Origin of the sequence: Methylobacterium sp. C25, assembly GCF_021352225.1 — a bacterium.
Lineage (GTDB): Bacteria > Pseudomonadota > Alphaproteobacteria > Rhizobiales > Beijerinckiaceae > Methylobacterium.
Window position 1 is genome coordinate 1,179,311 of record NZ_JAAUVI010000001.1, and the last position, 90,245, is coordinate 1,269,555.

77 protein-coding genes and 1 tRNA gene (1 of these 78 cut by a window edge) are annotated in these 90,245 nt (G+C 67.0%); 42 read left to right on the forward strand and 36 right to left on the reverse strand.

All coding sequences use genetic code 11. From position 1 onward, the window contains the following. Positions 1 to 54, reverse strand: the start of a protein-coding gene (locus HCU64_RS05720) for a YggS family pyridoxal phosphate-dependent enzyme (protein WP_233382771.1). Its footprint begins 672 nt before the window's first position; only the first 54 of its 726 coding nucleotides appear in the window; the start codon lies at positions 52 to 54; its stop codon lies off the left edge, out of view. Positions 55 to 77: 23 nt separating this feature from the next. Next, the gene (locus HCU64_RS05725) at positions 78 to 890 is read right to left on the reverse strand and encodes an SDR family NAD(P)-dependent oxidoreductase (protein ID WP_233382772.1); all 813 of its coding nucleotides are present in this window, start codon (positions 888 to 890) and stop codon (positions 78 to 80) included. Positions 891 to 1,018: 128 nt separating this feature from the next. Here HCU64_RS05725 and HCU64_RS05730 point away from each other — a divergent pair, with 128 nt between their 5' ends. The 5 genes from HCU64_RS05730 (at position 1,019) to HCU64_RS05750 (ending at position 6,236) form a co-directional block, all read left to right on the forward strand. Further along, complete coding sequence (locus HCU64_RS05730) at positions 1,019 to 2,074, forward strand: DUF1963 domain-containing protein (RefSeq protein ID WP_233382773.1); 1,056 nt, start codon at positions 1,019 to 1,021, stop codon at positions 2,072 to 2,074. A gap of 98 nt (positions 2,075 to 2,172) precedes the next feature. Beyond that, positions 2,173 to 4,764, forward strand: coding sequence for a leucine--tRNA ligase (leuS, locus tag HCU64_RS05735; RefSeq protein ID WP_233382774.1), 2,592 nt, complete (start codon positions 2,173 to 2,175; stop codon positions 4,762 to 4,764). 121 nt (positions 4,765 to 4,885) lie between these two features. After that, positions 4,886 to 5,449, forward strand: a complete 564-nt coding sequence (gene lptE / locus HCU64_RS05740; protein WP_233382775.1) for an LPS assembly lipoprotein LptE — start codon at positions 4,886 to 4,888, stop codon at positions 5,447 to 5,449. Between the two features lie 9 nt (positions 5,450 to 5,458). Next, positions 5,459 to 5,929: a YaiI/YqxD family protein gene (locus tag HCU64_RS05745; RefSeq protein WP_233382776.1), complete on the forward strand. Its 471-nt coding sequence runs from the start codon at positions 5,459 to 5,461 to the stop codon at positions 5,927 to 5,929. Between the two features lie 67 nt (positions 5,930 to 5,996). Beyond that, the gene (locus HCU64_RS05750) at positions 5,997 to 6,236 is read left to right on the forward strand and encodes a hypothetical protein (RefSeq protein ID WP_233382777.1); all 240 of its coding nucleotides are present in this window, start codon (positions 5,997 to 5,999) and stop codon (positions 6,234 to 6,236) included. Positions 6,237 to 6,320: 84 nt separating this feature from the next. Here the strand turns inward: HCU64_RS05750 and HCU64_RS05755 are convergent, their stop codons facing one another. The 4 genes from HCU64_RS05755 to HCU64_RS05770 all read right to left on the reverse strand — a co-directional run bounded on the left by HCU64_RS05755 (position 6,321) and on the right by HCU64_RS05770 (position 10,522). Continuing rightward, positions 6,321 to 8,462 (reverse strand): sodium-translocating pyrophosphatase, encoded by a 2,142-nt coding sequence (locus HCU64_RS05755; protein ID WP_233382778.1) that lies wholly within the window; start codon positions 8,460 to 8,462, stop codon positions 6,321 to 6,323. A gap of 584 nt (positions 8,463 to 9,046) precedes the next feature. Beyond that, a complete protein-coding gene (locus HCU64_RS05760) occupies positions 9,047 to 9,403 on the reverse strand; it encodes a hypothetical protein (RefSeq protein WP_233382779.1) in 357 nt (118 codons plus the stop codon). Positions 9,404 to 9,488: 85 nt separating this feature from the next. Next, positions 9,489 to 9,704, reverse strand: a complete 216-nt coding sequence (locus HCU64_RS05765; RefSeq protein ID WP_233382780.1) for a hypothetical protein — start codon at positions 9,702 to 9,704, stop codon at positions 9,489 to 9,491. Positions 9,705 to 9,865: 161 nt separating this feature from the next. Further along, a complete protein-coding gene (locus HCU64_RS05770) occupies positions 9,866 to 10,522 on the reverse strand; it encodes a TetR/AcrR family transcriptional regulator (RefSeq protein ID WP_233382781.1) in 657 nt (218 codons plus the stop codon). Between the two features lie 125 nt (positions 10,523 to 10,647). On the opposite strand from HCU64_RS05770, the gene HCU64_RS05775 reads away from it, so the two are divergent. Both HCU64_RS05775 and HCU64_RS05780 read left to right on the forward strand, forming a co-directional pair. After that, entirely contained in the window at positions 10,648 to 11,883 is a 1,236-nt protein-coding gene (locus HCU64_RS05775; RefSeq protein WP_233382782.1) for an HlyD family secretion protein, read from the forward strand. Between the two features lie 5 nt (positions 11,884 to 11,888). After that, positions 11,889 to 13,490 (forward strand): DHA2 family efflux MFS transporter permease subunit, encoded by a 1,602-nt coding sequence (locus HCU64_RS05780; protein ID WP_233382783.1) that lies wholly within the window; start codon positions 11,889 to 11,891, stop codon positions 13,488 to 13,490. Positions 13,491 to 13,503: 13 nt separating this feature from the next. Here HCU64_RS05780 and HCU64_RS05785 read toward each other — a convergent pair whose 3' ends face one another. Then, a complete protein-coding gene (locus tag HCU64_RS05785; RefSeq protein ID WP_233382784.1) occupies positions 13,504 to 13,983 on the reverse strand; it encodes a hypothetical protein in 480 nt (159 codons plus the stop codon). Between the two features lie 147 nt (positions 13,984 to 14,130). On the opposite strand from HCU64_RS05785, the gene HCU64_RS05790 reads away from it, so the two are divergent. Continuing rightward, positions 14,131 to 14,898 carry an alpha/beta fold hydrolase gene (locus tag HCU64_RS05790; protein ID WP_233382785.1) on the forward strand — a complete coding sequence of 256 codons (768 nt, stop codon included), beginning with the start codon at positions 14,131 to 14,133 and terminating at the stop codon, positions 14,896 to 14,898. 181 nt (positions 14,899 to 15,079) lie between these two features. After that, the gene (locus HCU64_RS05795; RefSeq protein WP_233382786.1) at positions 15,080 to 15,349 is read left to right on the forward strand and encodes a DoxX family protein; all 270 of its coding nucleotides are present in this window, start codon (positions 15,080 to 15,082) and stop codon (positions 15,347 to 15,349) included. A 37-nt stretch (positions 15,350 to 15,386) separates the two neighbouring features. Here HCU64_RS05795 and gor read toward each other — a convergent pair whose 3' ends face one another. The 4 genes from gor to HCU64_RS05815 form a co-directional block, all read right to left on the reverse strand. Continuing rightward, positions 15,387 to 16,772, reverse strand: a complete 1,386-nt coding sequence (gene gor, locus HCU64_RS05800) for a glutathione-disulfide reductase (RefSeq protein ID WP_233382787.1) — start codon at positions 16,770 to 16,772, stop codon at positions 15,387 to 15,389. A gap of 31 nt (positions 16,773 to 16,803) precedes the next feature. After that, positions 16,804 to 17,379, reverse strand: a complete 576-nt coding sequence (locus HCU64_RS05805) for a DUF2059 domain-containing protein (RefSeq protein ID WP_233382788.1) — start codon at positions 17,377 to 17,379, stop codon at positions 16,804 to 16,806. Positions 17,380 to 17,426: 47 nt separating this feature from the next. Continuing rightward, a complete protein-coding gene (gene rpiA / locus HCU64_RS05810; RefSeq protein ID WP_233382789.1) occupies positions 17,427 to 18,137 on the reverse strand; it encodes a ribose-5-phosphate isomerase RpiA in 711 nt (236 codons plus the stop codon). Between the two features lie 157 nt (positions 18,138 to 18,294). After that, entirely contained in the window at positions 18,295 to 18,765 is a 471-nt protein-coding gene (locus HCU64_RS05815) for a hypothetical protein (protein WP_233382949.1), read from the reverse strand. Between the two features lie 308 nt (positions 18,766 to 19,073). On the opposite strand from HCU64_RS05815, the gene HCU64_RS05820 reads away from it, so the two are divergent. The 5 genes from HCU64_RS05820 (at position 19,074) to gph (ending at position 27,034) form a co-directional block, all read left to right on the forward strand. Continuing rightward, positions 19,074 to 22,325: a PAS domain S-box protein gene (locus tag HCU64_RS05820; protein ID WP_233382790.1), complete on the forward strand. Its 3,252-nt coding sequence runs from the start codon at positions 19,074 to 19,076 to the stop codon at positions 22,323 to 22,325. A gap of 96 nt (positions 22,326 to 22,421) precedes the next feature. Then, positions 22,422 to 24,425: a putative bifunctional diguanylate cyclase/phosphodiesterase gene (locus HCU64_RS05825; RefSeq protein WP_233382791.1), complete on the forward strand. Its 2,004-nt coding sequence runs from the start codon at positions 22,422 to 22,424 to the stop codon at positions 24,423 to 24,425. A gap of 330 nt (positions 24,426 to 24,755) precedes the next feature. Further along, on the forward strand, positions 24,756 to 25,658 hold the full coding sequence (locus HCU64_RS05830; RefSeq protein WP_233382792.1) for a class I SAM-dependent methyltransferase: 903 nt from the start codon (positions 24,756 to 24,758) through the stop codon (positions 25,656 to 25,658). A 129-nt stretch (positions 25,659 to 25,787) separates the two neighbouring features. Beyond that, entirely contained in the window at positions 25,788 to 26,261 is a 474-nt protein-coding gene (locus tag HCU64_RS05835; RefSeq protein WP_233382793.1) for an SRPBCC family protein, read from the forward strand. A 95-nt stretch (positions 26,262 to 26,356) separates the two neighbouring features. Further along, positions 26,357 to 27,034 (forward strand): phosphoglycolate phosphatase, encoded by a 678-nt coding sequence (gene gph / locus HCU64_RS05840; protein ID WP_233382794.1) that lies wholly within the window; start codon positions 26,357 to 26,359, stop codon positions 27,032 to 27,034. A 258-nt stretch (positions 27,035 to 27,292) separates the two neighbouring features. On the opposite strand, the gene HCU64_RS05845 is transcribed toward gph, so the two are convergent. Beyond that, positions 27,293 to 27,367, reverse strand: a tRNA-Val gene (locus tag HCU64_RS05845). Positions 27,368 to 27,487: 120 nt separating this feature from the next. Between HCU64_RS05845 and gltX the strand changes: the two genes are divergently transcribed. After that, a complete protein-coding gene (gltX, locus tag HCU64_RS05850; RefSeq protein ID WP_233382795.1) occupies positions 27,488 to 28,834 on the forward strand; it encodes a glutamate--tRNA ligase in 1,347 nt (448 codons plus the stop codon). Positions 28,835 to 29,088: 254 nt separating this feature from the next. Continuing rightward, complete coding sequence (locus HCU64_RS05855; RefSeq protein WP_233382796.1) at positions 29,089 to 30,471, forward strand: FAD/NAD(P)-binding protein; 1,383 nt, start codon at positions 29,089 to 29,091, stop codon at positions 30,469 to 30,471. Here HCU64_RS05855 and HCU64_RS05860 read toward each other — a convergent pair. From HCU64_RS05860 to metX, 3 genes are read right to left on the reverse strand one after another with little or no spacing between them, the layout of a single operon-like run. Further along, positions 30,468 to 31,007 (reverse strand): hypothetical protein, encoded by a 540-nt coding sequence (locus tag HCU64_RS05860; RefSeq protein WP_233382797.1) that lies wholly within the window; start codon positions 31,005 to 31,007, stop codon positions 30,468 to 30,470. The two genes, HCU64_RS05855 and HCU64_RS05860, sit on opposite strands and share 4 nt — an antisense overlap. A 7-nt stretch (positions 31,008 to 31,014) precedes the next feature. Further along, positions 31,015 to 31,692 (reverse strand): methionine biosynthesis protein MetW, encoded by a 678-nt coding sequence (gene metW, locus HCU64_RS05865; protein WP_233382798.1) that lies wholly within the window; start codon positions 31,690 to 31,692, stop codon positions 31,015 to 31,017. 22 nt (positions 31,693 to 31,714) lie between these two features. Next, positions 31,715 to 32,926, reverse strand: a complete 1,212-nt coding sequence (gene metX / locus HCU64_RS05870) for a homoserine O-acetyltransferase MetX (protein ID WP_233382799.1) — start codon at positions 32,924 to 32,926, stop codon at positions 31,715 to 31,717. Between the two features lie 243 nt (positions 32,927 to 33,169). Between metX and HCU64_RS05875 the strand changes: the two genes are divergently transcribed. The 3 genes from HCU64_RS05875 (at position 33,170) to HCU64_RS05885 (ending at position 36,599) form a co-directional block, all read left to right on the forward strand. Continuing rightward, positions 33,170 to 34,480 (forward strand): MFS transporter, encoded by a 1,311-nt coding sequence (locus tag HCU64_RS05875; protein ID WP_233382800.1) that lies wholly within the window; start codon positions 33,170 to 33,172, stop codon positions 34,478 to 34,480. A 75-nt stretch (positions 34,481 to 34,555) separates the two neighbouring features. Further along, complete coding sequence (locus HCU64_RS05880; RefSeq protein WP_233382801.1) at positions 34,556 to 35,668, forward strand: pyridoxal phosphate-dependent aminotransferase; 1,113 nt, start codon at positions 34,556 to 34,558, stop codon at positions 35,666 to 35,668. A 1-nt stretch (position 35,669) separates the two neighbouring features. Then, positions 35,670 to 36,599: a prephenate/arogenate dehydrogenase family protein gene (locus HCU64_RS05885; protein WP_233382802.1), complete on the forward strand. Its 930-nt coding sequence runs from the start codon at positions 35,670 to 35,672 to the stop codon at positions 36,597 to 36,599. Here HCU64_RS05885 and HCU64_RS05890 read toward each other — a convergent pair. From HCU64_RS05890 to dctA, 3 genes are all read right to left on the reverse strand, one after another. Continuing rightward, positions 36,596 to 36,979 carry a VOC family protein gene (locus HCU64_RS05890; protein WP_233382803.1) on the reverse strand — a complete coding sequence of 128 codons (384 nt, stop codon included), beginning with the start codon at positions 36,977 to 36,979 and terminating at the stop codon, positions 36,596 to 36,598. The two genes, HCU64_RS05885 and HCU64_RS05890, sit on opposite strands and share 4 nt — an antisense overlap. A gap of 290 nt (positions 36,980 to 37,269) precedes the next feature. Beyond that, positions 37,270 to 38,433: a mandelate racemase/muconate lactonizing enzyme family protein gene (locus HCU64_RS05895; RefSeq protein WP_233382804.1), complete on the reverse strand. Its 1,164-nt coding sequence runs from the start codon at positions 38,431 to 38,433 to the stop codon at positions 37,270 to 37,272. A gap of 44 nt (positions 38,434 to 38,477) precedes the next feature. After that, positions 38,478 to 39,788: a C4-dicarboxylate transporter DctA gene (gene dctA, locus HCU64_RS05900; protein ID WP_233382805.1), complete on the reverse strand. Its 1,311-nt coding sequence runs from the start codon at positions 39,786 to 39,788 to the stop codon at positions 38,478 to 38,480. 122 nt (positions 39,789 to 39,910) lie between these two features. Here dctA and HCU64_RS05905 point away from each other — a divergent pair, with 122 nt between their 5' ends. Continuing rightward, positions 39,911 to 40,807: a LysR family transcriptional regulator gene (locus HCU64_RS05905; RefSeq protein ID WP_233382806.1), complete on the forward strand. Its 897-nt coding sequence runs from the start codon at positions 39,911 to 39,913 to the stop codon at positions 40,805 to 40,807. Positions 40,808 to 40,813: 6 nt separating this feature from the next. Here the strand turns inward: HCU64_RS05905 and bioD are convergent, their stop codons facing one another. The 5 genes from bioD to HCU64_RS05930 form a co-directional block, all read right to left on the reverse strand. Then, positions 40,814 to 41,512, reverse strand: a complete 699-nt coding sequence (gene bioD / locus HCU64_RS05910; protein ID WP_233382807.1) for a dethiobiotin synthase — start codon at positions 41,510 to 41,512, stop codon at positions 40,814 to 40,816. Further along, positions 41,509 to 42,282: a ferredoxin--NADP reductase gene (locus HCU64_RS05915; RefSeq protein ID WP_233382808.1), complete on the reverse strand. Its 774-nt coding sequence runs from the start codon at positions 42,280 to 42,282 to the stop codon at positions 41,509 to 41,511. The genes bioD and HCU64_RS05915 overlap by 4 nt, the downstream gene beginning before the upstream one ends. A 211-nt stretch (positions 42,283 to 42,493) precedes the next feature. Continuing rightward, entirely contained in the window at positions 42,494 to 45,346 is a 2,853-nt protein-coding gene (locus HCU64_RS05920; RefSeq protein ID WP_233382809.1) for an ATP-binding protein, read from the reverse strand. 131 nt (positions 45,347 to 45,477) lie between these two features. Next, positions 45,478 to 46,467 (reverse strand): ATP phosphoribosyltransferase, encoded by a 990-nt coding sequence (gene hisG / locus HCU64_RS05925; protein WP_233382810.1) that lies wholly within the window; start codon positions 46,465 to 46,467, stop codon positions 45,478 to 45,480. Between the two features lies 1 nt (position 46,468). Continuing rightward, positions 46,469 to 47,605: an ATP phosphoribosyltransferase regulatory subunit gene (locus tag HCU64_RS05930; protein WP_233382811.1), complete on the reverse strand. Its 1,137-nt coding sequence runs from the start codon at positions 47,603 to 47,605 to the stop codon at positions 46,469 to 46,471. A gap of 433 nt (positions 47,606 to 48,038) precedes the next feature. Between HCU64_RS05930 and HCU64_RS25215 the strand changes: the two genes are divergently transcribed. Next, positions 48,039 to 48,167 carry a hypothetical protein gene (locus HCU64_RS25215; protein ID WP_267922128.1) on the forward strand — a complete coding sequence of 43 codons (129 nt, stop codon included), beginning with the start codon at positions 48,039 to 48,041 and terminating at the stop codon, positions 48,165 to 48,167. An 8-nt stretch (positions 48,168 to 48,175) separates the two neighbouring features. On the opposite strand, the gene HCU64_RS05935 is transcribed toward HCU64_RS25215, so the two are convergent. After that, the gene (locus HCU64_RS05935) at positions 48,176 to 49,441 is read right to left on the reverse strand and encodes an FAD-dependent monooxygenase (RefSeq protein WP_233382812.1); all 1,266 of its coding nucleotides are present in this window, start codon (positions 49,439 to 49,441) and stop codon (positions 48,176 to 48,178) included. Between the two features lie 137 nt (positions 49,442 to 49,578). Here HCU64_RS05935 and tesB point away from each other — a divergent pair, with 137 nt between their 5' ends. From tesB to HCU64_RS05960, 5 genes are all read left to right on the forward strand, one after another. Beyond that, positions 49,579 to 50,451: an acyl-CoA thioesterase II gene (gene tesB / locus HCU64_RS05940; protein WP_233382813.1), complete on the forward strand. Its 873-nt coding sequence runs from the start codon at positions 49,579 to 49,581 to the stop codon at positions 50,449 to 50,451. 322 nt (positions 50,452 to 50,773) lie between these two features. After that, positions 50,774 to 51,112 (forward strand): P-II family nitrogen regulator, encoded by a 339-nt coding sequence (locus HCU64_RS05945; RefSeq protein WP_147818381.1) that lies wholly within the window; start codon positions 50,774 to 50,776, stop codon positions 51,110 to 51,112. A gap of 82 nt (positions 51,113 to 51,194) precedes the next feature. Then, positions 51,195 to 52,709: an ammonium transporter gene (locus tag HCU64_RS05950; protein WP_233382814.1), complete on the forward strand. Its 1,515-nt coding sequence runs from the start codon at positions 51,195 to 51,197 to the stop codon at positions 52,707 to 52,709. Positions 52,710 to 53,085: 376 nt separating this feature from the next. After that, positions 53,086 to 54,369: an outer membrane beta-barrel protein gene (locus HCU64_RS05955; protein ID WP_233382815.1), complete on the forward strand. Its 1,284-nt coding sequence runs from the start codon at positions 53,086 to 53,088 to the stop codon at positions 54,367 to 54,369. Between the two features lie 134 nt (positions 54,370 to 54,503). Continuing rightward, entirely contained in the window at positions 54,504 to 54,803 is a 300-nt protein-coding gene (locus tag HCU64_RS05960) for a hypothetical protein (RefSeq protein ID WP_233382816.1), read from the forward strand. Positions 54,804 to 54,914: 111 nt separating this feature from the next. On the opposite strand, the gene HCU64_RS05965 is transcribed toward HCU64_RS05960, so the two are convergent. Continuing rightward, positions 54,915 to 55,388, reverse strand: a complete 474-nt coding sequence (locus tag HCU64_RS05965) for an Hsp20 family protein (RefSeq protein WP_233382817.1) — start codon at positions 55,386 to 55,388, stop codon at positions 54,915 to 54,917. Between the two features lie 155 nt (positions 55,389 to 55,543). On the opposite strand from HCU64_RS05965, the gene HCU64_RS05970 reads away from it, so the two are divergent. From HCU64_RS05970 to HCU64_RS05985, 4 genes are all read left to right on the forward strand, one after another. Further along, positions 55,544 to 56,539, forward strand: coding sequence for an alpha/beta fold hydrolase (locus HCU64_RS05970; protein ID WP_233382818.1), 996 nt, complete (start codon positions 55,544 to 55,546; stop codon positions 56,537 to 56,539). Between the two features lie 20 nt (positions 56,540 to 56,559). Further along, positions 56,560 to 57,333, forward strand: a complete 774-nt coding sequence (locus HCU64_RS05975; RefSeq protein WP_233382819.1) for a DJ-1/PfpI family protein — start codon at positions 56,560 to 56,562, stop codon at positions 57,331 to 57,333. Positions 57,334 to 57,453: 120 nt separating this feature from the next. After that, entirely contained in the window at positions 57,454 to 58,944 is a 1,491-nt protein-coding gene (locus HCU64_RS05980) for an amino acid permease (RefSeq protein ID WP_233382820.1), read from the forward strand. Positions 58,945 to 59,532: 588 nt separating this feature from the next. Then, a complete protein-coding gene (locus HCU64_RS05985) occupies positions 59,533 to 61,095 on the forward strand; it encodes an amidase (protein WP_233382821.1) in 1,563 nt (520 codons plus the stop codon). Positions 61,096 to 61,232: 137 nt separating this feature from the next. Here HCU64_RS05985 and HCU64_RS05990 read toward each other — a convergent pair whose 3' ends face one another. The 3 genes from HCU64_RS05990 to HCU64_RS06000 all read right to left on the reverse strand — a co-directional run bounded on the left by HCU64_RS05990 (position 61,233) and on the right by HCU64_RS06000 (position 64,658). Continuing rightward, the gene (locus HCU64_RS05990) at positions 61,233 to 63,251 is read right to left on the reverse strand and encodes an AI-2E family transporter (RefSeq protein WP_233382822.1); all 2,019 of its coding nucleotides are present in this window, start codon (positions 63,249 to 63,251) and stop codon (positions 61,233 to 61,235) included. A gap of 194 nt (positions 63,252 to 63,445) precedes the next feature. Then, positions 63,446 to 64,225 (reverse strand): LamB/YcsF family protein, encoded by a 780-nt coding sequence (locus HCU64_RS05995; RefSeq protein WP_233382823.1) that lies wholly within the window; start codon positions 64,223 to 64,225, stop codon positions 63,446 to 63,448. Between the two features lie 25 nt (positions 64,226 to 64,250). After that, complete coding sequence (locus HCU64_RS06000) at positions 64,251 to 64,658, reverse strand: GFA family protein (protein ID WP_233382824.1); 408 nt, start codon at positions 64,656 to 64,658, stop codon at positions 64,251 to 64,253. Between the two features lie 170 nt (positions 64,659 to 64,828). Here HCU64_RS06000 and HCU64_RS06005 point away from each other — a divergent pair, with 170 nt between their 5' ends. From HCU64_RS06005 to HCU64_RS06015, 3 genes are all read left to right on the forward strand, one after another. Continuing rightward, on the forward strand, positions 64,829 to 66,097 hold the full coding sequence (locus HCU64_RS06005; protein WP_233382825.1) for a metallophosphoesterase family protein: 1,269 nt from the start codon (positions 64,829 to 64,831) through the stop codon (positions 66,095 to 66,097). Beyond that, positions 66,098 to 69,571, forward strand: a complete 3,474-nt coding sequence (locus HCU64_RS06010) for an ATP-binding protein (RefSeq protein WP_233382826.1) — start codon at positions 66,098 to 66,100, stop codon at positions 69,569 to 69,571. It begins immediately after the preceding gene. Between the two features lie 134 nt (positions 69,572 to 69,705). Next, positions 69,706 to 70,716, forward strand: a complete 1,011-nt coding sequence (locus HCU64_RS06015) for an alpha/beta fold hydrolase (protein WP_233382827.1) — start codon at positions 69,706 to 69,708, stop codon at positions 70,714 to 70,716. A gap of 245 nt (positions 70,717 to 70,961) precedes the next feature. Here the strand turns inward: HCU64_RS06015 and HCU64_RS06020 are convergent, their stop codons facing one another. Then, the gene (locus HCU64_RS06020) at positions 70,962 to 73,283 is read right to left on the reverse strand and encodes a Tex family protein (protein WP_233382828.1); all 2,322 of its coding nucleotides are present in this window, start codon (positions 73,281 to 73,283) and stop codon (positions 70,962 to 70,964) included. Positions 73,284 to 73,491: 208 nt separating this feature from the next. On the opposite strand from HCU64_RS06020, the gene HCU64_RS06025 reads away from it, so the two are divergent. Together HCU64_RS06025 and HCU64_RS06030 are read left to right on the forward strand one after the other, a co-directional pair. Then, positions 73,492 to 73,761, forward strand: a complete 270-nt coding sequence (locus HCU64_RS06025; protein ID WP_233382829.1) for a hypothetical protein — start codon at positions 73,492 to 73,494, stop codon at positions 73,759 to 73,761. Positions 73,762 to 73,979: 218 nt separating this feature from the next. Then, positions 73,980 to 75,863: a potassium transporter Kup gene (locus HCU64_RS06030; RefSeq protein WP_233382950.1), complete on the forward strand. Its 1,884-nt coding sequence runs from the start codon at positions 73,980 to 73,982 to the stop codon at positions 75,861 to 75,863. Positions 75,864 to 75,867: 4 nt separating this feature from the next. Here HCU64_RS06030 and HCU64_RS06035 read toward each other — a convergent pair whose 3' ends face one another. From HCU64_RS06035 to oxlT, 5 genes are all read right to left on the reverse strand, one after another. After that, the gene (locus HCU64_RS06035) at positions 75,868 to 76,176 is read right to left on the reverse strand and encodes a hypothetical protein (protein WP_233382830.1); all 309 of its coding nucleotides are present in this window, start codon (positions 76,174 to 76,176) and stop codon (positions 75,868 to 75,870) included. Positions 76,177 to 76,375: 199 nt separating this feature from the next. Further along, complete coding sequence (locus HCU64_RS06040) at positions 76,376 to 77,917, reverse strand: acyl--CoA ligase (protein WP_233382831.1); 1,542 nt, start codon at positions 77,915 to 77,917, stop codon at positions 76,376 to 76,378. A 34-nt stretch (positions 77,918 to 77,951) separates the two neighbouring features. After that, a complete protein-coding gene (locus HCU64_RS06045; protein ID WP_233382832.1) occupies positions 77,952 to 78,959 on the reverse strand; it encodes a ketopantoate reductase family protein in 1,008 nt (335 codons plus the stop codon). A 148-nt stretch (positions 78,960 to 79,107) separates the two neighbouring features. Continuing rightward, the gene (locus HCU64_RS06050; protein WP_233382833.1) at positions 79,108 to 79,872 is read right to left on the reverse strand and encodes a fumarylacetoacetate hydrolase family protein; all 765 of its coding nucleotides are present in this window, start codon (positions 79,870 to 79,872) and stop codon (positions 79,108 to 79,110) included. Continuing rightward, entirely contained in the window at positions 79,869 to 81,179 is a 1,311-nt protein-coding gene (oxlT, locus tag HCU64_RS06055) for an oxalate/formate MFS antiporter (protein WP_233382834.1), read from the reverse strand. Before oxlT ends, HCU64_RS06050 begins: the two co-directional genes overlap by 4 nt. Positions 81,180 to 81,276: 97 nt before the next feature. On the opposite strand from oxlT, the gene HCU64_RS06060 reads away from it, so the two are divergent. The 5 genes from HCU64_RS06060 to HCU64_RS06080 all read left to right on the forward strand — a co-directional run bounded on the left by HCU64_RS06060 (position 81,277) and on the right by HCU64_RS06080 (position 86,682). Then, positions 81,277 to 81,438, forward strand: a complete 162-nt coding sequence (locus HCU64_RS06060) for a hypothetical protein (RefSeq protein ID WP_233382835.1) — start codon at positions 81,277 to 81,279, stop codon at positions 81,436 to 81,438. Positions 81,439 to 81,531: 93 nt separating this feature from the next. After that, positions 81,532 to 82,080 carry an invasion associated locus B family protein gene (locus HCU64_RS06065; RefSeq protein ID WP_442785909.1) on the forward strand — a complete coding sequence of 183 codons (549 nt, stop codon included), beginning with the start codon at positions 81,532 to 81,534 and terminating at the stop codon, positions 82,078 to 82,080. Positions 82,081 to 82,138: 58 nt separating this feature from the next. Then, entirely contained in the window at positions 82,139 to 82,816 is a 678-nt protein-coding gene (locus HCU64_RS06070; protein ID WP_233382836.1) for a hypothetical protein, read from the forward strand. Positions 82,817 to 82,859: 43 nt separating this feature from the next. After that, entirely contained in the window at positions 82,860 to 84,986 is a 2,127-nt protein-coding gene (locus HCU64_RS06075; RefSeq protein WP_233382837.1) for a glycosyltransferase family 2 protein, read from the forward strand. A 55-nt stretch (positions 84,987 to 85,041) separates the two neighbouring features. Further along, the gene (locus tag HCU64_RS06080; RefSeq protein WP_233382838.1) at positions 85,042 to 86,682 is read left to right on the forward strand and encodes a glycosyltransferase family 2 protein; all 1,641 of its coding nucleotides are present in this window, start codon (positions 85,042 to 85,044) and stop codon (positions 86,680 to 86,682) included. 3 nt (positions 86,683 to 86,685) lie between these two features. Here HCU64_RS06080 and purC read toward each other — a convergent pair whose 3' ends face one another. Beyond that, on the reverse strand, positions 86,686 to 87,480 hold the full coding sequence (gene purC, locus HCU64_RS06085; protein ID WP_233382839.1) for a phosphoribosylaminoimidazolesuccinocarboxamide synthase: 795 nt from the start codon (positions 87,478 to 87,480) through the stop codon (positions 86,686 to 86,688). Between the two features lie 375 nt (positions 87,481 to 87,855). Here purC and HCU64_RS06090 point away from each other — a divergent pair, with 375 nt between their 5' ends. Continuing rightward, positions 87,856 to 88,374, forward strand: a complete 519-nt coding sequence (locus HCU64_RS06090) for a cupin domain-containing protein (protein WP_233382840.1) — start codon at positions 87,856 to 87,858, stop codon at positions 88,372 to 88,374. A gap of 12 nt (positions 88,375 to 88,386) precedes the next feature. On the opposite strand, the gene nth is transcribed toward HCU64_RS06090, so the two are convergent. Further along, complete coding sequence (nth, locus tag HCU64_RS06095) at positions 88,387 to 89,154, reverse strand: endonuclease III (RefSeq protein ID WP_233382841.1); 768 nt, start codon at positions 89,152 to 89,154, stop codon at positions 88,387 to 88,389. Positions 89,155 to 89,174: 20 nt separating this feature from the next. Between nth and HCU64_RS06100 the strand changes: the two genes are divergently transcribed. Beyond that, entirely contained in the window at positions 89,175 to 89,696 is a 522-nt protein-coding gene (locus tag HCU64_RS06100; protein WP_233382842.1) for a DUF2244 domain-containing protein, read from the forward strand. The last annotated feature ends 549 nt before the right edge of the window (positions 89,697 to 90,245 follow it).

Consider the following 90,245-nt stretch of genomic DNA (forward strand, 5'->3'; position numbering starts at 1 on the left):
TTCGCCGATGGGTGGCGTTTCGTCGTGTGTGCCAGTGGCGGGCGTTTCGGTCATCGATGCTCTCACGCTACGAACGGCTATCCGGGCTTCAGCGAAAAGGTCCGGTAGCGCTCGGCGGGCTCTCCCTGCCTGAATGTCTGCGCCATGGCGAGACGGGCCTCGCTGAAGCTCTCCCAGAGCCCAACGTCGAGGAGGGAGGGGATCGTCACGGCCTCGCGCTGGTCGAAGCCGACAAGCGCCGCATCGACCAGGTCGCCGACTTCCATCACCGAGCCGTCGGGCTGTGAGTCGACGGATTGTCCGGAGCGTTGCCAGATCTCGGTGCGCGTCGCGGCGGGAAGCACGGCCTGCACGTAGAGCCCGCGGGCACCGAACTCGGCCTGCAGTGATTGCGAGAGGGCCAGGATGAAGGCCTTCGTCGCTGGGTAGATGCCCGGCCGCCGCTCGGGCGCAAGGGCCAGCACCGAGGCGACGTTGACGATGGCGCCCTCGCCACGCGCCAGGAAGCGATCGATGCTCGCCCCGGCGAGCCGCATCAACGCCGTGACGTTGAGCTGGACCAAGCGCTCCTGAGCATCGAGATCCGGATGTTCAAAACCTCCGCGAATGCTCGCGCCGGCGTTGTTGACGAGGATGCCGATGGTCTCGTCGTCCCGTAGCCGCGTCTCGACCGCGCGCAACTGGGCGCCATCGGTGAGATCGGCCGGCAAAATGTCGATGGCCACGCCCGTTTCGGCGCGCAGGCGCGCGGCAAGCTCGTCGAGACGACTGCCGTCACGGGCCACCAGCACGAGATCGTGTCCGCGCTGGGCCAGCCGGTGGGCATAGGTCGCGCCGATCCCCGAAGAGGCGCCCGTGATCAGGGCTGCGTCGATTCCATCGCTCGCCATCGAACCCGTTCCGCTCGCTCCCGCACGGCCGCACGGCCTCCGGGTGGTCAGGGACGGATATGGCTTTCACGCTTGCCTTTCCCATCCCGGCGGGTTTGCAGGGGGCGGCTCACGACGGAAGGACGCGCATGTTCGACTCGCCCGAGGACGCCTACCGACAACTCGCCAACGCCTTCAGCCGCCCGCAGGCGGAGATCATCGTGAAGGCACTCGTGCCGACACTGGTCTTCCAGCCGAGGGCAGACGGCGCGCTCGTCCTCGGCGGCACCCGGATCGGCGGAACGCCCGATCTGCCGCCCGGCCTCACATGGCCGCGTCGGGCGCTTCCCGCGGATGTCGAAGCCATCGCCCGCCGCGCCAACAACGAGGCGGCCAAGGAAATCCGCGAGCATTTCCAGCAGCGGCTGCCCTATGCGTTCTTCGCGCAGATCGACCTCGCGGAGGCCCGGAGCCAGGGCCAGCCGTCGGGAGATCTTCCCGAGACCGGACGGCTGCTGTTCTTCTATGATCTCGCCGCCGGCCCCTGGGATACTGGAACCGAGGCCGCCCGAGTCATCTGGGATCAGAGTCCGCGAGAGAGCCTTCAGGCGCAGGCCATGCCGGCGGATCTCGCCGAGGTCGTGAAGGCACAGCGGGCCGAGAGCGCGGCGATCAACGCGAAGTATGACCTTCCCAAGCCAAGGCCTGATGCGGGAACGAGCTACAACGGTCCGTCCCGTCCGATGATGCTGCGTGCGACCCTGCGCCCGCCGGCCGGCTACAGCGTCGAGATGGAGACGAGCCCGGCGCTGAAAGCCGCCTACGATCGCGATCCGATGGGCCGGAACTCGTTTCGCCAAGCCTATGATGACCGGCTCTCGCGGGCCTTCGACAAGTTCTACGGGGAGGCCAATCCAGGCCGGCGCAATCAGCTCCTCGGCTCGCCGCTACCCGAGCAGGACGATCCCCGATACGCCGCCGAGGTCGTGACACGCTTCGGCGTGCAGCATCTCGACGAGGCGCAGCGCAAGGCACATGGAGACGAGGTCGTGGCCGCCGAGAAGAATTGGCGCCTGCTGCTGCAGATCGACGTCGGCGACTTCATGCGGGAGGACGGGCAGGGGACCGTCTACTTCCTGATCCGTGCCACGGATCTCGCCGAGCGCCGCTTCGACCGGGTGGTCGCGGTCTACCAGCAGACCTGAAGGCCAGGGCCACAATTGCGCGATCCGTTGACCCAGTGCGCTGCGGATATGCTAGTGCCGCCGCTTGCTTCCCTGAAGATTTCGCGGCCCTCCAGCCCATGACCAGCACTTCCGCTCCCGATCGTCACATCGAGCGCTACAACGCCAAGGATTCCGAGCCGCGCTGGCAGCAGGCCTGGAACGAGGCGCATCTCTTCGAGACGAAGAACGAGGACGGCCGGCCAAAATACTACGTGCTCGAGATGTTCCCCTACCCGTCGGGGCGCATCCATGTCGGCCACGTGCGCAATTACGCGATGGGCGACGTGGTGGCGCGCTACAAGCGGGCGCGCGGCTTCAACGTGCTGCACCCGATGGGCTGGGACGCCTTCGGCCTGCCGGCCGAGAACGCCGCCATGGAGCGCAAGGTCAACCCGCGCGAGTGGACCTACGCCAACATCGCCTCGATGCGCACGCAGCTGCAGTCCATGGGCCTGTCGCTCGACTGGAGCCGCGAGATCGCGACCTGCGATCCGGACTACTACAAGCACCAGCAGCGGCTCTTCCTGGAATTCCTGGACAAGGGCCTCGTCTCGCGCCGCACCGCGAAGGTGAACTGGGACCCGGTCGACCACACCGTGCTCGCCAACGAGCAGGTCATCGACGGGCGCGGCTGGCGTTCGGGCGCGCTGGTCGAGCAGCGCGAGCTGACGCAGTGGTTCTTCCGCATTTCCGACTTCGCCGACGAGCTCTTGAGCGGCCTCGACGGACTGGAGCGTTGGCCGGACAAGGTCCGGCTGATGCAGCGCAACTGGATCGGCCGCTCCGAGGGCCTGGAGCTGCGCTTCGCGCTGGCCAAGCCGCCGGCGGGTGCCGAGGACGGCGTCACCGTGTTCACGACGCGGCCCGACACGCTGTTCGGCGCCCGCTTCCTCGCCATCGCCGCAGACCATCCGCTGGCCGCGACGGTCGCCGCCACGAATCCGAGCCTGCAGACCTTCATCGAGGAATGCCGGCGCATGGGCACGGCTCAGGCCGCGATCGATACGGCCGAGAAGCTCGGTTTCGATACTGGCCTGAAGGTCCGCCACCCCCTCGATCCGTCCTGGGAGCTGCCGGTCTACGTCGCAAACTTCGTGCTGATGGAGTACGGCACGGGTGCCGTGTTCGGCTGCCCGGCGCACGACCAGCGCGACCTCGACTTCTCGAACAAGTACGAGCTCGGCAACACGCCCGTGGTCTGCCCCGAGGGCCAGGATCCCGCGACCTTCACAATCACCGATACCGCCTATGACGGCGATGGCCGGATGATCAACTCGCGCTTCCTCGACGGGATGACGACGACGGAGGCCTTCAAGGCCACGGCCGATCGCCTCGAAGGCGAGGGCGTCGCGAAGCGCAAGATTCAGTTCCGGCTGCGCGACTGGGGCGTCTCGCGCCAGCGCTATTGGGGCTGCCCGATCCCGATCATCCATTGCGATGCCTGTGGGCCGGTGCCGGTGCCCGTCGCCGACCTGCCGGTCAAGCTGCCGCACGAGGTCTCCTTCGACGTGCCCGGCAACCCGCTGGAGCGCGACGCCGCCTGGCGCAACGTGCCGTGTCCCAAATGCGGGGCGGCGGCGCGGCGCGAGAGCGACACCATGGATACCTTCGTGGATTCGTCCTGGTACTACGCCCGCTTCACCGCGCCCTGGCTGCAGGACGCGCCGACCGATCGCGGTGCCGTCGACCATTGGCTCGCCGTCGACCAGTATATCGGCGGCATCGAGCACGCGATCCTGCACCTGCTCTATTCGCGCTTCTTCATGCGGGCGATGCGCGAGACCGGCTGGGCCGGCGTCTCCGAGCCCTTCGCCGGCCTATTCACCCAGGGCATGGTCGTCCACGAGACCTACAAGGATGCAGCCGGCGCCTGGGTGCTGCCGGCCGACGTGCGACTCGAGAACGAGGGTGGCAACCGCCGGGCCTTCCACATCGGAACGGGCGCCGAGATCACCATCGGCTCCATCGAGAAGATGTCGAAGTCGAAGAAGAACGTGGTCGACCCCGACGACATCATCGCGAGCTACGGCGCCGACACCGCCCGCTGGTTCGTGCTCTCCGACTCGCCGCCCGAGCGCGACGTGATCTGGACGGAGGAGGGCGTGCAGGGCGCGCACCGCTTCGTGCAGCGTGTCTGGCGCCTCGTGAACCTCGCTGCTGCCTCCGACGGCCAGACGCAATCGGCCGACGCGGCCCTGCGCAAGGCGGCCCACAAGGCGCTGGCCTCGGTGGAGGAGGATGTCGAGCGGCTGCGCTTCAATCGCTGCGTCGCGCATATCTACACGCTGGCCAACGCCCTCGACGAAGCGCTACGCGCTGGTACGACCCGAGGCGCAGCGGATGAGGCCGCCGGCATCCTGGTGCAGCTCATCGCGCCGATGATGCCGCATCTCGCTGAGGAGTGTTGGCAGGCGCTGGGCCGCGCAGGGCTGGTGGCCGAGGCGTCGTGGCCGGAGGTCGAGCGGGCGCTGCTCGTCGAAGACGAGATCACGCTGCCGGTTCAGATCAACGGCAAGAAGCGCGCGGACGTCACCGTGCCGGCGAAAGCCGACAAGGCCGCCGTCGAAGCAGCGACCTTGGCCGACGAGGCCGTTCAGAAGGCGCTCGAAGGCCGTGCGCCGAAGAAGGTGATCGTCGTGCCGGGGCGGATCATCAACCTCGTGGTGTGAGGCCTTCGCTTCACCCCACTCTCGCCGCAGACGAAGCGTAAACCATGCTCTGTCAGGCTGATGACCGGGTACGGCCAATGCCGTACAAGCTTAGGCGTAAGAGTCGGGGCAACCACTGGCGATGATGCGGTTCGGGACACGAGAGGCGGCCTCCCGTCTTGTGCGGCTCTCCCTGGTGGCTGGCCTCGCGCTGAGCGTCTCCGCTTGCTTCCGTCCTCTCTACGGGCCGACGGCCTCCGGCGAATCGATGCAAGTGGCGTTGGCTGCCGTGCAGGTCGACGACGTCGTGATGGCGCAGGACCAGGAACGGCTTGGCCACTACCTGCGCAGCGAACTGATCTTCGCCCTCGACGGATCGGGGCAGAACGCGACTCCGAAGCGCTACAAACTCAAGCTTCAGGGCAGCGAGACGGTGACGACGCCGATCGTCTCCTCGACCACGGCCCGCGCCGAGGCCGGCACCCTGATCGGAACGATCAACTTCTCGCTGGAGAGCCTCGACGGCCGCAAGGTCATCACCGACGGTGTCGCCACCTCGACCGCGACCTACGATCGCTCGACGCAGCGCTTTGCCTCGCTGCGCGCTGCGCGCGACGCCGAGATCCGGCTCGCCAAGGTGCTCTCCGACCAGATCAAGACGCGCATCGCCTCGGTGCTCGCGGTGATCAAGCCCTCGGGCTCCTGACGCTTCCTCATGACCCTCGCGCCGATCGCGATCTACGTCGACGCGGATGCCTGCCCGGTCAAGGACGAGACCTTTCGCGTGGCCGCGCGCTATGGGCTGCACGTCTACGTCGTCTCGAACAGCTTCATGAACCTGCCGCGCGAGCCCTGGATCGAGCGCGTCGTGGTGAGCGACGGCTTCGATGCGGCCGACGACTGGATCGCCGAACGGGTCGGTCCTGGCGCGATCGTGATCACCGCGGACGTGCCGTTGGCGAGCCGCTGCGTGAAGGCTGGCGCATCGGTGCTGGCACCGACCGGAAAGCCCTTCACGGATTCCTCGGTCGGCATGGCGCTCGCGACTCGTAACCTCATGCAAGATTTGCGAGAATCTGGCCTGATCACCGGAGGCCCGAAGCCGTTCTCGCGGCAGGACCGCTCGGCCTTCCTCGGAGCGCTCGACCGCGCCGTGGTCAGGCTGCGCCGCGAGCGGGGCCTCTGAAAAAGCCCGGAACGCTTCCGCTCGCTGTGCCGTTGCTTGCGCGACCTAGCCTTCCCTGGAGGAAAGAATGCGCAACCATCTGATCATCGCCGCGTCCGCCCTGACGCTGTTCAGCGCGGCGGCCGTACAGGCGGAGACCACCGTGATCCATCGCGATGCGCCCGACACCGTCGTGGTCGACCGCCCCTCGACCGAGTCGAAGTCCGTCACGGTCAAGGATCATGGTGATGGCTGTGTTTCGAAGACTGTGCGCAAGGAGAACGACGAGGGCGACTCGAAGACCGTCCATAAGGAAAAGTGCGACTGATCTGTCGCGAATCTGCGCCCAAATGAAAAACCCGCCCCGGTGCTGCCGGGGCGGGTTTTTTTTGTCCGAAGCTTCGTCGTGCGATCAGTGATGCGCCAGGATCGCCAGCAGCAGCAGGGCGATGATGTTGGTGATCTTGATCGCCGGGTTCACGGCGGGGCCAGCCGTATCCTTGTAGGGGTCGCCGACGGTGTCGCCGGTGACCGAGGCCTTGTGCGCCTCGGAACCCTTCTGGTGGGTGACGCCCTTGTCGTCGGTGAAGCCATCCTCGAAGGACTTCTTGGCGTTGTCCCAGGCACCGCCGCCCGAGGTCATCGAGATCGCGACGTAGAGTCCGGTGATGATCACGCCGAGCAGCATCGCGCCGACGGTCGCGAAGGCCTGGCTCTTTCCGGCGATCGGCTGGATCAGGAAGAACAGCACGATCGGCGAGAGCACCGGCAGCAGGGACGGGATTACCATCTCCTTGATCGCGGCGCGGGTGAGCATGTCGACCGCGCGGCCGTAATCGGGCCGGTCGCGGCCCTCCATGATACCGGGCTTCTCCTTGAACTGGCGGCGCACTTCCACGACCACCGAGCCGGCGGCGCGGCCGACCGCGGTCATGGCCATGCCGCCGAACAGGAAGGGGATCAGGCCGCCGAGAAGAAGGCCGACGACGACGTAGGGGTTGGAGAGCGAGAAATCGACGCTGACGCCCTTGAAGAAGGTGTACTTGTCGGAATTCGCGATGAAGTAGTTCAGGTCCGAGGTGTAGGCGGCGAACAGCACCAGGGCGCCGAGGCCGGCGGAGCCGATCGCGTAGCCCTTGGTGACGGCCTTGGTGGTGTTGCCGACGGCGTCGAGAGCATCGGTGGCCTTGCGCACCTCGGAGGGCAGACCTGCCATCTCGGCGATGCCACCGGCATTGTCGGTGACCGGGCCAAAGGCGTCGAGCGCCACGATGAATCCGGCGAGCGCCAGCATCGCGGTGACGGCGATGGCGATGCCGAACAGGCCGCCGAGCGCGTAGGTCGAGATGATGCCCGCCACGATGACGATCGCCGGCAGCGCCGTCGATTCCAGCGAGACGGCCAGGCCCTGGATCACGTTGGTACCGTGGCCGGTAACCGAAGCATTCGCGATCGACTTCACCGGCCGGAAGTTGGTGCCGGTGTAGTACTCGGTGATCACCACGATCAGAGCCGTGATGGCGAGCCCGATCACCGCGCAGCCGAACAGGCCGCCGGAGGTCAGTGTCTGGCCCGTGCCGGTGGTGACCGCCGTGCCGAAGCCGCCGAACATGGCGAAGTTCACGATGGCGATGGCGACGACCGAAAGCAGGCCAGAGGCGATCAGGCCCTTGTAGAGAGCGCCCATGATCGACTGGTTGGCGCCGAGCTTCACCGCGTAGGTACCGGCGATCGAGGTGATGATGCAGGCCGCACCGATGGCGAGGGGGTAGAGCATCATGGTTTCGAGCACCGGCTGGCCGGCGAAGAAGATCGCGGCGAGCACCATGGTGGCGACCACGGTGACGGCGTAGGTCTCGAACAGGTCGGCTGCCATGCCGGCGCAGTCACCGACGTTGTCGCCTACGTTGTCGGCGATGGTGGCGGGGTTGCGCGGATCATCCTCCGGGATGCCGGCCTCGACCTTGCCGACGAGATCGCCGCCGACGTCGGCACCCTTGGTGAAGATACCGCCGCCGAGGCGGGCGAAGATCGAGATCAGCGAGGCGCCGAAGCCAAGCGCCACGAGGGCGTCGATGACCTCACGGCTGGCGGGCTCCAGGCCGGCACCGCGGGTGAGATAGGTGTAGTAGATCGCGACGCCGAGGAGCGCGAGGCCAGCCACCAGCATGCCGGTGACGGCGCCCGACTTGAAGGCCACGTCGAGGCCGCCGCCGAGCGAAGTCGTCGCGGCCTGGGCGGTGCGGACGTTGGCACGGACCGAGACGTTCATGCCGATGAAGCCGGCCGCTCCCGAGAGCACCGCGCCGATCAGGAAGCCGACGGCGACCTTGATGCCGAGGAAGTAAGCGAGACCTGCGAAGAGAACGATGCCGACGATGCCGATCGTGGCGTATTGGCGCTTGAGGTAGGCCTGGGCGCCTTCGGCGATGGCGCCTGCAATTTCCTGCATGCGAGCGGTGCCGGCGTCGCGTTTCATCACGTCTTGGATCGTGACGATGCCATAGGCGACGGCGCAAAGCCCGCCTAGGATGATCAGCAGCAATGCGGTCATTCTGTCGTCCTTGAGCTTTTCGTTCGTAGTTTCCGAGCCTGGCCAGAACGGCCAAGGGACGTTGCTCGGTGCAGGACGCTCCTCCCCGGAAGAGCAGGAATTGATTGCCAAACTTCAGCGTGAAGCGCAAACGCTCAGAGCCCATTCGCAGCACTTATTTTTGCGCTGCGCAAATCGTCAGCAACGTTGCCGCAGAATGAATTCAATTGTGCGACGCATCATTGATGTTCGCGATTGCAAAAACTGGAAACGATCTTGTTATCGTTCAAGGATTTCTGGATTTATAGCCAAGCTACATCGACCCGTTTCCGTGTTGATCGATTGAGCCTTTTCGTCGGCAATCAGACGTGCCTCACCTGCTTCGGCGGCTTGGCTGGTCACGCCAATGAACGATATTTCCGCGGTGATGGCTTCTTCCAACGTTCAAGGCGAAGGAGTGGCAGGTTCGACCTGCGAGGCAGCCCAGCTTAAGGGAGAAAGGGTCGCGATCTGCCAGGGAGACGGTCGCACGTCTCCTAGGCCGGCCCCACCGTCATGGCAGAGCCGCCGGCTCAGGGCGGCGGCTAAGACGGGGTATCGAGAATTCAGTGCAGCGGCGCGCGAAGGGCCGGTGCGAGGATCTGCTCGTTGACGTGGCGGCGCCGACCGAGGCCACCCTCGGACGCTGAGTCGTTGTAGTAATCGACGCCCGTGAGGCCGAAGCCGCCGCCATTCATCACGTGCGGCACGGGCACGGCGTTGACGATCCGCTCGCCTGGACCCGGCACCACCGCCCCAAGGGGGCGGCCGACGAACTGGGCGCGGCCTGGGTCGACCTCCAGCACTACCGGGCCGGCCGCGGCGGCGCGGTTCGCCCGATCGACTAAGGTCTCGGCCCGGACCGGGCTGGCAAGCGACAGGCCGATCAGGGCAGCGGCGGCGAAGAGGCTGGAATGCGACACGGGCTCGAGTCTCCGTCAGGCTGCATGCGAGTGAGAAGCGGAAACGCTCACCGCGGGTAAACGCTGCGAGCTCCGCTTCACCTTGTCAGCCCCGCGAATGCAGGACCACCGGCGCGTCGCGGTAGCGGGGCGCACAGTTCGACATGGCGGCATTGAGCGGCAGCCGTGTCGTCCCGCAATCGTAAGCCTCGGCGGGGGAGGGCGGCGGCACCGGATCGCGAGCGACGATTGGATGCGGCGCACAGGCCGTGACGGCGGCGCCCGCGAGGACGAGAGCGGCGGCCTGCATCAGACGACGCATGGTGACCTCGAATACCGGAATCGAGACCGACGGCATGCGCCGACGGCCGGAGATGGAGTGTAACCCTGCGAGCCATGGCTTCTGCTGACAAGCTTCGGCGTCGTCATAGCTACGCTTTAGGGGACCATGTCGCCCCTCGGCCACATGGTCGGCCGGATGCGTCAGGACGAGTACGCCGACAGAAAGACGCGCACAGCTTCTGCGATCTGATGCTTCATCTGGTCCTCCGTCGGCGGGTCGCCGGCGGCGAAAAGCAGCCGTGTGAGGAGGCCCGCCTGACACAGATGTAGGAAATGCTTCGCGGCGAGTTCGGTGTCGGCCGCCCGCAACCGGCCGGCTGCGACCTGCGCGTCGAGATAGGCGGTGAGCCGGTCGATCCCGCAAGCCGGACCGGCCTCGTAGAACGACCGGCCGAGATGCGGAAACTTCTCGGTGGCGCCGATCACCATCCGGATGGCCGAGACGTGGTTCGGTTTCGACATCTCGGTCAGATAGGTCAGGCCGAGTTGCGTCAGCACGCCGCCGACATCCGAGGTCTCGGAGTCGAGCTTGAACAAGGCCTCGGCGAGCCAGCGCTTCTCCTGGGTCGTGAGCGCTTCGAACAACGCGTCCTTGCTGTCGAAATAGACGTAGAGCGTCCCCTTGGAGACGCCGGCCGCCTTCGCGATCTCGCCCATGCTCGCGCCGTCGAAGCCCGAGGCGAGGAAGACGTCGCGCGCGCCATCGAGGATCTGGCGTCGCTTGTCCGTATCGGCCGGCGACGAAGCCGGGCCCGGCTGCGTCTTCGGATTCGCGAGACTGGTCGCCGAGGCGGTCATGTCACCCAACTCAATGCCATTGACCGAACGGTTCGGTCATCGTATTTATGGAGCCGGAGCGGTCGGGCGTCAACCTGTTCCGCGCGTTGACCGAACGGTTCGGTCAGTACAAGTCGGAGCCCGCGATGTCCCTTCGCGAAGACACCAACCGCCGGGATGACACCCGGGCCGACCCGGCGGACGAACTCGCATCGCCGATCGCGGCTGACGCTCAGCAACCGCCTGCTGTTTCGGCTTCGACCCTGCCGGCGACCTCGCCTGCCGCTGCACAGGCTCCCGTGACGCCACGCAAATCCCGCAAGAAGCTCGTGCTGCTGGCCATTCTCGCCGCAGCACTCGGCGGAGGCGGTTACGAAGGCTGGCAATGGTGGACCCTGGGACGGTTCTTCGTCTCGACGGACGATGCCTATGTCCAGGCCGATATCTCGGTGCTCGCTGCCAAGGTCTCCGGCTATCTCGATGCCGCGCCGATCGTGAACGGCCAGTCGGTGAAGAAGGGCGACGTGATCGCCCGCCTCGACGACGGTGACTACCGGCTCGCCCTCCAGGCGGCCAAGGACAAGCTCGCCACGCAAGAGAGCACCATCGCCCGCATTGGCCGTCAGGCCGAAGCCGCCCAGGCGCAGGTCGCGCAGAGCGTGGCTCAGGTCGAGGCCTCCAAGGCCGATGCGGTGCGCGCGGCGGCCGATTACCTCCGCTCGACCCAGATGCAGGCCGACTACGTCGCCAAGTCCAAGCTCGACCAGACCAAAGCCGACCGGGATCGCACGGAGGCCGCCGTGAAGGGCGCGCAGGCGGCCGTGATCGCGGCCAAGGCCAATGTCGACGTGCTGACCGCCCAGAAGCGCGAGGCCGAAAGCCTTGCCGGCGAGCTGCGCACGGCCGTCGACCGCGCTCAGCGCGACCTCGACTTCACTGTGATCCGCGCGCCCTTCGATGGCGTCGTCGGCAACAAGGCCGTGGAGGCTGGCGCCTATGTGCAGCCGGGCTCGCGTGTCGCCGCCCTGGTGCCGCTGCAGAGCGTGCGCGTCGATGCGAACTTCAAGGAGACGCAACTCGCCCATATGAAGCCGGGCCAGCCCGTCACGATCAGCGTCGATGCCTTCCCCGATCGCAAGATCACCGGCGAGGTCGAGTCCTTCTCGCCGGCCTCCGGCACGCTGTTCAGCCTGCTGCCCACCGACAACGCCACCGGCAACTTCACCAAGATCGTGCAGCGCCTGCCCGTCCGCATCCGCGTGCCGGCCGACGTGGCGCGCGAGGGGCTGCTGCGGCCGGGCCTGTCGGTGGTGGTGAAGGTCGATACCCGAGGACCGGACCAGACCCAGCCCGTCCGCACCGCCGAAGCCAAGCCCGAGTAAGCGCCATGGCCGCTACGGCCGCGATCTCTCCCTCGGCTCCGGGCCGGCCTGCTGCGCCGGCTCGCCCTGCCGACCCGCCCATCGACAAGCGCCGCATGGTGGCGTTCCTGTGCATGGTGTTCGGGATGTTCATGGCGATCCTGGACATCCAGATCGTCTCGGCCTCGCTCAACGAGATCCAGGCCGGCCTCGCCGCTTCCGGCGACGAGATCCCCTGGGTCCAGACCAGCTACCTCATCGCCGAGGTCATCTCGATCCCGCTCTCGGGCACGCTGTCGCGCGTGCTCTCGACGCGCTGGATGTTCGTGATCTCGGCCGCTGGCTTCACGCTGATGAGCCTGATGTGCTCCACCGCGACCTCGATCAACGAGATGATCGTCTGGCGCGCGCTGCAGGGCTTCATCGGCGGCGGCATGATTCCCACCGTCTTCGCCTCGGCCTTCACGATCTTCCCGCCCTCCAAGCGCGGCATTGTCTCGCCGATGATCGGCCTCGTCGCGACCTTGGCGCCGACCATCGGCCCGACGGTCGGCGGCTATCTCACCGACCTGTTCTCCTGGCACTGGCTGTTCCTGATCAACATCGTGCCGGGCATCTTCGTCACGGTGACGACTTGGCTGCTCGTCGATTTCGACGAGCCGAATCTGGGTCTGCTCGACAATTTCGACTGGTCCGGCCTCGCCTTCATGGCGGGATTCCTCGGCTGCCTCGAATACGTGCTCGAGGAAGGCCCCAACCACGATTGGCTTCAGGACGAGGCAGTCTTCATCTGCGCCGTGGTCTGCGGCGTCTCGGCCCTGCTGTTCTTCGCCCGCGTCTTCACCGCGCGCCAGCCGATCGTCGACCTGCGCGCATTCTCGGACCGCAACTTCGCTACTGGCTGCGTGGCGAGTTTCGTGCTCGGCATTGGCCTCTACGGGCTCACCTACCTCTATCCGGTGTTTCTGGCGCGGGTGCGCGGCTACTCGGCCTTGCAGATCGGCGAGACGATGTTCGTCTCGGGGCTGTGCATGTTCGCCACCGCGCCGATCGCCGGCCGCCTGATGGGTAAGCTCGATCCGCGGGTGATGATGGCGCTCGGCTTCTCGGGCTTCGCCCTCGGCACCTGGATCGTCACCGGGATGACCAAGGACTGGGATTTCTGGGAGTTGCTCTGGCCACAGGTTCTGCGCGGCTGCTCCCTCATGCTGTGCATGATCCCGATCAACAACGTGGCCCTGGGCACGCTGCCGCCTGACCGCATGAAGAACGCCTCGGGCCTGTTCAACCTGACGCGCAACCTCGGGGGCGCCGTCGGCCTCGCGCTGATCAATACGGTGCTCAACGATCGTTGGGACCTGCACCTCGCCCGGCTGCACGAGCGCGTGACCTGGGCCAACGCCGCCGCGGTCGAGCGGATGGCCTCGCTCCGGCAGAGCTTTTCCAGCTTCGGCAGCGCGGCGGACTCGATGGCGATCTCGTCGATGAACGCGCAAGTGCGCATCCAGGGCATCGTCATGGCGTTCGAGGACGTGTTCCTCGTGCTCACGGTCCTTTTCTTGGCGATGGCCTGCGCCACCTTCCTGATCCGCAAGCCGCGGGCCGGGGCAGGCGCCGGCGGTCACTGAGGGAAACGGGATCTCAGGCGGGTCGCCGGCTGAGCCGCGGCCGCCAGATCCCGAGCACGACGTTGACCGTCGCGATGGCGAGCAGCACCCAGAGGGTGTTGCGCTCCGGGCCGAGGGTTTGGGCGAGCATCGCTGGATCGACCTTGCCCACGAGCGCTCCAGCGCTGAGGTCCGCCTCCTGCTGCATCGGCCCGAGCACGCCGACGAAGCCGCTTTCGAAGACCAGGATGCCGGTGGCGGCCTTCAGCCAGGCCCAGCCGGCATTGTGAAAGCCGCGATTCAGCGCAATCGCGAGGAGGCCCGCGATCAGCGTCAGTCCGAGCGAGGGGAAGAAGATCCAGGTGGCAATGGCGCCCATGGCACCACGCATCGCGGCATAGGCGGTGAGATCGCTCACCGGCGGCATGGCGTTCAGCATGACGAGCAGGGACGCCATCGCCCCCATCAGCCCGATCGCCCCCATCGTGTGGAGGAATTTCAGTGAGCGCCGCACTGCGCCTCGCCAACCGGCCCGGAACGGGCGGGTCGTAGCTTAGCGCATCGCTCGCGACCGAGGTAGCCGACGGCCGCGCGTAACCATTTCGCAGGTGCAGCGTAAACCATGCTGCCGACGCGAATGCCGGCGCATTGGAGATGTGTGATGGATCGCCGGGACTTCCTTGGATTGCTGGCCGCAGCTGGTGCTGCCGGCTCATTCGGTATCGAGCCCGCATGGGCAGCCTCGCCTCCGACCGCACGCAATGTCGTGCTGGTTCACGGGCTTTTCGCGGATGGTTCTTGCTGGACCGACGTCATCGCCCGGCTCCAGGGCAATGGACTCAACGTCACCGCGGTTCAGAACCCGCTGACGACGCTCGAGGAATCGGTGGCTGCAGTGCAGCGCGTTCTGGCGCAGCAGGACGGTCCGACGGTGCTGGTCGGTCATTCCTTCGCTGGCATGATCGTCTCGGAAGCCGGTGTCGATCCGAAGGTCTCGGCCGTGGTCTACGTCGCAGCCCGTGCGCCGGATGCCGGTGAGGACTACCCGGCGCTCGCCAAAACGTATCCGACCCCGCCGGCTTCAGCAGGCATCGTTTTCGACGGGGAGTATGGCCGCCTGACCCAAGAGGCCTTCCTGCGCGACTTCGCAGGCGATGTGCCCGAAGCGCGGGCGAGAGTGCTCTATGCGGTGCAGGAACCGTTCCGGAAGAGCCTGATCGCAGGCAAGACGACCCAGGCGGCCTGGCGCTCCAAGCCGAGCTACTACGCCGTTTCGACCGAAGACCGGACCATCAATCCCGATCTGCAGCGCTTCATGGCCAAGCGCATGAACGCCACGACCATCGAAGTGAAGGCGAGCCACGTCTCGCTGATCTCGCAGCCCGATACGATCGCGGCGCTCATCCTGAAAGCGACGGGTCGGGGATGACGGCATGACGAGCCTGCTCGCGATCCGCTCCATCTTGATGCGCTGGGCACCCGTGCCGGTACGGCTGATCGTCGGATACGGCTTCCTGGCGCATGGCGTTGCCAAGGCGGCTCGCGGCTAAGATGCCTTTCCGGCTCTCGTCGGTGCGATGGGATTGCCGTTCCCGCACGTGCTCGGCTGGATGACCATCCTCGTCGAAATCGTCGGCGGCTTGGCGATCCTGGCCAGTGCGTTGGTGCCGCTGGCCAGCTTACCGATGGCTGTCGCGCTCGCGGTGGCCATCGTTACCGTGCACCTTCCCTACGGCTTCAGCTCGATCAAGCTGCAGGCGGTGACGGCGAACGGGGCGAGCTTCGGCCAGCCGGGCTACGAGACCGACCTGCTCTACCTCGCCGGGCTGGCCACGCTCGTGCTGGGTGGTGCGGGCCTTTTTCGGTCGATGGTTGGTTGAGCAGGCGCCTCGGCCCGTCCCATCGCGGCGTGGTGGCCTAGCCCACGCCCACCGGATGCTTCGTCACCGCGGGCGTCCGCATCGTCACCAGCTCCTCGCCGGCTGTGGGGTGCACGGCGATGGTGCGGTCGAAATCAGCCTTCGTCGCGCCCATGGTGACCGCGATGCCGACGGCCTGAATGATCTCGCCGGCATCGTGGCCGAGGACGTGCACACCGACGACGCGGTCGCTAGCCTTGTCCACTAGCATTTTCATCAGCATGCGCTCGTCGCGGCCCGACAGCGTCGCCTTCATCGGGCGGAAGCTGGAGCGGTAGACGTCGATCTCGCCGAAGCACTTACGTGCCACGTCCTCGTTGTGGCCGACCACGCCGATCTCGGGTGTCGAGAATACCGCCGTCGGGATCAAGCGGTGGTCGACGCACCAGGGCTTGTTGCCGAAAACCGTATCGGCGAAGGCGTGGCCCTCGCGGATGGCGATCGGCGTCAGCGCCGCGCGGCCGGTGACGTCACCCACCGCGTAGATCGAGGGCACCGAGGTCTGCGAGTACTCGTCGACGGGGATTGCGCCGTTCGGCTTGATCGTGATGCCGACCTTTTCCAGGCCGAGGCCGTCGACGTTCGGACGCCGCCCGGTCGCCGCGAGGACGCAATCGACCGTCAGGATCTCGCCGTCACTCAGTGTCGCGCGGATCGCGCCGCCGTCACGTTCGAGCCGATCGACGGTGCGCCCGAGCCGCAGATCCATCCGTTTGGCATAGGCTTCGCCCAGCGCGTCGCGGATCTCGTCATCGAAACCGCGCAGCAGCTTGTCGCCCCGGTGGAGCAGTGTAGTCTTGCTGCCGAGTCCAGCGAAGACGCCGGCAAATTCGACTGCAATGTAGCCGCCGCCGATGACCAGGATGCGATCGGGCCGCCGTTCCAGCTCGAAGACACCGTTGGAATCGATGCCGAGCTCACCGCCGGGAATCATCGGCTCGTTCGACGGCGCGGCGCCCACAGCGATCAGGATCTTTCGAGCACGGATCAGTCGGCCCGAATGGCAGAGCCGCACTGTGTGCGGGTCTTCGATCGCCGCGCGCTCGGCCACCACCTCCACGCCGCTGCCGGCGAGGGTGCGGCCGTAGACGCCTTCGAGCCGGGTCACCTCGGCATCACGGCGCTGCTTCAGCTTGGCCCAGTCGAAGCTCGGATGGCCGACCTCCCAGCCGAAGCCTGCAGCGTCCTCGAACTCCTCCGAAAAGCGGCTGGCATAAACCATGAGCTTTTTGGGCACGCAGCCCCGGATCACGCAGGTGCCGCCGAGGCGGTATTCTTCCGCCAGCATCACCCGGGCGCCGTGGGTGGCTGCGATCCGTGCCGCACGCACGCCGCCGGAGCCGCCGCCGATGACGAAGAGATCCGTGTCGAAGGTCTCGCTCATGCTGATCCGCTTTGAAGGAGGGAGACACTGACTACTGGAGCTGGTGGCCGCGCTTGCCCATCTCCGCGCGCACGCGGATCATCATGTATTCCGAAACTTCCTGGGTCCAATCCTGCATGGCGCCCACCAACTCGTCGAGCACCTGCGGCTGCGTCTCGACGTAACGCTTGCCCGACGGCGAGCGGAAGAAGGTCACGATGTCTTGCAGCTCCGGCTCGCTCAGGCGGCGCGCATAGATCTGCGCCGCGACGTTGATCATGCGCTGCTTCTGCAGTTCCATTTCGGGTTGCAGGCCCTTGATGACCTCGTCGAGATCCTTGCTCAGCTCGGGCCGGGTCACGGAGTTCTTCTTGATCTGCTCGGCGAGCGCCGGGATGATCGAGTCGAACGAACGCGCGATGCCGGAATTGAACATGACCTCGCGGGCGAGCGCGATGTGGTTGTCGCTGGCCGCAGGCTGGTTCTGAGCTGCCGGAGGCGCCGCCGGCTTCGCGGCCGGGGGTTTTGTGGCAGGCTGCTCGGCGAGCGCGGCCGGCGCGAGCAGCGTGGCGCCGACGAGCGCCGCTCCGAGCAGACGGGCGGCCAGGGCGTCGAGGCGGCGGGACATGGACAGCGCTCCGGAGGCTTGTCGGAAATCGGATCGTTGAAGATGAATCACGGGTTACCGAGCACCGTCACTACGGCTTCGTCGCCGCAGGCTTCGGCGAGGATCGCGCCGCTGGCGAGGCCGATAAACAGGCCATGCTCGACGACGCCGGGCACCGCCCAGAGCGCCGCGGACAGCCGCTCGGGATCGGGGATCGCTTCGAGTCTCGCATCGACGATGGCGTGGCCGCCATCGGTGACGAAGGGCTGCCCGCCCGAGGCTTTTCTCAGTGTCAGCTCACCCGCGCAGCCGGCAGCCTCGATTGCCTTCTGAACCGCCTTGAAGGTGGCGCCGAAGCCAAACAGGTTCACCTCGACCGGCAGCGGGAAGGCGCCGAGCGTCGCAACGTGCTTGGCGGAATCCGCAATCACGACCATGCGACGGCTGGCATACGCGACGATCTTTTCGCGGAGCAGTGCGCCGCCGCCACCCTTGATCAAGCGGAGATTGCCGTCGAGTTCGTCGGCGCCGTCGATGGTGAGGTCGAGCTCCGGGCATTCCTCCAGGCTGGTCAGCCGGATCCCTTCAGCTTCGCAGGCCGCGCGCGTCGCCTCCGAGGTCGGTACGCCGATCACGTCGAGGCCGGCGCGGACCCGCTCGCCGAGAAGCAGGATGAAGGCGTTGGCGGTGGTGCCGGTGCCGATCCCGAGTCGCATCCCGTCCGTGACGAGATCGACGGCGCGGGCCGCGGCCGCGCGGCGCAGATCAGGGCCGCTCACGCGGCCGTCCGGGGAATCGCGGAGAAAGAAAGGGCGTGCATGCGCGTGCTCACGAACTCGGCGCGAGCCCCTAGCACGCCTCACGGTCCTCGCAAACGCGGCCCGTTACGCGGATCGGCCGTTCTAACGAGAGAACGTCGATCGGTGGCGTCCGGCATCAGGGGCGGCCGCCCTGTGGTGGCGTCACGCTCGGTGCGGTGCGTGCGGCAGGCGCGGCAGGCACGGGATTGGTGGAGCCGGCCGGCGGCGGGTTGGTCTGCGGCGTGCAGACCACGAGTTCTTCCCGCACCTGAACGTAACAGATGCTCATCTCGCCGGTGCGGTAGTTGACCCGGAAGACACCGGCCTCGCGGGTGTGCCGCGAGGCAATCAGGCCATACTCGGCCGGGGCCTGGGCGCCCGCACCCTCGCCAGCGGGAAAGCACAGGGTGACGCCGACATTGTCGTCGCGCAGGCCGTACTGGCAGGAGGTGACCTCGCCGGTGGAGCGGTCGACGCGATAGACCCGATTCAGGTCGATCTGCGGCGCGGGCACAAATTCGTAGGGACCGGCGGCAAGGGCAGGCAGGCCAGCGTTGCAAAAGATGAGAGCGGCGAGCGCGGTTCGAGGCGAGAGGCAGGCTGGCATGGCCGGTGACCCTGTCACGGGAAAAGCATCCCTGGAACAGGACCCGATTATGGTTAACGAAATCCTGCGAAGCGCGGGCGAACGAAAGGTACGGATCGCCGTTCGTGAGGGAAAGCGGCTGAGTCCGGCGGGAGGAGCAAAATGGGGGCAAATTGCCGCCATCCTTCTGTCTCAGTACTCGAATGATAGGGCCAACGCGGCCTTGGCCCTTCATTCGTGTGGGTGGCCAGGTCGACAGCGCGCAACGTCACAGCGTGGCCGAAGTTTATCCGGACCGACCGTCACCGATCATGCAACCGACATCCCGGATGGACCGCTCCACGGCCGCGCGTCTCGCGGCCCTGGAACGATACGACATCCTCGACACACCGGCGGAGCCCGGTTTCGACGACATCGTCGGATTGGCGGCTGAAATCTGCAAGACGCCGGTGGCCTTGGTCAGCCTCGTCGCGGACGACCGACAATGGTTCAAGGCCCGGATCGGCTTCGACGCCTGTGAGACGCCCATCGGGCAATCGGTCTGCGCCCATGCCCTGGCCCAGCCGGGGCTGCTCGTCATCCCCGACCTGACCCAGGACCCTCGCACCCGCGACAACACGCTGGTGACGGGCGAGCCGCATATCCGGTTCTATGCCGGCGCCCGGCTCGAGACGCCCGAGGGAGAGGCGATCGGCACGCTCTGCGTCATCGACGGGCAGGCCCGGCCGGCCGGGCTCACCACGCGGCAGGCACTCGCTTTGGAACGCCTCGCCCGTCAGGTGATGACGCAGATGGAGCTGGGCCGGGTAGCCGCTGAACGCGATGCCGCTGCGCGGCGCGCGCGAGAGGCGGCCATCCGCCATCGGCAGATCCTCGACAGTGCCCTCGACTATGCCATCGTCACGATGGATCTCGATGGAAGGGTGACGAGCTGGAACGCGGGCGCGGAGCGCATGCTCGGCTGGTCGGAGGCCGAGACGGCCGGCCGAACGACCGAGATGTTCTTCACGCCCGAGGAAGTGGCGGCCGGCAAGCCCGAACGCGAGATGCGGGTGGCGCGCGAGCAGGGACGCGACAGCGCCGAGCAGTGGTACGGTTGCAAGGACGGATCGCGCGTCTTCGCCCTCGGCGAGATCATGCCACTCACGGCAGCCGACGGCAGTCATGTCGGCTACCTGAAGATCCTGCGCGATCGTACGGAGCAGCGCAGCCTCGACGAACGGTCTCGGCTTGCCGAAGACGCGCTGGCGGAGTCAGAGGAGCGCATGCGGCTCGCCGTCGACGCCACCGGCATCGGCATCTTCGACTACGCGCCGGAGAAGGACGATCTGCGCTGGGATGCGCGCGTTCGCGAGATCTTCGGAATCGGCCCCGACGATCCCGTGACCTACGAGGGCAGCTACCTCGCCGGACTTCATCCCGACGATCGCGATGCCGCCGATGCGGCGGTCCGGGCGGCTACAGATCCGGCAGGCTCGGGCCTTTTCGACATCGAATACCGCGTCCGTGGCATCCGCACCGGCATCGAACGCTGGATCGCTGCGCGCGGCAAGTCTACCTTCGAGGACGGCCGACAGATCCGCTTCGTCGGCACGGTGCGCGACGTGACGATCCGCAAAGCCGCCGAGTTCGCCGTGCGCGCCACCGAGGAGCGCTACCGCCTGGTGACGCGGGCGACGAACGACGCGATCTGGGACTGGGACCTCGTAGCGGACCACGTCCTCTGGAACGAGGCCCTTGGCACCACCTATGGATACGACCTCGCCACGGTGGGGACCACCGGCGAGTGGTGGCTCGATCACGTCCACCCGGAAGATCGTGCCCGGGTCGAGGAGGATATCCGCTCCGCCATCGCCGGGACAGGCAGCGAGTGGAGCCACGAATATCGCTTCCGCCGCGCGGACGGCAGCTACGCCGACGTGCTCGATCGCGGCTACATGGTGCGTGGCAAGCGCGGCGAGCCGCTGCGCATGATCGGCGCGATGCTCGATTTGTCCGAGCGCAAGCGCGACGAGCGGCGCCTGCGCGAGATGAACGCCATGCTGGAGGAGCGGGTCGAGGAGCGTACCCGCGAGCGCGACCGCACTTGGAGCGTCTCGCAGGACCTGATGGTCGTCATCGACACCAAGGGTATCTTCCGGGCGATCAGCCCGGCCGCGGTGGGGATCCTGGGCTGGCAGCCAGAGGACATGCTCGGCTGCTCGGTCTTCGACTTCATACATCCCGAGGACCAGGCCCGGACGCTCGACGCATTGCGCTTCGCTTCCGAGCACGCCCTGCCGCCCTTCGAGAACCGATATCGGCACAAGGACGATACCTATCGCTGGATGTCGTGGATCGCCGCGCCGGAAGGCGACCTGATCTACGCCACCGGCCGTCACGTCACCGCGGAGAAGGAGCAGGCCGAGGCGCTGGCCAAGACCGAGGAGGCCCTGCGCCAGTCTCAGAAGATGGAAGCGGTCGGCCAGCTCACCGGCGGCATCGCGCACGATTTCAACAACCTGCTCACCGGCATCTCGGGAAGCCTGGAGCTGCTGCAGAGCCGCGTGAGCCAGGGGCGGCTCGCCGATGTCGACCGCTACGTCAATGCTGCGATGGGCGCCTCGAAGCGCGCCGCCGCTCTGACGCATCGCCTGCTCGCCTTCTCGCGCCGCCAGACGCTCGATCCGAAGCCCACAGACGTGAATCGCCTCGTCGCGGGAATGGAGGAGATGATCCGCCGCACGATCGGCCCGGAGATCGCCCTGGAGACCGTCGCCGCCGCGGGCCTCTGGTCGGTGATGGTTGATCCCTCGCAGCTCGAGAATGCGTTGCTCAACCTCTGCATCAACGCCCGTGACGCCATGCCGGATGGCGGCCGCATCACCATCGAGACCGCCAACAAGTGGATGGACGAGCGCGCGGCCAGGGATCGGGACCTTGAGCCCGGCCAGTACCTCTCGCTCTGCGTCACCGATACCGGCACGGGCATGGAGCCGGACGTCATCGCCAAGGCCTTCGAGCCGTTCTTCACCACGAAGCCGATCGGTCAGGGCACGGGACTCGGGCTCTCGATGATCTACGGCTTCGTGCGCCAGTCGGGCGGCCAGGTGCGGATCTATTCGGAGGTTGGCGAAGGCACCACGATGTGCCTCTACCTGCCCCGCCACTACGGCGCGGCCGAGGAGGGCGAGGTGGCCCCCGATCTCGCGAACGCTCCGCGCGCCGAGCAGGGCCAGACCGTGCTCATCGTCGACGACGAGCCGACGGTGCGCATGCTGGTGGCGGAGGTGCTGGAAGACCTCGGCTACACCGCAATCGAGGCGGCGGACGGCTCGGCCGGCCTGAAGATGCTGCGTTCCGATGCGCGCATCGACCTGCTGGTGACCGATGTCGGATTGCCCGGAGGAATGAACGGCCGTCAGATGGCCGACGCCGCCCGCGTGACGCGGCCGGATCTCAAGGTCCTGTTCATCACCGGCTATGCCGAGAACGCAGTTGTCGGGAACGGGCATCTCGAACCGGGCATGCAGGTCCTGACCAAGCCCTTCGTGATGGAAGCTCTGGCAAGCCGGATCAGGGATCTGATCGCCAAGCCGTGAGTGCCGATCTCGGTGGAGGACCCGCTGGTCAGGGCCTCTACTTCACGGTTTCGAAACCCGGAGGCTGCTTTTATCCGCAGACGTCCGGATAGGCTCATGGCACCTGGTCTTGCAGGAAACATAGACGCGGAGCTCGGCAAGCGTTGGCAATCCCGGCGCTCGCCGGCCTTGGCGGAGCTTTACGAGGCGCGCAGCGAGTCGACGCACTGGCAGGATGCGCGCATCTCGTCGCGGCTCGCTGGCATCGTCTACATTGCGTTCTTCTTCACGGATCTGATCATGATCCGCGACGTGGCGCTCTATAACATCGCCGCGCGCCTCATTATCGGCCTGCTGTTCATCTTCGACATCGAGGCGCAGATCCGGCGTGGTGTCCGCTCGCGTTGGGTCGATTACCAATGCGCTTTCGGGATCGTCGCCGCCTACGCGACCTGGATGTGGTTCTCGAGCTGCAGCGTCTATCAGGTCAGTGCCTCATACTACCTGACCTACGGAATCATCTTCATCATCGGTCAGAACGTCTTCTTCAACTTCCGGTTCGGTCTGGCGGTTGTATCGTCGAGCGTGATGCTCGGCATCTTCACCCTGTTCTTGTTCTCGAGTTTCTTCAGTTCCACCGAGTACGTGGTCGGAATCGGCACGCTCTACTTCTCGACGTATACTCTCACGCTGTTTGTGAACTGGAAGTTGAATGAAGAACGCTACCGCGTCTTCCTGAACTCGCTGCGGGCCGAGATCCGGGAGGATGAGGCGACGGAGCGGGGCGCTGCGCTGCTGCGGCTTTCGACGACCGACGCGCTGACGGGTCTCGCCAACCGCCGGGCTATCGACGAGGAGCTGCGTGCCTATTGGGGTAATTGGCAGTCGGCGGAGAAGAGCTTCGCGGTCATCCTGATCGATGTCGACTACTTCAAGCGCTACAACGATCAGTACGGCCACCAGCGTGGGGACCGCTGCCTGATCGCTGTGGCCGACGCCATGAAGGCTGCAGCCACTCAGAGTAAGTATGCGCTCGGCCGCTTCGGCGGCGAGGAGTTCATCCTTCTGGTGCGCTGCCAGACGCGGGAGCACATGGCGCTCGTCGCCGAGGGCGTGCGCCGGGCCGTCGAGGACCTCGCGATTCCGCACGAGCAGCGGCCCGACCCCTGCTTCGTCGTCACCGTTAGCATCGGGGCCGCCTTCAGCCGGGACATCACCAGCACGAAGGTCGAGCGGCTGGTCACCGAGGCCGACCGTGCGCTCTATGCGGCGAAGAAGACCGGCCGAAACTGCGTCAAGCTCTTCGACCGGGACGACCCGCTGGAGGTGAACCTCGACGACAGCGTCACGGATCTCCTCCGTGGCGCTATCGCAGGGGGCCATGTCGCGATGGTCTACCAGCCCATCCGCGACGCGGTCTCCGGCGAGATCGCGGGCGCCGAGGCGCTGATGCGCCTGACCGGACCGAATGGCGAATCCATCTCGCCGGCTGTGTTCATCCCGATCGCTGAACGCACCGGGATGATCGTCGAGCTTGGACGGTGGGCGATCCGCACCGCGTGCCGGGAGCTGATCGCCGAAGACCGCGTCGCGATGGTCAGCGTCAACGTCTCGGCCGTCCAGCTGAGCACCGCGAGTTTTGCGCTGTCCGTGGCCACGATCCTCAAAGAAACCGGCGTTGCGCCGCACCGCCTGATCGTGGAGGTGACGGAAGGCCTGCAGATCGAGGGCAATCCCGACATCCTCCAAAGCCTGCGGGAGCTTCGTACGCTCGGCGTGAAGATTTGGCTGGACGATTTCGGCACCGGCTTCGCCGGTCTGTCCTGCGTGCGGGAGGTCGCCTTCGACGCCGTCAAGATCGACCGCTCCTTCCTCCAGGCCACCGAGACGAAGCGGGGCGCGGAGATGTTCCGCAACATCGTCGGCCTCGTCCGCAATGTCGGCTGCCAGACTGTGGTCGAAGGCATCGAGACCCACGCTCAGCAGCAGCTCTCCGCGGAGCTGCAGGTGGACCTGCTTCAGGGCTACCACCTCGGCAAGCCGATGACGGCTGAAGCCCTGCGCTTGCTGGTCGGCTCGGAGATGGTGGTCTCGCGCGAGAGCGTGCCCGCGTCGGCCTGACGCTCTCCAGACGGCTCCCCCATCGACGTCCTTCCTTGTCCTGCGCTTTCCGCGGCGCGGCGGGCGTCGCACGGTCGTCTGGATACAAAATCCGAAGGCATCGACAATAGAGCGCCGTTAACCTTAAGATGAGGATTTCAAGACGGCGTTTAGCCTGCTTTCTGGCAAACAGATTTTCCTTGGCTGTGGGTAAGTCGTGCCAAAAGGTTGATAACCCCAGGGCCGGATGCCTGGCATCGGATGTTTTTTGTTTAGGAGTTGTTAATCTCTCCCTCACTGGAGCGATGTGGCGCGGTCACGTGGTTACCCAGGATGACCCCGAGTTCTTTCATGGAACATCTTCAGTCGGTTTTGTCCGAGGCTCAGTCCCGGCTGATCGCCAATCCAAGCCCGGACATCATCGATTGGTTGGCGAAAGAGCTGGGGGCGACCTACGATGAGGCGTCGTCGACCGGACAGCTTTCCGAGTTTCGGGCGTCTTGCCGCTCCCACCCGCTGTCCGAAGTCTTCCTGCTCGATCCTTATTCCCGGCGCGCGCACGACAAACCGCGCGGCTATGCCGGCGACGCGGTCATGCTCGACTACATTTATCGGCCGACGCATGGTCAGCTCGACGGTATGGCCTCGGTGGTCCACCGCGCGACGACTTCGCTGCCGAATGCGAAGAGCATTCTTTGGCGCCGCGATTACTTGGCGGGCCTGATCCACGACTACATGGGTTCCCGCGAATGCGCCGAGGTGCTCTCGGTGGCTTCGGGCCACATGCGTGAGCTCGACGCCCTTCGCGAGGCGACAACCGACACCAACGTTCGGTTCGCAGTGCTCGACCAGGACGAGACCTCGATTGCCGAAGCGAAGGGCGAGTACAGCGAGTTTACTATCGAGGGCCGCGTGGCGAGCTTCGCCGCTCTAATCAAGGAGCGGCGGCCGGTCGCGAGCTACGACCTGATCTACTCGGCCGGCTTGTTCGACTACCTGCCGAAGGCTCCTGCGGTGGCTTTGATCAAGGCGATGTTCGCCCGGCTCAAGTCCGGCGGGATGCTGTCAGTCGGCAATTTCACCCGCGACAGCCACGGCCGTGGCTTCATGGCCGGCTTCATGGACTGGTGTCTGATCTACCGCGACGAAGACGAGATGCGCGCGCTTGCCGAAGCGGCTTGCCCGAAGGCCTCCTACAAGATCTTCCGAGATCAGCCGCGCAACGTGGTCTACCTCGAGATCTACGCCGAATGAGGCAATCTGGCTGAGGCTGCTCACGCCGCCAGGCAGGCGCGAGCGGCCTAGCTCAAGATCGATTGTGCCCTAGCTTGTTCAACGACCCATACAGGGTCGCCAAAAACAATCGACCCGAGGGAACGTTCAATGCTGAAGATCGCTGTATCGGCCGTGGCTCTGGCCGCGATCGCCGTTGCTCCAGCCATGGCCCTGGAGGTTACCAAGACTGCCAGTATCGCAGCTCCTCCCGCCGCCGTGTGGAAGACCATCGGCGGCTTCTGCGGCATCGGCGACTGGCATCCCGTCGTCGAGAAATGCATGCTCTCGAAGCAGGGCGCCAAGCAGCAGCGCATGCTGAGCCTCAAGGGAGGCGGCACGATCCAGGAGGAGGAGCAGGCCCGCGACGACGCCGGCATGAGCTATACTTACACGATCCTCGAGAGCCCACTGCCCGTTTCCGACTACAAGTCCACGATCTCCGTGGCGAAGGATGGCAGCGGCTCGAAGGTGACTTGGACGGGCAGCTTCAAGGCCAAGGGCGCGCCCGACGCCAAGGCCCAGGAGGTGATCGGCGGCGTCTACGATGCCGGTCTGAAGGGGCTCTCTGACAAGGCGAAGTAAGCCAAGCTCAAGATGGGGGCAGCTGGCTCAGGCTTGATCGCCCCCTGCATTCGGTCCATCCCGCTCGCGTCACTGCTCCGCTCGCGCGAGACCCGATGTCCGATCTGCCTCCCATCGCCGTGTTCGACCTCGATGGCACTCTCGCCGACACTGCGGGAGATCTCATCGGCACGCTGAACGTTATCCTCGAGCGGGAGGGGCTCGCGGCCCTGCCGCTGGACCAGGCACGCGATCTCCTGGGAGCTGGCGCCAGGGCACTGATCACGCGGGGCTTCTCGGCGGCCGGTCAGACATTGGAGCCGGAGCGGCTCGAGCGTCTGTTCGAAGCCTTCTTGGACTATTACGGCGCCCACCTCACCGACCACTCGCAGCTCTATCCGGGCGTGGTCGCGGCGCTCGATGACTTGGAGGCGAAGGGCTTTCGGCTGGCCGTCTGCACCAACAAGGTCGAGGGGCACGCCGTCGACCTCCTGAAGGCCCTTGGCCTCGCGCCGCGCTTCGCGGCGATCGTCGGCAAGGACACCTTCGCTTGGTCGAAGCCCGACCCGCGACACATCACGCTCACCGTCGAGCGGGCCGGGGGCGATCCACACCGGGCGGTGATGGTCGGCGATTCCCGCGCCGACGTGGATGCAGCCAAGGCGGCCGGCATCCCCGTGGTCGGCGTGAGCTTCGGGTATACGGCGGTGCCGATGCGCGAACTCGCCCCGAACAAACTGATCGACCATTTCGACGAACTGCCGTCGGCCGTCTCGGCCCTCGTGCCTGTCTGACCGACCGCATTCGGCCGGTTTCCTTGGCGATCCGGTAACGGTTCGAATCGCTGCACTGCAACCATCGTGGCGCTAACCCGTTGAGCCACCATGAAATCGGAACAAATGGTCGAGTCCTGTCGGCGTCGCGCCGACCATTGGCGGCGTGCCGAACGGCTCTGGAACAAGGCGGGCAACAAGGTCGCCGCAAAGGAATGCGCCAGGGAAGCCGAGCGCTGCGATCGAGAAGCGGAAGCGTTGGCGGCTTGAGCGGCGGACTGGTGGACGGTGCAGGGATCGAACCTGCGACCTCTCCCGTGTGAAGGGAACGCACTACCGCTGTGCTAACCGTCCATGCCGGTCGTGGGGCAGCCGATGCCGGCACCCCGCGGAGCCGCGCTTCTAGGGCGGGAGCGCGATCCCCGTCAAGGCAGGCTCTTCGCAGCCGCTGACAAAGCGGCTAGGCGTGCGCGCATGACAACGCCTCTCGTCCGCTTCGCACCCTCGCCGACGGGTTTCCTGCATATCGGCAATGCCCGGCCAGCTCTGCTGAACTACCTGTTTGCGCGACGGGAGGGCGGCCGCTTTCTGCTCCGCCTCGACGATACCGACCGCGAGCGTTCGACGGAGGAATTCGCGGGTGCGATCCGCGAGGATCTCGTTTGGCTCGGCATTGAGCCCGACCTGTTCGCGCGGCAGAGCGAGCGCAATGCGAGCCATCAGGCCGCGAAGGAGACGCTGATCGCGCAGGGCAGGCTTTACCCCTGCTACGAGACGGCGGAAGAACTCGACCGCCGCCGTAAGCGGCAGCTCGGCCGCGGACTGCCGCCCATCTACGACCGCGCCGCGCTCAGCCTGACGGGCGAGGAGAGGGCGGCCTTGGAGGCTCAGGGCCGGCGCCCACATTGGCGGTTCAAGCTCGACCACAAGGTCGTCGCCTGGAATGATCTGGTGCGTGGCGAGAGCCATGTTGACTGCGCTTCGCTCTCGGACCCAGTTCTGATCCGCGAGGACGGCACGGCGCTGTACACCTTGCCTTCTGTCGTGGACGACGCGGAGATGGGCGTGACCCACATCATCCGCGGCGAGGACCACGTTACCAATACCGGTGTGCAGGTGCAGATCTTTGAGGCGCTGGGCTATCCGGTGCCGGTATTCGCGCACCACAACCTGCTGACCACGTCAGATGGAGAGGGTCTGTCGAAGCGACTTGGGCACCTGTCTCTGCGCAGCCTTCGCGAAGCGGGCTATGAGGCTGCCGCGGTGAACTCGCTGGCGGTGCTGACGGGGACCGCCGAGGCGGTTCGGGCAGTCGGCTCGCTCGATGATTTGGCGGGCCTGGTCGATCTCGGCCGAATCTCGCGGGCACCGGCCCGGTTCGACCCATCGGAACTCGACGTCATCAACGCGCAACTCGTCCACGCGATGCCTTTCGACGAGGCTCGCGAGCGCCTGCTGGCGCTAGGCATCCACGAGGAGACGGCAGAAGCGTTCTGGAACGTGGTGCGGGCCAATCTCGGCAAAGTCGACGAGGCGGCGGAGTGGTGGCGTGTGGTGGCCGGCCCGGTGAGCCCGGTGATCCAGAATGCGGGCTTTCTGGAAAAGGCGCTCGCCCTGCTGCCGGATGGCCCCTTCGATGCCACAACCTGGAAGAGCTGGACCGAGGCGGTGAAGCAGGCGACGGGGGCCAAAGGCCGCGTGCTGTTCATGCCGCTCCGTCTAGCGCTGACTGGGCTCGACCATGGTCCGGATCTGGCTGGCCTGCTGCCGTTGATCGGCCGCGAGCGGACGGCCCAGCGCTTGGCCGGGGAATCGGCTTGAGCGCCAGAGAAGATCGTTCGTTATAAGAAACGGAATGACGGAAGATCTTTCCGACGCCGGTGTCTTCTGGAGCAGAACAAGCCGGGGAATTGAAAATTCAGAACATCGCTTGAGCGGAATTTTTGGGCCACACTTCTGAATGAGCGAAGTGATGGATGAGACCCTTTACGGATCAGCATTTTGTTCGATATAAAGAACGGGCTGCCTATGCTGTCGAGCAAGCAGCATTCTGATCCCTTTTGGAGCATCGCATCATGAGCGCTCATTCCGCGCTCCCCATTGCTGTCATCGGCGCCGGCTTCAGCGGCACGATGGCGGCGATCCAGTTGTTGGACTCGCTGCCGAGCGATCGGCCGGTGCTGCTCTGCGAGCGTTCCGCGAGCTTCGGACGCGGCCTTGCCTATGGCACCGACGATTTCGGGCATTTCCTGAACTTGCGCGCTTCGAACATGAGCGCGTTTCCGGACTGCCCAAGGCATTTCGAGCAATGGCTGGCGCACAACGCGGCCGATCTGCCTCCAGACGAGGCGCCCGGCATCCGGGTGACGCCGGTCGGCACCTTCGCGTCGAGGGCACTTTACGGACGCTATCTCTCCGAGATCCTGACCGAAGCCGTCACCGGCTCTAATCTGCCGCGCCTCCGCCTCGTCAATGATGGCATTTCCGACCTCATGCCTGGCCCGGGGGGCTTTGCGGTGCGCACGGAGGGAGGTCTGAGCCTGCCGGTGGCAGGTGCGGTGCTCGCCATGGGCAACCTCGCCGGCGCAGGCGAGCCTTACAGCCGGCACCGGGCCGACCTCTGGTCGCCGGAGACGATCGGCCGGCTGCAGCCGGAATTACCCGTTCTGATCGTAGGCACTGGGCTGAGCATGATTGATGCGGTCATCAGCCTGCGCCGCAGCGGCTTCTCCGGGCCCATCGTGGCCCTGTCACGCCGAGGCCTGCTGCCGAACGCCCATGCGCCGACCGAGGCGCTCCCCGTCCCCAATCTCACGGCAGCTGATCTTCGCTCGCTCACGACCTTGACCCGGCGCATCCGTGCGATGGCGGTTGCAGCCGACGGTGATTGGCGAAGCGTGATCGACGCGCTGCGCCCAATTGTCGATTTCATCTGGCGCAGCCTGCCCGCGCCGGAACGTGGCCGCTTCCTCCGCCATCTGCGGCCCTTCTGGGACGTGCATCGCCATCGATCCGCTCCCCCAGCCGCGTCTACGATCGAGGACGATATCGCCGCAGGCAGCCTGATCGTGCGGGCAGGACGCATTCTGTCGATCGAGGACGAGCCGAGCCGCGCCGTGGTGACGCTCAGGCCGCGCGGTGCGATCGAGCCGGAGCGCCTCACGGTCCAGTGCATCCTGGACGCCACCGGCATCGGCCGCGTCAGTGAGACATCGGACCCGCTGCTGCGGCGGCTGATCGGCCGGGGCTTGGTGCGGCCAGGCCCCTTCGGACTCGGGCTTGACGTCGATTCTGATTTCCGTGCGCGCGGGCTGCCGCTGGGCGGACCGCTCTGGACGATCGGTCCGCTGATGCGGGGCGCGCTCTGGGAGTGCATTGCCGTGCCCGACATCCGCAATCAGGCGGCCGACCTCGCTGCCGGCATCGCCGCGGAGTTGGCGCGGGCGGAGGCGGCTTAGGGATCGCTATCTAGAATGCGCGACAGGTCGCGTATCGGCCGCCAGCTGCGCAGCACGATCCCACGCCTCGCGAAGCCCTCCGCGATAGCGAGGCTCCGCGCCCGCCGTGTTCGGTTCCAGGAGAGCGCGAAACGCAGGAATTCCGGCTCGAACCGCTCGGGGCAGCCGGCAGCCATCTCCGGCCGCTCGTGTCCATAGCTCGCGATGGTGCGCCTTGCGATACGGGCCATCGCCAGCCAGGTCGGCACGTCGAGGTAGATCACCGTATCCGCCGTCGCGAGCCGCGGTGCGATCGTCGCGGTGTAGTTTCCGTCGATCACCCAGGCTGAGAGTGCCGCAATCCGTTCGACCTCGGCACGAAAGGCGTCCGGTTCCACCGGCACCCACCCGGGCCCAAAATACAGCTGGTCGAGATGGAAGACGGGCAGTCCGTAGCGTTCGCCGAGCTGGCGGGCGAGAGTGGATTTACCGCTCCCGGGCGGCCCGAGGACGGCGACGCGTTGGAGCGCCGGCGCAGACGAGCCGTTTGCGCTCACGCTGCTCTCAGCCGCCCCGCCGCAGCAGGAACACCCCCTGCGCGCCGACGAGGTTCCAGAACCACCACGGCATCGAGTAGCGCATCGGCTTGCCGCGTCCGTCCAGCGCGGTGGCCTTCTCGATGCTGGCGCCGACAGTGCGGCACAGGCCGACGAAGTCTCGGATCGTGCAGTGGTGGATGTTCGGGGTCTCGTACCAGGTTTCGGGCATGATCTCCGTCACCGGCATGCGGCCGCGGAAGGCGAGTTCGGCCCGCACGCGCCAATGCCCGAAATTCGGGAAGGAGATGATGACCTGCTTGCCGATGCGCAGCAGGTGCTCGAGCACGATGCGCGGATTGCGCGTCGCCTGGATGGTCTGGGAGAGCACCACGACGTCGAAGGCATCGTCCGGGTAGTTGGCGAGGTCGGTGTCGGCGTCCCCCTGGATCACCGGCAGGCCGCGGGCGAGGCAGGCGTTCACGCCCTCGCGCGACAGCTCGATGCCGCGACCATCGATGTTGCGCCGGTCGCGCAGCAACGCCAGCAGCGAACCGTCGCCGCAGCCGATGTCGAGCACGCGCACGCCATCGGGCACGAGGCCGAGCACGACGAGGTGGTCGACGCGGTCCTCCGCGCCCCGCGGCAATTGCTCTGCTGCGTCCCAGGGGGGCGCCGAGGCAGCATCGGTGACGGTGTTGCTCATGGAGTTCCGAAACGCATTCCCGTCACAGCCCACGCGCCCGCGCCGCTGCGTCGATGAAGCCCCGCGCGGCCGAAAACAGCGCCGGCTCGTCGAGCAGGAAGGCGTCGTGGCCCTTGTCGCTCTCAACCTCGACGAAGGCCACGGGTGCCGCGACCGCATTCAGCGCGTGGACGATCGCCCGGGAATCTGCCGTCGGAAACAGCCAGTCCGAGGTGAAGGAGATCACGCAGAACCGGGTCTTCGATCCGCGGAAGGCATTGGCGAGCACGCCGCCATGGTCCTCGGCGAGGTCGAAATAGTCCATGGCCCGGGTGAGGTAGAGATAGGCATTGGCGTCGAATCGCTCGACGAAGGACAGCCCCTGGTGGCGCAGGTAACTCTCGATCTGGAAGTCGGCGTTGAACGAGAAGGTCGGTGCCGCCCGGTTCTGCAGGCGGCGACCGAACTTTCGGTGTAGCGCAGGCTCGGACAGGTACGTGATGTGCGCGCCCATGCGTGCGACGCCGAGGCCCTTGGCCGGCCGCGTACCCTCTTCGAGATAGCGCCCATCCGCCCATGCTGGATCGGCCATGATCGCCTGCCGGCCAACCTCGTGGAAGGCGATGTTCTGGGCCGAGTGGCGGGCGCCCGTGGCAATCGGCATCGCCGCGAAGACGCGCTCGGGGAAGAGCGAGGCCCATTGCAGGACCTGCATCCCGCCCATCGAGCCGCCGATGCAGAGGAAGAGGTCGCGGATGCCGAGGCGGTCGAGCAGCATCGCCTGGGCGCGGACCATGTCGCGGATGGTCACGAGCGGGAAGTCGAGCCCGTAGGGTCGGCCCGTCGCCGGATCGAGCGAGGCCGGGCCGGTCGAGCCCATGCAGCTGCCGATCACGTTCGAGCAGATGACGAAATAGCGGTCGGTATCGATCGGCTTGCCGGGGCCGACCAGGGTCTCCCACCAGCCCGGCTTCTTGGTCACCGGATGGGTATGGGCGAAATGCTGGTCGCCGGTCAGGGCATGACAGATCAGCACCGCGTTGGAGTGCTCGGCATTGAGCGTCCCCACGGTCTGGTAGGCGACCTGGAACGGCGCCAGCGTGACGCCGGAATCCATCGCCAGCGGCTCGTCGGTGCCGAACAGCGCGACGGGGCTCTTCGGGTCGGAGGCCGGAAGGGCGTCGTAGTCGCGGCGCGCCGGCCTTTCCTCGTCGCGGAGGCCGGTCTGCGCATCTGGCGTCAAGCTGGTGTCCATCGCGCGCTCGGGTGCTGCCCCCCGGGCCGTTCACCCCGGCCATCGGTCGAAGCTCTCGCGTTGTCATGCGGCGACGCGGGGGCCGGCCTGTCGAGACTTGGCAGGGCCGACTGGAGGTAATGTGCCCTTCCCCATGCGTCAACGAAAGGAGGAAGCGACTGTTTGCGGGGAGTTATCGCCAGCTCTGCAACGAATCCGCTCGCCTTGGTTTATGAGTGCGCCGCAATAAGCGAAGGAGCGGGAATGACGGGCGAGATCGCTGACGCACAGGGCCATCCCGGGCTGGACCGCAAAGCCGTTGGGGCCGTGGTGCTCGGCAACGCCCTCGAATTCTACGATTTCACCATCTACGCCTTCTTCGCCGTGCCGATCGGCGCCGCCTTCTTCCCGTCGAAGAACGCTACCGACAGTCTGCTCGCCTCGCTGGCCCTGTTCGGCATCGGCTACGTGATGCGGCCGATCGGCGGCATCGTGATTGGGGCCTTCGCCGACCGGGCCGGGCGCAAGCCCGCCATGCTCATCACCATCGCGCTCATGGCGGTCGGCATGCTGATGCTGGCGCTCACGCCGGGCTACGACGTCCTCGGCGGCTGGGCGCAGGCCATCGTCATCGTCGGGCGGCTGATCCAGGGGCTGGCGCTTGGTGGTGAGGTCGGCCCCTCCACCGCCTACCTGCTGGAGGCGGCGCCGCCCGATCATCGCGGTTTCGTGGCGAGCTGGCAGATCGCGAGCCAGGGCTGCGCCGCGCTGATCGCCGGCATCGTCGCCTCCGTGCTGACGCTGGCCGTCGGCGATCACGCCATGGCGGAATGGGGCTGGCGCGGCATGTTTCTGCTCGGCCTCACCGTGGTGCCGGTCGGCCTCGTCATCCGCAGCCACCTGCCCGAGACGGCTGGCGAAGAGAAGGACCCGGCGGCAGCGGATTCGACCTTCGCCGTCGTCTCACGACTGGTGCGCGAGCACGGAAAGCTGCTGCTCCTCACCTTCCTGATCATCGCGGCCTCGACCGTCTCGAACTCCATCGGCACCAACATGCCGGTCTATGCCCAGGCGACGTTGGGGCTCACCGAGCAGGTCTCGACGGCGGTGCCGATCGCGTTGGGGCTCGCCTCGATCGCGTTTCCGCTCCTCGGCGGCTGGATCGCAGACCGGACGGGGCGCAAGCCGATCATGATCTGGCCGCGCGCCGTCATCGTTCTGCTGGCGATCCCGGCCTTCGCCTGGCTGGCGCAGAAGCCCACGGCGCTCTCGGTCTATGCCGTTACCTTCCTGATGTCGGCGCTCTCCTCGATCAACGCGGCGGCGATCATCGTCGGCATCCCGGAATCGCTGCCGCGGGCGGTGCGCAGCGCCGGGCTGTCCATCGTCTACGCCTTCTCGGTCTCGATCTTCGGCGGCAGCACCAACTGGGTGGTGAACAAGCTGATCGCGGTCAGCGGCGACCGGCTGGCGCCGGCCTATTACCTTGTCGCCTTCAGCATCATCGGCACCATCGCGGCGATGCTCATGCCCGAGACGAAGGGGCGGGACCTCGACGCGAACGCGGAGGCGTGACCCTGCGGACTCCACGGCGGCGCGAAATGCTGTAGACGAACCGGATTCGATCGCATCCGACAGTTGTCCGAAGCCATGTCCGCCGCCGCCTCGACCCCTCTTCGCCCGGTGCCCAAGCCCGGCGTGCTCGCCATCGACGCCTATGTGCCCGGCAAGAGCACGGCGCCGGGCGTCGCCAAGGTGCACAAGCTCTCCTCGAACGAGACGCCGCTGGGCCCGAGCCCGCATGCCGTGGCGGCCCTCCGAGAAGCATCGGCCAAGCTCGCAGCCTATCCGGATGGCACCGCATCGAAGCTGCGCACCGCCATCGCGGCCCGCTTCGGGCTCGACCCGGCCCGCATCGTCTGCGGCGCGGGCTCGGACGAGCTGCTGTTCCTGCTCTCGCACGCCTTCGTCGGCCCGGGCGACGAGGGCATCTATTGCGAGCACGGCTTCCTGATCTACCGGATCGCGATGCTGTCGGCTGGCGGCACGCCGGTGGTGGTGCCGGAGATGAACCTGACCACCGACGTCGACGCCATCCTCGCCGCGGTCACGCCGCGCACGAAGATCGTCTACATCGCCAACCCCAATAACCCGACGGGCACCTACCTGCCCTTCGACGAGGTTCGCCGCCTGCATGCCGGGCTGCCGGGCAACGTGCTGCTGGTGCTCGACGGCGCCTATGCCGAATACGTCCGTGCCAACGATTACGGCGCCGGGCTGGAGCTGGCGCTCGAATCCCAGAACGTCGTCATGACCCGCACCTTCTCGAAGATCCACGGGCTCGCCGCGCAGCGGATCGGCTGGATGGTCGGGCCGGAGGGCGTGGTCGATGCGCTCAACCGCATCCGCGGGCCGTTCAACCTGTCGAACGGATCCATTGCCGCGGGCGCGGCGGCGATTGCTGACGAGGCCCATCTCGCGTCCGCCGTCGCGCACAACACCGAATGGCTCGGCTGGCTCACGAACGAGATCCAGGCGCTCGGCTACGCCGTCACGCCGAGCGTCGCGAACTTTTTGCTGGCTCACTTTCCCGACGAGCCTGGCCGCACAGCCGCCGAGGCCGACGCTCACCTGACGAAGCACGGCGTTATCGTTCGCCAGGTCGCGTCCTACGGATTGCCGAATGCGCTACGCGTCAGCGTCGGCAGCGAGGAGGCGAACCGGGCCTTCATCGATGCGCTGAAGAGCTTTGGCCGGGGCTAGGATGGGCAGCGTCCTGCACACCGTCGCCATCGTCGGGCTAGGCCTGATCGGCTCCTCGATCGCCCGCGGCGCGCGCACCTATGGGCTCGCCGACCGGGTCGTTGCGGTGGACCGTGACGAGGCCGTGCTCGAGCGCGTCCGTGCGCTCGGCATCGCCGATCGCGCCACGGCGGATCTCGCTGAGGGCGTGGCCAAGGCCGATCTCGTGATCCTCTGCGTGCCGGTGGGTGCCATTGGCATGGCGGCGGCCGAGCTCGCGCCGCATCTGAAACCCGGCGCGATCCTGTCGGATGTCGGCTCGGTGAAGGGCTCGGTGGTCGCGGCGGCGACGCCGCATCTGAAGCCCGAAAACCCCTTCGTGCCGGCCCATCCGGTGGCGGGCACCGAGTATTCCGGCCCGGATTCCGGCTTCGCGACGATGTTCCAGAACCGCTGGTGCATCCTCACCCCGCCCGAGGGCACGGACGAGACCGCGGTCGCCACGGTCACGGCTTTCTGGGAGGGCCTCGGTGCCATCGTCGAGACGATGACGCCCGAGCACCACGACCTCGTGCTAGCGATCACCAGCCACGTGCCGCACCTGATCGCCTACAACATCGTCGGCACCGCCGCCGATCTGGAGACGGTGACCCAGTCGGAAGTCATCAAGTTCTCAGCCGGCGGCTTTCGCGATTTCACGCGCATCGCCGCCTCCGACCCGACCATGTGGCGCGACGTCTTCCTCACCAACAAGGACGCCGTGCTGGAGATGCTCGGCCGCTTCAACGAGGATCTCGCCGCCCTCACGAAGGCGATCCGCTGGGGCGACGGCGATGCATTGTTCGAGCTGTTCACCCGCACCCGCGCGATCCGGAAGGGCATTGTCGCCATGGGGCAGGAGACGGCCGAGCCGGATTTCGGCCGGGCGCGGCCGGACCCGAAGGCGAACTAGAGCGCGAAGTCGCGCTTCAGGAACTCGATCAGCACGCCGTCCGGTCCGTTGATGAAGATCGTGCGCAGGCCCGGCTTCACGTCGTTGATGCCGGAGACGATGTCGAGGTGCTTGGCCTTGAGCTCGGCAAAGGTCGCCTCGATATCGTCGACTGCGAACCCGATATGCTCCAGGCCGAGATGCGGGGCCTTGCCGCCCGGCGCGATATCGTCCGGCGCCTGCTCGATGAACAGGTGCAGCCCGCCGAGATCGAGCACGACGCGGGTGACCGGCGCGCCGTCGCGGCGGATCTCACGGGCACCCAGCTTCTCGACATAGAAGACCGAGGCCGCGACCGCGTCGCGGCTGCGCAGGTGAACGTGGTCGATGCGATAGGGCATGGCGGGGGTTCCTGGTGCGGTCGGCTTCGCGGACGGCGCGGCTCGGTTATGGGCGATGCGGTAGCCGGTTTTCGGCGTCCTGCCACCAGCCCGGCCACAGTATCCCACCACTGTCATTCCAGGGCGCCGAAGGCGAACCCGGACCCGGAGGGGCACGCCGGAGGCGGGCAATCCAGAACCGCTGCCGGATCCGACCCTGCCGCGACGGCGCCTCACATGGCGATCGTCGGCGGCTCTGGATCCCGGGTTCCGCTTCGCGGCCCCGGGATGACGGTGCGGGTGTGAGGGCCTTACTCCGCCAACTCGCGCATGACCGTGATCAGGTCCGACTTGCTCTCGAAGCCGATGCCCGGGATCTCCGGCATGGTGATGTGGCCGTCCTCGACCTTCACCCCGTCTGGGAAGCCGCCATAGGGCTGGAACAGGTCGGGGTAGCTCTCGTTGCCGCCCAGCCCGAGGCCGGCGGCGATGTTGAGCGACATCTGGTGGCCGCCATGCGGGATGCAGCGGCTGCGCGACCAGCCGAATTGGTCGAGTACGGCGAGGGTGCGCAGGTACTCGACGAGTCCGTAGGACAGGGCGCAGTCGAATTGCAGCCAGTCGCGGTCAGGGCGCATGCCGCCGTAGCGCAGCAGGTTGCGGGCGTCCTGGTGCGAGAACAAGTTCTCGCCGGTGGCCATCGGGCCGGGATAGAACTCGCTCATCGCCGCCTGGAGGGCGTAATCGAGCGGGTCGCCGATCTCCTCGTACCAGAACAGAGGGTACTCGCGGAGCATTTTGGCGTAGGCGATGCCGGTTTCGAGGTCGAAGCGGCCATTCACGTCCACGGCGAGCCGGGCCTGGCCCTCGATCTCGGTGAGCACGGCCTCGATGCGGCGCTGGTCCTCGTCGATCGGCGCGCCGCCGATCTTCATCTTCACGACGTTGTAGCCGCGGTCGAGATAGCTGCGCATCTCGGCACGCAGCGCAGAATAGTCCTTGCCGGGATAGTAGTAGCCGCCGGCCGCATAGACGAAGACACGCGGGTCGGCCTCGCGGCCATCCTGCTCGGCGAGCATGCGGAAGAGCGGCTTGCCGGCGATCTTCGCCGTCGCGTCCCAGATCGCCATGTCGAGGGTGCCGACCGCCACCGAGCGCTCGCCGTGGCCGCCCGGTTTCTCGTTGGTCATCATCGCCGCCCAGAGCTTGTGCGGGTCGAGATTGTCACCGGCCTCGTTGAGCACGCTCTTCGGGTCGGCCTGGAGCAGCCGATCGCGGAAGCGTTCGCGGATCAGGCCGCCCTGGCCGTAGCGGCCGTTCGAGTTGAAGCCGTAGCCGACCACGCGGCGGCCATTGCGCTCCACGTCGGTTACGACGGCCACCAGGCTCGCGGTCATCTTGGTGAAGTCGATATAGGCGTTGCGGATGGGCGATGAGATCGGCTTGGTGATCTCGCAGACGTCGACGATGCGCATGATGCTCTCTCGGGTTTGAACTCTGTTTGGGAGAAGGCCTCGCATCAGGACGCGACGGCTGCGGCGTGAGGATCGGCCGTGAGCTCGGCGGGCGCCTGGAGGGCACGGTCGCGATAGGCGGCCTCGGCCTTCGCCTGGTCGAAGGCACCCTCCCATTTCGCGACGGCGATGGTGGCGATGCCGTTGCCGATGAGGTTGGTGACGGCCCGTGCCTCGTTCATGAAGCGGTCGACGCCGAGCAGCAGCACGAGGCCGGTCACCGGCACGGTGTGGATGCTCGACAGGGTGGCCGCGAGCGTCACGAAGCCGGCACCTGCAACGCCCGCGGACCCCTTCGAGGTCAGCAGCAGCACGCCGAGGATGACGAGCTGCCCCCCAATATCGAGCGGCGTGTTGGTGGCCTGCGCGACGAAGATCGCTGCCATGGTCAGGTAGATCGAGGTGCCGTCGGCGTTGAAGGTGTAGCCGGTGGGCAGGACGAGGCCGACCACGGACTTGTCGCAGCCAAGCCGCTCGAGCTTCGTCATCATCCGGGGCATCACTGCTTCGGTCGAGCAGGTGCCGAAGGTGATGAGGATCTCGTCCTTGAAGTAGGCGAGGAACTTCGTGAGCGGGAAGCCAGCCCAGCGCGCCACCGAGCCGAGGATCACGACCACGAAGACGATCGAGGTGATGTAGACGCCGAGCATCAGGTAGGCGAGCGACCAGACCGTGCCGATGCCGTACTTGCCGAAGGTGAAGGCGACGCCGGCGCCGGCGCCGAGGGGAGCGAGCCGCATCACCATGGCGACGATGCGGAACAGCGCATCGAGCAGGCTGTCGATCACCGCGACCACGGGCCGGCCGCGCTCGCCGGCCTGGACGAGGGCGATGCCGAGCAGCACCGAGATCAGGATGATCTGCAGCATCGAGCCCTTGGCGAAGGCGTCGACCATGGTGGTCGGGATGATGTCCATCAGGAAGCCGACGAGGCCGGGCTGCGTCTCGGCGACCTTGGCGTAGCCGGCGATGGCCTTTCCATCGATGTGCGAGGCATCGATGTTCATGCCCACGCCCGGCTGCATGACGTTCACGACGACGAGGCCGATGACGAGGGCCAGCGTCGAGACCACCTCGAAATAGATGAGCGCCCGGATGCCGATGCGGCCGACCTCCTTGAGGTCGCCCATCTTGGCGATGCCGACGACGATGGTGCCGAAGATGATCGGCGCGAGCAGCATCTTGATCAGCTTGATGAAGCCGTCCGCGAAGGGCTGCAGCGCGATGCCGATATCGGGCAAGAAGTACCCGACCAGTCCACCGAGGATGATGCCGATGAAGACTTGGATGTAGAGCTTGCCGAGCCAGTGCTTCATGGCCGTGATCCTCCCGGGATCTGAGTGCCCCTCGTGCGGGGGCTTTCCCGAAGACCTACGGCTGGACTCGCTGCTTGGGCCAATGCCATGTTCGGTTCGCGTTATGCGCGAACGGCATCGGCATGGATCTCGACTGGCTGAAGGATTTTCTGGCGCTCGCCGAGCAGAAGACTTTCTCCCGCGCCGCCGACGCCCGGAACGTGACGCAGCCCGCCTTCAGCCGGCGCATCCGGGCGCTCGAGGACTGGATCGGCACGCCGCTCTTCGTGCGGGGTGCGCAAGGAGCCGTGCTCACCGAGGCCGGGCTGCACTTCCAGCCGCAGGCCGTCGAGATGATGCGGGCCCTCGACCGGGCCCGCCGCGAGACGCAGGCCATCGGCGAGCGGGATACCGGCGCTCTCTCGGTGGCGGCTACTCACGCGCTCTCCTTCACGTTCTTCCCGGCCTGGATCCGCGGGCTGATGCGCGTCGAGGCGCTCGGCGCGCTCAATCTGGTCTCCGACAGCATGGAGGCCTGCGAGCAGATGATGCTCGGCGGCGAGGTGCATTTCCTGCTGTGCCATTGCCACCCGCAGGTGCCGATGCGCTTCGAGGCGGACCGGTTTCCGAGCCTCGGCATCGGCGAGGACGTGCTCGTGCCGGTCTGCGCACCCGACGAGAACGGCGCGCCGCTCTGGCCGCTTCCGGGCACGCGCGTGCGGCCGGTGCCCCATCTCGGCTATGCCCAGGCCTCCGGCCTCGGCCGCATCCTCGCCGCGCAGGTCGCGGAGAGCGACGAGCTGCATCTCGAGGCGGGGTTCACCTCGCGGCTCGCCGCCACCCTCCTGACCATGGCACGCGAAGGCCACGGCCTCGCCTGGCTGCCGCGGACGCTGGCCGAGGAGGATCTCGCCCGCCGCCGCTTGGTACGGGCCGGCCCGACACGGTTCGACATCCCTATCGAGATCCGGCTGTTCCGCTCTCTCGACTGCCGCAACCACGTCGCCGATGCGCTGTGGGGGCGGTTGGAGGAGGGCTAATGCCGCTCAGAGGCAGCCCATGAGCGCATCCGGGAAGCCGCTGCCGCGCCGCATCACAGCGACCGGGGCCATCACCCGGCGCGCGATCGCCTGCGCCACGACCTCCGGCTCGGTCGGCGCGCCCTCGCTCTCGCTCACCACCACGGCCAGGAGCGGCACGCCATGGGCGCGCAGGGTCTCGGCGGCGGTGAGAGCGTGGCTGATGGCGCCGAGATAACATCCAGAGACGAGAAGAGCCGGCAAACCAAGCCGCTTCAGCCAGTCGAGCCCGGTGGCTTCGGCGGTGATCGGGCTCATCAGGCCGCCGACGCCCTCGATGAGGACGGTCGTCTCGGGATGAGGGTGTCGATGGGGTGAGAGCTGCCGCTCGCACCATGCGACGAGTTCGTCGAGATGGAGCTCTCGGCCTTCCCGCGCCGCGGCTTGGTCGGGCGCGAGGGGGGCAGAAAACCGCCAGGGCGAGCAGGCCTCGACCGTCTCCGGTGTGACGGGAAGTCCTTGCGCCGCCAGCAGGATCGCGGTGTCGCTCTCGGCGAAGGCAGGATCGTCGATCGGCGGGACACCGCTGGCCAGCGGCTTCAGCGTCAGGACGTTGCGTCCCTGCTCGCGCAGGCGACGGGTCAGCGCGGCGGTCGCGTAGGTCTTGCCGATCTCGGTTCCGGCGCCGACGATGAAGAGGGCGCGGCGCCGAGGCGTCTCGCTCACTTTTCGACGAAGGCCTTCTCGATGACGTAGTGGGCCGCCTCGCCGTGGTTACCCTCTTCGTAGCCGAGGCCGGAAAGCAGCTCGCGGGTGTCGCGGATCATCTCCGGCGAGCCGCAGAGCATGAAGCGGTCGTTCTCGATCGACATGTTCGGCAGGCCGATATCCTCGAACAGCTTGCCCGAGACCATCAGGTCGGTGATGCGGCCACGGTTGCGGAAGGGCTCGCGGGTCACGGTCGGGTAGTAGATCAGACCGGCCGAGATCACCTCGCCGAGGAACTCGTGGTTCGGCAGCGACTCGGTGATGGTCTCGCCATAGGCGAGCTCCTGCACCTGCCGGCAGCCATGGACCAGCACGACCTTCTCGAAACGCTCGTAGGTCTCCGGGTCCTTGATGATCGACATGAAGGGGGCAAGGCCGGTGCCGGTGCCGAGCAGGTAGAGGTTCTTACCTGGAAGCAGGTTGTCGAGCACGAGCGTGCCAGTCGGCTTCTTGCCGACCATGATCGGGTCGCCGACCTTGAGATGCTGCAGCTTCGAGGTGAGCGGGCCGTTGGCGACCTTGATCGAGAAGAACTCGAGCTCTTCCTCGTAATTGGCCGAGACCACCGAATAGGCGCGCAACAGAGGCCGGCCTTCGACCTCGATGCCGATCATCGTGAACTCGCCGTTGCGGAAGCGAAACGAAGGATCGCGGGTCGTCCGGAAAGAGAAAAGCGTGTCGGTCCAATGATGAACGCTGAGAACCCGCTCTTCGTAGTACTTGCTCATAATTCTAAATTGTCCCGAATCCGGTGATTTTTTGCCGCTCTTCTCGCAGGTGCAGCGGCTCCGTCAAGCCGAAGACAGTGCCGAGACCCTGCAGCAGGCGGCCGATTCATCACTGTCGTGAGCGGCGCCATGCCAGCGGTTCATGACTGAATCGCGGCGCTGGCAGGGGCGCGGGATCACAACAAAGTCAGCCCGGTGAGCCACATCGCGCTCAGGAAGCGAGCAGACCGCCGATCCTGTGGCGGGCGATGCGCCTCTGCTCGTGCAGGGGCGCGATGAGCGGGGCGTAGTCCGCGCCGGTGCGGCAGGCGGTCTCGACCGTGCGGCAGAGCTTCGACAGATCGTCGAAGCCGAGCATCTTGGCGGCCGCCACCATCGCATGCGCGCCGTCGGCGAGGCTGTTGCGCTCGGGGATGGTTCCGTCCTCGCCCAGGCGCGCGTCGAGCTCTTCCACGAGCGTCCTGAGCAGGTCGTCGGCACGAGAACGGCCGAGCGAGTCGACGAGGGCATCGAAGGCGCCCCGATAGGCGGCCGGCTCGACGGGAACGATCGACTCCTCGCCGCCGCCTAGTGCCCAGCGCTCGATCATCGCGAACAGGACCTGCCGCTCGAACGGCTTGCCGACATGATCTTGCATGCCGGCCTGCCGATAGCTCTCGACCTGCTGCGGCAGCACGTTGGCGGTCATGGCGACGATCGGCACCTCGGCGGCCGGGTGGTCGAGGGCGCGGATCAGTCGGGTCGCGGTAATGCCGTCCATGCCCGGCATCTGGATGTCCATCAGCACGAGGTCGTAGTCCTTGGCCTGGACTGCCGCGATGGCCTCGTAGCCCCCGGAGACGACGTCGACTGCGTGGCCGCCCCGGCTGAGCACGGCCACGGCGAGGTCCTGGTTCAGCGGGACATCCTCGACGAGCAGAAGCCGGCGACCGCCGCGGCGGGGTACGGCCAAGCGTTCGATGGCTGGGCACGGTCCCGACGCTGCCAGCGGCAGGGTGACCTCGAACCAGAAGGTCGCGCCCTGTCCTGCCTCGCTCGTCAGGCCGATCGTGCCCCCCATCAACTCGACAAGCTGCTTGGAGATGGCGAGGCCGAGCCCGGTGCCTCCGAACTCCCGCCGTATGGTGCCGTCGATCTGGCTGAAGCGCTCGAACAGCAGATGCTGCTTCTCGGCTGGTATGCCGATCCCGGTATCGCGCACCGAGAAGCGCAGATGCGCGGCAGCATCGGCAGGGGCCGCAGCCTCGATCGTCAGCGTCACGCTGCCCTCGGCGGTGAACTTCACCGCATTGTTCAGGAGGTTGAGCAGCACCTGCCGCAGGCGGTCGTGGTCGCCAAGGACGTGGCTCGGCAGCGTGGGGTCGACCGCGACGCCGAGATGCAGGCCCTTCGTCTCGGCGCCGAGACGCACGATGGCCACCGCCTCCTCGGCCAGATGGTCGAGCGCGAGGGGCTCCGGCGAGAGTGCGATCCGCCCGGCCTCGACGGTCGAGAAGTCGAGGATGTCGTCCACCACCGTCAGCAGGGCCGAGCCCGCCGAGCGGATGCGCTCGGCATGGGGGTGCAGGGCGACGTCGAGGGAGGCATGGTCGAGGAGGAGGTCGGTATAGCCGATGATGCCGTTGAGCGGCGTCCGGATCTCGTGGCTCATGGCGGCCAGGAACTCGGACTTGGCCCGACTCGCCGCCTCGGCCTCCTCTCGGGCCGCATCCGCCTCCTGCGTGCGGGCAGCGACGCGCTGAGCCAAAGTCGCGTTCAGCTCCCGAAGGGCCTCGCTGGTGCGCTTCTGCTCGGTGACGTCGATGATCAGGCCGTCCCAGACCAGCGAGCCGTCGAGCAGGTCACGCGGGGCCGAGATCAGCCGGGTCCAGCGCAACTCGCCGGTTCCGGCATGCCGGATCTGGACCTCGACGTCGAACGGCGTCCGCTCGCGCATCGAGCGCTCTTCGGCCTCGGCGACGACCGCACGATGGGCGGGGACGATCAGCTCGTAGGCGGCGCGCGTATCGGCGATCGCGGCGTCCGCGGTGATGCCGGTCATCCGCTCGTAGCTGCGGGAGACGTAGAGGAAGCGCCTTCCGGCACCGTTCGGCCCGGGCCCATTCGCAAGTTGGTAGACGGCGCCCGAGGGCATGTTGTCGGTGAGTGCGCGCAGGCGGGCCTCGCTCTCCCGCAGGCTCACCTCGGCCGCGTCCCGCGCCGTCTCGTCGCGCACCGTCAGCACGGCGCCGATCTGGGCTCCGTCCGGTCCGAGCAGGGGGCGGGCGCTGCCGACGGCGAGCACTTCCGATCCGTCGGGGCGCCGGATGCGCCAGCGCGAGCCGAGAACCGTCTCGCCGCGCACGGCTCTCGCCAGGGCCAGATCCCGCGACACGTAGGGCCGGCCATCATCGGTGAAGAGGTGGTAGGTGGCGCTGTAATCGTCCGGTGTGACGTCGAGGCGGGCGACGCCGTGGATCGCGGCGGCGGCTTCGTTGACCAGGGTGATTCGGCCGGACGTGTCGGTGACGATCACGCCCTCGGCGAGCTGGCCGAGGATCGCGGCCTGCTGCGCTGCAGCCTGCCGCGCCTTGTCGGCGGTCGCCGCGTGCAGGTGGAGATGGGCCACCACCATCTCGGCGAGGTCCTGGAGCTGGCGGCGCTGATCGGGCGAGAAGCTGCGCGGGACGGTGTCGACGAGGCAGAGGCTGCCGACGCGCAGGTCCTTCTGCAGGATGAGCGGAGCGCCGGCATAGAACCGGACATGTGGCTCGCCGGTGACGAATGAACTGCCTGCGAAGCAACCGTCTTGGTGTGCGTCCTCGACAACATGGACGTCGTCCGAGAGGATGGTGCGGCTGCAGAAGGCATCCCTGCGCGGTGCGCTCTCGACGTTGACGCCGCAGCGCGCCTTCACCCAGAGCCGATCCGCGTCGATCAGCGAGACCAGCGCGATCGGTGCACCGAACAGGGCCGCCGCGGTGCGGCAGACCGCATCGAAATGTGGTTCCGAAGCCGTGTCGAGGATGTGCAGACCGCGTAACGCGGCCAGCCGTTCGACTTCGTTCGGCGGAAGCGGGATCATCGCGGGATCAAGGTTGGAGCACCAGCACGTGACAACGCCCGGCGAACCGGTCCGAGCTAACGCGAATTCCGTTAACCCCCTCTGAAATTTGCGTCGATTGCCGTGGGGCCCGTCTTCCTGTGGTCCTCGCGCTACAGCCGCGCGAGCAGGCGATCGGCGAGCGGATTCTCCGCGGCGAAGGCGTAGTCGATCCGACGCACCGTCACCGAGCGCGCTCCTGCCCGGACCAAGGCGTCGGACAGTGTGAACACTGCCTCAATCGGGCATCGCAGCACGATCTCGCCGTCAGGCCCCTTCGGCGCACCGTAGGGCAGCTCGGCTTCGTGCAGGGCGACGAGGCTGGTGAGGTCGATTCCGCCATTCTCGGGCATCCCGGCACGGACCTCGCGGGTAGTGCGGGCACGCTCCTCGGCACTGATTCGGCCGAGCACGGCGCGCAGGGCCTCGCGCTGGCTCTCGCTCCATCGCGCCTTCAGAGAGGCGACAAGGTTGGCCTCCGAGCGCAGGATGATGCCGTCGTCGAGGATCTTCAGGGCATTCGCCGCGAGCGTCGCGCCGGTGGTGGTGATGTCGACGATGATCTCGGCAGTGCCGGCGGCCGGCGCCCCCTCCGTCGCGCCCAGGCTCTCGACGATGCGGTAATCGGCGATCCCGTGCTGTGCCAGGAAACGCCGCGTGAGGTTCACATATTTGGTGGCGATGCGCAGGCGCTTGCCGTGGCGTAGGCGCATCTCGCTGGCGACCTCGTCGAGATCGCTCATGGCGCGCACGTCGATCCAGGCCTGCGGCACGGCGACGACCACCGTGGCATTGCCGAAGCCGAGAGGGGTCAGCAGCTCGATAGCAGTCTCAGCGTCGGGCAAAGTCTCGCGGATCAGGTCCTCGCCGGTGATGCCGAGATGGGCGGCGCCGCTGGCGAGTTGGCTGGCGATCTCAGAGGCCGAGAGATAGCGCACCTCGACACCGGGCACGCCGACCAGGGTGCCGCGATAGTCGCGGGCGCCGCTGAGCTGCGCGAGCTTCAGGCCGGCACGGCCGAAGAAGGCGGCGGCATTCTCCTGGAGGCGTCCCTTGGAGGGGACGGCGAGCACCAAGGGCTCTATGGTGGCTTGAGCAGTCATGTCAGTTCCCGCCGCAGCGCGAGAGCCAGAAGGCGCAGCCCACCGCGGGCAGCGGCACCGGACTGCCGAGATGCTGCAGCAAGCCGTCGTAGCGGCCGCCGCCGACGAGGGCCGGCGTGCCGGGCCTGCCGTCCGTCACCTCGAAGATGAAGCCGGTATAGTAGTCGAGATTGCGCGCGAAGCTGCCCGAGAAGGCAAAGCGTTCGATCGGCAGGCCACGCGCGGCCATGAAGCCGGTCCGCTCCTCGAACAGAGTCATCGCGGCATTCAGCCCGTCATGGTGCAGGCCCGCCTGCTGCGCCAGCGTCCGTACAGCCTCGGACGCCTGGTCAGGGTTTCCCGAGATCGCGCAGTAGCGCTCGACCAGGGCGCGATTCTCGGCATTGAGGCCGGCACCACCCTGGGCTTGCGCCGCGGCTTTGGAAAGGAAGCGCTCGGCAATCTCGCCCGCGCTGCGTCCGCCGACTCGCGAAATGCCGGCGATCGAGAGCACGTCTTCCACGAAAGCGCGCACGCCCTTAGGGTCCTGACCCTGGATCGCGGCAAGAAGCCCCGCATGCGGATCCTCGGCCTGGGCGGTGTTGGCGACCTCGCCAAGTGAGCGTCCAGCGGCGATGGCGCGGAGCGTCCGGCGCTTGGCGACGGGCGGGACGGCGAGCGCGTCGAGCAGCGCATGGATGAGGCCCATATCGCCGAGGCGCACCGAGACGTCCGTGCGGCCGAGCCGCGCCAGCCCGTCGAGCGCCATGCCGAGCACCTCGGCATCGGCTGCCGGCGTATCGGTGCGGCCGATCGATTCGATGCCCGCCTGCGTGAACTCGTCGGGCTCCCCGGCTGCAAGACGGAAGACCGGGCCGAGATAGGCGTAGTCAGCCGATTCGCCCGGCCGCATGGCCTGGTGGTGGCGGCAGACCGGAATCGTGAATTCTGGCCGCAGGCAGAGTTCAGCACCGGCGCCATCCGTCGTCACGAAGATCCGGCGGCGGATGTCCTCGCCCGATAGCTCCAGGAAGGGCTCGACCGGTTGCAGCACCGGGGGGGTCACGGCGGCGTAGCCGGCTTCCGCAAAATGGGCGAGCAGGCGCGCATGCGCCTCCGCCTCCGCCACACTCGCCCCGCTGGCCTCCGGTCTCGTCATGGTCCTCGTCCAGGCTCGACTGGTCTGTCGCTCCCATGAAACTGCGATTCATGGAGAAAGAGCTAAGGTCTTGTCGCTACGCCTCTTCTTCGCGTGGACGGCCCTCGCCTCCTTGCGAAGATGCTTAAAGTCCGGCTCTCCTACCAACCAGCGCGCCCGTTGGCGACCGTCTCGCCACGTGGCCGGGAAACGCTGATTACGCAGGGTGTGGGATCACGCCGGCGCCGTGGCTCGAACCGTGTTCGGATCACGGGTCCGTGATCGAAATCGGGGGATGCCGCAGCGCTACGTATGGTTACCCCTTGCCAAACAGTGATTCCTGGTCTGACTTTGGACTGAGCCAACCCTTGCCAGGGGAGGGCTCATGGAGGGGGGCATGGCAACACGATCCAAGGTACCAAGCTGGATTCAGAGGCGGTGCAGCGAGCGGCCCGTGGCGCGCTGGATCGCCTGGAACGCGAATCGGCCCATGGTAATCGAGACGCAGGCCGAGACCGTTCGTCCTGAAGCCGAGCCGGTCTGTGCCGACAACGTGATCTGGCTGTTTCGCAAGACCGCCTGAAGGCTGATCTAGAGCGCCTCGCCTCGGAGGAGGCGGGGCTGCGATCCGCGCAATGCGGATGCTTCGCCGATGAAGAATCGCTTCAGGCCCGGCATGCGCTCGACGAAGCCGAGGCCGAAATCGCGGGCGAGTCTGACCGGCAGGGCATCGTTGGAGAAAAGCCGGTTGAGACCGTCGGTGGCCGCCGCCATCGTCAAGGTGTCGAAGCGGCGGGCACGCTCGTATGCGCGAAGCACGTCCGGCGCGCCGGGATCAGTGCCGAGTCGCAGGGCCGCAGTCACGGCCTCCGCCAGCGCTGCGGCCCCCGCCAGCCCGAGATTGAGGCCCTGGCCCGCGACCGGATGGATCACGTGGGCTGCGTCGCCGAGCAGCGCGAGCCTGTCGCCGCGGAAGGCGCGGGCGATGCCGAAGCTCAACGGGTGTGCGCTCGGGCCGTCTTCCAGCGAGAGCCGTCCGAGCTTGAGTCCGAAACGGCGCTCGATCTCTGCTAGCATGTCCTCGGGCTCACCGCCGAGCAGGGCGGTGACATCCGCTTGGCGCTCCGTCCAGACGATCGACGAGCGGTGCTGGCCGTCTCGGTCCGGCAACGGCAAGGTCGCGAAGGGCCCGCTTGGAAGGAAATGCTCATAGGCACGGCCTTCATGCGCGCGCTCGTGAGCGATCGTCGCGACGATGCCCGATTGCGGATAGGACCAGCCCACCCAGCCGATCCCCGCGGCCTCGCGGAGGCGCGAGCGGGCACCGTCCGCCGCGACGACCAGCGATGCGGCGAGTTCACGTCCGTCGCTGAGCGTTGCCCGGATGCGGCTGCGCTCCGGCATGGCCGCCGCAATGCCCGTCGCTTCGAAGCCGATACCCGCTTCGTGCGCCGCCGCGAGCAACGCCTCCACCAGGGGCTCGGCCTCGACCATATGCGCGAAAGGTTCGCCGTCGGACGCCGGTTCGCCGCCCTGGGCGAAGGTCAGGAAGATCGGACGCACCGGGTCGGCGAGGCGGCTGTCGGTGATCGCCATATCGGTGATCGCCTGAGCCGCCGGCGCAATCCGCTCCCACAATTGGAGCCGCTCGAACATCCGGCGCGGGCCGGCCGCCACGGCGTAGGCGCGGCCGCGGTGACGCGCGGCGCCAGCCGGCAGTCCCGGATCGCAGACCGTGATGTCGATTGCCGGACCGTTCGCCTGTTTCAGCGCGAGCGCGAGCGTGAGGCCCGGAATTCCGGCACCGGCCACGAGCAGGCTGCGGCTGCCCGCCGCGCGACTCGCAGAACCCGTCATGGTGCGCTCCTCCAACCCGTACCCGTCTGAAGTGACACTCCCGGCTGCCCTCGGCAATCCGCGCGGTTGAGCGCGATGCATGGCGACAGGGCTGGTCCGCGCGCTATATCGCCCGCTCGACCACAGCTTGCGAGACCATGTCCGACGCCGTCCGCGAACTCCTCGCCATCCTCGATCTCGAACAGCTCGAGACAGACCTGTTTCGCGGCACCTGCCAGAAGAGCGGCTGGAAGCGGGTCTTCGGCGGCCAGGTGGTGGCGCAGGCCCTCGTCGCAGTCTCGCGTACCGTCGAGGCGACTCGGCCGCCGCATTCGCTGCATGCCTATTTCCTGCTCGGCGGCGATCCCGCCGTGCCGATCGTCTACGAGGTCGAGCGCATCCGCGACGGCGGCAGCTTCACCACCCGGCGCGTGAAGGCGATCCAGCACGGCCGCGCGATCTTCGCGATGTCGGCCTCCTTCCACGGTGAGGAGCCGGGCTATGACCATGCCAGCGCCATGCCCGACGTGCCGATGCCGGAGGAGCTTGGAGAGGCACGCAGCTTTATCGCGGCCAGCCCCGAGCAGGCCGACACGATCGTCCCGGCGAAGACGTTCGCCTACTTCACCCAGAGTTGGCCTATCGAGTTGAAGCCGGTGGAGGTCGAGCGCTACCTGAGCCGCGCTCCGCATCCGCCACGCTTCCACGTCTGGATGCGCACCGGCGCAACGCTGCCCGACGATCCGGCGATCCACCGGGCCGTGCTCGCCTACGCCTCGGACATGACGCTGCTCGACTCGACCCTGATCGCCCATGGGCGCACGGTGTTCGATCCCGAAATCCAGTCTGCGAGCCTTGATCACGCGCTCTGGTTCCACCGGCCGGCGCGGGCCGACGAATGGCTGCTCTACGCTCAGGAGAGCCCCAATACTTCGGGCGCCCGGGGCTTCGCTCGCGGTGCGATCTATGCCCGCGACGGCCGCCTCGTCGCCTCCGTCGCGCAGGAAGGCCTGATCCGGCAGCGCAGCTAGAGAACTGCTCGAATTTCAGTCGTTCTCGATGGGATTAAGCGGGCTGGCAGCGCCAATACCTGCCTTTCGCCGCTGATTTCATCGATCTGGCCAGAAATTGTGCAGCTTGGCCTTTTTCCTGTGCCCTCTGGCGAGTCACCGCCGGCTCAGTTTCTGGGCAGAAGCGCGACACCCGAAAAAGTTCCGTCTGGCACAGTCCTTGAATGAGGGGGCTCGGTCGCAGGCTCATCCCGAGCCCTGCGGAACCGCCGGACCTCCAGCCCGTCCCGACGACGACAGAGGCGACCGGCGGCATAACGCGTGAACCCAGGGGGCGCCGCCCATGAAAATCGTGATGGCGATCATCAAGCCGTTCAAGTTGGAGGAAGTGCGCGACGCCCTGACCGGTATCGGCGTGCACGGCCTCACCGTGACAGAGGTCAAGGGTTACGGCCGCCAGAAGGGCCATACGGAAATCTATCGCGGTGCCGAATACGCCGTCAGCTTCCTGCCGAAGCTGAAGATCGAGGTCGCGGTTGCCGCCGACCTCGTGACCAACGTCATCGACACGATCGCCGGTGCCGCCCGCACCGGCCAGATCGGCGATGGCAAGATCTTCGTCATGCCGCTCGAGAAGGCCATCCGCATCCGTACCGGCGAGACCGACGCGGACGCTCTCTGAGCCCTTCCCCAGATCCGGCCGAGGCCGGACCCCTCATTTTCTCCTCCATCACAATCGCATCGCGATCGGGAGCCACGTGTCCATGAAACTCCGAAACCTCCTTGCGCTCGGCTTGGGAGGGGCCGCCATCGGCCTCCTCTTCATCGAGCCGTCCCTCGCGCAGACGCCGGCACCGGAAGCCGCCGCTGCCGCGCCTGCCGCCGCTGCGGCCGCCGCTCCGGTGGCCAACAAGGGCGACACCGCCTGGATGCTCATCTCGGCCGCGCTCGTGCTGATGATGACCGTGCCCGGCCTGGCCCTGTTCTACGGCGGCCTCGTGCGCACCAAGAACATGCTCTCGGTGCTGACGCAGGTCTTCGCCATCGCCTGCATCGTCTGCCTGCTGTGGGTGTTCTACGGCTACAGCCTCGCCTTCACCAACGGCGGCGGTCTCAACGACTTCGTCGGCGGCTTCTCGAAGGCCTTCCTCAAGGGCGTCGATGCCAACTCCACCGTCGCCACCTTCTCGAACGGCGTCGTGATCCCCGAATACGTCTACATCTGCTTCCAGATGACGTTCGCGATGATCACCCCGGCCCTCATCGTCGGCGCCTTCGCCGAGCGGATGAAGTTTTCGGCGCTGATCGTGTTCATCGTCCTCTGGGTGACGCTGATCTACTTCCCGATGGCCCACATGGTCTGGTACTGGCCCGGCCCGGACCTGACCGCCGACGCCGCCAAGGCGCTCGCGGCTGCAGGTGGCGAGGCGAATGCCACGGCCAAGGCCGCCTACGACGCGGCGCTCGCCGATGCGGGCTTCCTGTTCAAGAAGGGCGCGCTCGACTTCGCCGGCGGTACGGTCGTGCACATCAACGCGGGCATCGCCGGCTTCGTCGGCTGCCTGCTGCTCGGCAAGCGCATCGGCTACGGCCGTGACCTGCTCGCCCCGCACTCGCTGACCATGACCACGATCGGCGCCTCGCTCCTGTGGGTGGGCTGGTTCGGCTTCAACGCCGGCTCCAACCTCGAGTCGAACGGCACCACCGCGCTCGCCATGATCAACACCTTCGTCGCCACGGCGGCGGCGGCGGTGGCCTGGCTGCTCGTGGAATGGGTTGCGAAGGGCAAGCCCTCGCTGCTCGGCATGCTCTCGGGCGCCATTGCGGGTCTCGTCGCCGTCACCCCGGCCTCGGGCTTTGCCGGCCCGATGGGCTCGATCGTCCTCGGCCTCGTCGCCGGCGGCGTCTGCTTCATCATGTGCTCCACCGTGAAGAATGCCCTGGGTTACGACGACTCGCTGGACGTCTTCGGCGTCCACTGCGTCGGCGGCATCCTCGGCGCTCTGGCGACCGGCATCCTGGTCGATCCCAAGCTCGGCGGCGTCGGCATCCCCGACTACACCACCAAGCCCGGTGAGCTCGTCCTCGGCGCCTACGACATGATGGGCCAGCTCATCATTCAGGCGGAAGCGGTCGGCCTCACCCTGCTCTGGTCGGGTCTCGGCTCGCTCATCCTCTACAAGCTCGTCGACTTCACCATCGGCCTGCGCGTGAAGGAAGACGAAGAGCGCGAGGGCCTCGACATCGCCGATCACGGCGAGCGCGCCTACAATTACTGATAGGATACATTCGATCCCATCAAGATAACTGGCTCGACATGGAAGACCCCGGCGCCCTGCGCCGGGGTCTTTCTGTTTCGGGCTCAGGTGTCGCGAGGATGCGGCTGGATCGCGTGATTCGGATTGTTCCAAAAACCCGCTCTACCGCGGGGGAAGACCGTCGATCGTGAAAAATTCATGAAGAAAAGCCGACGCGAAAGCTTTGTGGCGGGTCGCGGGTGGCCAATAGAATTGTGGCAACTCCGCAACACGCTGTGTCAACGAAATCAACCGACGCGGATTTGCCTACGAAATAGGCAATTGCCTCAAACTTGATTTTGCGGTGCACGGGCCAGTCCTGCAACCTTGACCATACAAGAAACAAGGGGCTCGACCGATGTCTTCCAAACTCATGCTGCGGGCGTCCGCGGCGACGATCGCACTTCTCGCCGCCGGTAACGCTTTCGCCGCTGATCTCCCCGCCAAGGCCGCTCCCCCGGTCATTGTCGAGGAGCATTGCAAGGCCGCGCTCTCCACGCCGAGCTATGGCCCCACCATCAAGGCCCCGACCGACAACAACTGCTGGGCCTCGCCGATCGGCGACCTGTATCTCGGTGGCGCGCTGTCGGGCTACGCCTACAGCTTCCAGTCGGCGCAGTTCGCCTATGCGGCCCCGACCCCCGGCACCGATCCGGAGCGCACCTCGCGTCTCGACTTCAGCAACGCGATGCTGTGGATCCAGAAGGCTGACGGTCCGTTCCAGTTCTTCGTCGCTGCCGGCCTCTATTCGATTCCGGGCCTCGGCCTGCCAGTGTATCAGTCGTGGGATCAGAACAGCCTGCTGTTCGGACCGGTCCCGGCGGCCTACGGCAAGTACCAGATCAACGAGGAATGGTCGGTCCAGGGCGGCCGCATGTTCACGAACATCGGTTCGGAGCTGCCGTTCACCTTCCAGAACATCAACATCTCCCGCGGCCTGCTCTTCGGCCAGGAGAACATCATCAACCAGGGCGCCCAGGTGAACTATTCGAGCGGCCCGCTCAGCGCTTCGGTCGCCGTTACGGACGGCTTCTACTCGGGTGAGCTGAACTGGGTCACCGGCGCGATCACCTACAAGCTGGACGATTCGAACACGATCGGCGTCAACGGCGGCACGCACTTCAACAACTTCAACTCGGCCACCCGTGGCTTCGGCTTCCAGTTCGCGACGCCGCTGGCACTCCAGAACAGCAGCATCGTCAGCGCGAACTACACCTACGCCAACGGTCCGTGGACCGTGACGCCGTACATCCAGTACACCGCCGTCGATTCCAATGCCGGGCTCGGCCTGATCGGCGCCGAGACCTTCGGTGCGTCGATCCTGGCCGCCTACAACTTCACCGACAACTTCTCGCTCGGCGGCCGCTTCGAGTACATCACGCAGAGCGGCAACCGTAACGATCCGTTCGGCCGCACCAACGTGCTCTACGGTCCGGGCAGCGAGGCCTTCTCGTACACGATCACCCCGACCTTCACCTACGGTCGCTACTTCCTCCGCGGCGAGTACGCTCACGTCGATCTCGCCAGCTTCCAGCGCGGCACCGCCTTCGCAGGCGGCGGCGTGCTCGGCCTCGGCTTCGGCCGCTTCGGCAACAAGTCGGGCCAGGACCGCTACCTGATCGAGACGGGCTTCACCTTCTGATCCGTCGACACCCGATCGAGACAAAGCCCCGGAGCGATCCGGGGCTTTTTTCGTTGGAGGCGGAGCCAAGGGGCGGCTGCGGACTTGTCCGGGTATGGCGCATGACGGGCGCCGGAGCAGGCGAGCCCCTTGTCATGATCCGCACCACGGCCCTGTCCGCTCTGATGCTGGCGGCCCTTGCGTCGGCGGTGTCCGCGCGGCCCTCGACCACGCAGATGACCTGCGCCCAGGCCCGCGACGTCGTGCTCCGGCAAGGCGGCGTGGTGCTCGGCACCGGAGGTCAGACCTACGATCGCTTCGTGCGCGACAGGAGTTTCTGCGAGCCCACCGAGATCGGGAAGCGTGCCTTCGTGCCGGCCCGCGACACGCCGCAATGTCTCGTCGGCTACACCTGTTACGAGCCGGGCCGTGGCGACCGCTTCGGGGATTTTTGACCGTCGAGGTCGCCATCTCCGTCATTGCGAGCCGAAGGCGAAGCCATGACGGGGAATCGCCCATTCACGAAAACGCCTCGGCCAATGGGGCCGAGGCGCCCGACGACGGCCTTACGCCGCCTGCTGTACCGAGCCTTCAATGGTCGGCTGGCTCGCAGGCGCACTGCCCGCGATCTGGATTCGGCGGGGCTTCTTCGCCTCGGGAACCTCGCGCACGAGCTCGACGTGGAGCAGGCCATGCTCCAGCGAGGCACCGGTCACCTGGACGTGGTCGGCGAGCTGGAAACGGCGCTCGAAGGCGCGCGCGGCGATCCCCTGATGGAGAACCTCCGCCTTGCTGCCCTCGACGGGCTTGCGCTCGCCCTTGATGGTCAGCGTGCTTTCCCTGGTCTCGATCGAAAGCTCGGACTCGGTAAAGCCGGCCACCGCGACGGTGACGCGGTAGGCGTTCTCGCTGGTGCGCTCGATATTGTAGGGCGGATAGGTGGGGGCCTGCTCGGCGCTGACGAAACCGTCGAGGGCGGCGAAGAGCCGGTCGAAGCCGACGGTCGAGCGATAGAGCGGGGCGAGATCGTAATGACGCATGACATATCCTCTCGATGAGCAACATGTAGAGTGTTCCGGTCCGCCCGAGGGCCGGACCGTCGCGCCGCCGGATCGGCCGGCGCAGGATTGATATCGGAACGGTTTTTCGCGCCTTCAAGACATCCTCAGGCGCTTTCGCGAGGCCCCATCCGACGATGCTGACGCTGAAGTCCACGCCGGGAAACCCGGTCCCGCCCGGAGCGACCTTGGTGCCCGTGCGGACCGCCGACGGACAGACCCTGCGTGCCGCCTATTGGCGTCCGGTCAGCCGCACCGAGAAGGGCACCGTCTGCCTGATGCAGGGCCGGGCAGAGTTCATCGAGAAATACTACGAGCCGATCGGCGAGCTGCGGCGGCGCGGCTTCCATGTCGTCGCCTTCGACTGGCGCGGCCAGGGCGATTCCTCGCGGCAGGTGCGTGATGCCCACAAGGGCCATGTGGCGCGGTTCGATGATTATCGGCTCGATCTGACGGCCATCGCCGAGACCGTGCTAGTGCCCTCGACCCCCGAGCCGCATTACGGCCTCGCCCATTCCATGGGCGGCGCCGTCGCCTTCACCGGGGCGCTGGAGGGCTGGCTGCCCTTCGAGCGGCTCGTGACGGTTGCGCCGATGCTCGGGATCCGGATGGTGAAATATCCCCTCGGCGCCTCGCTGCTCTCGCGCTTCCTGCAGCGGCTCGGCCTCGGCAAGGCCTACATCCCATTCGGCAGCTCGGTTTCGATCGCGACGAAGCCGTTCGCCGGCAACCGGCTCTCCGGCGATCCCGTCCGCTACGCCCGCAATGCGGCCGCCGCCAACGAGGTCGGTGCCGGGGCGGTGGGCGACCCGACCATCGCCTGGCTCGCCTCCGCCTTCCGCGCGATGCAGCGCCTGCGCGATCCGCGCGTGCCTCCGCGGATCGAGATCCCGGTGCTCATCGTCGGCGCCGGGGCCGATCCGGTCTGCGCCTTGCCGGCGACCGAGCGCTTCGCGGGACGACTGCGCGCCGGTCACCTCATCGTGCTGCCGGGCGCCCGCCACGAGATCCTCACCGAAAGTGACGCGATCCGCGCGGATTTCTGGGCGGCCTTCGACGCGTTCATTCCCGGCCATGCCGGGGCGGATAGCGGCGTGTCCTCCCGCAGGGAGCGGCAGCGGGAGCAGGCCTGAATCGGGCGCGGGGAGGAGCGATGAAGCGGCGCGATTTTGCCAAAGCCGCACTTGCCGCGGCCCTGCTTCCGCGTCCGGCCCTGGCGCTCGCCGCGCCCGCGCCTGCGGGCGCATCGGCGAAGGGCCTCTCCCTCGCCATGCTGCTCTATCCCGGCATGACCGCGCTCGACGTCGTCGGGCCGCAGGAATTGCTGGCCGGGCTCGCCGATGGCGGGCTCCATCTCGTCGCGAAGCGGGCCGGACCGGTGGAGAGCGACACGGGCCTCTCCGTCGTGGCGACGCACGATTTCGCGGGTTGTCCGCGCGCGGTCACGGTGCTGTTCGTGCCGGGCGGTGACGGCACACCGGCGCAGATGCGCGATGCCGAGACACTGGCCTTCCTGCGCGAGCGCGCCGCGGCCGCCTCGTGGATCACGAGCGTCTGCACCGGCTCCCTGATTCTCGGCGCGGCCGGCCTGCTCGACGGCTATCGCGCCACCTCGCATTGGTGCGTGCGAGACCGCGTGCTGCCCTTGCTCGGTGCGACGCCCGTCGACGAGCGCGTGGTGTTCGACCGCAACCGCGTCACCGCCGCGGGGATCTCGGCCGGGCTCGACTTCGCCATCGCGCTCGCGGCCCGGCTCAAGGGCGAGGCCTATGCCCGGACGGCCCAGCTCGTCGCCGAATATGCCCCGCAGCCGCCATTCCGGGCCGGCACTCCGGCGGAGGCTGGCCCCGATGTTGCTCGGTCTGCTGGAGAGATCCTGAACGACCTCGTCGAAGGTTCGGTGAAAGCAGCCTCGGCGCCCCGCTGAGGAGCGGCTTTTCTCGGGCGCCGTCTCCTCCACGGAGTTCGAATCTTCGTGAGGCCCTTGCAACTACAGCGTTTTCGACGCTCAATCACCACCAACGATCAAAAACGGGATGGAGCGGACATGGCGTCAGGCCTCGCGGGTGATCTTTTCCGCATCAAAACGCTGGAGCGGCTCAACGCCGATGCGGAGGGCGGCGAGCATTCCCTGCAGCGGACGCTGGGCCCCTGGAGCCTGATCGGCCTCGGCATCGGCGCGGTGATCGGCGCCGGCCTGTTCTCTCTCACCGGCATCGCGGCGGCCGAGCATGCCGGCCCGGCCGTGGTGATCTCCTTCGCCATTGCGGCCATCGGCTGCGCCTTTGCCGGCATGTGCTACTCGGAGCTCGCCGGCATGATCCCGGTGGCGGGCTCGGCCTACACCTACAGCTACGCGACCATGGGCGAGTTCGTCGCCTGGATCATCGGCTGGGACCTCGTGCTCGAATACGCGGTCGGCGCGGCCACCGTCTCGGTGAGCTGGTCGCGTTACGTGACGCGCTTCCTGAAGGACACGCTCGGCATCAACCTGCCGGGCTCGCTGGTGAGTTCGCCCTTCGAGACCTACCAGCTCGCCGACGGCAGCATGGCCCACGGCCTGGTGAACCTTCCCGCGATCTTCATCATCGTCGCGGCCTCGGCCCTGCTGATGATCGGCATCCGGGAATCGGCCCGCGTCAACGCAGTGATCGTGCTGGTCAAGGTCGCCGTGGTGCTGACCGTGATCGGCGTCGGCCTGTTCTACATCAAGGCCCAGAACTACCAGCCCTTCCTGCCCCCGAACACGGGCACCTTCGGCGAGTATGGCTGGAGCGGCGTGATGCGCGCGGCCGGCGTCGTGTTCTTCGCCTATGTCGGGTTCGATGCGGTCTCGACCGCGGCGCAGGAGGCCAAGAACCCCCAGCGCAACATGATGATCGGCATCCTCGGATCGCTGTTCATCTGCACGATCCTCTACATCGCCTTCGCGGGCGTTCTGACCGGCCTCGTCCACTACGACGCGATGAAGGGCGACGCCGCCCCGGTGAACACCGCCATCGCCCAGACGCCGTTCCCGTGGCTGCGCGGCCTCGTCACCTTCGGCGTGATCTGCGGCTTCTCGACCGTGATCCTGGTGCTGCTGCTCGGCCAGAGCCGCGTCTTCTACACCATGGCCCAGGACCGGCTGCTGCCGGGCTTCTTCGCGGCGATCCACCCGAAGTGGAAGACGCCCTACCGCTCGAACATGTTCTTCATGGTGTTCACCAGCGCGCTCGGGGGCTTCCTGCCGATCTCGCAACTCGGCCACATGACCTCGATCGGCACGCTGCTCGCCTTCATCCTGGTCTGCATCGGCGTGGTCATCCTGCGCCGCACGCAGCCCGATGCCGAGCGCGCCTACCGCACGCCGCTGGTGCCGCTGGTGCCGATCCTCGGCGTGCTGTCGTGCTTCGCTATGATGGTCTCGCTCGACGGCGAGACCTGGCTGCGGCTGGTGATCTGGCTGGCGATCGGCCTGCTGATCTATTTCGGCTGGAGCCGCCGCAACAGCCGCATCGGCCGCGAGGAGGGCAGCAACGCGACGACGGCGATCTGAGCGCGCTCACCGGCTCCTGTCACGACGCTGTCAGGGGCCGGTCTCTCGTCTCGCATCGGCGATGCTGCCGCCTGGAGACCTCGGCCGACTTTCCGGTCGCCACCCTCGGCAAGACCGACCTTCAGCTGCTCGAGCCCTTCGGCCGCACCACGTTCGTGCCGGTGAAGAACGATGCCTTCCAGCCGCTGGTCGAAGTCGGCAAGGCCACCGGCATGCTGGGTTAACGGTCGCAATCCAACGCTTGATGACATCTGCCGAGACGGGTCCGACCCAGGACAGCCGCTTAGTTCGCGCCGCCATCTCGAAAAGCGGAATGTTCGACATCAAAAAATCGAATGAGCCATATGCACGGAAGTTATTGTCCGTGAGTTGCAGCCATCGCTAGGCTCTTGGAATCGGCCATCGAAGCCATTGGTTATCTGCACAGACGCCGGCGCCGAGACCTGAGCACACCGGAGGCCCGAACGGATCACCTCTGCCGGGAGGCTGCATGTTTCATCTCAGTCGCCGCGCGCCCATCCCCAAAACTGTAGTGTGATTCAATCGAAAAAGCAGAACTCATAGAAACGATCGCGAGGGAAACGCTCCATGGCAAGCTTTGGTGCAGATAATGTCACAACCCTCGCGGACGAGCTGACGCGACGAGCTTTCCTCGACCGAACGGCCGTACTCGGCGCTTCAGCAATGGCCGCGACGGTCGTTCCTCGAGAGGCCTCTGCTGCGACAGCGGATACGGCCATGCCGATGTCGATCCGCGAAGCCGGCAAGGGCATTCGTGATGGCTCTCTCTCGTGTGTCGACCTGACGAAAGCTTACTACCACTACATAGACTTGTATCAGCCGAAGCTGAATATTTTCATTTCGCAAATGAAGGATCAGGCGCTGAAGACGGCGGCAGAACGTGACGCCGAGATCAAGAATGGCAAGGATCGCGGTCCGCTGCACGGGATCCCTATCCTTGTGAAGGACCTTTACGAGATGGCGGGGACCGCGACGACGGTCGGTTCGAAGGCGTTCGTCGATCGACATTCGACGGAAGATGCGACCTCCGTTCACAATCTGCTCGAGGCGGGAGTGGTCGTCCTCGGCAAGACCAACATGAATGAATTTGCCGCCGGGGTTTCGGGGACAAACGCCTATTTCGGCGACTGCCATAATCCTTGGGCTCTGGATCGGTCGCCGGGCGGATCATCGAGCGGCAACGGTGCGGCGCTCGCGGCGGGCATCGGCTTTGGCGGAACATCCAGCGATACCGGCGGATCGATCCGTGTCCCGGCGAGCTGGTGCGGGATCGCCGGAATTCGTCCGACATACGGTCTCGTCAGCTTACACGGCCTGTTTCCGCGCGCCTATAGTCTCGACGTCGCGGGACCGTTGGCACGTAACGTATTTGATCTTGGTCTCTTGTTGGATGCCATGGCAGGCTTCGATCCCAAGGACAAATTCTCGTCTTTGGCGCAGAGTCGGACGTCTTATGCCGTAGGCATCGATGCGGGCGTGAAGGGCAAGACCTTTGCGACGATCAAGGATTACACTTACAGGGATGTCGACAAGCCTGTAGCGGACGCCATCGCAAAGTCAGCAGACACGTTGAGGTCGCTTGGAGCGAACGTTGTCGAGATCGAGATCGGTCCCCTTGAAGGGCGGCTCGACTACAATAAACTCTTTACGAATATTCTGCTCTACGAATTCTACCAAATTCTTGGGAAGAAATATCACGACACGCCGAATGCGGCTGACGTTTTTGGTCCGATCGTCGCCGCGAATATCGAAGCTGGCGCTAAGGTATCGCGCCAGGATTACGAAACCACGATGAATGAACGGCCTTCATACATCGCGGAGGTGAAGAAGGTATTCGGTCATGTCGACGGGCTGCTGACTCCGGCACTCCCGACGACTGCGCCACTTCTCAAAGCTTCGGCACAGGATTACGGGCGAGGTCGGCAGTTCACCATTCCCTTCAGCTACCTCGCGTTGCCATCCGTCGTCGTGCCCTGTGGTTTTGATCCGAGCGGCTTGCCGATTGGGCTGCAGATCGTTGGAGATCATTTCAACGAAAGGCAGCTGCTGCAGATGGGGTACGCCTTCGAGCAGGCGACGGAGTTCCATAAGCGCCACCCACCGATCTTCGCCAAGAACATCCCTGCCTGAGCGTCTTCGCTGTGGCGAAGCCACGTTGGGTTGTTCTGCCGTCGCGCCGGTGCCGCTCAGGCGAAAGCTTTTTCCCTGCCTTCGCCCGAGAACGAGCTGGCGGCCGCTCGAACGGGAGCCACGGCTGACTCCGACGGCTAGGCCGGCGTCGGCATGGCCTGCCTCGGCGGAATCGCCGCCGCCTTCTCGGCCTCCTCTGCTGCGGCGCCGGATTTCGTGCCCGCGCTGGACAGCACCGCCTCGACCGCATCGCGCAGCGACGAGACGTGCTCGTCGGCGTCGATCTCGCGGCGTCCGGCCTGTTCGAGCGAATCCTCGTCGATCTGCCAGAGGCCGACGGCGATGCGCTTGCCGGGCAGCTTGCTGCGCAGCCGCGTGACGAGACGGCGCACATGGCCGGGTTCGCCGCCGATCGCCAGCGAGATCACCACGACCATCTGCACCGGCCCGGCGTCGAATTCGTCGATCTTGGCGCGAGCCAGATCCGAGAAGGCGGCGAGCCGGGTGCCGAGCCCGTGCTTGCGCAGGAGCTGGTCCAGGATCGCGGCGGCCGGCTCGTCGAGGAAGCCGCGGCCGGAGACGCAGAGCACCGCGCCCTCCTGCCTCCAGGCCTCGGGCAATTCGCCGTGCTCCGGCGGATCGTCGACGGCCGGCGACGGATCGAAAGCGCTCTCCGCGGCCACTGCCTTGCCCGCGAAGAGGCTCCGCGCGGCCTTGGGGCGGGCCGGCCGCTCGTCCCGGCGCGATTCCAGATCCTCAATCAGCGCATTGATCGAGGTGCGGATGTCACTCTTCTGCTCGAGGGTCAGCACGCCGCGCGTGGCGTCGCGCGAGGCGAGTTCGAGCCCCTTCAGCACGACCTCGTCATAGTAGGCCGAGAGCGAGCATTGCCGCAGGATCAGGTCGGCATGCTCCTGTGCCTCCTCCGGGTCGTCGGCCAGCATGCGCTGATAGAAATTCTCGACCGGCGTCAGTGCCGGCCGGTCGCTGAACAGCACGTCGAGGAATTCGAGCGAGTCGACGTGCCGCCCGAGCACGACGAGGCACACCGTGAGCGGCGTCGACAGGATCAGCCCGACCGGACCCCACAGCCAGATCCAGAACAGCGCCGAGACCAGCACCGCGAAGGGCGAAAGTCCGGTGGAGTGCCCGTAGACCAGCGGCTCGATGATCTGACCGACGATTGGCTCGATCACCCCGAACAGCGCCAGCGTGGCGAGGGCCATGCCCCAGCCCGGATCGACCGCGGCGGCCACTGCGACGGGAAACACCGCCGAGGCGAAGGCGCCGATATACGGCACGAAGCGCATCAGCGCCGAGAAGATGCCCCAGAGCACCGGGTTCGGCACGCCGATCGCCCACAGGCCGAAGCCGATGACGATGCCGAAGCCGGAATTGAGCGCGAGCTGGCCGATGAAGTAGCGGCTGAGCCGGCGCGCGGCGTCGTCCATCGCCACCGTGGTGCGATGAAGATCGCTCGATCCGGCGAGCCGGATCAGCCGATCGCGAAGGTCCTCGCGCTGCATCAGGATGAAGAGCAGCACCACGAGCACGATGCCGGCGGTGGCGAGCGGCCCCAGCACGGGCGAGAGCACGGTATTGGCGAGCTCGAACGGGCTCGGCGGCCGATCCTTCATCTCGACGATGACGGGCGCCGGCGCGGGATCGGGCTTGGTCTGCGACGTGTCCGGCTTCTTCTGCTTGTCCGCGTCGTTCCCGGCGTCGTGAATCGCCCGGTTGATGTTGGTGAGGTAGTCCATGCCGGTGCCGAGCGGCCCGTGCCGCAGGCCCTCGATCTTGCGCTCGATCGTGTGTTGGTAGCGCGGCACGTCCTTGGCCAGGTCGGCGACCTGCACGCCGATCACCGTCGAGAGCGCGCCGATGATGCCTGCAGCGATCAGCACCGCGATCAGCACGGAGAACAGCCGCCCCAGTCTCAATCGGCGGATCAGGTTCACCAGCGGCGCGATCACGAAGGAGAGCAGCACCGCGATGGCGATCGGGATCAGGATGTCGCGGGCGAGATAGAGACCGGTGACGATGATCGCGGTCACGATCAGCGGAGAGGCGATGGCGCCCTTCGGTGTCTCGGCGGCTGCAACCCGCGTGGCGCGCGGCGGGGCGATCAAACCCTGGGCCCTCGGATCGGTAGTCATGCCCCGCACACTCTCTCACTCGGCGCACCAGACCGGCGCGCCACAAGAAACTGTGAGATTATGAATTCGATCCCGATTTTTTCCGCCGTCATTGCGAGGCGAAACCGCAGCAATCCTGGGCCACCGGGCTGACGGTGCTGGTGTGGCTCTGGATTGTTTCGCTTCGTTCGCAATGACGGCAAGCGGACAGCGTATCAGGGCTGTGCTCGGTGCGGGGCAAAGGGCGCCAATACCAGCCCTGCAGCTTCGAGCCCCGCTCGCACGGCACGCGCCGCCTCAACGGCCCCCGGATTGTCGCCGTGGACGCAGATCGTATCGATGCCGACGGGGATGCGCTTGCCCGAGAGCGTCGTCACCGCGCCGTCTTCGACCATACAACGCACGCGCTCGGCGATCTCGTGCGCCTCGTGCAGAACGGCGCCCTCCGCCGAACGCGGCGCGAGGGTGCCGTCCTCGGCATAGGCGCGGTCGGCATAGACCTCGCGGACCGTACGCAGGCCGGCGCGCTCAGCCGCGCGCTCGGCGGGCAGGCCGGGCATCACCACTAGGGCGAGGCCGCGATCGACCCCCGCCACCGCGCGCGCGATGGCCTCGGCGACTGCGTCCTCGGCGTTGGAGAGGTTGGCGAGCGCCCCATGCGCCTTGACGTAGGTGACGCGGGTTCCGGCGAGGGCCGCACAGGCCTGCAGCGCGCCGACCTGATAGGCGACGTCCCGCTCGATCCGTTTGGGACTTTCCCGGATCGCATTTCGGCCGAAGCCGCGAATATCGAAGAAGCCGGGATGGGCGCCGATGGCGACGCCGCGTTGCTGCGCGGCCAGGGCGGTCTCGACCATGATGTCCGGGTCGCCGGCATGGAAGCCGCAGGCGATGTTGGCCGAGGTGACGATGTCGAGGAGGGCGGCGTCGTCGCCCATGCGCCAGGGGCCGAAACCTTCACCGAGATCGGCGTTGAGATCGATGGTGCGGCTCATGCTCGTCTCTCCATCGGCACGTTCGTCACTCCGGCATCGTCTCGAACACCATCAGGTCCGGCGGTAAAGGCAACCAATCGGGTTTGTCCCGGGTGAAGATCGCCATGCTCGGCCGAAACAGCGACGGGTCGTCCAGGGAGCCGGCATAGATCGTGTGCGAGATGTCCTTGCCGGCCTCTCCGCCGAAGACGAGGCCGCCGCAAGCCGGGCAGAAGTTGCGCAGCGCTTCGCCACCTCTGAAGCAGGGCGACCGGAATTGCGCCGTCGCGCCGCTGAACCGCAGCGCCTCACTCGCGAAACCCATGAACGGGATGAAGCCCGAGCCCGAGGCCTTCCGGCAATCCGCGCAGCAGCAGATGCCCGCGAACTGGGGCTCGCCCTCGGCTTCGTAGCGCAGGCTGCCGCAGAGACAGCCGCCGGTGATGCGGGTCATGTCCGATCCTTCCTCGCGTGAGGCTACGACGCCCGGCTTCGGATTTCGATGCCGCTCCTGCCGGTGGACGGCTGCCCTCCCGCGTTGAACCGGCCGACTCCATCGGAGATAATCGCACCTGCACGAGCCCGGCATCCAGACCGGGCGGGCGGTGCGGAGTCTCCGGTTCCTTGGCGTTTCGTTTTGTCCACGCGGCGGACATCCATCTCGATTCCCCGCTGCGTTCGCTCGCCCTGCGCAATCCCGACCTCGCCGCCCTGATCGGCGACGCGACGCGGCAGGCGCTGACGGCCATCGTGAATCTCTGCCTCGACGAGCGCGTGGACGCGCTGCTGCTCGCCGGCGACCTCTACGACGGCGAGCAGACCTCGATGAAAACGGCCCGCTTCCTGGCCGACCAGATCCGGCGGCTGCACGAAGCCGGCATCCGCGTCTTCGTGATCCGCGGCAACCACGACGCTCTCTCGAGGATCACCAAGGAGCTGGTGTTTCCCGAGACGGTCACGGTGTTCGGCGGACGCGCCGACACGATCGCGATCGACCGGGACGGCGACCACTTTCCCGTCGCGATCCATGGCCTGAGCTTTTCCCAGTCGCAGGCGCCCGAGAGCCTGCTCGCCAAATATCGGCCTGCCGTCGAGGGGGCGGTGAATATCGGCATCCTCCACACCAGCCTCGCAGGGGCGGCCGGGCACGATCCCTATGCGCCCTGCAGCCTCGCCGATCTGCGCGCCACCGGCTTCCGCTACTGGGCGCTTGGCCACATCCATCGGCGCTCCGTCACCGAGGGTGACTGCACCATCGTGATGCCGGGCATGCCGCAGGGCCGCGACATCAACGAGGCGGGCGCCAAATCGGTGACCCTGGTGACGATCGGCGACGACCGCGCCATCCGCATCGAGGAGCGGGCCATCGGCATCGCGCAGTTCGAGCGTGTTTTGGTCGACGTCACCGGCATCGACGAGTGGCGCGAGATGATCGGCGCCGTCGGCCGCGCGCTGGAGCGGGCGCGGGCGGCCGTGGCCTCCCGCCATCTCGTGGCCCGGCTGAGGCTGACGGGTGCCACACCGCTCGCCTGGCGCATGCGCCGTGACGCGGACTTGCTCAAGGCGGAAGCCGAGGCGCGCGCCGGCCTCGTCGGCGCCTGCTGGGTCGAGAAGCTCGAAATCGACTGCCGGCCGATGGAGGAGGGCGCGACCGCGTCATCCACCCCGCTGCATGAGCTGCGCCGCCTGATCGACGACGAGGTGCTCGGCTCCGATGCCTTCCGCCGAGAGCTCGGCCTCATCGCCGAGGAGCTGAAGGGCCAGCTCCCTCCCGAAAGCCGCGACAGCTTCGGCACCGACGAGGCCTGTTTCGAGGCCCTCCTCGCTCGCCATGCCCGCGAGGGAACCGACGAGGTGCTGGCCCGTCTCCATGCGCTGGACGAGCAGGGCTAGATGCGTCTGCGTCGTCTCGACCTCACCCGCTACGGCAAGTTTACGGACCACGCGATCGACTTCGGCGAGCGGGTCGAGGGCGTGCCGGACCTGCACATCGTCTACGGCCCCAACGAGGCCGGCAAATCGACGACGCTGGCGGCGTTCCTCGACCTGATCTTCGGGATGGGCAAGGCCAACCCCTACAACTTCCTCCACCCCTACCCGACGATGCGGGTCGGCGGTGCGCTCGACTTCGCCGACGGCCCCCGCAGCTTCGTCCGCCTCAAGCAGAATCAGAACGACCTTCTCGACGGCAACGACCGGCCGGTCGCCGAGAGCACGATCCAACGCGATCTCGGCGGGATCGACCGCGAGGCCTATCGCACCATGTTCTCGCTCGACGACGAGACCCTGGAGAAGGGCGGCGAAAGCATTCTGGCCAGCAAGGGCGACCTCGGCGAGTTGCTGTTCTCGGCCGGCGCGGGGCTGGCCGATCTCAGCCGCAACCTGCTCGGCCTGCGCGCCGAGGCCGACGCGTTCTATCGGTACCGCGCCCGCGGCGGCGCGCTGGCCGACCTCAAGGCCCGTCTCGCGGCGCTGAAGGCCGAGCGCGAGGATTTCGACACGATCGCCTCGGACTACGCCCGGCTGATCGCGACGCGCGACCGGGCCAGCGCGCAATACGATGCGGCGATCCAGCAGCGCTCGGAACTGCAGGGCCGGCTCGACGCAGCGCAGCGCTCGCTGAACGCCTTGCCGCGTCTGGCCGCCCTGCGCACGATCCGCGAGCGTTTGGCGCCGTTGGTCGATCTGCCGGAGCCGGGCGGTGACTGGTCGTCCGAGCTGCCGGCGCTGCAGAAGCAGGAGATCGAGCTCGGCGTCAGGCTGCGCGCGGCCGAGGACGAGGTGCAACGCCTGCAAGGCGAGATCGACGCCATCACCGTCGATGAGGTTGCGCTGAGACACCACGACGCCCTCGACCGGCTCGATGCCTTGAGGGCGCGCCACACCACGGCGGAGATCGACCTGCCCGAGCGCCGCGCCCAGGCGCGGGCGGCCGATCTCGCCATTGCCGGCATTCTCGCCCGTCTCGAACGGCCGGCCGAGACGGAGCCTGGCCGTCTCCTGCTCGGCGCCTCCGTCATCGGCCGCCTGCGCGAGCTGATCGAGACCCGGTCCGGGCTCGATGCGGCGAAGGCGGCGGCTCTCGCCGAGCGGCTGCAGGCCGAAAGCCGCCTCGCCGAGGCGCGTGACCGCCTCGCGGCATCCGATGCCGTTGAAACCGGCGCGCCCGCTTCCGCGATGACCGGTCTCGCCGCCGCCCTCTCGGCCCTGCGCGGCTCCGATCACGCCGCCCGGCGCCGGCTGGCCGAGCGCGGCCGCGACGCGGAAGGGGCGCGGCTCGCCGATCGGCTGCGCCTGCTCGCCCCATGGCAGGGCGATGCGGACGACCTGCTCGCCCTGCAATGCCCGGAGCCCGCGACGCTCCGCGACTGGGCATCAGACCTGGAAGCGCGCCGGGCGACGCTGGCGCGGCAGGCCGGCGAGGTCGAGCGGCTGACGGGCGAACTCGGCCGGATCGACGCCGAGCGTGCGGCGATGGCGACGGTGAAGGGGCTCGTCGACGACGGCGAAGCGGCGGCGCTGCGTGCCCGCCGCGAACAGGCCTGGGCCGCGCATCGGCACGACCTCACGGCCGGCTCGGCCGACGCATTCGAGGCCCTGCTCCGCCAGGACGACCTCGCGGCTTCCGCACGGCTCGGCCACGTCGCCGATCTCGCCGTCCTGCAGCAGCGCGCGCAGGCACAGGCGGTCGCCGAGGCCGAACTGCGCCGCGCCGAGGCCCTGCAATCCAAGGCGGACGCGGCGGTGCGGGCGCTGCGAGGCGAGATCGCGGCTGCGGTCGCTCGTATCGCCCCCTCCTTCGATCCCGCCACGACACCGGCAGAGCTCGAAGGATGGCTCACCCGGCGTACCCACGCACTCGCCGCGCGCGAGGCGCTGATCGCCGCCGAGACCGACCTGCGCGAGGCCCTGGCCAGTGAGCGGGACGGCGAGCGACGCTTGCGAGCCGCATTGGACGCGGCCGGTCTCCCAGCCGCGTCAGGAGCGGACTTCGCCGCGCTGCTCGCCAGCGCCCAGGACGCCCTCGACCGGGAAGCCGAGCTCCGAGGCCTGCGCAAGGATGTCGAGGAGCGCGAGCGCGACCTCGCCGCCCGCCGCGGCGCTGTCGGGCAGGCCGAGGCGAGCGAGGCGGAATGGGACGCGGCCTGGGCCGAAACCTGCGCCGGCTGCTGGTTCGGCGAGGGTGGCACGGTGCCGGGCCTTCCCGCTTTGCGCGAGATGCTCGCAGCCATCGAGGAACTGGCGCCGGCGGTGAAGGACAAGACGGGTCTCGCCTACCGCATCGAGGCGATGCTGAAGGACCAGGAGGCGTTTCGCGCCGCAAGCGCTAGCATCGCTGGCGAACTCGGCCTCGCAGAGACCGCAGACCCCCTCGATCTGGCACGGCGCGTCGGCGAGCGCATCCGTGAGGCCAGCGCCGAGCGGGATCGCCGTCAGAAGCTCACCGTGGCCGCCGAGGAGGCCGGCGCCCGCAAGGCGGGGCTCGACGAGGCCCAGGCGATCCATGCCGGTCGCAAGGCCGAGATGACGTCCCTGTTCGCGGTCGAGACCCTCGCCGAGGTCGGCCAGCGGCTCGCGGATGTCGGCCGTCGCAGCGAGCTGCGCGAGCAGGCCGAGGCGGCCGAGCGCGAGATCCTCGACGCGTTGCGCCTGACCAGCATCGGCGAAGCCGAGCAGAGGCTCGATGCGGCCGACCGGGCTGCACTCGACACGGAGGTCGCGCAACTCCGGCAGCGTCTCGACGACCAGGACCGCCTCTGCCAGGAATCCTTCGCCCAACGCAGCGAGGCGGTCGCGAAGGTCGAGGCCATCGGCGGCGACGACAAGGTGGCCGAGATCGAGAGCCGCCGCCGCACGACGCTCCTTGAGATCGAGGAAGGGGCGGCGCGCTACCTGCAGCTCCGGGCGGGCACGGCCGCCACCGAGTACGGCCTGCGTGTCTATCGCGAGCGTCACCGCAGCGCGATGATGACCCGCGCCTCGGAGGCCTTCCGCACCATCAGCCGCGGCGCCTATTCGGGCCTCGCCGCACAGCCGGCCAAGGATGGCGAGACCCTGATCGCCCTCTCGGCCGGTGGCGGCTCGAAGGAGGCGGACCAGCTCTCGAAGGGCACGCGCTTCCAGCTCTACCTGGCGCTACGCGTCGCCGGTTACCACGAGTTCGTGCAGGCACGGGCGCCGCTGCCTTTCATCGCCGACGACATCATGGAAACCTTCGACGACTTCCGCGCCGAAGAGGCCTTCGGGCTGCTCGCAGGCATGGCTCGGGTGGGGCAGGTCATCTATCTCACCCATCACAGCCATCTTTGTGATGTCGCCCGGCAGGCCGGTCTCGGGGTGACTGTCCATGCCCTGCCGGGTGCGTGACCCCGGCATGACTGTTCCACCGAACGTAACAGTCTATTGACGATTGAACGGATTAACACTCCAAATCGAAAGTTTCATCTTCCCTCTCAGAGGCCGACCCGCACCCCACGGCGCTCGATCGATGGAGGTTTTCGATGAAACGGATCATGCTCCCGCTGTTGCTGGCAACCGCCGGTTTCGGCATTGCCACCCAGATACTGGCTGCCCCAGCCGCACAGCCCCCGAGCGTTGCTCAGGTCCGAGCGCAGGTTCCGGCCACCGTCCACTATCGCTCCGCGACGGTCGACGGCGTGAAGGTGTTTTACCGTGAGGCCGGTCCGGCCGACGGGCCCGTCGTGCTGCTGCTGCACGGCTTCCCGACTTCCTCGCACATGTTCCGTAACCTGATCCCGACGCTCTCCGACCGCTACCGTGTCATCGCGCTGGACTATCCGGGCTTCGGCCAGAGCGACGCGCCGGATCACACCGCATTCGCCTACACCTTCGGCCACTACGCCGACCTGGTGGACGGCCTGCTCGGCCAGATCGGCGCCAAGTCCTACGCCCTCTACGTGATGGATTACGGTGCCCCGGTCGGCTACCGGCTTGCCCTCAAGCATCCGGAGCGGGTCAGCGGCCTGATCGTCCAGAACGGCAACGCCTATGAGGAGGGCCTGACCGACTTCTGGAACCCGATCAAGGCCTATTGGGCCGATGGCTCGGCCAAGAACCGCGAGGCGCTCTCCGGCCTCGTGACGCTGCCGACCACGATCTTCCAGTACACCGACGGCGTGAAGGACGTTTCGCGGATCAGCCCGGATAACTGGGTCCACGACCAGGCCCTGCTCGACCGGCCCGGCAACAAGGACATCCAGCTCGATCTGTTCCACGATTACGGCACCAACGTACCGCTCTACCCGCAATTCCAGGCCTTCTTCCGCGACCGCAAGCCGCCGACGCTGATCGTCTGGGGTAAGAACGACAAGATCTTCCCGGAAGCGGGCGCACATCCCTACCTGCGCGACCTTCCGAACGCCGAACTGCACCTCCTCGACACCGGCCACTTCGCCCTCGAGGACAAGCTCGACGAGATGGCGCCGCTGATCCGCGGCTTCCTCGACCGGAACGTCGGCAAGCGTCCGGCGGTAGGCGCCGCGAAGAACTGACGGACGCCACGGCGCATCCGACGGGAGCGAGACGGATCGGTCGGCGCGAGCCGGGCCGGTCCGTCTCGGTGTTTGGCGGGACCGCCCCGTGCTGCGGCTCAGCGATGTCGCGTGCGCCACGCCGGCCTTGCGCTAGAGCAGGCTGCGAAAAAGTGGAAACGGTTTTTCGCTTGAAGCCTGCTCTAACTCTTTGAATCGATCATGTTTTCTGCGTTTTGATTGGTTCAATCTAAACGCAGCATGATCTAGCGGCGCCGGCTGGCCTCCGCCGCCCGCCGAAGGGCATCGGCGAGGGCCCCGCCTTGCTGCGCGCCGGGGGCCGGTTTCGACTCCATGTGCCGCGCGTCGGGCCGGGCGGCCGGCCGCTGACCGGGTGCCGGCGCCGCGCGGTCGATCGGGTCGTCGAGGCGCATGGAGAGGCCGATGCGCTTGCGCCCGGGATCGACGGAGAGGACCAGCACGCGCACCACGTCGCCCGCCTTCACCACCTCGGCCGGTGAGGCGATGCGCTTGCGGGCCATCGCCGAGATGTGGACGAGGCCGTCCTGGTGCACGCCGATATCGACGAAGGCACCGAAGGCGGCGACGTTGGTGACCACCCCTTCGAGCTGCATGCCCGGCTTCAGGTCGGTGATCTTTTCCACGCCCTCCTGGAAGGTCGCGGTCTTGAAGGCAGGGCGCGGGTCGCGGCCGGGCTTCTCCAACTCGGCGATGATGTCGCGTACCGTCGGGATGCCGAAGCGCTCGTCGGCAAAGGTGGCGGGCGACAGGCCCTTCAGCACCGTCTCGTTGCCGATCAAGACGCGGATGTCGCTCTTCGTGGCGTCGAGAATGCGCCGCACGACGGGATAGGATTCCGGATGAACGCCGGAGCTGTCCAGCGGGTCCTTGCCGCCCTGGATGCGCAGGAAGCCTGCAGCCAGCTCGAAGGTCTTGGGGCCGAGCCCGGCGACTTTCTTCAGCCCGGCCCGGGTGGAAAACGGGCCATTCGCATCACGGTGGGCCACGATCTTGCCCGCGACCGTGGTGCCGAGGCCAGAGACCTGCGCGAGCAGAGACGGCGAGGCCGTGTTCACGTCGACGCCGACGGCGTTCACCGCGTCCTCGACGACGGCCGAGAGCGACTTCGAGAGCTTCGCCTCGCCGACGTCGTGCTGGTACTGGCCGACGCCGATGGATTTCGGATCGATCTTCACGAGTTCGGCCAGGGGATCCTGCAGCCGCCGGGCGATCGACACCGCGCCGCGATGCGAGACGTCGAGCCCCGGCAATTCGCGGCTGGCGATCTCGGAGGCCGAATAGACCGAGGCGCCGGCCTCGGAGACCATCACCTTCGACATCTTGAGATCCGGCTGGGCGGCCAGGATCTCGGTGGCGAGCTTGTCGGTCTCGCGCGAGGCGGTACCGTTGCCGATGGCGATGAGCTCGACCTTGTGTAGCTGGCAGAGCCGGCCGAGCGCCTGCACCGTCTCCGCCCATCGGCCCTGTGGTTCGTGCGGATAGGTGGTCTCGACCGCCAGAACCTTGCCGGTGCCGTCGACCACGGCGACCTTCACGCCGTTCCGGTAGCCCGGGTCGAGGCCCATCGTAGCGCGTCCGCCGGCGGGGGCGGCGAGCAACAGGTCCTTGAGGTTGCCGGCGAACACTTTCACGGCCTCGGTCTCGGCCTTCTCGAACAGGCGCGTGCGCAGGTCGGTCTTGATCCCGGTGCGGATCTTGGTGCGCCAGGCGAAGCGGACAGTATCGAGCAGCCAGCGGTCTCCGGGGCGACCCCGGTCCGAGACGCCGTGGCGCTTGCCGATCGCGAGTTCGAACGGACCCGCCTGGCCTGCCGGCATATCCTCGCCCTCGGCAGCCAGCTCGACGTCGAGGATCTCCTCCTTCTCCCCGCGAAACAGCGCGAGAATGCGGTGCGAGGGCATCCGCTCCAGGCGCTCGTTCCAGTCGAAATAATCCGCGAACTTGGCGCCGGCTTCCTGCTTGCCCTTGCGGACCTTCGAGACGGCGTTGCCGCTTCGCCAGAAGTCCTCGCGCAGGCGCCCGACGAGATCGGCATCCTCGGAGAACGTCTCGGTGAGGATGTTCTTCGCGCCCTCCAGAGCCTCCTCGATGCCGGGCACGCCCTTGGCGGGCGAGACATAGGCCCGCGCCGCCGTGTTCGGGTCGAGGGACGGATTGGCGAGCAGCGCCTCGGCGAGCGGGCCGAGCCCGGCCTCGCGGGCGGTCTGCGCCTTGGTGCGGCGCTTGGGCTTGTAGGGGAGATAGATGTCTTCCAGCCGCGCCTTGGTGTCGGCCGCTTCGATCGCCCTGGCGAGGTCCGGCGTCAGCTTGTCCTGGGATCGGATGCTGTCGAGGATCGCCTTGCGGCGGTCCTGCAACTCGCGGAGATAGCCGAGCCTCTCCTCGAGCGTGCGCAACTGGGCGTCGTCCAGCAGGCCGGTCGCTTCCTTCCGGTAGCGGGCGATGAACGGCACGGTTGCTCCGCCATCGAGCAACTCGACGGCGGCGGCCACCTGCGCCTCCCTCACTCCGAGTTCCTCGGCGATCAGCAGGGTCACGGACTTCAAGGGTCCCTCCGGCGTTGTCACGGGCCTGCGCCCGGCGGTTTCCCTATCAGGCCGCGGCGGCGTTGCCGACGCCCCGTCTTGCAAGGCATTCGAAGCTGAACCGAGTCGCGCGCCGGGTTTCAGCCCCCGTTCAAGCACAATGGTTCAGCTTGTGCCGATGCACGAGCCGCGGCGGACTTCCGAGCGGGCGTGCCCGGTCCGGACTCCCATGCCTGCCCCTCGGGCTTTCTCCATCGATTTCGTCTCGGGCTTCATCCAGATCGGCAACGACCGCAGTGTCGCGCCGGAGGAAAGACCGCGCCATCCCCTCGTCCGCGCCCTCGGCCCGGCATTGGAGACCGCGTACGGCCTGGAGCACGTCTCGCTGCTCCCCGACGAGATCCGCATGCTCGCCGACAGGCTGCTCGCCGGCCCGCACGGCGCGGGGGCGGAAGCGCGCGACGCGGCTCCGATCGAGCGGTCACCGGCATTGGCCTGATCATGGCCCACCCGCCGGCGCGCGACACGAGCCCGTGATCCGAAGGGGATAGCGTGCGCGAGGGCCTGGACGCAGCCGTGGTTTAGAATACCTCCATCCGGGAGAGTCGCGCCCGTGATCGGAGCCGTCCGTTGAGCCAAACCGCCGCGCCGCTCGTCGATACGCCTCCCGTCGCGCGAAAGCCCGGGGCGGTGCACCACAGTGCGGGGCCGGCACTGATGCTCGGGGCGCTCGGTGTCGTCTACGGCGACATCGGCACCAGCCCGCTCTACGCCTTCAAGGAGGCGGTGAGGGCCGCGACCGCGGGAGGCGCGCCCGTGCCGCTGGCCGCCACCGGCGCGATCTCGCTGATCCTCTGGTCGCTGATCCTCATCGTCTCGCTGAAATACGCAGTGCTGATCCTGCGCGCCGACAACCGGGGCGAGGGCGGCATCGTCGCGATGCTGGCTCTGCTCGGGGCGCGCCATGCTGAGGCGGGAACGCGGCGAGGACTGCTCCTCGTCGTCGGTCTCGTCGGCGCGGCACTGCTCTACGGCGACGGTGCGATCACGCCTGCGATCTCTGTGCTTTCGGCGATCGAAGGCCTCAAGGTCGATGCGCCGGCACTCGGGCGCTTCGTGGTGCCGATCACCCTCGCGATCCTGCTCGGTATCTTCTACGTCCAGCGCAAGGGCGTCGCCACGATCGGGCAGGTCTTCGGGCCGGTGATGCTGGTCTGGTTCCTGGTGCTCGCCCTGATGGGCGTCGGCGGCATCGTGCATGCGCCGCAGATCCTCTCGGCGATCAATCCCCTCAAGGCCGTCGAGTTCGTCACCCATGCCGGCTGGCACGTCAGCTTCGCGATGATGGGCGCGGCCTTCCTCGCCGTGACGGGCGGCGAAGCGATGTATGCCGATCTCGGCCATTTCGGCGCCTCGGCGATCCGCAAGGCCTGGTTCGGCCTCGTGCTTCCAGCCCTGGTGATCCATTACCTCGGGCAGGGCGCCCTGCTCATCGTCGAGCCGGACGCGATCGAAAACCCGTTCTACCGCCTCGCACCGGATTGGGCGCATTACCCGCTGCTCGCCCTCGCGACGCTGGCCGCCGTGATCGCCTCCCAGGCGGTGATCTCCGGCGTCTTCTCGTTGACCCAACAGGCGATCCAGCTCGGCTTCATGCCGCCCTTGCGCGTGATCCACACGGCGCGTGACGAGCGTGGCCAGATCTACGTGCCGGCGGTGAACTGGCTGCTGGCACTCGCGACGATCACGGCGGTGCTGATCTTCGGCTCGTCCGATGCGCTGGCCGGCGCCTACGGCATCGCCGTTTCGGCGCTGATGGCGATCACCACCCTGCTTGCGGCGCTCGTCGCGCTGAAATGGGGCTACAACCCCATCGCCGTTTTCGCGCTGAACGGCGCTTTCCTCGTCGTCGACCTGATCTTCCTGTCGGCCAACAGCGTGAAGCTGTTCGAGGGCGGCTGGTTTCCGCTGGTGCTCGCCTTCACCGTGGCCTTCCTGATGCTGACCTGGCTGACCGGCAACCGCCTGCTGGAGGCCCAGCGCAGGACGCTCCGCGAGCCGGTCGAGGGTTTCCTAGCGAAACTCGCAATGGACCCTCCGGTCACGCTGCCGGGCACCGCGGCCTTCCTGGCCGCGGGCGCGGAAGGCATCCCGCTGGCACTCGGCCGGCTGGTCGACCGCAGCCGCTGCCTGCACGAACGCATCCTGCTGATCACCGTGATCTACGAGGAAGAGCCGGTCATCCCCGCCAGCGAGCGGGCGAAGGTCACCCTTGTCGCTTCCGGCATCCGCAAGGCGATCTCGCATCATACGTGCGGCATGGAGCGCGTGGTCCTGCGCTACGGCTTCATGCAGACGGCCTCGATCCCCGAGGGCCTGCGCTGCGCCGTGGCGAGCGGCCTGCTGCCGCCCGAATTCATCGAGGACCTGACCTATTTCGTCGGCCACGAGGCGGTCATCCCCTCGCCGACCCATCCCGGAATGGCCGCCTGGCGCGAGGGCGTCTTCGCCTTCATGAAGCGCAATGCCGAGCGCACCGGCGCGCATTTCGGCCTGCCGACGCGCCAGGTGGTCGAAGTCGGCACCGAGATCGAGATCTGATCCCTCACTCGTCGTCGTCGGGCGTCGCCTTGAGCCGCTGCTTCGAGGCGACGCATTCGCGCATTGCGTCCTCGATCTTGGCATCCTTGGCGCCGCCATAGATCGAGATGTCGTCGATGCATTTGAGGAAGAAGCCGCTCGTGAAGCCCTCGTTGAGCGAGACGAACGACTTCCCGAAGCGGGTGGCGAGCTCCATCCGGTCCATGGCCGAGGCATTGGCCCAGGCGGTGAGCGGATCGGCCATGGTCAGCGCCTGAGCCGGCAAGGGCAGGGCGAGGGCTCCCGCCAGGGGCAGGACAGTCTTGATGCGCATGTTGCAAAATCCTCCCGATGTTTCTTCTTGAAGATCCGGTCGTTGTCGCCGGATCCGAAGCATCATCGGATGTAGAGGCTTTTGCGGATGAGGCAAAACGCAAGACGTCGCATCCCGATCGATTTCGGGATGCGTGATTTTAAGTTTATCTTATTCTTCGAGAGATTGGGCTGAGGGCGGTGGGCCGCCCTCGTGACCGTCACGCCAGCCCGAGCTTCTCGGCGAGGCCGATGCGCTGCAGCTTGCCGGTGGCGCCCTTCGGGATCTCGTCGAGGATGACGATCTTGGCCGGTACCTTGAAGGCCGCGAGCCGCTCGGAGGCGAAGCTGCGGATTTCCTTCTCGAGAGCCGAGGCGCCCTCGCGCAGCACGATCGCAGCGCAGACGTCCTCGCCGAGCTTGTCGTGGGGCACCGCGAAGGTCACGCACTGGGACACCGCCGGATGGTCCATCAGGATCTCGTCGACCTCGCGCGGCGAGATCTTTTCGCCGCCGCGGTTGATGATCTCCTTCAGGCGCCCGGTGATGGTCAGATAGCCTTCCGGGCAGAGCACGCCCTGGTCGCCGGTGCGGAACCAGCCCTGCTTGGTGAAGGCCCCCGCATTGGCTTTGTCGTTGTTCTCGTAGCCCGACATCACGTTGTCGCCGCGGATCACGATCTCGCCGGTCTCGCCTGCCGCCAGCGGCTCGCCGTCATGGTCCACCACCGCGATCTCCGGACCGGCGGCGAGGCCGACGGAGCCGGGGCGGTTCGGCTTGGGCGGCAGCGGGTTGGAGGCCATCTGGTGGGAGGCCTCGGTCATGCCGTAGGCCTCGACGACCGGAGCGCTGAAGGTCTCTTCGAGCTCGCGCAGCACCTGCGGCGGCAGCGAGGAGGACGACGAGCGGATGAAGCGCAGAGGCGTCGACTCGATGATCTCGCGATTGCGCGCGGCGCGGCCGAGGATCGCCTGGTGCATGGTGGGCACGCCCGTGTACCAGGTGGGCTTCACCTCCTCCATCCAGCCGAAGAACTTCAACGCGTTGAAGCCCGGCGAGCAGCAGACCTGTCCGCCGGCCGAGAGCGGCGCGAGCACGCCCGCGATCAGCCCATGGATATGGAACAGCGGCATGATGTTGAGGCCGCGATCCTCCGGCGTGAAGGCGAGCGCCGTGCGGATGTTGCGGGCCGAGGCGCAGACGTTCGACTGCTTGAGCGGCACGATCTTCGGACGCGACGTGGTGCCCGAGGTGTGCAGGATCAGGGCGATGTCGTCGGGCTCGGCGCGGCCGCTCTGCCCGGCCGGTCCGGCCTCGCCGGCGAAGGCGAGGGTGAAACTGCCGGCGCCCTGTTCCGGCGTCGGCGTGAGACGGGCGACGGCGACACCGAGCTTCTCCGCCACCGCGACGGAAGCCGACTCGCTGCCTTCGGCGACGATGAGCAGCTTCGCGTTGAGGTCGCTCATGTAGAACTCGAACTCGTCCGCCTTGTAGGACGGGTTGAGCGGGGCCGAGGTCGCACCGGAGGCGACTGAGATGAAGGCCGTGGCCATCTCCGGTCCGTTCGGCAACACGATCGCCACGCGGTCGCCGCGGCCGATGCCGTGCGCGTTCAGGTCGGCGACGGTGCGTTCGGCGAGCGCACGAAGCGCACCGAAGCTCAGTGGCACGCCGCCGGGGCTCGACAACGCCGGAGCGTCCTCGGCGCCGTGCTGGAGGAGAGCGTGAAGGGTCGTCGCTGACGGGGGAGCAGATGCGGCCACGGTCGTTTTCCCTGCGATCTGAATGGTCGGAGACTCAAGCCTGCGCGATGACGAGACGGCCGTTTGCCGTCTCAAGGCTGCGCGCCAGGAGCCTCATCAATGCGTAAACGGTATCGATGTGAGGCGTCGGCACGCCCACGAGCCTGCCCAGCTCGATCACCGAGCCGACCAGAGCTTCCAGTTCGATCGGCCGACCGGCCTCGACGTCCTGGAGCATCGAGGTCTTATGGGCACCGACCTTCTCGGCACCGGCGACCCGCTTATCGATGCCGATGCGGAAGGTCACGCCGAGCGTGTTCGCGATCTTCTCCGCTTCCTTCATCATCGCGATGGCGAGCTCTCGCGTGTCGGGGAAGCGGCAGATGTCTTCCAGCGTCGCGTGGCTGAGCGCCGAGATCGGGTTGAAGCTGAGGTTGCCCCAGAGCTTGAGCCAGAGCTCGGCCCGGATGTCGCTCGTCACCGGCGCCTTGAAGCCGGCCTTGGTCAGGCGCTGCGAGACGTTGAGCGCCCGCTCGGACTTCGAGCCGTCCAATTCGCCGAGGCCGAAGCGATTGCCTTCGATCACCGTCACGGTGCCGGGATCGGTCAGCACGGCGGCCGGATAGACCACCGAGCCGATCACCTGGCGCGGGTCGAGATGCTGCGCGATCAGGCCGCCCGGATCGGCGGTCTCGAGCTGCGTGCCTTCGTACTGGCCGCCATGGCCACCCGAGAAGTACCACCACGGAATGCCGTTCTGCATGGTGACGACAACTGTCTCGGGTCCGATCAGGTGCTTGAGATCGGCCGCGATTGGCCCAACCTGGTGCGCCTTCACCGTAAGCAGCACGATGTCGTGGCGGCCGGCCTCCGCCATGGAGCGCGTCGCCTTGACGTTCTTGGCGTGGATCTCCTTGCCGTCCTCCTCGATCAGCCGCAGGCCGTCCTTGGCGATCGCCGCCGCGTTGCTGCGGGCAATGAAGGTGACGTCCTCGCCAGCTTCCGCCAGCCTGACTCCGAGATATCCGCCGATGGCTCCGGCGCCGACGATCGCGATGCTCATGCCTGTGTCCGTGTCTAGTTTCCGTCGAGGCCTCGACCGGGATCGTGATCCGGCAGACGCCTGTATCGTAGCGTTCAAACTTTGGGCTGGCCGGTAATACTATATGCCAGTCCGGTGGAGACACCTGTCCCTTGGTCTTGCTCGACTCCTACTCGAAGCGGTTGGACAGCGTTCCGATGCCGTCGATGACGACTTCGACGGTGCCGCCCTTCGGGATCGGGCCGACGCCATTCGAGGTACCGCAGGCGATGAGATCACCTGGTTCCAGGGTCATGCCCTGCGAGAGCAGGGAGACCAGGCGCGCCGGCTGGAAGACCATGTCCGCGACCGGATAGTTCTGGCGCTCGCGCCCGTTCACCAGCGTGCGCACGGTCAAGGATGCCGGGTCGAGGCCCGTGGCGATGACGGGGCCGAAGGGCGAGAACCCGTCGAGGCCCTTGGCGCGCACCCATTGCGCGAAGCTCGCATCCGCCTTGAGGATGGAGGGCGCGGTGACATCGTTGGTGCAGGTATAGCCGAAGATCGCATCCGCGGCCGTCGCCTCGTCCGCGTCGCGGATGCGCTTGCCGATCACGATGCCGAGCTCGCCCTCGTAGACGACGCGGCCGGCGGCCTCGGGGATCGGGATGACGGCGCCGGACGCGGCATAGCTGCTCGCCGGCTTCACGAAGAACAGCGGGGCCTCGGGCAGCGTCAGCTCCTGCTTCTCGGCCATGGCGTGGAAGTTGTTCCACAGCGCGATCAGCTTGGAAGGGCGGCAGGGCATCGCGACCGTGACCTCGGCGAGCGGCAGCGTCTCGCCGGTCGCCGTCGGGTCGCCGAACAGCTCGCCCTCGAAGACGGTGATGCGCTCGCCGTCGAGCTGGCCGAAGCCCTCGCGGCCGTCGTGGGTGTATCGGATCCAGTGGGTCATGCCGCGGCACTCCGGGCGACGACACGGGCACGCCAGGGCTTCAGCACCGCGATGGCCAGCAGCGAGGCCAGGATGTTGGCGCCGGCGGCGACCAGGAAGACGCCGTTCCAGTTGCCATTGGCCTGCTGCAGGTAGTTCGCGGCCGGCACGAGCAGCGCCGCCGTACCCTTGGCCGTGTAGAGCAGGCCCGCATTGGTGGCGGCGAATTTCGAGCCGAACGTGTCCGTGCAGGTCGAGGGGAAGAGCGAGTAGATCTCGCCCCAGGCGAAAAACACGAACCCCGAGAGCAGCACGAACCAGAGCGGGTCGTGGCCCCAGAGGTAGAGCATGTAGATGCCGCCGCCTTCCATCGCGAAGGCGATGAACATGGTGTTCTCGCGGCCGATCTTGTCCGAGACCCAGCCGAAGAAGGGCCGCGTCAGGCCGTTGAGCACCCGGTCGATCGTCGCGGCGAAGGTGATCGCCACCATGGTCAGGCCGAGGATCGTCACGGGTGTCTTGTCGACGCCGATATCGGCGGCGATCGGCTTGAGATTGGCGGTGATCATCAGGCCGCCGGCGCCGACGATCACGAACATGAAGTACATCAGCCAGAAGATCGGCTGGCGGGCGACCTCGGAGGGCGTGTAGTCGCGCCGGCTCTGGATCACGCTGGTCTGGGCGGGAGCCTGCGGCAGCTGCCCCTTCTTCGGAGAGGCGAGCAGCAGCGCGAGCACGCAGACGATCACGCCCTGGCCGATGCCGAAATAGAAGAAGGCGGCCTGGAAGCCGTGGTCCGAGATCATCCACTGGATCGGGGCAACGGTGAGCGCCGAGCCGGCACCGAAGCCGGCGGCCGTGATGCCGGCGGCGAGGCCGCGCTTGTCCGGGAACCATTTCAGCGCGCTGCCGACACAGGTGCCGTAGACCGCGCCGGCGCCGATGCCGGCGATGACCTGGCCGAGATAGAACAGGTTCAGCGTGTCGGCGTAGGAGTTGATCACCCAGCCGATGCCGCAGAGCAGGCCGCCGAACAGCACCACGACCCTCGGCCCGTACTTGTCCACGAACCAGCCCTCGACTGGCACCAGCCAGGTCTCGAACAGCACGAACAGCGTGAAGGCCCACTGGATCGCGGCGCGGTCGAATCCGAACTTCTTCTGGATATCGGGGACGAAGAAGGTCCAGCCGTATTGGAGGTTGGCGATCATCACCATGCAGATCACGCCGATGATCAGCTGACCCCAGCGGCCGAATGCAGGAGCGGCCACCGCAGAGCCGGCATAAGTGTCCGCACGGGACACAGGGTCGGCGGCTTGCAGGGCCATGATCGCTTCCTCGACGTCCGCTGTTTGAGTTTTTCTTGTCGGTTTCGGTTCTAGTTCAACGCATTTTGAATACAACAACCATCGCCTGACTGGGACCTTGAGACTCGCCGCAAAATATTTGGCTCCAGCATCCAAAAAATTTGAACTCATCATCGACACGGTCGACTGGATTGCTTTTGTACGAGCCTGCCGGCTTGGGCTGAACGCGCGGCCAAGTGGCTGGCGCAACGGGCTGTTCTCGCGCCGCCTGATCGCTTGACAGGCGACCGCCCGCCATGGTCGGAACACCCTGGCTTTTCGCGGTTGCTCAGACCGATTGCGGGGCCACCGTGGTGCGAGTGAGGAACGGCGCGTGAGGCTGAGCATGGGGTTGCGAAGGGCGGACGGACCGGCTTCGGTTCGCTATCTGCCGGGCCTTCTCATGGCTTTGGCTTTCGCGTTCGGCTTCGCGATGCCGGACGCGGCCCGCGCGCAGGGCGAAGTCCGCAAGACCTTCGACGACTGGCAACTGCGCTGCGAGACGCCGGCCGGCGCCAAGGCCGAGCAATGTGCCCTCGTCCAGTACGTTGCCGCGGAGGATCGGCCGAACCTCTCGCTGGTCGTCATCGTGCTCAAGACGGCCGATAACCGCGGCTATCTGCTGCGCGTGGTGGCGCCGCTCGGCGTTCTGCTGCCCTCGGGCCTCGGCTTGAAGATCGACAACAACGACATCGGCCGCGCCGGCTTCGTGCGCTGCCTGACCACGGGCTGCGTCGCCGAAGTGGTGATGGATGACGGCCTGATCCGCACCTTCAAGAGCGGCAAGCAGGCCACCTTCATCGTCTTCCAGACGCCGGAGGAGGGGGTCGGCATCCCGCTCTCGCTCAAGGGCTTCGACACCGGCTTCGAGTCGATGAAATAAAATCGTCCGATTTCGGTGCCAGAGGCGCTGGGAACGACACGAATCGGAACACGGTACCATGCGGGGATGGGGACATTTGGCGGCCGCGCTCGCGCTGTCGCTCACCGGGATTGGCGCGGCTCAGGCGGAATCGGGCGGCTTCTTCAAGAACATGTTCGGAGGCGGCGGCGGCGGCGAGAGCAGCGGCGGTGACGCTACCCCGCTGCTGAGAGGGCCGAAGCTCCAGGATCCGGATGAGGCCTACTGTCCGCAGATCGACGTGCGTGACGGCGGAGCCGCCATCCAGGCCTATGCGGGTGCCCCCGGCGATTCCGGCCACCTGCGCCATCAGATCACCTTCGGCCAGATGAGCCGTGAATGCGGCGTGCTGCCGGGCGGCGGGGTCCGCGTGCGCGTCGGCGTGCAGGTGCGGGCGCTGCTCGGCCCGGCCGGCGGGGCGGGCACCTTCGACGCGCCGCTCACGGTCTCGCTCAAGTACAATGACAAGGTCGTGGCCACGCACACGCGCCGGGTCGCGGTGTCGATCCCGGCGGGCGCCGCGATCGGCCAGACCTCGGTCGTCGACGACGGATTGCAGGTTCCGGCCGACATGGCGGTCGGCTACGAGATCGAGGTGGCGCTCGCCGGCACGGCCCCCAAGGCCAAGCCCAAGGCCAAAAGTGCTGCGCGCCATTCGCGAAAAGCTCCGGCCGAGGCCGTCGCTTCCCCGGCAGAACCGGCGCTCGACGCCCAGTGAGAGGGGTGACGCGCGCGAGGGCGTCCCGCATAAGCCGCGCACCATGGAGCAGGCCCCCGCGTCCTCATCGCAGTTACCAGGGCCGGCTCGGCATCGGGATGCAGCCGCCATCGCGCCCTTAGCGCCCCGCGATCCAACTCCGAGAGCGAGCCGTTGGCTCGGTCGCGCGACGACGTTCTCCATCGAGCCGATCGACGGCCCGATCTTCGATCAGCGGCTGCTGCCGGAAGGCCGACTGCGCGACCGGTGGATCGTCCTGAGTTACCGGATCGATCCGACCGTACCGCCGTCTCGGCCGATGATCCGGTTCCTGCGCGCCGATGGAGGCACGCAGGATTTCATCATGCCGGGTGTGGCGTTGGAGACAGCCTCCTGGCTCGGCCTGATGCCGGAGGATCTCGACGAGATCCAGCTCGCGGCCGGCCCGGGCTTCACGCTGGAGCGGGTGGGCCTGCGCAGCCATGCGAGCCTGTTGGCCGAATGCCTGCGGAAGCGTCCGATCCGGGTTGCTGCCGCACTCTACAACCGGCTGAGGGGCGACGAGCGGCGCTACCGCGACATCCTGCGCGGCGCCTGCGCCGTCACCCGGTTCTCGCGCTATGCCGAATGGCGCTCGGCGCGGCTGCGGCCGGCTGAGCATGGCGGTGCTGCCACGGCAGGTGTGATCCGCCTGATCCTGCCGGCGCACCGCTCCGACGCGGTTCGGCTCGGCCGGACGGTGGCGAGTTTGATCGCGCAGGATCACCGCGACTGGCGGGCGACGATCGCTTGGGTTGGCGGAACCGCGTCGGGCGAGCCTCGAAGCGTGCCACCCGGGCTGTCTGACGCGCGCTTTACCGAATCCGAGTGGGACGACACGGCTAATGCCGCTGCACTTCTCGGCGATGCCGATGCCTTGGGTCTTTTGCAGCCCGGCGACGAACTCCAGGCCGAGGCGCTGGCGATCCTGGCGGCCATGCTCGCTGCTGGCGGCGCCGATCTCGTCTATGCCGACGAGGAGGTGACCGGCCCATCGCCGCGGCCGGTGCTCAAGCCCGATTGGAGCCCGGATCTCGCCCTCGTCACCGGCTATCTCGGCCGTCCGACACTGCTGTCGCGAGCGCTGTGCGAACGCTTGGGCGAGGATCCGGTCGGGCCATCCGATGGCGTGGCGCTTGCCCTGGCGGCAGGGTCCGCTGCGGGCGCGATCACCCACGTCCCGCGCATCCTCTGCCGCTCCGAACCGGCTCCCGGCGACACGGCTGAGCGTGGGCACGTGCTCGATCGTCATCTCGCTCGCATCGGCTCGCGGGCCCGGGCCACATTGGCCGGCAGGGTGCTCGAACTGGACTGGCCAGTGCCGCAACCGGCGCCGCTCGCGAGCATCGTCATCCCGTCCCGCGACCGTCTCGACCTGATCAGCCGCGTCACCGAAGGCGTGCTGCGCCAGACCGAGTATCCGGCGATCGAACTGGTCATCGTCGACAACGGTTCGACCGATCCGGCGGTACTGGAGCTCTACGACCGGCTGCGCGCCGATCCGCGGGTACGCATCGAGCCCTATCCGCACCCGTTCAACTTCTCGGCCATGACCAATGCCGGCGTGCGGGCCGCCAGCGGCCAAGTGCTCGTGCTCCTCAACAACGACATTGCGGTTCTGGAGCCCGGCTGGCTCTCGGCGATGGTGGGACAGGCCATTCGGCCGGAGGTGGGCGCCGTCGGCGCCCGGCTTCTCTACGAGGATGGCACCCTGCAGCATGCCGGGGTGGTTGTCGGCCTCGGGGGCCGCGCCGGCCACATCCTGCGACGGCGACCCGGCGACACGCCCGGCCATCTCGGCCGGCTCAGGGTGGCACACGAGGTCTCGGCGGTAACGGCGGCCTGCCTCGCGGTCGAGCGCCGCAAGTTCGATGCGGTCGACGGCTTCGACGAGAAGACCTTCGGCATCGATTTCAACGACGTCGACTTCTGCCTGCGTCTCGGCGCCCGCGGCCTCAAGACGATCTGGACGCCGAAGGCCACCCTGTCTCATCTCGAATCGGTCAGCCGTGGCCGCCCGAAGGGCGAGGAGCGTCGCCGCTTCGAGCGCGAGGCCGACGCCTTTGCCGATCGATGGCGCGGCGTGATCCGCCACGACCCCTTCTATCATCCGGCGCTTTCGCTCACCACGTTCGGCGAGGATCTGGAGTGATGGCGGCTTTGCCCCGCAAGGACGGGAAAGCGGCAGGCCGGGTGGCTGCCGGCCGATGATCGATCGCGACGTGCTACCCCCACAATTGCGCTTTGCTGCCCTGCCGGAGCCTGGGCTCGCACGGATCATCGCGCTGCTTCTTCGCCATCCGCGCGAGGCGCGTGCCGTCGCCTGGGCGCGGCTGACGGGAAAGCGCCTTCGGGCGCGGCAGAGGCTGGCGGCGCTCATCGGCGCCGACCATCGACTGTGGTTGTCCGCCAGTGCCAGACCGCAGGCGGAATCGGCTTCGGCTCTGGCCACCGAGGGCATCGAGGCCGTTTCGCCCGGCGCCTTGGCGGACCACATTGCCAGCGATGCGCCGCTGATCCTGCTATTGCCGCACGGCCACGCTCTCGTTGCCGGCGCGGCAGCGGCCATCGCAAAGGCGTTTCGGGAATACCCCGCACTGAAGGCGCTCTACGGCGATGCCCTCGTCGCGCGGGAGGACGGCGCGCTGCTGCCGATTCTTCGGCCGGCCTTCGACCCGGATTTCTTGCGCGGTCTCGATGTCGTCGGTCCGGTCGTGGCCCTGCGCCGGGCCAGCCTCGCCGCCTTGTGTCAGGATCTCGTTTTGGGGGCGGAGACGCTCGACCTGCTCCTGCGCATCGATGCCGGGGGCGGCGAGATACGACATCTCCCGCGCATCCTCTCGTCCTCGCCGCTGGCAGCCCTCGCCGTGTCCGGCCACGAGGCACGACTCGCGGCCATCCGCGCCGATCTCGTGCGGCGCGGGGAGGGCGGCGTGGTGTGGATCGAGAGCGGCATCATTTCCATCACGCGCCCGCTGCCCGAGCCGCGCCCGCTCGTCAGCCTGATCGTACCGACCCGTGACCGGCTCGACCTGCTGCGGCCCTGCATCACAAGCCTGCTGGAGCGTACCGATTGGCCGTCGAAGGAGATCCTCGTCTGCGACAATGGCAGCCGAGAGCCGGAGACGTTGGCCTATCTGCGCGACCTCGAAACCCGCGGCATCGCCCGCACGATTCCCTGTCCAGGACCGTTCGACTTCGCCGGCATGAACAACCGTGCGGCCGAGGCGGCTCGGGGGCACCTGCTTGCCTTCGTGAACAACGACGTCGAGGCGTTCCGGCCGGATTGGTTGGAGCGGATGGTGCGCGAGGCCCTGCGGCCGGACATCGGGGCCGTCGGGGCGAAGCTGCTCGACGGCGAAGGCCGCATCCAGCATGGCGGCATCGTGCTCGGAACGGGTGGCGGCCTCGTCACCCACGACCACAGGCACTTTTCAGGCGATGCGCCGGGCTATCTCGGTGCGCTGCTCGCGACGCACCGCGTCTCTGCCGTCACGGCGGCCTGCCTCGTGGTGGAGGCCCATAAGTTTCGGGCGGTGAGCGGCTTCGACGCCGAGCACTTCACGGTCGATTTTAACGACGTCGATCTCTGCCTTCGCCTGAACGCGGTGGGCTGGCACACGCTGCTGGTGCCGTCAGCCATCTTGCATCACCGCGAGGCGGCAAGCCGGGTCCGATCTTCGGAAGCCGAGGCGAGGCACCGCGCAGAGATCGCGAACCTGAAAAAGAGATGGAGGCCACTGCTCGCGCAGGACCCCCATTATCACCCGGGCTTCGACCCGAACCTGTCGACCCATGCGCGGCTTCGGCGAGGCTCGACTGGCCTGGAGCCGGCGCGACCGCGCTAGTCCTTACTGGACAAGCCGCGGCCCGCTGCCTTGGACCTTTTCGTTCTCGGACATGATGCCGAGACGTTTGGCGACTTCCGTATAGGCCTCGATCAGGCCGCCGAGATCCTTGCGGAAGCGGTCCTTGTCGAGCTTGTCGGCGGACTTGATGTCCCAGAGCCGGCAGGAATCGGGGGAGATTTCGTCGGCGACGACGATGCGCATCATGTCGCCCTCCCAGAGCCGGCCGGTCTCCATCTTGAAGTCGACGAGGCGAATGCCGACGCCGAGGAAGAGGCCCGACAGGAAGTCGTTGACGCGGATGGCCAGCGCCATGATGTCGTCGATCTCCTGGGGCGTCGCCCAGCCGAAGGCGGTGATGTGCTCCTCGGAGACCATCGGATCGTTCAGCGCGTCGTTCTTGTAGTAGAACTCGATGATCGAGCGCGGCAGCTGCGTGCCCTCTTCGAGACCGAGGCGGGTCGCGAGGGAGCCGGCTGCAACGTTACGCACGACGACCTCGAGCGGAATGATCTCGACCTCGCGGATCAGCTGCTCGCGCATGTTCAGCCGACGGATGAAGTGCGTCGGCACGCCGATGTCGTTGAGGTGCTGGAACAGGAATTCCGAGATCCGGTTGTTCAGCACGCCCTTGCCGTCGATGACCTCGTGCTTCTTGGCATTGAAGGCCGTCGCGTCGTCCTTGAAATGCTGGATCAGCGTGCCCGGCTCCGGACCCTCGTAGAGGACCTTCGCCTTGCCCTCGTAGATGCGACGGCGGCGGTTCATGGGTATGTACCGTGGTTTGAGGAAATCCATGGGCCGGGGCTCCTTGCGTCTGGGCACCTGATGCGGAATCCGCGGCGCGGCGACCCGGAGCTGGGTCGGGCGGCGTCAAGACTCGTTTCCGAAACCTGCCGCAGCCGATTGCCAAACTACCCGATGCGAAAAGGCAGCACAACGCGCTGCGCTTGCAGAGCAGGCTCCTGGAAGCACTCAGGGTGCACGAATTGCGATGGCCGAACGTGAGAACGGTTCGGCTCCTCTCCGCGAAGGCGATCGACCGCCGCCCGATGTCGAGCTTGGCCGCCGGTCCGCCGAAGCCGATGCTGCGATGACGGTTCCGCGATCGGGGCAACCCGAGCGGCGTGACCGCATTCTCACCGAGCGCGGGCTGCCGCGCCGGGAGAAATCATGACCATCATCGTTCCGAAGCGCAGGAATATCCTCACCGGCTCTCTCGCCGCGGCCGCCGCGAGCGCTTTCGGTGGCCTCGGCGCGCAGGCCGCCGGCGTCGATCCGAGCATGACGATCGTGGTCCCGCCGGAGAAGATCCCGTGGAAGCCGCTCTACAACTTCCCACCGGGCATGGCGGAATCGGCGACGATGACCGGCGCCATCAGCGAGCCGGGCCAGTACTACGTGCTGATCCGCTGGCACCAGGGCTACATGAGCGCGCCGCACTGGTACGAGACGGACCGGATGTGCGTCGTGCTGTCCGGTGTCTGGTACGTGGCGAGTGGCGAGGATTTCGCGCCCGAGAAGACCGTACCGGTGCCGGCCGGCTCCTATGTCCGCCGCGTCGCCCGAACGCCTCACTATGACGGGGTCATCAAGTCGGCGCCGGAGCCCGCCATCATCGCGATCTCGGGCATCGGGCCGATCCACTACCACCTGACCGACGAAAGCAAGCCGGGCTGGCGTGAGGTGTGAGCCTGGAGGATGTCAGGTGGCCCCGATCTCCATCGTCTTCGACGGGTACCGGCAGAGATCGCTGATCGGACAGCGCGGACATTCGGGCTTGCGCGCCTTGCAGATGTAGCGCCCGAACAGGATCAGCCAGTGATGGGCGTTGAGCAGGAACGGCTCGGGAACGAGCCGTTCGAGCGCCGCCTGCACCTTGTCCGTGGTCGCTGCAACCACGAGCGGGATGCGATTCGCCACCCGGAAGATGTGGGTGTCGACGGCGATGCGCGGGATGCCGAAGGCGACGTTGAGCACCACGCTCGCAGTTTTGGTGCCGACGCCCGGCAGCACTTCGAGTTCCGCGGCCGTGCGCGGCACCTCGCCGCCATGCCGCTCCACGAGGATGCGCGACAGCGCGATCACGTTCTTCGCCTTGGTGTTGAACAGCCCGATGGTGCGGATGGCGTGGCGTACCCGCTCCTCGCCGAGGGCGAGCATCTTCTCCGGGGTGTCGGCGATGGCGAAGAGCGGCGTGGTGGCGATGTTCACGCCCTTGTCGGTTGCCTGCGCGGACAGCACCACGGCAACGAGCAGCGTATAGGCGTTGACGTAATGCAGCTCGGCCCGAGGCTCGGGATTGGCGTCGCGCAGCCGAGAAAAGATCTCGAAAAGCGTCGTGGCGTCGACCGGCTTCGGCACGGTCTCGACACGTGCCGCAAGGGGCTTCTGGAGCTTGCCCGCAGGCTTGCTGGCTCGCCCGGCTTTCGCCGTCGGTTTTGTCACGGGCGGCGTCTTTCTGGCGGGCATCCGGGCGTTATATTGCCCCGATGGCGAGCGGCAACCTCCATGCCCATCCCGACGGTATCGACCCGGATGCGGTCGACCGTCCGATCTACGCGGCGGTGATCCGGCCGCACCAATCCTTGAGCCGGGACGGCTTCCGCCTCGTCATGGCGGCCTGCTGCGCGGTCTCCCTCGTGACCTCCATCGCCTGCCTGGTGAAGGGGTTCTGGCCGGTTGCCGGGTTCTTCGGCCTCGACATGCTGGCGCTCTACGTCGCGCTCAAGGTGAGCTTCCGGCGCGGCCTTTCCTTCGAGGAGGTGGCGATCTCCCCGATCGAGGTCCTCCTCAGACGGGTCAGCCATCGGGGCGAGCGTCGCGAATGGCGGTTCAATCCACTCTGGACCCGATTGGCGCGCGTCGAGGACGAGGAGTTCGGCCTGAGAGCCCTCACTTTGGTCTCTCGTCATGAGCATGTCGCAGTTGCGCGCGATGCATCGCCCCCGGAGCGCGAAGCCGTTGCCCGAGGACTGAGCCTGGCACTGGCCCAGGCGAAGAAGGGCTACTGAAGGGGCGCGCTCGTACAGATTGCGCATCATGTTGCGCCGCCCTCGCGGCAGGCGTTTTTCATGGTGCAGTGCATTTTCGGGTTGACGCCCGAACGGGCCATCCGTATATCGCTGTCCATCGGCGCCGGCCGCGAAAGCAGCTCGGTGGCCTTCGCATCTTCTGAACAATCCGCGGGATGGCTCCAGCGACAGCTGGGCGGCCTGCTTTTGCCTCTAAAGATGTGAGCCTGTCGGTTTCGAGACGATCTGGATCTTCTGGATTTTTCGAGTTGACACGGTTTCGGAGGGGCTCTAAACGGCGCCTCCACTTCGGGGCGGAAAGCTTAGTTCAAGCTGAGGCGCTGAAGGGAACTACAAAAGATCTTGACTTCATCTTCGGGAAACCGGAAGAAGACTGGGTCGGACGCCAACGAGAAAATTCACTTCTTCGAATTTTCCCAGTTGACACGGTTTCGGAGGGGCTTTAAACGGCGCCTCCACTTCGGAGCGGGGCCGGTTGATCTGGTCTTCTTCTGAGGCTCTACAGAGAAGATCTTGGGCTTTGCCTGT

Coding starts and splice junctions, on each gene's coding strand:
- HCU64_RS05725 (WP_233382772.1), bottom strand. CDS start 890: ATGGCGAGCGATGGAATCGACGCAGCCCTGATCACGGGCGCCTCTTCG.
- HCU64_RS05730 (WP_233382773.1), top strand. CDS start 1,019: ATGTTCGACTCGCCCGAGGACGCCTACCGACAACTCGCCAACGCCTTC.
- leuS (WP_233382774.1), top strand. CDS start 2,173: ATGACCAGCACTTCCGCTCCCGATCGTCACATCGAGCGCTACAACGCC.
- lptE (WP_233382775.1), top strand. CDS start 4,886: ATGATGCGGTTCGGGACACGAGAGGCGGCCTCCCGTCTTGTGCGGCTC.
- HCU64_RS05745 (WP_233382776.1), top strand. CDS start 5,459: ATGACCCTCGCGCCGATCGCGATCTACGTCGACGCGGATGCCTGCCCG.
- HCU64_RS05750 (WP_233382777.1), top strand. CDS start 5,997: ATGCGCAACCATCTGATCATCGCCGCGTCCGCCCTGACGCTGTTCAGC.
- HCU64_RS05755 (WP_233382778.1), bottom strand. CDS start 8,462: ATGACCGCATTGCTGCTGATCATCCTAGGCGGGCTTTGCGCCGTCGCC.
- HCU64_RS05765 (WP_233382780.1), bottom strand. CDS start 9,704: ATGCGTCGTCTGATGCAGGCCGCCGCTCTCGTCCTCGCGGGCGCCGCC.
- HCU64_RS05770 (WP_233382781.1), bottom strand. CDS start 10,522: ATGACCGCCTCGGCGACCAGTCTCGCGAATCCGAAGACGCAGCCGGGC.
- HCU64_RS05775 (WP_233382782.1), top strand. CDS start 10,648: ATGTCCCTTCGCGAAGACACCAACCGCCGGGATGACACCCGGGCCGAC.
- HCU64_RS05780 (WP_233382783.1), top strand. CDS start 11,889: ATGGCCGCTACGGCCGCGATCTCTCCCTCGGCTCCGGGCCGGCCTGCT.
- HCU64_RS05790 (WP_233382785.1), top strand. CDS start 14,131: ATGGATCGCCGGGACTTCCTTGGATTGCTGGCCGCAGCTGGTGCTGCC.
- HCU64_RS05795 (WP_233382786.1), top strand. CDS start 15,080: ATGACCATCCTCGTCGAAATCGTCGGCGGCTTGGCGATCCTGGCCAGT.
- gor (WP_233382787.1), bottom strand. CDS start 16,772: ATGAGCGAGACCTTCGACACGGATCTCTTCGTCATCGGCGGCGGCTCC.
- HCU64_RS05805 (WP_233382788.1), bottom strand. CDS start 17,379: ATGTCCCGCCGCCTCGACGCCCTGGCCGCCCGTCTGCTCGGAGCGGCG.
- HCU64_RS05815 (WP_233382949.1), bottom strand. CDS start 18,765: ATGCCAGCCTGCCTCTCGCCTCGAACCGCGCTCGCCGCTCTCATCTTT.
- HCU64_RS05820 (WP_233382790.1), top strand. CDS start 19,074: ATGGACCGCTCCACGGCCGCGCGTCTCGCGGCCCTGGAACGATACGAC.
- HCU64_RS05825 (WP_233382791.1), top strand. CDS start 22,422: ATGGCACCTGGTCTTGCAGGAAACATAGACGCGGAGCTCGGCAAGCGT.
- HCU64_RS05830 (WP_233382792.1), top strand. CDS start 24,756: ATGGAACATCTTCAGTCGGTTTTGTCCGAGGCTCAGTCCCGGCTGATC.
- HCU64_RS05835 (WP_233382793.1), top strand. CDS start 25,788: ATGCTGAAGATCGCTGTATCGGCCGTGGCTCTGGCCGCGATCGCCGTT.
- gph (WP_233382794.1), top strand. CDS start 26,357: ATGTCCGATCTGCCTCCCATCGCCGTGTTCGACCTCGATGGCACTCTC.
- gltX (WP_233382795.1), top strand. CDS start 27,488: ATGACAACGCCTCTCGTCCGCTTCGCACCCTCGCCGACGGGTTTCCTG.
- HCU64_RS05855 (WP_233382796.1), top strand. CDS start 29,089: ATGAGCGCTCATTCCGCGCTCCCCATTGCTGTCATCGGCGCCGGCTTC.
- metW (WP_233382798.1), bottom strand. CDS start 31,692: ATGAGCAACACCGTCACCGATGCTGCCTCGGCGCCCCCCTGGGACGCA.
- metX (WP_233382799.1), bottom strand. CDS start 32,926: ATGGACACCAGCTTGACGCCAGATGCGCAGACCGGCCTCCGCGACGAG.
- HCU64_RS05875 (WP_233382800.1), top strand. CDS start 33,170: ATGACGGGCGAGATCGCTGACGCACAGGGCCATCCCGGGCTGGACCGC.
- HCU64_RS05880 (WP_233382801.1), top strand. CDS start 34,556: ATGTCCGCCGCCGCCTCGACCCCTCTTCGCCCGGTGCCCAAGCCCGGC.
- HCU64_RS05885 (WP_233382802.1), top strand. CDS start 35,670: ATGGGCAGCGTCCTGCACACCGTCGCCATCGTCGGGCTAGGCCTGATC.
- HCU64_RS05890 (WP_233382803.1), bottom strand. CDS start 36,979: ATGCCCTATCGCATCGACCACGTTCACCTGCGCAGCCGCGACGCGGTC.
- HCU64_RS05895 (WP_233382804.1), bottom strand. CDS start 38,433: ATGCGCATCGTCGACGTCTGCGAGATCACCAAGCCGATCTCATCGCCC.
- dctA (WP_233382805.1), bottom strand. CDS start 39,788: ATGAAGCACTGGCTCGGCAAGCTCTACATCCAAGTCTTCATCGGCATC.
- HCU64_RS05905 (WP_233382806.1), top strand. CDS start 39,911: ATGGATCTCGACTGGCTGAAGGATTTTCTGGCGCTCGCCGAGCAGAAG.
- HCU64_RS05915 (WP_233382808.1), bottom strand. CDS start 42,282: ATGAGCAAGTACTACGAAGAGCGGGTTCTCAGCGTTCATCATTGGACC.
- HCU64_RS05920 (WP_233382809.1), bottom strand. CDS start 45,346: ATGATCCCGCTTCCGCCGAACGAAGTCGAACGGCTGGCCGCGTTACGC.
- hisG (WP_233382810.1), bottom strand. CDS start 46,467: ATGACTGCTCAAGCCACCATAGAGCCCTTGGTGCTCGCCGTCCCCTCC.
- HCU64_RS05930 (WP_233382811.1), bottom strand. CDS start 47,605: ATGACGAGACCGGAGGCCAGCGGGGCGAGTGTGGCGGAGGCGGAGGCG.
- HCU64_RS05935 (WP_233382812.1), bottom strand. CDS start 49,441: ATGACGGGTTCTGCGAGTCGCGCGGCGGGCAGCCGCAGCCTGCTCGTG.
- tesB (WP_233382813.1), top strand. CDS start 49,579: ATGTCCGACGCCGTCCGCGAACTCCTCGCCATCCTCGATCTCGAACAG.
- HCU64_RS05945 (WP_147818381.1), top strand. CDS start 50,774: ATGAAAATCGTGATGGCGATCATCAAGCCGTTCAAGTTGGAGGAAGTG.
- HCU64_RS05950 (WP_233382814.1), top strand. CDS start 51,195: ATGAAACTCCGAAACCTCCTTGCGCTCGGCTTGGGAGGGGCCGCCATC.
- HCU64_RS05955 (WP_233382815.1), top strand. CDS start 53,086: ATGTCTTCCAAACTCATGCTGCGGGCGTCCGCGGCGACGATCGCACTT.
- HCU64_RS05960 (WP_233382816.1), top strand. CDS start 54,504: ATGATCCGCACCACGGCCCTGTCCGCTCTGATGCTGGCGGCCCTTGCG.
- HCU64_RS05965 (WP_233382817.1), bottom strand. CDS start 55,388: ATGCGTCATTACGATCTCGCCCCGCTCTATCGCTCGACCGTCGGCTTC.
- HCU64_RS05970 (WP_233382818.1), top strand. CDS start 55,544: ATGCTGACGCTGAAGTCCACGCCGGGAAACCCGGTCCCGCCCGGAGCG.
- HCU64_RS05975 (WP_233382819.1), top strand. CDS start 56,560: ATGAAGCGGCGCGATTTTGCCAAAGCCGCACTTGCCGCGGCCCTGCTT.
- HCU64_RS05980 (WP_233382820.1), top strand. CDS start 57,454: ATGGCGTCAGGCCTCGCGGGTGATCTTTTCCGCATCAAAACGCTGGAG.
- HCU64_RS05985 (WP_233382821.1), top strand. CDS start 59,533: ATGGCAAGCTTTGGTGCAGATAATGTCACAACCCTCGCGGACGAGCTG.
- HCU64_RS05990 (WP_233382822.1), bottom strand. CDS start 63,251: ATGACTACCGATCCGAGGGCCCAGGGTTTGATCGCCCCGCCGCGCGCC.
- HCU64_RS05995 (WP_233382823.1), bottom strand. CDS start 64,225: ATGAGCCGCACCATCGATCTCAACGCCGATCTCGGTGAAGGTTTCGGC.
- HCU64_RS06000 (WP_233382824.1), bottom strand. CDS start 64,658: ATGACCCGCATCACCGGCGGCTGTCTCTGCGGCAGCCTGCGCTACGAA.
- HCU64_RS06010 (WP_233382826.1), top strand. CDS start 66,098: ATGCGTCTGCGTCGTCTCGACCTCACCCGCTACGGCAAGTTTACGGAC.
- HCU64_RS06015 (WP_233382827.1), top strand. CDS start 69,706: ATGAAACGGATCATGCTCCCGCTGTTGCTGGCAACCGCCGGTTTCGGC.
- HCU64_RS06025 (WP_233382829.1), top strand. CDS start 73,492: ATGCCTGCCCCTCGGGCTTTCTCCATCGATTTCGTCTCGGGCTTCATC.
- HCU64_RS06030 (WP_233382950.1), top strand. CDS start 73,980: ATGCTCGGGGCGCTCGGTGTCGTCTACGGCGACATCGGCACCAGCCCG.
- HCU64_RS06035 (WP_233382830.1), bottom strand. CDS start 76,176: ATGCGCATCAAGACTGTCCTGCCCCTGGCGGGAGCCCTCGCCCTGCCC.
- HCU64_RS06045 (WP_233382832.1), bottom strand. CDS start 78,959: ATGAGCATCGCGATCGTCGGCGCCGGAGCCATCGGCGGATATCTCGGA.
- HCU64_RS06050 (WP_233382833.1), bottom strand. CDS start 79,872: ATGACCCACTGGATCCGATACACCCACGACGGCCGCGAGGGCTTCGGC.
- oxlT (WP_233382834.1), bottom strand. CDS start 81,179: ATGGCCCTGCAAGCCGCCGACCCTGTGTCCCGTGCGGACACTTATGCC.
- HCU64_RS06070 (WP_233382836.1), top strand. CDS start 82,139: ATGCGGGGATGGGGACATTTGGCGGCCGCGCTCGCGCTGTCGCTCACC.
- HCU64_RS06075 (WP_233382837.1), top strand. CDS start 82,860: ATGGAGCAGGCCCCCGCGTCCTCATCGCAGTTACCAGGGCCGGCTCGG.
- HCU64_RS06080 (WP_233382838.1), top strand. CDS start 85,042: ATGATCGATCGCGACGTGCTACCCCCACAATTGCGCTTTGCTGCCCTG.
- purC (WP_233382839.1), bottom strand. CDS start 87,480: ATGGATTTCCTCAAACCACGGTACATACCCATGAACCGCCGCCGTCGC.
- HCU64_RS06090 (WP_233382840.1), top strand. CDS start 87,856: ATGACCATCATCGTTCCGAAGCGCAGGAATATCCTCACCGGCTCTCTC.
- nth (WP_233382841.1), bottom strand. CDS start 89,154: ATGCCCGCCAGAAAGACGCCGCCCGTGACAAAACCGACGGCGAAAGCC.
- HCU64_RS06100 (WP_233382842.1), top strand. CDS start 89,175: ATGGCGAGCGGCAACCTCCATGCCCATCCCGACGGTATCGACCCGGAT.